We start from the raw sequence: 115,343 nt of genomic DNA on the forward strand, positions 1-115,343 counted from the left end.
ACATCGACCCGCTCCAACACCTCGGGCCCGACCTCACCACGCAGCACATCCACCAACGACCAGTCCACGAACGGCGCCAACGCCACCGCACACTCAGCGACCCGCTCCGCGAACACCGGCGAGGAGTCCAACAACTCCCGACCCATCCCCACCCACTGCGAACCCTGGCCCGGGAACACCCACACCACCTTGCCGGGGGTGCGCCCACTGCCGGTCACCACACCGACCGCGTCCTCACCACGGGCCAGCGCACCCAGCCCGGTCAGCGCCTCGTCGACCGCGCCGGCCACCACCACAGCGCGGTCGTCCAGCACGGCCCGGCCCGAGACCAACGCGCCGGCCACGCCCGCCAGCGGCACCGCCGACTTCCCCAACAACGCCGCGAGCCGATCCGCCTGACCGGCCAGCGACACCGCACTACGCGCCGACAGCACCAACGGCACCACCCCGTCCACCGGCACCAACCCAGCCGGAACCGGATCCTCGGGCGCCTCCTCGATGATCAGGTGCGCGTTCGTCCCGCTGACCCCGAAAGACGACACACCGGCTCGACGGGGGTGTCCGTCACGCGGCCACGGGCGGGCCTCGGTCAGCAGTTCCACCGCCCCCTCGGACCAGTCCACCCCGCTGGTGGGCTGGTCGACGTGCAGGCTGGGCGGCACGACCGCATGCCGCAACGCCTGCACCACCTTGATCACGCTGGCCACGCCCGCAGCCGCCTGCGCGTGACCGATGTTCGACTTCAACGACCCCAACCACAACGGCTTGTCGGGATCACGGTCCTGGCCGTACGTGGCCAGCAGCGCCTGCGCCTCGATCGGGTCGCCCAGGGCGGTGCCGGTGCCGTGCCCCTCCACGACGTCCACCTCGGACGGGGAGAGACCGGCGTCGGCCAGGGCGGCGCGGATCACCCGCTGCTGCGACGGACCGTTCGGCGCCGTCAACCCGTTCGACGCACCGTCCTGGTTCACCGCGCTGCCCCGCAACACCGCCAGCACCCGGTGCCCACGCTCCCGAGCCACCGACAGCCGCTCCAGCAGCACCAGCCCGACCCCCTCGGCCAGGCCCATCCCGTCCGCGCCGTCCGCGTACGCCTTGCACCGCCCGTCGGCGGCCAACCCCCGCTGCCGGGAGAAGACGACGAAGGAGTTGGGGCTGGACATCACCATCGCGCCGCCCGCCAGTGCCATCGAGCAGTCGCCCTGTCGCAGCGCCTGCGCCGCGAGGTGGATCGCCACCAACGACGACGAACAGGCCGTGTCCAGCGTGACCGCGGGCCCCTCGAACCCGAACACGTACGACACCCGGCCCGAGGCCACGCTCGACGCCAACCCGGTGCCCGCGAAGCTCTGCATCTCCGGCCCGATCGGACCGGAGCCGTAGCCCTGCGGCGCCGCGCCGACGAACACACCGACGTCGCCGCCCTTGAGGGACATCGGGTCCACGGCGGCGTTCTCGAACGCCTCCCACGACGTCTCCAGCAGCAGCCGCTGCTGTGGGTCCATGGCCAGCGCCTCACGCGGCGAGATCCCGAAGAACCCCGCATCGAACAGCCCCGCCTCGTGCAGGAAGCCGCCCTGGCTGACGTACGAGGTGCCCAGGTGGTCGGGATCCGGATCGAAGAGGGTCTCCAGGTCCCAACCGCGGTCGGTCGGGAAGCCCGACACCGCGTCGTGGCCTTCGGCCACCAGCCGCCACAGGTCGGCGGGCCCGGCCACACCGCCCGGCAACCGGCAGGCCATCCCGACGATGGCGATCGGCTCCCGGGACGCGGCGAGGAGTTGGCGGTTGCGCTTCTTCAGCTCGCCGACCTCGGCCACCGACCGCCGCAGCGCTTCGACGACCTTCTCATACGACGCACTCACCAGGTGCCCCCAATCACTCCGTAGCAGATGCCGGGCCGTACGGGACTACTCATCGCCGAGCACCAGTTCGACCAGGTCGTCGACGTCCAGGTCGACGATCGCCCGCTCGTCGCCGATCTCGGCCCCGATGCCGTCGTCCGGCTCGCCCGTGGTGGCGAGTTCGAGCAGCGCGTCGACCAGTCCTGCCGCGCGTAGCCGCGCCAGCGGGACCGACGCGATGGCCTGCCGCAGCCGCGTCTCGTCCGCGTCGGCGCCGGTGCCCGCGTCGGGTGCGGCGCTGTCCGGACGCAGTTGCGTGCGCAGGTGCTTGGCGAGCACCAGCGGGTTCGGATAGTCGAAGACCAGCGTGGGCGGCAGCTTCAGCCCCGTCGCCTCACGCAGCCGGTTGCGCAGTTCCACCGACGTCAGCGAGTCGAACCCGACGTCCTTGAAGGCCATGTCCCCCCGTACGTCCTGCGGGTCGGCATGCCCCAGCACGGCCGCGACCTGGGCACGAACCACGTCCAGGAGCAGGGCTTCCTGATCGGCCGGCGCGAGCCCACCGAGCCGGCGGACCAGGGTGTCGTCCGGGGCGGCGGCTGCCCGTGCCTGCTCCCTGCGAGGGCGTACCAGACCGCGCAGCAGCGACGGCACCGCGCCACCGGCCGCGGCGTCCGCCCGCATCGCCTCCGGATCCAGCTTCATCGGCACCAGCAGCGCCTGGTCCATGCGCAACGCGAGGTCGAACATGTCCAGCCCTTCGGCCCGGCTCAGCTCCAGGACACCACCGCGGCTCGCCCGTGCGTGGTCGACGACGCTGAGGTGGGTGGCCATCCCGAGGCTCCGCTCCCACAGGCCCCAGGCCAGCGACAGCCCGGGCAGACCCGCCGCGCGCCGGTGGGACATCGCCGCGTCCAGGAAGGCGTTCGCCGCCGCGTAGCTACCCTGTCCACCGCCGCCGACCACTCCCGCGACCGAGGAGAAGACGACGAACGCGTCCAGGTCCGCACCCCGGGTGAGCTCGTCCAGGTGCCGCACCGCGTCGACCTTCGGCGCGAACACCCCGGCCAGCCGTTGCCGGGTCAGCCCGCCGATCAACCCGTCGTCGAACACACCGGCCGTGTGCACGACAGCGGTCGGGCGGTGCCGCGCCAGCAGATCCGCCACCTGATCCCGCTCGGACACGTCGCAGGCCACCACCGACACGTCCGCACCCCGCTCGGACAGCTCGGCGACCAGCCCGGCGACACCCTCGGCGGCCGGGCCCCGCCGGCTGGCCAGCACCAGCCGCCGAACCCCGTGCCGCTCCACCAGGTGCCGGGCCACCAGCGCACCCAACGCGCCGGCACCCGAGACCAGGACCGTGCCGTCCGCCCGGAAGACGACCGGAGCGCCCTGCGGCTGACCGGTGGTGCGGGCGAGCCGGGGAACGGAGAGGACGCCGGCACGTACGGCGAGTTGCGGCTCACCGGCCGCGAGCACCAGATCCGCACCGGCCCCGGGGGCGGGGTCGGCGTCCAGCAGGACGATCCGGCCCGGGTTCTCGGCCTGCGCGGAGCGGACCAGGCCCCACACCGCCGCGGCGGCCGGGTCGGTCACCAGGTGATCGCCACCGGCAGGTACGGCGCCGCGGGTACGCACGACCAGCCGCGCCTCCTCCAGCCGGGGCGCGGTCAGCCACGCCTGCACGACCTCCAGCACCCGGGATGCCACCGCGAGCGGACCGTCGTCGCCGCCGACGGCCTCGACGACCACCACCGGCGGCACCTGGTCGACCTGGGCCAGCGCCGTCACGTCGTCGGCCGTGCCCACCGACGCCCACGTCGTCACCGGCTCGGCGGCGGTGGCGGGCAGGTCGGCCCAGTCCACCCGGAGCATCGAGTCACCGACGTCGTGTGCCGCGGCCCCCAGTTGCGCCGCCGACACCGGACGGGACACCAGCGACTCCATCGTCAGCACCGGCCCACCGGTCTGGTCGGCCGCCTCGACGGCCAACGTGTCCGGCCCGTGCGGCGCGAGCCGAACCCGCAGCGCCACGGCACCGGCGGCGTGCAGTACGAACCCGTTCCACGCGAACGCGAGCACCGCCTCGCCGGGCTGCTGCGCCGTGGCGCCGGCCGTGGCGGCCTGCAGCGCGGCGTCCAGCAACGCCGGGTGGACGCCGAAGCTGCCCGCCGCCGCCCGCAGGTCCTCGGGGAGGGCGACCTCGGCGAACACCTCGTCGCCGCGCCGCCACACCGCGCGCAGGCCCTGGAACGCGGGGCCGTAGCCGTAGCCGCGCTCGGCCAGGTCGGTGTAGAAGTCCTCGACGTCGACCGGCTCCGCGTTGCGCGGCGGCCAGGCGGTGAAGTCGAACCGGGTGCCGCCGCCGCTCGGTGTCGCCGACAGCACGCCGGTGGCGTGCCGGGTCCACGCGCCCGCGCCGCCGTCGCGGCGGGAGTACACCTCCACCGTGCGCGTGCCGTTCGTGTCCGCTCCGCTCAGGGCCACCTGGACCCGGACACCGCCCTGCTCGGGGACCACCAGCGGGGCCTCGATCACCAGCTCGTCCAGCGTCGAGCAGCCGACCTCGTCGCCGGCGCGTACGGCCAACTCGACCAGCCCGCTGCCGGGGAGGATCACGACTCCGCCGACCGCGTGGTCGGCGAGCCACGGATGCGACCGCACCGACAGCAGCGACGTGAAGACCAGGCCGTCCGAGCGGGGCAGCTGCACCACCGCGCCGAGCAGCGGGTGGTCGGCGGCAGCCTGTCCCAGCGACGTCGCGTCGGTGGCCGACCCGGCGGGCTGCCGCAGCCAGTAGTGCCGATGGTCGAAGGCGTAGGTGGGTAGTTCCACCCGCGCCGACGCCGCTGCGGCCGGCAGCATCGCGGTCCAGTCCACCGGCACGCCCCGCACGAACAACTCGGCCATCGAGGTCAACAACCGGCGCAGACCACCGTCGTCACGCCGCAACGACCCGGTCACCACCACATCGGCGTCATCGACGATCTCGTTGATCGGCTGCACCAGCACCGGATGCGCGCTGATCTCCACGAAGACGCCGTGCCCCTGGTCGAGCAGGTCGGCCACCGCCGGGGCGAACCGCACCTGACCACGCAGGTTGTCGTACCAGTACCCGCCGTCGAGCACCCCGGCCTCACGGACCCACCCACCGGTCGCCGTCGAGTAGAACGGCACCACCGGCGCCTGCGCCCGCACGTCCGCCAACGTCTCGGCCAGCAGATCCCGGATGTCCTCCACATGCCGGGTGTGCGACGCATAATCCACCGCCACCCGCCGCACCCGAACCCCGTCACCCTCCAACGACGCCAACACCTCGTCCAACGCCGCCGCGTCACCCGCGACCACCACCGAGCCGGGACTGTTGACCGCCGCCACCTGGACCAGATCCGCCCACGGCGCCAGCCGCGCCACCGCGTCGTCCTGGCTCAACGCCACCGACGCCATGCCACCCCGACCCGACAACACCGAACCGATCGCCCGACTCCGCAACGCCACCACCCGCGCCGCGTCCGGCAACGACAACGCACCCGCCACACACGCCGCGGCGATCTCACCCTGCGAATGCCCGACCACCGCGTCCGGCCGCACCCCACACGACGACCACACCGCCGCGAGGCCGACCATCACCGCGAAACTCGCCGGCTGCACCACATCGACCCGCTCCAACACCTCGGGCCCGACCTCACCACGCAGCACATCCACCAACGACCAGTCCACGAACGGCGCCAACGCCACCGCACACTCGGCGATCCGCTCGGCGAAGACCGGCGAGGAGTCCAACAACTCGCGGCCCATGCCCACCCACTGCGTGCCCTGGCCCGGGAAGACCCACACCACCTTGCCCGGCGCACCGGCCCGACCGGTGACCAGGCCAGCGGTGTCCTGCCCGGACGACAGCGCCGTCAGCCCGGCGAGCGCCTCGGCCCGGGACTCCGCCACCAGCACGGCACGCTCGGTCAGCGCGGCACGGCCGGACACCAGTGCCCGCGCCGCGCCCGCCAGCGGCACCTCGTCGGCGCCCTCGAGGTACGCGGCGAGCCGGCCGGCCTGCAGCGCCAGCGACGTGGTGCTGCGCGCGGAGACCACCACGGGCAGCACCGGCGGGGATGCGGCCTGCTCCGGCTCGGGTGTGACGTCCTGTGGTGGCGCTTCCTCGAGGATCAGGTGGGCGTTCGTGCCGCTGACCCCGAACGCGGACACCCCGGCCCGCCGCGGGTGGCCGTTCCTCGCCCAGTCACGCGCCTCCGTCAGCAGCTCGACCGCGCCGGCGGACCAGTCCACCTCGGGGGTGGGCGCGTCCACGTGCAGCGTCGCCGGCAGCATCCCGTGCCGCAGCGCCTGGACGACCTTGATCACGCCGGCCACGCCCGCAGCCGCCTGCGCGTGACCGATGTTCGACTTCAACGACCCCAACCACAACGGCTTGTCGGGATCACGGTCCTGGCCGTACGTCGCCAGCAACGCCTGCGCCTCGATCGGGTCGCCCAGGGCGGTGCCGGTGCCGTGGGCCTCCACCACGTCCACCTCGGACGGGGCCAGTCCGGCGTTGGCCAGCGCCCGGCGGATGACCCGCTGCTGGGAGGGGCCGTTCGGCGCGGTCAGGCCGTTGGACGCACCGTCCTGGTTCACCGCGCTGCCGCGCAGCACGGCCAGGATCGTGTGCCCGCGCTCCCGCGCCACCGACAGTCGTTCGAGGACCACCACGCCGACGCCCTCGGCCCAGCCGGTGCCGTCGGCGGCGGCGGCGAACGCCTTGCACCGCCCGTCCTCGGCGAGACCCCGCTGACGGGAGAACTCGACGAAAGCGCCCGGGTTCGCCATGACGGTCGCGCCGCCGGCCAGCGCCATCGAACACTCACCCTGTCGCAGCGCCTGCGCGGCCAGGTGGATGGCGACCAGCGACGACGAACAGGCCGTGTCGATGGTGATCGCCGGGCCCTCGAAGCCGAAGACGTAGGACACCCGGCCCGACGCCACGCTCGACGACCCGCCGGTGCCCGCGAAGCCCTCCAGCTCCGGCGTGACCACGCTGGCGCCCGGCGCGACGTAGCCCTGCCCGAAGACGCCGGTGAAGACGCCGACGTCGGTGCCCTTCAGGGAGGTCGGGTCGACACCGGTGGCCTCCAGCGCCTCCCACGACGTCTCCAGCAGCAGCCGCTGCTGCGGGTCCATGGCCAGCGCCTCACGTGGCGAGATCCCGAAGAACCCCGCATCGAACTGCCCCGCCTCGTACAGGAAGCCGCCCTGCCGGGTGTACGACGTGCCCGGACGCTCCGGGTCGGGGTCGAAGAGTCCCTCGAGGTCCCAACCGCGGTCGGTGGGGAACCCGGAGACCGCGTCCCGGCGGTCGGCCACCAACCGCCACAGGTCCTCCGGCCCGGCCACACCACCGGGCAACCGGCACGCCATGCCCACGATGGCGATCGGCTCCTCGGGATCGGCCAGGACCGTCGGCGCGACCGTCGTCGGCGCGGCGTCACCCAGTTCGTCGCGCAGATGGCGAGCGAGGGCCTGCGGGCTCGGGTGGTCGAACACGAGCGTGGCGGGCAGCTTCAGGCCGGTCGCCTCCCGCAGCCGGTTGCGCAGCTCCACCGAGGTCAACGAGTCGAACCCGGCGTCCCGGAACGCCGCGTCCGCCCGGACGGCACCCGCGTCGGAATGCCCGAGCACGGCAGCGACCTGGCCGCGTACCAGGTCCAGCAGGAGTGCCAGCTGATCCGCGGGAGTGAGCCCGGCCAGGCGCTCGCCCAGCCGGCCGCGTTCCCCGCCGGCACCGCCCGTACGGGCCTGCCGCCGGCCCGTACGGACCAGACCGCGCAGCATGTGCGGCACCACACCGCCCGCCGACGCGTCAGCGCGGACCCCGCGCAGATCCAGCTTCGCGGGCACCAGCAACGCCTGCTCCGTGCCGAGGGCGGCGTCGAACAGTTCCATCCCCTCGGCCTGCGTCATCAGCTGGAGTCCGCCACGCCGGTTCATCCGGGCCCTGGTCAACTCGTCGGTGTTCGCCGCCATACCGGTGGCCTGCTCCCACAGGCCCCACGCCAGCGACAGCCCCGGCAGGCCCAGCGACCGGCGGTGAGCCATCAACCCGTCCAGGAACGCGTTCGCCGCCGCGTAACTACCGCTGCCGGCGCCCATGAACACCGCCGACACCGACGAATAGACGACGAACGCGTCGAGGGGCAGCTCACGGGTCAACTCGTCGAGGTGCCGCACCGCGTCCACCTTCGGCGCGAAGACCCGGGCCAGCTTCTCCGGCGTCACCGTCTCGATCACGCCCGCGTCCAGGAGGCCGGCCGTGTGCACGACGGCGGTCGGGCGGTGCCGCGCCAGCAGATCCGCCACCTGATCCCGCTCGGACACGTCGCAGGCCACCACCGACACGTCCGCACCCCGCTCGGACAACTCGGCGACCAGCCCGGCGACACCCTCGGCGGCCGGACCCCGCCGGCTGGCCAGCACCAGCCGCCGAACCCCGTGCCGCTCCACCAGGTGCCGGGCCACCAGCGCACCCAACGCGCCGGCACCCGAGACCAGGACCGTGCCGTCGGGGCCGAACCCGGCCGGCGCGTCGGCGGTCCGGGCGGCGCGGGCGAGACGCGGCACGCGGAGGGTCGTTCCGCGCACGGCGACCTGCGGTTCGCCGGAGGCCAGCACCGCACCCAGCACCGGTGCCACACCCTCGTCGGCGCCGGGGTCCAGGTCCAGCAGGACGATCCGGTCCGGGTTCTCGCCCTGGGCGGCGCGTACGAGACCCCACACCGCCGCCGCGGCCGGGTCCGTCACCGCGCCGTCACCGGCCGGTACCGCACCGCGGGTCGCGACCACCAGCCGTGACTCCTCCAGCCCCGGTCCGGCCAGCCACGCCCGTACGACCGCCAGCACCCGCGAGGTCACCCGCAGGGCGTCGTCGTCACCGGCCGCCTCCAGCACGACCGCCGCGGGCACGTCGGTCAGGACGGTCACGTCGTCGGCGGTGGCGACCGGCGTCCACGACGGCACCGGTGCCCCCACGCCGTCGGGCAGCTCGGTCCACTCCACCTGGAACAGGGAGTTGGCCAGCGCCGGGTCCGCGCCGGCGGCGGCCGATCCCGCGGCGGGCACCGTCCGGAACCCGACCGAGTCCGCGGCCACGACCAGGGCGCCGGTGTCGTCGGCCGCGGCCAGCGACACGGTGTCGGCGCCGAGGGACGCCAGCCGTACCCGCAGCGCCGACGCTCCCACGGCGTGCAGCACCAGTCCGTGCCAGTCCAGCGGTTGCCGCGGCTGCGGTCCGTCCTCGGCCGCGATCGGCAGGGCCGGGTGCAGGGCGGCGTCCAGCAACGCGGGGTGGATGCCGAATCGGGCCGCCTCCGTGCTCCGCTCCTCGGGCAGGACGACGTCGACGAACACCTCTCCGTCACGCTGCCACGCCGCCCGCACCGCCTGGAACGACCGGCCGTACGCGTGACCGCGCGTGGCGAGGTCGGCGTAGAGCTCGTCGACGTCGAGGGAGCGGGCACCGGGGGGCGGCCAGGCGGCGAAGTCGAATCCGTCCTGCGCGCGGGGCGTACGCGACAGCACGCCGGTGGCGTGTCGCGTCCACACGTCGTCGGAGACGTCCTCACGCTGGGAGTAGACGTCCACCGTGCGGACGTCGTTCTCGCCGGCGCCGCTCAGGGCGACCTGCACGCGCACGCCGCCGTGCGCGGGGAGCACGAGCGGAGTTTCGATCACCAGTTCGTCGAGGACCGGGCAACCGGCTTCGTCACCGGCGCGTACGGCCAGTTCGACCAGCCCGGCACCCGGGACGGTCACGACACCGCCGACCTCGTGCTCCGCCAGCCACGGGTGCGACCGCAGCGACAACCGCGACGTGAAGACCAACCCGTCCGACTGCGGCAGCCGCACGAGCGCGCCGAGCAGCGGGTGGTCGGCGCCGGCCAACCCCAGCGACGGCGCATCGGTCGCGACGGCCGGGTGCAGCCAGTAGTGCTGGTGGTCGAAGGCGTACGTCGGCAGGTCCACCCGTCCGCTGACCGGGGGCAGCACACCGCTCCAGTCCACCGGCACGCCCCGGACGAACAGCTCGGCCATCGACGTCAACAGTCGTCGAACGCCACCGTCGTCGCGCCGCAGCGTGCCGGTCACCAGGACGTCGGCCTCGGTGCCGTCGACGACGTCGGTGATCGGCTGGACCAGCACCGGGTGGGCGCTGATCTCCACGAAGACGCCGTGCCCGTCGCCGATCAGGTCGGCCACGGCCGGCCCGAACCGCACCTGGTTACGCAGGTTCCGGTACCAGTACCCGCCGTCGACGACCCCGGCGTCGCGGATCCACCCGCCGGTCACCGTGGAGTAGAGCGGCACCACCGGGGCCTGCGCGTCGATCCCGGCCAACGTCGCGGACAGCCTCTCCTCGATGTCCTCGACGTGCCGGGTGTGCGACGCGTAGTCCACCGCCACCCGCCGGCCGTCCAGTGCCTGCACGGCCTCGGCCAGCGCTTCGGCGTCACCGGCGATCACCACCGAGGAGGGGCCGTTGACCGCGGCGATCTCGACCCGGCCGGCCCACGGGGCCAACCGCGCGGCGGCCTCGTCCTGACTCAGGGCCACCGACGCCATGCCGCCTCGTCCGGACAGCTGTTCGGCGATCGCCTGGCTGCGCAACGCCACGACCCGGGCGGCGTCCTCGAGCGACAGCGCGCCCGCCACGCAGGCCGCGGCGATCTCGCCCTGCGAGTGGCCGAGCACCGCGTCGGGCACCACGCCCACCGACGCCCACACGGCGGCCAGACCCACCATGACGGCGAAGCTGGCCGGTTGCAGCACGTCGACCCGCTCCAGCACCTCGGGCTCGACGTCACCGCGCAGCACGTCCACCAGGGACCAGTCGACCCACGGCTGCAGCGCGGCGGCGCACCCGGCGATCCGCTCGGCGAACACCGGGGACGAATCCAGCAGTTCCCGGCCCATGCCGACCCACTGGGCCCCCTGGCCCGGGAAGACCCAGACGAGCTTGCCCCACGCGCCCACGCTGCCGGTCACCACGCCGGCGGCGCTGTCGCCGCGGGCGAGCGCACCGAGCCCGGCCAGCGCCTCGTCGGCCGAGCCCGCCACCACGACGGCGCGATCGCCCAGCGTCGCCCGGGTCGACAGCAGGGCGGCCGCCACCCGACCCAGCGGCGCCTCGCCGGCGCCGTCGAGGAACGCCGCCAGCCGACCGGCCTGACCCGACAGGGAGGCGACGCTGCGAGCCGACACCACCAGCGGAACCACACCGTCCGGCGCGTCCTGCGCCGCGACGGCCCGGACGTCCTCGGCGGGCGCCTCCTCGATGATCAGGTGTGCGTTGGTGCCGCTGATCCCGAACGACGACACCCCCGCCCGTCGCGGGCGGCCGTCGGGCGACCAGTCGCGCGCCTCGGTCAGCAGCTCGACGGCGCCGGCGGACCAGTCCACCTGGTTGGTGGGCTCGGTGACGTGCAGGGTCGGCGGCAGCACGCCGTGCCGCAGCGCCTGCACCATCTTGATCACGCTCGCCGCGCCCGCGGCCGCCTGGGTGTGTCCGACGTTCGACTTCAGCGAGCCCAGCCACAACGGGCGTCGCGGGTCGCGGTCGCGGCCGTAGGTGGCCAGCAACGCCTGCGCCTCGATCGGGTCGCCCAGGGCGGTACCCGTGCCGTGGGCCTCGACGACGTCCACCTCGGACGCCGACAGTCCGGCGCTGGCCAGCGCGCTGCGGATCACCCGCTGCTGGGAGGGACCGTTCGGCGCGGTCAGGCCGTTGGACGCGCCGTCCTGGTTGATCGCGCTGCCGCGGATCACGGCCAGCACCTGGTGCCCCCGCTCCCGGGCCACCGAGAGCCGTTCGAGCACCACCACGGCGACGCCCTCGGAGAGCACCGTGCCGTCCGCATCGGAGGAGAACGCCTTGCAGTGCCCGTCCTCGGCCAGGCCCCGCTGCCGGGACATGCCGAGCACGCCGATCGGCGACCCCATCACCGCGACGCCGCCGGCCAGCGCCATCGAGCACTCGCCCTGCCGCAGCGCCTGCGCGGCGAGGTGCATCGCCACCAGCGACGACGAGCACGCCGTGTCGACGGTCATCGCGGGGCCCTCGAAGCCGAACACGTACGACACCCGTCCCGAGGCCACGCTGCCGGCCGTGGCGGTCGTGACGAAGCCTTCGAGTTCCGCCGGCATGTTGCTCAGGGATTCGAGATAGTCGTGGATGGAGACGCCGGTGAAGACGCCGACGTCCGCGCCCTGCACCGCGGTCGGGTCGACGCCCGCCCGCTCCAGCGCCTCCCACGAGGCCTCGAGCAGCAACCGCTGCTGCGGGTCCATCGCCAGCGCCTCACGCGGCGAGATGCCGAAGAAGCCGGCGTCGAAGAGCCCCGCGCCCTGCAGGAAGCCGCCCTGCCGGGTGTACGACGTACCCGGGCGGTCCGGGTCGGGGTCGAACAGGCCTTCCAGGTCCCAGCCGCGGTCGTCGGGGAAGGGCGACATTCCCTCCCGGCCCTCGGACACCATCCGCCACAGGTCGTCGGGATCGGCGACACCACCCGGCAACCGGCACGCCATCCCCACGATCGCGATCGGCTCGTCCGGATCGACGGCCACGGTGACCGTGGTCGCGGTGCCCGCCACCGTCTCGCCCAGCTCGTCACGGAGGTAACCGGCCAACGCCACCGGGGTGGGGTAGTCGAAGACCAGCGTGGCGGGCAGCTTCACGCCGGTCGCCGCGCTCAGCCGGTTGCGCAGCTCCACCGCGGTCAGCGAGTCGAACCCGATCTCGGTGAACTTGCGGGTGCCCTGCGTCAGCTCGGGCCCGCTGAAGCCCAGCACGCCGGACGCCTCCGCCTGGACGATGCCGATGAGGATCTTCTCCTGCTCGTCCGGGGTCAGCCCGGCGAGCCTGCGGACCAGGCCGCCGCTGTCACCGGCCGACGCACGCGCCACCCGCCGCCCCACCCGGATCAGGCCGCGCAGCAGGTGCGGAACATCGCCGCCGGCCGCGGCCTGGGCGCGCATCGCCTTCAGGTCCAGCTTGATCGGCACCAGCAGCGCCTGGTCGGCGCACAGGCCGATGTCGAACAGGGTGACGCCCTCGGCGGGGGTCATCGCCAGGACACCGCCACGGCTCATCCGGGCCTGGTCCACGGCGCTGAGGTGGGCGGTCAGGCCGGTGGCCTGCTCCCACAGGCCCCACGCCAGCGACAGGCCCGGCAGCCCGGCCGCCCGGCGCTGCGCCATCAACCCGTCCAGGAACGCGTTCGCCGCGGCGTAGTTGCCCTGGCCGGCGGAGCCCATGAGCGCGGCGGCCGACGAGAACACCACGAAGGCGTCGAGATCCGTGCCACGGGTCAGGTCGTCGAGGTGCCGTACCGCGTCGACCTTCGGCGCGAACACCCCGGCCAGCCGCTCGGGGGTCAACGCGCCGATCACGCCGTCGTCCAGGACACCCGCCAGGTGCACGATCCCGGTCGGCCGGTGCTCGGCCAGCAGGGTTGCGACCTGCTCCCGGTCGGACACGTCGCAGGCCACCACCGACACGTCCGCGCCCTGCTCGGTCAGGTCGGCGACCAGCTCCGCCACGCCCTCCGCGTCCGGTCCCCGCCGACCGGCCAGGACCAGCCGGCGTACGCCGTGCCGGGACACCAGGTGCCGGGCCATCACGGCGCCCAGCGCCCCGGTGCCGCCGGTGAGCAGCACCCGCCCTTCCGGGCGGAACACGGCGGGTGCCTCCGGCACCTGGCCACCGGCCTGGGCCAGTCGGGGTGCCAGCAGGGTCGTCCCGCGCACCGCGAGCTGCGGTTCGCCGCTGGCCAGCGCCGCACCCAACAGCGGGTCGGCGCCGGCGGGATCGGCGTCGACCAGGACGATCCGGTTCGGATTCTCGGCCTGGGCGGCCCGGAGCAGACCCCAGACCGCCGCACCGGCGGGATCGCTCACCGCGCCGTCACCCGCGGGCGTCGCGCCCCGGGTCACCACCACCAGCCGCGAGTCCTCCAGCCCGTCCCCGGTCAGCCAGGCCTGCACGAGCGCCAGCACCCGCGTGGTCAACGCCAGCGGGCCGTCGCCGTCGCCGACGGCGTGCAGCACGGCCGTCGACGTGGCGCTCCCGCTCCGCGTCAGGGCCGCCACGTCGTCCGCCGTAGCCACCGGCACCCAGGACGACGCGGCTTCCCCGACGGCCGAGGGCAGCTCGATCCACTCCACCCGGAACAGCGAGTCGCGGCTCTCCCCCGCCGCCGTCTCCAGTTGGTCGGCGGACACCGGCAGCGATACGAGCGAGTCCATCGTCACGACCAGGGCACCGGTGTCGTCGGCGGCCTGGAACGACAACGCGTCCGGCCCCGACGGCGCGACCCGGACGCGCAGCGCGGACGCGCCGACGGCGTGCAGCACCAGACCGTTCCACGCGAACGGCAGCACCTTACGGTCGTCGTCGGGGTTGGCGAAGGCGTTGGTGTGCAGGGCGGCGTCCAGCAGCGCCGGGTGGATGCCGAACCTGCCGGCGTCCTCCCGGTGGTCGTCGGGGAGCGCGACCTCGGCGAACACCTCGTCGCCGCGCCGCCACACCGCCCGCAGCCCCTGGAACGCGGGCCCGTAGGCGTACCCACGCTCGACGAGGTCGGTGTAGAAGTCGTCGATCTCGACCTGCCGCGAGCCCTGGGGAGGCCACGCGGTGAAGTCGAAACCGGTTCCCGGTGTCGTCGGCGTGCTCGACAGCAGGCCCACGGCGTGCCGGGTCCACTCGTCCGTGCCGTCCTCGCGCAGCGAGTACACGGCGACCGGGCGCGAACCGGTCTCCCCCGGTCCACCGACCGCGACCTGGAGCCGCACCCCGCCGTTTCCGGGCAGCACCAGCGGCGCCTCGATCACGAGTTCTTCCAGTACGCCGAAGCCGAACTCGTCGCCCGCCCGGACCGCCAGGTCGACGTAGACCGTGCCGGGAATGAGCACCACGCCACCGATCGCGTGATCGGCCAGCCACGGGTGCGACCGCAGCGACAGGCGCGAGGTGAAGACCAGCCCGTCGGACTGCGGTAGCGGCACCACCGCCCCCAACAGCGGGTGATCGGCGCCGACCAGCCCCAACGACGCCGCGTCGGTGGCCGACCCGCCCATCTGGAGCCAGTAGTGCCGGTGGTCGAAGGCGTACGTCGGGAGATCGACGTGCGCCGAGGTCGCCCCGCTCGGCAGGATCGCGGCCCACTCCAGGGTGACCCCCCGGACGAAGAGCTGGGCCATCGACGTCAGCAGGCGCCTCAGGCCGCCCTCGTCACGCCGCAGCGACCCGGTCACCACGACGTCGGCGTCGGCACCGTCGACGATCTCGCTGATCGGCTGGACCAGCACCGGGTGGGCGCTGATCTCGACGAACACGCCGTACCCCTGCGAGATCAGATCGGTGACCGCCGGCCCGAACCGCACCTGGCCGCGCAGGTTCCGGTACCAGTAGCCGCCGTCGACGGCTCCGGCGTCGGAGATCCACCCACCGGTGAGGGTCGAGTAGAACGGCACCGTCGGCGCCTGCGCGTCGATCCCGGCCAGCGCGTCGGCCAGGATGTCACGGAGGTCCTCGACGTGCCGGGTGTGCGAGGCGTAGTCCACCGAGACGCGTCGCACCCGGACGCCCTGGTCGTCGAGGACGTCCAGGGCCTCGTCGAGGGCGTCGGCGTCGCCCGCGACCACCACGGACGACGGGCCGTTCACGGCCGCCACCTCGACCCGGCCGGACCACGGGGCCAGCCGCTCCGTCGCCTCGTTCTCGCTCAGGGCGACGGACGCCATCCCACCGCGTCCGGACAGGGTCGCGGCGATCGCCTGGCTACGCAACGCCACCACCCGGGCCGCGTCCTTGAGCGGCAGAGCACCGGAGACACAGGCCGCGGCGATCTCGCCCTGCGAGTGGCCGACCACGGCGTCGGGCTGAACGCCCACCGACGCCCAGACCGCGGCCAGGCCGACCATCACCGCGAAGCTGGCCGGCTGCAGCACGTCGACCCGGTTCGCCAACGCGGGATCGACGTCTCCCCGGAGCACGTCGACGAGGGACCAGTCGACCCATCGCTCCAACGCGGCGGCGCACTGCGCGATCCGCTCCGCGAACACCGGGGAGGAGTCCAGCAGTTCCCGGCCCATGCCGAGCCACTGCGTGCCCTGGCCCGGGAAGACCCACACCACCTTGCCCGGCGTACCGGAACCGGTCACCAGACCCGGTGCGTTCTCGCCACGCGCCAGTGCGCCGAGCCCCGCCGACGCCTCGTCGGTCGAGCCTGCGACCACCACGGCACGCTCACCGAGCGTGGCGCGGCCCGACACCAGGGCCCCGGCGACGTGTGCCAGCGGCACCTCGGCGCCTTCGACGAAGGACGCCAGCCGCGCCGCCTGCGTCGCGAGCGAGGCGGCGGTGTTCGCCGAGACCACCAGGGGGACGACCCCGGTCGGCGGCGTCTGCGCCGGCACCGGGGCGGTCTCGTCCTCCGGCGCCTCTTCCAGGATCAGGTGGGCGTTGGTGCCGCTGGCGCCGAAGGACGACACACCGGCCCGGCGAGGACGACCGTTGCGCGGCCAGTCGCGGGCCTCGGTCAACAGTTCGACGGCGCCGGAGGACCAGTCCACCTGGGGTGTGGGCGCGTCCACGTGCCGAGTCGCCGGCATCATCCGGTGCCGCAGCGCCAGCACCGTCTTGATCACACCCGCCACACCGGACGCCGCCTGCGTGTGCCCGATGACGGACTTGACCGAGCCGAGCCACAACGGCTGCTGCGGATCCCGACCCTGCCCGTACGTGGCGAGCAACGCCTGCGCCTCGATCGGGTCTCCCAGGACGGTGCCGGTGCCGTGCCCCTCGACTGCGTCCACCTCGGACGGACCCAGTCCGGCGCTGGCCAGCGCGCGGCGGATCACCCGCTGCTGCGACGGGCCGTTCGGCGCGGTCAGGCCGTTGGACGCGCCGTCCTGGTTCACCGCGCTGCCACGGATCACCGCGAGCACCTGGTGCCCCCGCTCCCGGGCCACCGACAGCCGCTCCAGCAGCAGCACACCGACACCCTCGGCCCACGACGAGCCGTCGGCGCCCGCGGCGTACGACTTGCAGCGCCCGTCGAAGGCGAGCCCTCGCTGACGGGCGAAGCCGACGAACCCGCCGGGAGTCGCCATCACCGTCGAGCCACCGGCCAGCGCCATCGAGCACTCGCCCCGGCGCAGCGCCTGCGCGGCCAGGTGAACCGCGACCAGTGAGGACGAGCACATGGTGTCGACGGTCACCGCCGGCCCTTCCAACCCGAGCGTGTACGCGACCCGGCCGGAGGCGACACCGCCCGCGGTGCCCAGCGCACGCTCCAGGCTCAGGAACCCCTCGAACCCGCTGAGATCGGGTGCGTAGTCCTGGTGGACGATCCCGGCGAACACGCCGACGTCGCTCCCGCGTACCGAGTGCGGGTCGATCCCGGCCCGTTCGAAGGTCTCCCACGCCACCTCGAGCAGTTGCCGCTGCTGCGGGTCCATGGCCAGCGCCTCGCGCGGCGAGATCCCGAAGAACGCGGCGTCGAACTGCCCGGCGTCGTGCAGGAAGGCGCCTTCCCGGACGTAGGTGGTGCCGGGGTTGTCCGGGTCCGGGTGGTAGAGGCCCTCCAGGTCCCAGCCGCGGTCGGTGGGGAAGCCGGTGTAGACGTCGGTGCCGTCGGTCACCACCCGCCACAGGTCCTCCGGACCGCGGATGCCGCCGGCGTACCGGCAGCCCATGGAGACGATCGCGATCGGCTCCACCGCTGCGGCCACGAGCGCGCTGTTCTCCTGCTGAAGTCGAGCGTTCTCCTTCAGCGAGGCACGCAGTGCCTGGACGATCTGCTCGTCTGGCGCCGACATAACTCGTCCTCCACGTTCGTTCGACATCGGTGATCAGCTCGCCTTGCCCAGCGCACGTTGGACAAGACCGGCAATGTCCAGTGCGTCGATCAGCTCCACGTCATCCGCCTCGGTGGGCGCCTTTTCCTCCGGTACGGCCGCGTCCCCGTCGGCCAGACCCAGCAGGGCCTCCAGCACGCCCGCCTCCCTGAACCGGGCGATCGGCACGGACGCGAGGACCCGCCGCAGCTCCTCCTCCTGCACCGGGAGCTCGTCGTCGGGCTCCCGGAGCAGCTCGGCCCGCAGGTACCCGACCAGCGCCTCCGGCGTGGGGTAGTCGAAGATCAGCGTCGCGGGCAGGCGTAGTCCGGTGGCCGCGTGCAGGCTGTTGCGGAGGTTGACCGCGGCCAGCGAGTCGAAGCCCACCTCCTGGAACGGCTGTCTCGGGCCGATGCCCTCCGCGCCGCCGTGACCGAGGACCGTCGAGGCGTGCCCGCGGACCAGCCGGAGCAGGATCCGGTTCTGTTCACTGTCGGTGACCCCACGCAGGGACTCCGCCAGGGACGCGGCCGTGTCGCTGTTCCCGGTGTCGGGCTGCGACGCCGCCAGGGCCGCCCGCGCCTCGGGCAGGTCCGCGAAGAGCGGGCTGGGGCGGACCGAGGTGAAGGCCGGAATGAAGGAACCCCAGTCCATGTCGGCCACCGCCACGAACTTCTCGTTGTCCCCCACGGCCTGTACCATCGCGGCCACCGCGACCGCGGGCGCCATCGGCAGGACACCGCGGCGGCGGAGTTGGGCGAGCGCGGCCTCGTCCATGCCCACGCCGATCTGGTCCAGTGCTCCCCATGCGATCGACGTGCCCCGCAGGCCCCGGGCGCGGCGCCACTCGACGAGCGCGTCGAGCACCGCGTTCGCCGCACCGGACGGGCCCTGGCCGCCGCCGCCCCAGAGCCCCGCGATCGACGAGAACACGACGAACGCGTCGAGCGGGGTGTCCTCGAACAGTCCGTCCAGCCACATCGCGGTGTCGACCTTGGCGGCGAACACCTCGGCGAGGTCGCCCGCGCCGGTGTCGTCGACGGAGCTGGTCTGGGTGACGTCGGCGGCGTGGACCACGGCGGTGAGCGGCTGCTCCGCGGGCGTCGCGGACACCAGGGCGGCGATCGCGTCCCGCTCCGCGTCGGCGCACGACTCCACCACGGTGGGCAGGCCCAGCCCGGCCAGTTCGGTTCGCAGTTGTGCCACGCTGTCGTCGGGCGCGTCCGCGGTGGTGGTGACGATGAGCCGGTCGACGCCCGCCTGCGCGAGCCAGACCGCGGCGTGCCTGCCGAGCCCTTCGGCTCCGCCGGTCACCACGACCGTGCCCCGGGGCTGCCAGCGCCTGCCGGCCGCGGGCTCCGGCACCGGCTTGCGGACGAGCCGCCTGCGGTAGCTGCCCGACCGCCGGATCGCGAGCTGATCGTCGCCGGCGGCGTTCAGCACGCCGAGCAGGGCCTGCGCCGTGCGGGCGTCGCTCGACGCCGGCAGGTCGACCAGCCCGCCCCAGCGGTCGAGCCGCTCCAACGCGACGGCGCGGCCGAGACCCCAGAGCGCGGCCTGGGCCGGCGCGGTGACGACGTCCTGGATACCGATGTTCACCGCGCCCCGGGTCACGCACCACAGCGGCGCGGTGGCGGCGCTGTCGCCCAGGGCCTGTACGAGCGCGAGCGTCGTCGCCGCGACGGCGGTCGGGCCCGGCGTCGCGGGGTCCAGGGCGAGCAGGGACAGCACGCCGGTCAGGTCGTGCTCGGTCAGGACGGCGGCCAACCGCGCGGTGAGACGTTCCCGGGTGCGGTCCTCCTCGCCGACCTCCAGCTGGACCAGGTCGAGGCCCTGTGCGACCAACTCGGCGAGGAGGGCGTCCTCGGCGTGCGCCGTCGGCACGACGACGAGCCACCGGCCACCGGGCACGCCGGCGGCTTCTCGGTCGAGCGGCTGCCAGGTGACGTGGTAGCGCAGCTTCTCGGCGGTCGACATCTCCCGGCGCTTCTTGCGCCAGTCCGCCAGCACGGGTACGACGGTGTCGAGGGCATGTCGCTGGTCGTCCGATGCCGTCTCCAGCAGTTCGGCGAGGGAATCCAGGTCGGCGTGCTCCACCGCGGTCCAGAAGACGGAGTCCGTACCCTCGGCGGCGTCAGCCGCACCGGTGGCCGCGTCGGCCTCGTGCAGCCAGTAGTGCCGGTGGTCGAAGGCGTAGGTCGGCAGGTCCACCCGCCCCGACACGGGCGGCAGCATCCGGCTCCAGTCGACAGCCACGCCACGCACGAACAGTTCGGCCATCGAGGCCAGCAACCGTGGCAGGCCGCCGTCGTCACGCCGCAGCGACCCGACCACCAGACCGTCGACGATCTCGCTGACGGGCTGCACCAGCACCGGATGCGCGCTGAGTTCCACGAACACGGCGTGGCCCTGCTCGGCCAGCTCCGCGACCGCCGGGCCGAAGCCGACCCGGTTGCGCAGGTTCCGATACCAGTAGGCGCCGTCGACGACCCCGGCGTCGCGGATCCAGTCGCCGGTGACGGTCGAGTAGAACGGGATGGTCGGCGCCTGCGCGTCGACCCCGGCCAGCACGTCGGCGAGGGTGTCGCGGAGGTCCTCGACGTGGCGGCTGTGGGAGGCGTAGTCGACGGCCACCCGCCGCACGCGCACTCCCTGGCCGGACAGGAACTCCAGGGCCTCGTCCAGCGCCTCGGCGTCTCCGGCGATCACCACGGCGGACGGGCTGTTGACCGCCGCCACGTCGATCCGGTCCGCCCAGGGCGCCAACCGGGCGACCGTGTCGTCCTCGGGCAGCGCGACCGAGGCCATGCCGCCACGTCCGGACAGCTTCGCGGCGATGGCCTGGCTGCGCAGCGTCACCACCCGGGCCGCGTCCGGCAGGGACAACGCGCCGGCCACACAGGCGGCCGCGATCTCGCCCTGCGAGTGGCCGACCACGGCGTCCGGCCGCACCCCCACCGACGACCAGACCGCCGCCAGCCCTACCATCACGGCGAAGCTCGCCGGCTGCAGCACGTCGACCCGGTCGAGGATCTCGGCGGCGGCCTCACCGCGCAGCACGTCCAGCAGGGACCAGTCGGTCCAGGGGGCCAGGGCGGCGGCGCACTCCGCGATCCGCTCGGCGAAGACCGGTGAGGTGTCCAACAGTTCGCGGCCCATGCCGACCCACTGCCAGCCCTGGCCCGGGAACACCCACACGATCCGGCCCGGCACGTCCACGCTGCCGGCCACCAGGGTGGGGGAACTCTCACCCCGGGCCAACGCCCCCAGGCCGGTCAGCGCCTCGTCGTGGGAGCCCGCCACCACCACGGCCCGTCGGCCGAGCGTCGCCCGGCCGGACGACAGCGCACCGGCCACCGCGGCGAGTGGCACCTCACCGGATCCCTTGAGGAAGGAGACGAGCCGGCCGGCCTGCCCGGCCAGCGCACCGGCGCTGCCGGCTGTCACCACCAGGGGCAGCACACCGGACGGTGGTACCTCCGCCTGGGCGGGCTGGTCCTGCGCTACGGGCGCTTCCTCCAGGATGACGTGCGCGTTCGTCCCGCTCGCCCCGAAGGAGGAGACGGCGGCCCGACGCGGACGGTCGCCGCGTGGCCAGTCGCGCGCCTCGGTCAGCACCCGGACCGCCCCGGCCGACCAGTCGACCTGGGTGGTGGGCGTCTCCACGTGCAGCGTCGCCGGCAGCGTCTCGTGTCGCAACGCCTGCACCATCTTGATCACACCGGCCACTCCCGCGGCTGCCTGGGTGTGCCCGATGTTGGACTTCAACGAGCCCAGCCACAGCGGACGCTCGGGATCCCGGCCCTGCCCGTACGTGGCCAGCAGCGCCTGCGCCTCGATCGGATCGCCCAGGGCCGTACCGGTGCCGTGCCCCTCCACGACGTCCACGTCGCTCGGTGACAGGCCGGCACTCGCCAGCGCGCTGCGGATCACCCGCTGCTGCGACGGGCCGTTCGGCGCCGTCAGACCGTTCGACGCACCGTCCTGGTTCACCGCACTGCCTCGCAGCACCGCCAGGACGGGGTGCCCCCGCTCCCGCGCCACGGACAACCGCTCCATCAGCACCACACCGACGCCTTCGGACCAACCCGTGCCGTCGGCGCCCTCCGCGTAGGCCTTGCAGCGGCCGTCGGCGGACAGGCCCCGCTGCCGGGAGAACTCCAGGAACGCGTCCGGGCTGGCCATCACGGTCGCACCACCGGCCAGCGCCATCGAACACTCGCCCTGCCGCAACGCCTGGGCGGCGAGGTGCATCGCCACCAGCGAGGACGAGCACGCGGTGTCCAGGGTGACCGCCGGGCCCTCGAAGCCGAACACGTAGGACACCCGACCGGACGCCACGCTCGACGCCGCGCCGGTCATCAGGTAGCCGTGGACGTCGTCGGGCACCTTGTGCAACCGGCTGACGTAGTCGTGGTGGACGATGCCGGTGAAGACACCGACGTCACTGCCCTTGAGCGACGACGGGTCGATGCCGGCCCGCTCCAGCGCCTCCCAGGACGTCTCCAGCAACAACCGCTGCTGGGGGTCCATGGCCAGCGCCTCGCGCGGCGAGATCCCGAACAGCCCGCCGTCGAACTGTGCGGCGTCGTACAGGAACCCGCCCGAGCGGGTGTAGCTCGTGCCCGGGTTGGCCGGGTCGGGGTGGTACAGCCCGTCGAGATCCCAGCCCCGGTCGACCGGGAAGCCGCCGATCGCGTCCCGCCGCTCCAGCACCAGCTGCCACAGTTCCTCGGGAGTGTCCGCGCCGCCGGGCAGCCGGGTGCTCATCGCGACGATCGCGATCGGTTCGTCGGAAAGCGGGGGCCGGGTCGTCGCAGCGGGCAGCTCCCGGCGCTCACCGAGCAGCTCGTCGCGCAGGTGGGCGGCGAGGACGGCCGGCGTCGGGTAGTCGAAGACCAGGGTGCTGGGCAGGCTCAGGCCGGTGAAGTCCTGGAGTCGGTTGCGGAGTCGGACCGCGCTCAGCGAGTCGAATCCGAGGCTCTTGAAGGCCTGCTCCCCGTCGATCGTGTCCGACTCGCGATGACCGAGGACGGCCGCGGTGCTCTCCTTGACCAGATCCGTCACGATCCGGAGCTGCTCGGCGATGGCCTGTCCCGCCAACCGGCCCAGGATCGCGTCGCCCGCCGCTTCGCCCCGAGGTACCAGCCGGCGGGTGAGCGGTGCCGGCTGCGCCTCGGTCGCGGGCTCCGCCGGCTCGGCCGCGGCACCGTCGAGGGTCAGCGGGCCGATGACCGCGACGGGTTCCCCCGAGCTGTCCGCGAGCTCCAGCAGGTGACGGCCGTCCTGCGTCGGGGTCGTCCGCAGCCGCAGTGCGGTGGCACCTTCCGCGTACACCGCCACGGCGGCGCAGGTGGACAGGTCCCTGTGGTCGTCGCCGGCCAGCGTGCGCAGGGCGGCGTCGACGAGCAGCGGGTGCAGGGTGAAGGCGGCAGCCTGGTCGGCCAGGTCGTCCGGGAGGGTGATCTCGGATCCGGACCGGTCCCGCAGGTCGAAGGTCGGCTGCGGCATGCCGGGCACCAGCACGGCGCGGGCGTGGCGGGTCCACGCTCCGCGTTCCACGCCGTCGCGCCTGCCGTGGACGGCGACTGCGCGCCGTCCGTCCGGACCAGCCGCGTCCACGGTCACCCGCACCTGGGTACGTCCGTGCTGCGCGATCGTGAGCGGCGTCTCGACGACGAAGTCTTCGAGGCTGCCACAGCCGACCTCGTCGCCTGCGGTGACGAGCAGTTCGAGAAGTACGGCGGCCGGAACCCGGGGGGCGCCGCCGGGGGGCAGGCCCGGGCTCTCCGGCGACAGGCGGCCGGTGAGCACGAGGCTGCCGGTGCCCGGCACCTCGATCACGGTGCCGAGCAGCGGGTGCCGGGCGTCGGTGGCACCGAGCGCCTCCGCGCCACCCGTGGCGGTGTCGTCGGGCCCGGCCCAGTACCGCTGATGCTGGAACGCGTAGGTGGGCAGTTCAGTGCCGGTCACGGCGGTCCGGCGACCGAGCAGGCCCGTCCAGTCGACGGCCACCCCACGCACGTGCAGTACCGCGACCGCGGTGATGATGTCGATGCTCTCCGCGCCGTCCTTGCGCAGGGCGGCGATGCAACTCTGCTCCGGCGCGCCGAGCGTGGTGAGCGCCATCGCGGCGAGCGACCCACCCGGGCCCAGCTCCAGGAAGGTCGTCGCGCCGCGCTCGCTCAGCGAGGTGACGGCGGCGCTGAACAGGACCGCGTTGCGTGCCTGGTCGACCCAGTAGTCGGGGGTGCCGAGCTGTCCGTCCGAGGCGAGTTCACCGGTCGACGTGGAGACGATGGGAATGCTTCCCGGCCGGAACGACAGACCGGCCACGACGGCGCGGAACTCGTCGAGCATGGGCGCCATCAGCGGTGAGTGGAAGGCGTGGCTGACCGGCAGTCGCCGCGTCCTGCGGCCACGGCCCGCCAGTTCGCCCGCGACGGCGAGCACGGCGTGCTCGTCACCCGAGATCACCACCGAGTCGGGGCCGTTCACCGCCGCGACGCAGGCCACACCGTGCGCCTGGGCGAGCAGGGGCGCGACGTCGGCCTCGGTCGCCTCGACGGCGACCATCGCGCCGCCGGCCGGCAGGTCCTGCATCAGCCGACCCCGCGCGGCGACCAGCTTGGCCGCCTCCCGCAGGTCGAGGACACCGGCCACATGAGCGGCGGTGATCTCCCCTACCGAGTGGCCGGCGAGGAGGTCGGGTCGCACCCCCCAGGATTCGATGAGCCGGAACAGCGCGGTTTCCAGGGCGAACAGGGCGCCCTGTGTGTACATGGTCTGGTTGAGCAGTTCGCCGTCGGACGCGAACACCACGTCGCGCAGCGGCCGCGCCGCGTGCTCGCCCAGGTGCTGGTCCACGGCGTCGCACGCGGCGTCGAACGCGTCGCGGAAGACCGGGAACGTCTCGGCGAGTTCGCGTCCCATGCCCGCCCATTGGCTGCCCTGACCGGTGAAGAGGATGGCCAGTTTGCCCGTGACCGGGGTGCCGGACACGACCATGGGACCCGTCTCCCCGCGCTCGACGGCGCCGAGGCCGGCACAGGCCGCGCGCCGGTCGGGCGCGAGGACCACCGCGCGGTGATCGAGTTGGGCGCGCGTGGTGGCGAGGGCGTGGGCGGTCCCGGTGAGCGGCATGTCGTGCCGCTCGTCGAGGAACCGGGCGAGCCGGCCCGCCTGGCCACGCAGCCCGACGGGCGTCCGCGCGGACACCAGGACCGGTGTCGGGAAGCCGGTCGGCTCCGGCTCCGGCTGCGGGGCGGTGGCCACCGGCAGGTCGGGGGCCGCTTCGAGGACGACGTGGGCGTTGGTGCCACCGATGCCGAAGGAGGACACCGCGGCGCGGCGGGGCTGGTCGGTCTGCGGCCAGTCGCACGCCTCGGTGAGCAGTTCCACCGCTCCCGACGACCAGTCCACCTTGGTCGACGGTCGATCCACGTGCAGCGTCCTGGGCAGGAGCCCGTGCCGCATGGACATGACCATCTTGATGACGCCCGCGACGCCCGCTGCCGCCTGGGTGTGCCCGATGTTCGACTTCACCGACCCGAGCCGGAGCGGCCGGCCGGCGGGCCGGTCCTGGCCGTAGGTCGCGAGCAGCGCCTGCGCCTCGATCGGGTCGCCGAGCGTGGTACCCGTTCCGTGCGCCTCGACGACGTCCACGTCCGAGGTGCGCAGGCCGGCGTCGGCCAGCGCCTTGCGGATCACCCGCTGCTGCGACGGTCCGTTCGGTGCCGTCAGACCGTTCGACGCGCCGTCGGAGTTCACCGCCGATCCACGGACCACGGCCAGCACCTGGTGGCCCCGGCGGCGGGCCTCCGACAGCCGCTCCACCAGCAGCAGTCCCACACCCTCGGACCAGCCGGTGCCGTCCGCGCCGTCCGCGAACGCCTTGCAGCGGCCGTCGGGCGCCAGACCCCCCTGCCGGGAGAACTCCACGAACGTCTCGAGGGTGCCCATCACCATCACGCCCCCGGCCAGGGCCATGGTGCACTCGCCGCGGCGCAGTGCCTGCGCCGCCAGGTGCAGCGCCACCAGCGAGGAGGAGCAGGCGGTGTCGACCGTGATGGCGGGGCCTTCGAAGCCGTAGTGGTAGGCGACGCGACCGGAGACGACGCTGCCTGAGCTTCCGGTGAGGCGGAAGCCCTCGATGCCGGACGCGCGGTGCGTCATCGTGCTGTAGTCGTGGCTGTTGACGCCGACGAAGACGCCGATGTCCTGCCCGGCCAGGGTGGTCGGGTCGATCGCGGCCCGTTCGAACGTCTCCCACGACGTCTCCAGCAGCAGCCGCTGCTGAGGATCCATCGCCAACGCCTCCACCGGGGAGATGCCGAAGAAGGCGGCGTCGAAGCCGGCGGCGTCGTCGAGGAAGGCGCCGTGGCGCACGTAGGTGGTGCCCTCGTGGTCGGGGTCCTCGTGGTAGAGCCCATCGACGTCCCAACCGCGGTCGCGGGGGAACTCGGTGACGGCGTCGACCCCGTCGGCCACCACCCGCCACAGGTCCTCCGGGCTCCGCACGCCGGCAGGGAAGCGGCAGGCCATCGCCACGATCGCGATCGGCTCGTCGGTCGGCGTGGCGGGGACGCCGAGCTCGGCCGGGCGAGCCGGCTTCCCACCGAGAAGCGTGGCGTGCAGGTGCTCGGCGAGCGCCGTTGGTTTCGGGTAGTCGAAGACCATGGCCGGGGAGAGGGTGAGCCCGGTCGTGGCGGCCAGCCGGTTGCGCAGTTCCACCGCGGTCAACGAGTCGAATCCGGCGTCCTTGAAGGTCCGGTCCGGGTGGACGGCGTCGGCGTCGGCGTGTCCGAGCACCTCGGCGGCGTGCCTGCGTACCAGGTCGAGCAGGATCTCGGTCCGCTCGGGTCCGGCGAGACCGGTGAGGCGCTTGGCGAGCGGTACGGGACCGGAGGTGGCTCGGGCCGTCGGTCGCGGTGCCGGGGCCAGACCCCTGAGCAGCGGAGCGACCGGATCACCGCCCGCCGCGGCCCGGCGCAGGGCGGACACGTCGAGCTTCGCCGCCACCAACGAGCCGGCCGCGCCGAGGGCGGCGTCCAGGATCGCCATCCCCTCGGCGGCGGAGAGGCCGCTCATGCCGAGGCGCCTGTTGCGGTGCAGGTCCGCGGTTCCCAGGTGCCGGGTCATGGCGCTGACCGGCGTCCAGTAGCCCCAGGCGAGGGAGACGGCGGGAAGGCCGAGGCGGTGACGCTGTCGCGCGATCGCGTCGAGACAGGCGTTGGCCGCGGCGTAGTTGGCCTGCCCGGGGTTGCCCAGCACCCCTGCCGCGGAGGAGAAGAGCACGAACGCCGCGAGGTCCAGGTCCCGGGTGAGCTCGTGCAGGTGTCGCGCCGCGTCCAGCTTCGGCCGCAACACGGTGTCGACGCGTTCCGGGCTGAGTTCCGTGAGCACCCCGTCGTCGAGGAGACCCGCGGTGTGCACCACGGCGGTGAGGGGGTGCTCGGCCGGAATGGCGTCCAGGACGGCCTCGAGTTGGGCCCGGTCCGCCGTGTCGCAGGCGGCGATCGTGACCAACGCCCCCAGCGCGGTCAGCTCCTGGTGCAGGTCCGGTGCCTGGCCACGGCGGCTGACCAGGACCAGGTGCCGGACGCCGTGCGCGGTGACGAGATGCCGTGCCGTGGTGGCGCCGAGTGTTCCCGTACCGCCGGTGATCAGCACGGTGCCGTCCGGGTCGAGCGGACGGCGCTCCCCCGGGAGGTCGGGTGAGACGCGGGCCAGTCGCGGCACCTCCGCGACCCCGTCGCGGACCCTCAGCTGCGGCTCGCCGCTGAGCAGCACAGCCGGCAGTACGGATCGGGACGCGTCGTCGAGGTCGGCCAGGACGATCCGGCCCGGGTGCTCCGACTGCGCCGAGCGCACCAGGCCCCACACCGCGGCCGCGTCGGGTTCGGCGCAGTCCCCGGTGACGACGGCCAGCCGGGTGTTCGCCAGGGCGGGTTCCGCGAGCCATGCCTGGAGCAGCGCCAACGCCGCGTGGACCGCTGCGCGGGGATCTCCACCGATCGCCTCGTACCGCAGGACCTCGGGGGCCGCCGCGGCCGCCGCGGCGACGTCCTCGCCGGTCGCGACGGACACGATGTCGACGGCACGGTCCACGACCGGGAGCGGCTGTTCGATCCAGTCGACGCGGAACAGGACGTCGTGCGGCAGCGCACCGCCTGCCTGCTCGGCGGACATGGGGGTGCCGAGGACCGCGTCGACGGTCAGGACCGGCTGTCCCGTGGCGTCGGTCAGCGTCAGGCCGGTCCCTCGCGGCGACGTCACGCCCGGCCGTACGTGCACCGCGGTGGCGCCGGAGGCCAGCAGGGTCACCCCGGTCCAGACGGACGGGAGCGTACCGTCGGCGATGACGGTGCGGACCGCGGCGTCGAGCAGGGCGGGGTGCATCCCGTAGCGTCCGGCGTCACGAGCAGCGGCGCCGTCCAGACCGACCTCGGTGGCGGGCCCGAGTTCCGGACGGTTCGTCCGGGATGCGGCGAGGGCCAGCGTGCCGTGCGCGTGGCGGGTCCACGCTGCGTCCACCGCGGCTTCCGCGGCACGGGACCAGATCTCCACGGACCGCCGCCGCGTCTCGTCCGGCTCGCCGACGACGGCCTGGATGTCACGGCCGCCGCGCGTCGGCAGCACCACGGGTGCGTCGACGGTCAGTTCGTCGAGGACAGGGGTGGCGGCCAGGTCACCGAGCCGGACCGTCAGCTCCACCAGGGCCGCGTTCGGGACCAGGACGGTGTCCGCCACGAGGTGGTCGGCGAGCCAGGGGTACGACCGCAGCGACCACCGCGAGGTGGCGGTGAACCCGGCCGAGTTCGGCGAGCCGACGACCGCGCCCAGCAGCGGGTGGTCGGCCGGCACCTGTCCCAGCGACGTCGCGTCGGTCGCGGACTCGGTCGGCTGCAGCCAGTAGTGCTGGTGGTCGAAGGCGTAGGTCGGCAGGTCCACCCAGCCGGCCGGGGGCGGACACGTCCGGGTCCAGTCGACGGGCACGCCCCGTACGAAGAGCTCGGCCATCGAGGTCAGCAGCCGCCGCAGACCGCCGTCGTCACGCCGCAACGTCCCGGTCACCACGGCGTCGGTGTCTGCCACGATCTCGCTGATCGGCTGGACGAGCACCGGATGTGCGCTGACCTCGAGGAAGACGCGGTACCCCTGGTCGAGCAGGTCGGCGACGGCGGGGCCGAACCGCACCTGGTTGCGCAGGTTCCGGTACCAGTAGCCACCGTCGACCACTCCGGCGTCCTGGATCCACCCGCCGATGGCGGAGGAGTAGAAGGGCACCGTCGGCGCCTGCGCGTCGACACCGGCCAGCGACTCGGCGAGCAGGTCCCGGATGTCCTCGACGTGCCGGGTGTGCGAGGCGTAGTCCACCGCCACCCGCCGCACCCGGACACCGCGGTCCTGCAACGCTTCGAGCGCCTCGGTCAACGCCGTGGCCTCGCCGGCGACCACCACCGACGACGGCCCGTTGACCGCGGCGATCTCCACCCGGTCCGCCCAGGGCGCCAGCTGCGTCGCCGCGTCCTCCTCGGGCAACGCCACGGACGCCATGCCACCGCGACCGGACAACGTCGAGGCGATGGCGCGGCTCCGCAACGCCACCACCCGAGCCGCGTCCTCCAGCGACAACGCCCCCGCCACACAGGCGGCCGCGATCTCACCCTGCGAGTGGCCGACCACCGCGTCGGGTCGTACGCCCACCGACGTCCAGACTGCCGCGAGCCCCACCATGACCGCGAACGTCGCCGGCTGCAGCACGTCGACCCGGTCCAGCAACTCCGGCTCGGCATCGCCACGCAGCACGTCCACCAGGGACCAGTCGACCCACGGCTCGAGCGCCGCGGCGCACCGCGTCACCTGCTCGGCGAAGACCGGGGACGACTCGATCAGCTCCCGGCCCATACCGACCCACTGTGTCCCCTGCCCGGGGAACACCCACACGATCCTCTCCGCGCCGCCGACCCGGCCGGTCACCACACCTGCCGCGTGCTCACCACGCGCCAGGGCACTCAGGCCGGTCGTCGCCTCCCCGGCGGAACCAGCGACCACGACGGCCCGCTCGTCCCACATCGCCCGGCGCGACGCCAGCGCTCCGGCCACGCCCGCCGGCAGCCCGGACCGCTCGACGAACTCGGCCAGCCGACCCGCCTGACCGGCCAACGCCGCCGCGCTGCGCGCCGACACCACCAACGGCACCACACCCGGGTGCGGCGCCTCGTCGACAGCCGGTTCCTCGGGTGCCTCCTCCACGATCACGTGCGCATTGGTCCCGCTGACTCCGAACGACGACACACCGGCCCGGCGCGGACGACCGTTGCGGTGCCAGTCCCGCGCCTCGGTCAACAGCTCCACCGCGCCCGCGGACCAGTCGACCTCGCCGGTGGGCACGTCGACGTGCAGCGTCGCCGGCAGGATTCCGTGCCGCAACGCCTGCACCATCTTGATCAGACCGGCGACACCCGCGGCCGCCTGCGCGTGTCCGATGTTCGACTTCAGCGATCCCAACCACAACGGCTGCTCCGCGGGGCGGCCCTGACCGTAGGTCGCCAGCAACGCCTGCGCCTCGATCGGATCGCCGAGGACGGTCCCCGTGCCGTGCCCCTCCACGACGTCGACGTCGGACGGCGAGAGTCCCGCGGCGGCGAGTGCCCGACGGATGACCCGCTGCTGCGCCAGACCGTTCGGCGCGGTCAGGCCGTTCGACGCGCCGTCCTGGTTGACCGCACTGCCCCGCAACACGGCCAGGATCCGATGCCCGCGCTCCCGGGCCACCGACAGCCGTTCCAGTACGACCACACCCGCGCCCTCGGCCCAGCCGGTGCCGTCTGCGGAGGCGGCGAACGCCTTGCAGCGCCCGTCGGGGGCGAGGGCCCGCTGCCGGGAGAACTCCACGAAGGTCGCGGGCGTGGCCATCACCGTCGCCCCGCCGGCCAGCGCGAGGGAGCACTCGCCCTGCCGCAGCGCCTGCACGGCGAGGTGCACCGCCACCAACGAGGACGAGCAGGCCGTGTCCACGGTGACCGCCGGCCCCTCGAAGCCGAAGACGTAGGACACCCGCCCCGACGCCACGCTGGCGGCCGATCCGGTGGCGGTAAAACCTTCCAGCTCCGGCGCCTCGACGCCGACTCCGTAGCCGTGGCCAAAGACGCCGGCGAACACACCGACGTCGTCACCCCGCAACGACGTGGCGTCGATGCCCGCCTGCTCCAACGCCTCCCACGAGGTTTCCAGCAGGAGTCGCTGCTGCGGATCCATCGCCAGGGCCTCGCGCGGGGAGATCCCGAAGAACCCCGCGTCGAAGAGGCCGGCCTCGTGCAGGAAGCCACCCTGATTCGTGTACGAGGTGCCCGCGCGGTCGGGATCGGGATCGAAGAGACGGTCGAGGTCCCAGCCTCGGTCGCCGGGGAACTCGGAGACGGCGTCGCCTCCGGCGGCCACCAGGTTCCACAGCTCCTCCGGCCCGGTCACCCCGCCGGGCAGCCGGCAGGCCATGCCGACGACGGCGATCGGTTCGTCGGGGTCGGCCACCGCTGCCGGCTCGACGGCCGCCCGGGTGACTCCGAGGATCTCGGCCCGCAGGTGGCCCGCGAGCGCCAGCGGAGTGGGGTGGTCGAAGATGACGCTGGTCGGCAGCCGCAGCCCGGTGCTCGCCATCAGGCGGTCACGCAGCTCGACGATGACCGCCGAGGTGAAACCCAGGTCGCGGAAGGCCCGGTCGACCGGGATCGAGTCGGGACCGGGCCGGCGTAGCACCACCGCAGCCTGCGTCCGGACCAGGTCGCCCAGGAGTGACCGCTGTGCGCGTTCGTCCAGCCCGGAGAGCCGATCCCTCAGGGCCGCGGTGACGGCGGCGTCCGGCTCGCCCACGTCGACCAGCGCGTCGTGACGGTCGGTCGCCGCGTACACCAACCGGCCGGGCTGCTCGGGGAGCAGACGCCGCTGGATCTTGCCGGACGCGGTCCGGGGGATGCTCGCGACCTCGTGGACCTGCTCCGGCACCTTGTAGGCGGAGAGCTGCTCGCGGCACCGGGTCAGCAGGGCCTGGACGTCGAACCCCTCGGGACCGGGGATCACGTACGCGACCGGCACCTCGCCGAGCGTCTCGTGCGGCACACCGGCCACCGCCACGTCGGCGACCCCCGGGACGGTCCGCAGCACCGCCTCCACCTCCGTGGGGTGGATGTTCTCCCCACCGCGGATCACCAGCTCCTTGATCCGGCCGCAGATGGTGAAGTAGCCGGCGTCGTCCCGCCGGGCCAGGTCGCCCGTGCGGAACCAGCCGTCGCGCATCGCCTCGGCGGTCGCCTCCGGGCTGTTGTGGTAGCCGACCATGACGTTCGGCCCCTTGACCCACACCTCCCCCTCGGCGCCGACGGGACGGTCGGTTCCGTCTGTGGGGTCGACGATGCGGACCTCGACACCCGGCACGGGCAGGCCGCAGGACCCGTCGACCCGCGGGCCGTCCGGCGGGTTGATGGTGATGGCGCCGCACGTCTCGGTGCTGCCGTACGCGTCGACCAGCGGGACCCCGAAGGTCTCCTCGAACTCCCGGCGCAGCGCGGCGCCGAGGACCGCTCCGCCGGCCAGCCCGATCCGCAGGCCGGGTGCGGAGAGTCCGTGCTGCCTGGCGGCCCGCACCAGGTGCTGGTACGTCGTGGGCACCCCGGCCAGGAAGGTCGGCTGCTCCTCGTGCAACGCCCGGATCACGTCCTGCGGGGAACTCCCGTCCATGATCCGGGCAGTGGCACCGACCACGGTGACGGAGAGGACACAGGCGATGTGCGAGAGGCTGTGGAACAGCGGTAGCGGCCAGAGAACCCGGTCCTGGTCGGTCAGGCCGGGAATGGGCACGTAGCACGAGGCGACGGACCAGAGACAGTTGCGCTGCGTCGAGAGGACGCCCTTGGGCCGGCCGGTCGTCCCCGACGTGTAGAACATCCAGGCCACCTCGTCGAGACCGAGGTCGTCCCTGGCCGGGTGGTCCGGTTCGGTGGTGGCGAGTTCGTCGTACGACAGCGTTCCCGCCGGGGCGTCGCCGGTGACCACCAGCCGGAGGTGCGGCGCAGCCCCGAGCCGCTGCGCCTGCGCGGCATCGGTGACGACCACCGTGGCACCGCTGTCGGACAGCAGATACTCCAGTTCGGCCTGGGACGACGCGGGGTTGAGCGGCACCCCGACGGCACCGGCGCGCACGATCGCGAGGTAGCTCTCCACGGTCGACACCGACTGGTGCAACCAGATGGCCACCCGGTCACCGCGCCGGACGCCCAGGCCCGCCAGGTGACCGGCGAGCCTGCGCGTCCGGGCCTCCAGATCGGTGTAGGTCACCGTCCGCCGGTCGTCCTCGAAAGCCACCTTGCCGGGAAAGCGGGCCGCGTTCTCCTTGAGTGCGACAGGTAGCGGCTTGATGAGATCGGTGCGCACGGTGTGGCAGGTCCTTTCGAGGGCTGAGCGGAGAGATCGCTCACCAGCTCACGGGGAGGTTCTTCACTGCGAAGACGGATCCCTGCAGGCGTAGTGGCACCTCGTCGGCGGGGACCGCCAACCGCAGGTCGGGGAAGGCCCGCAGGAGTGCCGACAGGCCGACACGCAGCTCGACGCGCGCCAGGTTCTGGCCGAGGCACTGGTGGACGCCGAAGCCGAACGCCACATGACCTGAGGTTTCCCGGTCGATGTCCAGCTTCGCCGGGCACTCGAACTTGGCCGGGTCACGGTTCGCCGCCGGCAGCGAGACCGTGACGGTGTCCCCCTTCTTGATCACCTCGCCGTGCAGGGTGAGGTCTTCCAGTGCGGTGCGGTACGTGTGGTACTGGTTGACCGTGAGATAGCGCAGGAGCTCCTCGATCGCGGCGTCGAGCTTCGTCGGATCGGCGCGGAGCCGCGCCAGTTGGTCCGCGTGGTGCAGCAGCGCGAAGGTGCCGACGGCCAGCGCGCTCTCGGTGGTCTCGTAGCCCGCGAACAGCAGCAGGGTGACAATGTTGCGCAGCTCTTCACCGGTCAGCTCCTCGTGGCCGACCAGGGTGCTGATCAGGTCGTCCTCGGGCTGCTTGCGGCGCCGCTCGATGACCTCGTCGAAGAACGCCCCCGCCTGCTCGTACGCGGCGGCGGCCTCCGCCGGGTCCGCCTCCGCGTCGTGCAGGAGGGTCACCGCGTGCAGGTAGCGGTCACGCTCTTCGTACGGCAGGCCGACCATCGCGGACAGCACCCGGAGCACGAGCGGCTTGGCGAAGGTCCCGACCAGGTCCGCCGGAGCCCCGTGTTCCCGCATGACCTCGATCTGCTCGGCCGCCACGGCCTCGACGTGCGCGGTCAGGCGACTCGTCCGTCGGACGGTGAACTCCCCGGTCAGCAGCCGGCGGTAACGGGTGTGCTCGGGCGGGTCCATGTGGATGAACATCCCGGGGATCAACGGGTGGGTCGGGATCACCTGCCCCTGGTGGGTGACCGGGAAGTGCCCGACCTCGCAGCTGTGACTGAACCGCGGGTCGCTGAGGACCTCACGCACCAGCTCGTAGCTGGAGACGATCCAGCCGACATGCCCGTCCGGGTAGCGCATCCGCGCGAGCGGACGCTGTTCACGTAGCGTGTCGAATACCGCCGGCGGATCGAACTTGTCGGTCCGCGCCCACGGCACCTCGAAGGAAATGGCGTCGGTCATGGAGTCCTTTTTCACTCAGGCATGATCTGCGGGCGAACGGCTTCTATTCGGCGATCTTCGTGCGGCCGGTCCACCGGAACACCGCCGCTTCGTATCCGTCCACCGTCCGGTATTCACCGTCGTGGACGAAATGCTCGTAGCCGGCCCCGTGCCGAATCTTGAGCGTCTGCCCCAGTTCCGCCTTCGGGACACTGCGTTGTGCCTTCGGCAAACTGAGCGGTCCACCGCTGAGGATGACTTTTACTTGCGTGACACCCATCGTGATCTCCAACTCTCGCCGGGTCATTTCCGCCCGCGAAGCGGGCACGAGATGACCAACCCCGATGTCATTGGTTCTCGCATTCGCGAGAGGCGATCAGGCTGCTCGTCCGCCGCCCTTGGCCAGGGTCGGCGTCGTCAATTGAGGTCGACGGGCTGGCCGGTGTGCATCGATTCGTAGGCAGCCTCGACGATCCGCTGCGTGCGCAGCCCGGCCTCGCCGTCGGGGCCGTTTCCCGCGCCGGTCTCGATCGTGCCGAGGAAGTCTCTGAGCATCGACGGGTAGGGGTCCTCCCCGCCCGGTTCCCGCCGTTCCCCGCCGGTGACGGCGTCGAATCCGCCGAGGAGCCGCGGAGCTGCGTCGTACTCCAGGCTCGCCTTGTCACCGATGAGGCTCAGGGCCGGGCCGCCCGCCGCCGACCGGCTCCAACCGCAGGTGAACGAGGCGACCACCCCACTGCGGTACGAGACGGTGAGCACTGCGGCGCTCTCTGGGCCCGCAGCTGCGCCGAGCACGCCGTTCGCCTGTGCGTACACCCGGGTCGCCGGTTCCCCGTCGAGCATCACGTCCACCAGGTCGAGCAGGTACGGGGCGTTGGCGGCGAGCGCTCCGCCGTTCACGCCGGCCGCCGGTGGAGTGTGGTACGAGCCGTGGATGGTCGTCAGCGTGCCGACGACACCGTCGGCGATCCCGCGGCGGACCGCGGCGAACGCCTCGCCGTAGCAGGCCGGGGACGCGAGCGTGAGGCGAACGCCGGCCATGTCACAGGTGTCGACCATGGCCTTGACGTCCGAGCTCTTGACCGCCAGCGGCTGTTCGCAGAGCACGAACGCCTCCGCCTCGGCCATGCGCTCGACCGCGTCCCGGCGGCGGCCGACCTCGCTGGTGACCACGACGGCGTTGGAGCGCCACTCGAGCACCTCGTCCCAGTCGCCCGCGTAGGGCACACCGAGTTGCCCGGCGACGCCACGGGCCCGAGCCTGGTCGTCCGGCGGCCCGTCGGGGTCCGCGATGAGCAGCTCGACATCGGGCATGGCGTGCAGCAGTCGGACGTAGGTGTCCGCGTGCTCGGACGCCAGGGACAGGACGGTGACTTTCATGCGGCTCCCTTCACAGGCAGTTCCACGGCACGGCCCGACCACGCGGACTCCGCCGCGGCCTGGGTGATGCGGACTGCGGCCAGCGCGTCACGGGCCCCCAGGCGCGGCTCGGGCCCTCCGGTGAAGGCCTGGGCGAACTCCCGCATCTCGGCGGCGAACACGGATCCCCCGGCGTAGCCGAAGCCGCCGGCCTCACCGTCGGCGACCCGGACCTCCTGGGGCCACTCGGAGTCGTAGGTCAGCGTCCCTTCGGTACCGGAAACCTCGAACGCCACCCGGACGGGCGGTTTCGGGGTGGCCGTCCACCGGCTCACGACCTGGCTGATCGCGCCGTTGGTGTGAGTGAGGACGGCGATTCCGGTCGCGACCGCCCCCTCCGGGGCCGGCGCGGCGATCTCGCCCTGATAGCAGGCATGCACCCGGCTGACCTCCCCGAAGATCCAGTAGGCCAGGTCGACGCCGTGCAGCATCTGATCGGTCAGGATCCCGCCGGAGCGCGCGGACGCGTGGCCCGTCCAGGGGCGCGGGTGGTATGCGGAGAAGCGGAAGTGAGCGACGGTGCCCTTGCCGATCCGACCGGACGCCACCAGCTCGTGGAGCCGGGCGAAGGCGGGAGCGAACCGCACGTCGTGGGCCGGGTAGAGCCGTACACCGGCCCGCTCCGACGCGTCGACGATCTCCTCGGCCTCCGCGCTGGTGGCCGCCAGGGGCTTCTCGCAGACCACACCCACGCCCTTGCCGATCGCGGCCAGCGCGATCTCCCGGTGGGTGCCGGTCGGGGTGCAGATGTCCACGACATCCGCGCCATCGAGTGCCTCGGTCAGGGAGCCGACGGCCCTGGCACCGAACTCGCGGGCCAACTCGGCGGCACGGCCGTCGTCCGAATAGATGCGTACAGCCGCCCCGGCGCCGATCCACGCCTCCAGGTGGAAGCGTGCTATCAGTCCCGCGCCGATCAGCGCCACCTCAAGCTGCCGCATGGCAAATCCAGCCCTTCTTCCTGACGCCGGACCTACGGATACTCACAGGCGCGGTGGTCAATGCCTGATCAGATTCGCCCACCCCCTTGTCAGAGGCCATAACCAACGTGGGTAGTTCAGCGGGTGGTGGGGCCAGCCGACGCCTTTTACCGGCCTGGTTCGATATCGTGAGGACGGGATTCCACGGCCGACTCCCGTCACCCGGGACGCCTACCCGTCCGGTCGATCAGTGGTGGCGCCGGCGGTGTCCGGCTGCGCCCACCGGAATGGCCACCGCGGCGGGGCCCCGGGTCCCGGCAGAGTCGCCGGGTGTCCGGCTTGACGTGGCTGGTGGAGACGCGCCCTTGCGGGTGGCAGCAGGGCGGGCATGCCGGTTCAGATGGTCCTCAAGGTTCCTACGCATCGTCGCTCGCGCAACGCGGCGCGCACTGGCGTGGCCACGGCCGCCGCGAGATCCGCACGCTCACGGGCGCCGGCACCGGCGCCGGCCGGGCAACACGGTGACCGTCAGCGGCGTCCGCCTGGGGTTAGTCCCGGAGGCGCTTGGCCTGCGGCTTCGGTCGGCCTGGCGGCACCAGCAGCGCTTTGCGCCACATCTCGCGTACGCCGAAGACGAACCAGTACGTCCCGATGCCGGCGATCACTCCGGACAGGAGGATCGTGCCCAGCGGCGGAGCCTCGCCGAACCGGCCACCGAAGCCTTCGAACGGCCCGTAGACAAGCATGTGCCGGACCGTGATCACCACCCCCGTCCAGCCGAAACCCGCCAGCGCCAGCGCGATCATGCTGGAGGCCGCGAGCCCAGCCCACGAATCGCCCTGGACGGACCGAGGACGCCTACCCTTGGGGTGCCTTGGCATGCCCGAAGGCTACCGGCGGGATCACCCACATACCCGGCGGGCCCTGGGTGAGGACCAGCGCCCGCTCGACGAGGAACCGGCCGTGGAAGGCCACCGCCACGCCGTCGAGCATCGGTGCGGGCACCGGCAGCCGGGCGGCGGACGTCCCCGTCCGATCGAGGACGACGCCGACCAGTCGTACGCCGCTGCTGCTCGACGCCTTCCCCGATCCTCAGGGCCGGGAACCGGCCAGCCGGGTACGGATTCCGGCGAGGTGGTTCGGATGAAGACTGCGCGGACCGGCCGGCGCCTGCCCGAGATGTCCGGTCAGCGTGAGGACGACGGAGTCGTGGTGCTCACGCTGACCGAACCGGCCTCCGGCCCTGACCAGGAATCCGCCGTGCTCGAGGCGGTCGGGCTCTGCCCAGGGTTGCGGTGAGGCGATCGTCGAGGCGGGGTCGCCGTCGGGGGGTTACGAGTGCCCGCCGTGGCCGGAGCCCCCCGAATGGTGACCGGAGCCGCCCGGGTGCATGTGGAACCGGGCGACCTCGGGCGGGTGTACGACAAAGGGTCGCATCATGCCCTCGTCCTCGTGGTCGAGGATGTGGCAGTGGTACATGAACTCGCCTGTCGCGCCCTCGAACTGGCCGGCGACCCTGATCCACTCACCCGCCCACAGGCTGAAGGTGTCCTTCCAGCCCTCCTCGTGCTTCTCGATCGGCGGGCCGTCGCCCGACGCGAGCAGCGGCTTGGTGGTGCCGCCGACGGCGACGTCGAACGCCGTCAGGTTGCTGATCTTCCGCCGGGTCAGCATCTGGAACCGGGCCATGTGGATGTGCATCGGGTGCGGCGCCCCGCCGAGCTGGATGAGGTTCCACACCACCCACCGACCTCGGTCGATAAAGATCGTCCTCGTGTCGTCGAACAGGCGCGCGACCCTCCGGAACGTGCGCACCCGCCCCGTGGCCGGGTCGGTGACCTGGATGACGCCCTCCTGCGGGAACCGCGTCGGCAGCTCGGCCGGATCGGTGATCTCCTTCAGCTCCCACATCTCCGGGTGCGGTCGGCCGGCCACACCGGGCAGGGTCGTCGCGACGAACACCTCGTCGTGGTCCTCGGGCACGGTCACACCGTCTTGAAGCCGGGCGTACGACGTGGACAGGCGAGCCGGCGGCGTGAACCAGTCGTTGCGGCCGCGGCTCTCGACGCGGAACTCCATGATGTCCGGCTCGACCGAGGCACCTGTGTTGACGAGGCGCAGGCGCTGTCCCTTGAACCGGCTGAAGTCGATGAGCAGGTCGACGCGCTCGGCCGGGGTGATGGTCAGCCCGCGCGCCGGCACCGCCGCCGGGGCGGGCAGCAGGCCGGCGTCCGTGCCGACGATCCGGACCGCGTCGTTGTGCACGGTGCCCGCCTCGTCGACCAGGTCGAGGCGGAAGAACCGACCGTTCGCCGCGTTGAGCACCCGGAAGCGGTACCAGCGCGCGTCGACGTCGAGGTGTGGCCAGATGACGCCGTTGACGAGGGTGAAGGGACCGGTGACGGGAGCTGACGTGCCGGTCGTGGGCAGGTACTGGAACTTGAACAGCAGCTGGCCGGTGAGCGCGCCGGTCGCCGGGTCGGTGTCGAGGTTGCGGTCGGTGATGACCAGCGGGATCTCGTGGTCACCGCCGGGTAGCCGCAGGCGCTCCTCTTCCTCGTCGTGAATCAGGTACAGGCCGGCGAGTCCGGCGTGGACGTTGAAGCGCGTCACGGCCATCGCGTGGTCGTGGTACCAGAGGGTGGTGGCCGCCTGTCGGTTCGGGTACTCGGTGAGCTGCGTGTCCCCCGGCGAAATGCCGTTGTGCGCCCAGCCGTCGTTGCCGCCGTTGGTCAACGCGCCGTGCAGGTGTACGACGTTCCACGGCGGCAGGTCGGCGACACCGTCGATCAGCTCCACCCCGGTGGGCAGACTGCCGTCCGGGTTGCGGTAGCCGGGCACGTTCGCCGGGGTCGGCTGCGCGTACGGTGCCCGCACCGCCACGAGCGGTACCGTGCCCCGGAGTTCGTTCGTCCACGCGACCCGCAGTCGCCTGCCGCTGCGCACCTTGATGGTCGGGCCGGGGAACTGTCCCTCGTAGGTCCACAGCGTCGTCTCCGGCAGCTGGGAGTGCAGCCGGGTCCGCGCGTTGGTCATCGTGATCGTCAGTTCGTCCCGGAACCGTCGTGAATATGACCGGATCGTCGGCGGAATCCGGAGCGGATCGAGGAACTTGGTGAGACCGAAGTTCGGCGCTGCGGACCGTGTCGGTTGCCGGCTGACGGCCGCCGCCGCCGGGGTGCTCGAACTGACCGATCCCACGCCCGCCACCACGCCTGCCGAACCGAGCACGGCGGAGGTGAGGAAGGTGCGACGGTCGACGGAGCCATCCATTGGCATTTCTCCTGCGCTATTTCAGGGGCGTACGCCCGTTGTGGCGCACCAACTTACCGGGCAGGCCGCAGAGTCCACATCGGACCTCGGTGCCGGTTCCGCCGGCCGGCAGCCGCCTGCCGCCTCCCCCTGACGTGCCGGATCCACGAGGATCGCCCGCTGCATCCGGTGTCACCGGGACGTCATCGCCCCCCACCGACGACCGCGTGGTGATGGAAGCGCCCACCTTCCTCCGAGCGCATTACCCTGCACCTGGTCGCCTCGCGCGCGGAGCCGCCGGCACGTCCCGCAGGTACGGCGGCGGCTCGACGCCCGGTGGTGCTACCAGGTGACGGGGAGTTCGGTGATCACCTCGAAGCTCGCCGTCGGATGGAAGGGAACCTCCTCCGCCGGAACCGCCAGACGCAGGCCGGGCAGCCGCCGGATCAGGGTGCCGAGGGCGATCTCCATCGTGATACGCGCGAGGCTCTGGCCGAGGCACTGGTGGGCGCCGAACCCGAACGTGATGTGGTCCCGGGTGGAGGTGCGGTGCCAGCGCAGCGCATGCGGCGCGTCGTAGACGTCCGTGTCGTGGTTGATCAACGAGGTTATGAAGAAGACGCCGTCACCCTTGCGGATGGTGGTCCCCTCGATCTCGATGTCGTCGACGGCCAGCCGGGTCATGCCGTCGGGAATGGACAGGAACCGCAACAGCTCGTCCACGGCGGCGGGCAGCAGTGACGGATCGGCTCGCAGCTCGGCGAGCTGCTCGGGGTGTTGGAGCAGGGTGAACATGCCGAGCGAGATCATGGTCCCGGTGGTGCCGTGGCCACCGGCCACCTGAAGGGCCAGCGTCGAGACCAACTCCTCGTGGTCCATGTCGCCCGTGCCGCCGCGCCGTGCGAGAAGGTCGTCGAGAACCGCCGCGCCGGGGTGCCGCTTCTTCTCCGCGATCAGCCTGCCCATGTAGGCCATGAGCTCGTCGTACGCCTCGTTGGCGCGCGCGCCGGTGGCGAACCGGTGTGACAGCTTCTCGAAGTGTTCGTGGTCGTCGTCCGGGATGCCCATCAGTCGGTACAGCACCGTCACCGGCACAGGCGCCGCGAACGCCCGGATCAGATCCGTGGGAGCGCCGTTCTCGATCATGTGGTCGAGCTGCTGGTCGACGACCTCCTGGATCTGCGGACGCAGGGCGTTGACACGTCTGATCGTGAAGCTGGGGATCAGCATCCGGCGCCGGGCGTTGTGTACCGGGTCGTCGACGCCCACCAACGCGGTGACGATCTTCATGACCTTCTGTTGAGCGTCGCTGGCGGCGGCGGCGACGCTCGGGAACATCATGGGCCAGGCGGGGTTGGTGCGGTCGCTGGAGATGCGGGGGTCGATCAGGAGCCGGTGGGCCGTGTCACGAGTGGTGACCGCCCAGACACGCCGGCCGTCGTAGAGGGCGACCTGGGCGAGTGGCCCCTGCTCGGCCAACGGCCGGTATCCCGGCGCCGGCTGGTGGGGGCAGGTACGACCCTGCGGAAACACGACGCTGTCAGTCATGCGGGAATCCTCCGAGCAATCAATGCGGTGATGTGCGCGTGACCCGTGCGGAGCGGAGACTCATCGGGGCGTGCCGGTGGGAGAGGGCCGCAGCAGAGCCGGCATCACCCTCGTCACTCCCGTCGACAAGGTGAAGGCGGCCCCGACACAGGACTCGGAGGCCGTCCGGCGCGGTGGGTGCCCGTCCCAGGGGATCCGCCTCACTTCGGGGCCGGCCAGCAGGGCCGCCCCGGTCTGGGACCTGGTGTGCGGTCAGGAAGCCCTCCCTTCGCGTTGGAAGGCGTGCGATCCGTGTGGTGGGGTCGGGCGGTCCACGGTCCCGGTCGGGACGGTAGCCAGGGGACGCCCCGCCGCGCATCCCCTCCCTTGGTAGTGCTCGTCGTGCGAGCCTCCGCCGGAGCGCGCGAGCAGTGACCGCTGCCCCGGGCACGGCTCCCCCGGGCAACGGTCACGCGTCACGCCTGTTCGACCAGTTCCCCGCGGTCACGCTCACCCTCGTCCCACGAGTCCGGTCCCACCGGCTCGTTGGCAGGGCCGAGCCAGGTGGTGAGCGCGGACTCGAGTGCCGTGAGGTCAGGGGTGTCCCCGGTGGAGGTGATCCAGGCGGTGTGCCCGTCGGGGCGGATGAGGACCGCCGCCGGCGGTGAGAGTTCGCTGTCGCCGGCGGCCTGGGGAAACCGGCCGCGGCAACGGGCGTCGACGATGTCGAGGCGGTCACGCCACCCTGCGGTGACGGCGGTCAACTCCGCGAGAAGTCGCGGGTCGTCGTTCAGGTTGAGCAGAACCGGTCGCGCGGTGTGCAGCAGGCTGAACAACCGGATCTCGCCGTCGGGCACCGTCAGGTCGAGGTCGGGAAACCGGCGGCCGAGCAACGGATGCCCGTCACCGAGCGGGTAGCGGATGTCCAGCGCGCTGATCATCCCGGCGAGCATCTGGTTCACGTCGTCGACCGCGACGAGGTCGGCGAACACCTCCCGCAGGGCGTCCCCGTGCGGGCCGGGACGGGCCAGCGCGGTCTGCGCGCGGGTGTTCTGCAGCACCCGCGCGGCGACGGCGGAGCGCTCGTCGTGATAGGTGTCGAGCAGGGCGTCCGGCGCGTGACCGTTGACCACCATGCCGAGTTTCCAGCCGAGGTTCACCGCGTCCTGCATGCCCAGGTTCATGCCCTGGCCGCCGGCCGGGAAATGGATGTGCGCGGCGTCGCCGGCGAGCAGCACCCGGCCGAGCCTGAACCGCTCGGCCTGCCGTGCCGAGTCACCGAAGCTGGAGAGCCAGCGAGGGCTGTGCATGCCGAAGTCCGTACCGGCGATCTGCATCGTCCAGTCCCGCAACCGCTCGAACGTCATGGGTTCGTCCCGGGAGATCACCACGTCGTACACCGTGGTGAACACCCGGTGCCAGCCCGGTTCGTAGCCCAGCACGGAGACGTTGCCCTTCTCCCCCGCCACGACCGTCGGGCCGTCGGGCGGGTCCGCCAGTTCGACGTCACCGAGCATGGCGGTCAGCGTCGCCGGGGTGCCGGGGAAGCTGATTCCCGCGAGTTTGCGGACCGCGCTGCGTCCCCCGTCGCAGCCCACCAGGTAATCGGCCGACATGGTCGACACCGACCCGTCCGGGTGGCGCACGTCGATCACCACACCGGTCTCGTCCTGGCGCAGACCGGCCACCTCCGACGACCAGCGCACCTGCACGCCGAGTTCGGCGGCACGCTGATCGAGCAGCGCTTCGGTCCTGGTCTGCAGCAGCATCAGCGAGAACGGATAGCGCGTCTCGAGCCGGGCGAGGTTCAGCAGTTGCTTGGCGAAGAGCCCGCTCGGCAACGACCTGCCCGCGGCGATGAACGGCTCGACGATCCCTCGCTGGTCCAGCACCTCCAGGGTGCGGGCGTGCATGCCGGCGGCGCGTGACTCCCCGGAGCGGCCGTCGAGCCGGTCCAGCACCACCACCTCGACTCCGCTCAGCCGCAGTTCACAGGCCAGCATCAACCCCGTCGGGCCGGCGCCCGCGATCACCACATCGGTTTTTGTCATCGTTCTCTCCAAGAGTTCCTGACAGTCCCCGGCTCACTGTGGACGGACACTGACGGCGGCGGAACATTCGTCCGAGTAGTTGTCGCACGGAATCCTGACCTGGGCGCTCGACGACACCGTCAGGTGATGTTTCGCTCCTGGTCCGGACCAAACAGGACGAAGCTGGTAACCGGAGCGGCATTTTCGTGACCGAGGGGCTAGCGTTCGTTGACGGAACGTGAAGTACAATCACGACGCTCGGCGGAAGGATCCGGTCGGGGATCGTCGACGGTGGGAGTTCCTCGCCGACACGGTCGGCAGTGACGACCGGGATGACGGACGACGTCGAGCGGGCCACGGATCGGCCCGCGGACGTCTGCGTAGTGGGTGCAGGGGCACAAGCGAGCTGTGTGGGAGAATCATGACGATCCTGGTGACTGGCGCGACCGGCAACGTCGGTCGTCACGTCGTAGACCTCCTGGTGCGGGCCGGAGCGGACGTGCGGGCGACCTCCCGCAACCCGGAGTCGCTCGACCTGCCGGCAGAGGTCGACGTCCGCCGGGCGGATCTCACCGACCGGAAGACGTTCGAGCACGCGCTGCACGGCGTGGAAAAGGTCTTCCTGTACACCCAACCATCCGGCACCGCAGCGGTCATGGAGGCCGCGAAGGACGCCGGCGTCAAGCACGCCGTACTGCTGTCCTCGGCGGCGGTCGCCGGCCCCGATCCGGATCACTGGATCGCGCGATGGCATCGGGCGGCAGAGAACTCGATCGAGCAGTCCGGCCTGTCGTGGACGTTCGTGCGGCCGGGCCCGTTCGCCGTGAACTCCCTGCAGTGGGCAGAGTCCGTCAAGCGGGGCGAGCCGGTACGGCTGCTCTACGCGCACTCCTACCTGTCCGCCATCCATGAGCGGGACATCGCCGAGGTGAGCGCCTGCGCCCTGCTGCAGGACGGCCACGCCGGGGCGCGGTACCGCATCACCGGCGGTGACAGCGTCACGCAGGCCGAGCAGCTTGCGCTCATCGGCCAGGCGATCGGCCGCGAGCTGGCGTTCGAGGACGTCACGGGTGACGACGCACGCGCTGACCTCCGCGCACGGTTCGCGCCCCGCATCCAGGAACTGGTCCGGGACGGCGTGGTCGACCCGACGGACACCTCGGAGATCGTCGAGACCAGGATCCGCTACTACGAGGAGGCTCTGGAGGGGCCCGCCGAGATCGACGGCACTGTCGAAAAGGTGCTCGGCAAGCCGGCGCGGACCTTCGCCGAGTGGGCGGCGGACCACAAGGCCGACTTCACGAACTAGCGCGCCTCGTGACCGGTCACCTCGGCTCGTCGTCGTGCGTCCAGGCGGCCAGCCAACTCTGGTTCTCCCGGGCGATCGCGTCCTCAGCGGCCCGCACGAACGCCCCGACGGCGGCGGGCGTCCGGTCCGTCGTCGTCTCCCACTCCTGCAACAGCGCGCGCAACTGCCGGGCGGTCGCCAGGTACGACACCACCAGGTGCTCGTACCGGGCGGCGGAGACGTGCGCGGTGAGCGATGCGCCCACCACCGTCACCACCGCGACCCACGCGCCGACGCCACCGGCCCCGGTCGTGGCGGCGACGGCCCCGAGCACCGCGCCGAGGGCCGCGACGACGAACTCCGCCGTCCGGAACCGGGTGAGCCGGCGCTGATGCCGGAGCGCGCCGGAGCGGTAGTAGTCGTCGATCTGTGGGCGTAGGCGACGGGCGGCATAGCTGTCGCCGTCGCGCACGGCGGGCAGCGGGGTGTCCGCGTCGGCGACGGTCAGGGTCAGGCCGGCCAGGTCCGCCACGTCGTCCTCGATCGTGCCGGCCACCGCCCTGAGTCGCTGGTCGCGGTCCGGTCCGTCGTACGGCTGCGCGCCGGCGAGGTGGAGGTACACCTGCGCCTTGAGCGCCTCGCTGGTGGCGCGGACCCGGGTCCACGCCTCGACCCGGTCCCGACCGAGGCGGGAGACCCGCACCACCGGGACGACGGCCAGGGCCACCGCGCTCAGCACGGCCATCACCCGCCCGACCGGACTGCCCGGTCCGACCTGTACGGCGGCGGTGGCCAGGACCGCCCCGCAGACCCCGGCCGCCAGGGCGGCGCCGCGCCAGAACACGATGCTCCGCTTGACCGCACCCGCGGCCCGGGACCACCGTCGATGCTCACGCCACACGACGGTGGCCGTGTCGACCCGCTCCATCCCCACCACTCTCCGCCTCCCTCACCGACCACGGCCCGGCTGCCCGGCGGCCGGCGGACCGGGCAGCTCCGTCCGCTCCGCGTGTCCACACCGGAGCGTCGAGCTTCCAGCATGCCGATCCAGACCAATGTCCGAAAGTTCCGGAGGGCCCGGCATCCTTGCCACCCCGCTCCAGCCATATTCATACTTGTTGATGTTCCTGAGCCGGACATGATCGGGCGCCGGGCAGCCTCGATCGGAACCCCGACCCATCGGCCTATCCGGAGGAACCCCATCCCATGAGATCCAGGCTCAGACTGATCGGCGCCGCGCTGGCGGCCGCCGCGCTGACCGCGCTGGCGGCCGTGGCCGTCCCCACGCCGGCATCGGCGGCCACGCTGACCGAGGTGACGAACTTCGGCGCCAACCCCAGCAACCTGAGGATGTACCTGTACGTCCCGGACCGGGTTGCGCCCCGGCCGGCGCTGGTGGTCGCGGTGCACTACTGCACCGGCACCGGCCCGGCCATGTACTCCGGCACCCAGTACGCGGCGCTGGCCGACCGGTACGGCTACATCGTGGTCTACCCCTCGGTGACCCGTAGCAGCCAGTGCTTCGACGTCTCCTCGCCCCAGGCGCTGCGCCGCGACGGCGGCAGCGACCCGGTCGGCATCAAGTCGATGATCGACCACGTCCGGCAGCGGTACCCCGTCGACCCGAACCGGATCTTCGCGACCGGCATCTCCTCGGGCGCGATGATGACCAACGTGCTGCTCGGCCTCTACCCGGACGTGTTCGACGCCGGCGCCGCCTTCTCCGGTGTCCCCTTCGGCTGCTTCGCCACCACCAACGGCTCCGAGTGGAACAGCGAGTGCGCCAACGGTCAGCTCGTCCGGACTCCGCAGCAGTGGGGCGACCTGGTCCGCAACGCGTACCCGGGGTACACCGGCGAGCGGCCCCGGATGCAGCTGTGGCACGGCACGAACGACGAGGTGCTGCGCTACCAGAACTTCACCGAAGAGATCAAGCAGTGGACCGACGTGCACGGCCTGAGCCAGACACCGACGTACACGGACGCCCCGCAGTCCGGTTACACCCGCACCCGGTACGGGGGCAGCGGCGGCCAGGCGCCGGTCGAGGCGATCAGCATGCAGGGCGTGTCGCACAACCTGCCGGTCGACGCCGCCCAGGCGATCCGCTTCTTCGGCCTGGACACGAGCACCCCGCCCACCTCCCCGCCGCCGAGCAGCCCGCCGCCGACCACGCCCCCGCCCAGCAGCCCACCGGCGTCCGGCCCGTGCCGGGTGGGCTACACGGTCAACGCCTGGAACACCGGGCTGACCGCGTCGGTGACCATCACCAACACCGGGACCACCACGGTCAACGGCTGGAGCCTGGCATTCACCCTGCCGGCCGGGCAGGCCATCACCAACGGCTGGAACGCGACGTACGCGCCGACGAGCGGGGCGGTGACCGCCCGTGACGTCTCCTACAACGGCACCATCGCGCCGAACGCCTCGGTGACCATCGGCTTCCAGGCCACGCATCACGGCGACACCGGTCGGCCGACCTCGTTCACCCTCAACGGATCACCCTGCGCGACCGGCTGACCCACCACGGGCGGCGGCGGGCGTCGAGTCGCCCGCCGCCGCCGAAAGTGTGCAACGACGGAGAAGACCGGCGACGCCCTGACACCTAGCGTTTTCGCTGAGTCGTCCGGCCCTTCTGGATGGAGCGCGCACATGACAGTGGCCAAGGGGCACCCCTCGCGACGCGGCGTGATCGGCGCGATCAACGGAGCGCACCACCGTACGGTTCTCGGGCTGTACATGCTCATCGTGCTGGGCCACTGGGCCGAGCACCTGGTCCAGGCGTACCAGATCTGGGGCCTCGGCTGGACCCGCCCGCAGGCGCGTGGCGTCCTGGGCATGCCGTTCCCGTGGCTGGTCAGCTCCGAGTGGCTGCACTACGGGTACGCGATCGTCATGCTGATCGGCCTGTTCGCCCTGCGGCCCGGCTTCGTCGGCCGGGCCCGCACCTGGTGGACGGTCGCCCTGGTGATCCAGTTCTGGCACCACGTCGAGCACCTGCTGCTGCTGTTGCAGGTCCAGACCGGCTTCCTGCTGCCCGGGACGACCGTTCCGACCAGCCTGGCCCAACTCGTCGTGCCCCGCGTCGAGCTGCACCTGTTCTACAACTCCGTCGTCTTCGTCCCCATGCTGATCGCGATGTACCTGCACCTGCGGCCGAACGACGGCGAGCTGCGGCAGATGCAGTGCAGCTGCAGCCACGAGAGCCGTCGGCGGATGACGCTCGCCTCGTCCGCCGGCTGACCGGGGTCGTCATGTCCGCCGGACGCCGTACCCTGGCCGTCGCCACCGCCCTGGCCTCCGTCGGCATCGCCGTCGCCGTCGGGGCGGTCGCCCGGCAGTCGGACGCCGAACCGGCCCGGGTGCTGGCGGTGACCCCGGCCGACGGGGCCGCCCTGGCGACCACGCCGGACGAGGTCACCCTGCAACTCTCGACCGGCGCCGACCCGGTGCTGTCGCACGTCACCGTCCGCGACAGCGCCGGGGCCACGGTCAACGACGGCCGGGTCAGCACCGACGGGCAGCGCGGGCTGCGCCAACCGGTCCGCCTCGCCCGTCCCGGCGACTACAGCGTCGCCTACCACATCACCTTCACCAACGGGCAGGACGACACCGGGGTGCTGCGGTTCAGCGTCGGCACCGGGGTGGCGCCCCGGTCCACGGGCCAGATCCCGGACGCGATCACGGACGCCGCCGACCACGCCCACGGCGTCGACCCGGTGGGTGCCACCCTGCTGGTCGTCGACGGCCTGGTGCTGCTCGCCGTCCTCGTCCTGCTGCTGCGTCCCGCGCGGCGGCGGCGGCCCTCCGGCCCGTCGACCACGCCCACCGTCGACCCGCCGACGCAGGCGCGCACCGGGCCGCCCGCGTCCGGGCGCCGCGGCCGGACACCGTCCGAGCCCTCACGCGACTGACCGGCGTACGTCTCCGGCAACCGCCGGCCCGGGGCGGCCGACGGTTGCCGGACAGGTCACGGCCGGGTGGACGGCCACGGCGCGGATCAGGACGGCGAGCGCATGGTCCGCAGGAAGACGGGGAGCAGCCAGGGCCGCCGGCCGCTGACGGACACCTTGCGGGAGAGCACCGCGCGGAGCCGGTGGACCCGCCCGAACAGCATCAGGGTGAAGGTGGCCGGGTCGAAGGAGATCCGGACGTCTGGACGAGGATCCGGCGGTTCCACGGTCACCCGCCCGGCGACCATGGCCAGGGTCACCTCGGGGCCGTACCGGTGCCGGAAGGTGACCGAGATCCGCCCCGGGTGGACGGGGCCGTCGTGGTCCAGCAGGTTGCCGTACCCCCGCCGGGTCATCTGGACCATGAACAGGTCGACGAAGAGCGCGGCGTCGGCGGGGTCGATCACCCACCTCCGGCGGAGCGCACGGGCGACGTCCCAGGAGTGGATGTTGAGTTCGTTGAGCAGGTGGGCGAGCAGGCCGGCGACCGGCAGCCGCGCACCGCCGAGCCAGGACACCTCCCGCTCCGGGCCGGCCTCGTCGGCCAGCCGGAGGAACTCCTCGACGTCGGCGCGCAGGCGGGTGGCGAGGACCGGCACCCGCCGCTCGCGGTAGTGCCGCAGCACCTCGGCGTTCATCACGGAGATGGTGTCGATGGTGGTACGGCCACGCAGTTCGAGCAGGGCCGGCACGGGCAGGTCGGGTGGGGCGCCCCTGACGAGGGCGACGCCCATCGCCGCGACGGCGCAGAGATGGGCCATGGTGTCGGCCACGGTCCAGTGCGCGGTGACGGCCCGTTCGGGCGGGGCGTCCTCGACGAGGTCGAGCAGTCGCCCCAGGACGGCGGGCACGGAGGTACGGACGCGCTGCCACTGGTGCGGTGTCACCGACATGACTCCACCATGGAGGAGGACGCGTCCGCGTCGCTGTTCGACATTGCCGTTTCACGGCATCGACCTTCGGCAATTCAAGAGAAGCCGACGGGCGGACGTCTTCCCATACTCCAACCATGGCCGTCACCAATGACAGGCCCGTGGTCCACGTCACCGCGGGCACCCGTCCAGCTGCGCGCGGGCGGATCATCCTGGGCAGCGTCGCGGCGGGAGTCCTGCTCGCGGTGCTGTGGTCGTACGAGTTCGTCGACCACGTGATCGGTGACAACGTCGCCAACACCCTGCTGGGCCACGACGCGAAGGCCACCGCCATCGGTGGCACCGCCGCGGGTCTGGTCTTCGCCTTCGTCTCCGGCCTGGCCGGCACGTTCACCGCCTGCAACATCGCCATGGCGGCCGCGGTGGGTCCGATGAGCCAGGCCGGCGGCGCCGACGCCACCCGGGCCGGGCTGCGTGGCCTGCTGCGGCCGGTGGCCTGGCTCACCGTCGGGATGGTCGCGGTCTCCGGCGTGTACGGCTTCGTCGGCGTGCTGCTCGGCGACCGGCTGCCCCAGCTCTCCACCGACACCGTCGGCGGGCTGCCGGTGCGTCTGGTCCAGTCGATGGTCGTCTTCGGAGTCATCGGGTTGGCCTTCGTCTACCTCGGCCTGGCCGTGCTCGGCACCCTGCCGGACCCGTTCGCGCACCGCCCGGTCGCCCGGGTCGTGGTGCTCGGCGCGCTGGTCGGCGGCTTTCTCATCGGCCGGCCGTACCCACTGTTCAACAAGCTGTTCCACTGGGCGGTGGACAGCGGCAACCCGCTCTACGGGGCGGGCGCGTTCGTGCTCCAGTCGCTGGGCAACATCGCCATCGTGGCCGCGATGTTCGCCCTGGTCATCGTGCTCACCCGGGGCCGGTTCATCCAGTGGCTCGCGAGCAGCCCGGCTCGTACCGCCGCGGTGACCGGGGCCATGATGATCGCGCTGGGCGTGTTCATGGTCGTCTACTGGGACGTGCGGCTGCCGGCCATGTTCGACTACGGCTGGTTCCCCACCATGCCGTACAACGCGCGGTAGTGCCGCCGCCGGCGGGTGCGGTCCCGCGCCCGCCGGCGCCGCGTCGCTCAGGCCGAGCCGACGTACCCGCTGGCGACGATGCGCAACGCCGTCTCGTCGTACGCGCCCGGGTCCTCCGGCAGCCGGGTGCCGAGCCCGTCGACGTAGCGGTTGAACATGCAGAACGCGGCGGCGATCAGCACCGTGTCGTGGACCTCCAGGTCGGTCGCGCCCGCGGCGCGGGCCGCGTCGACCAGCTCGGGGGTCACCTTCCGGCCGCTCTCCTGGACCGCCGCGGCGATCCGCAGCAGGCCACGCAGCTTCGCCGGGATGTCGGCCGCGTCCGGGTCCACCCGGACCTGCCGCACCAGCGGCATGCCGCCGTCGAGTTGGGCGGCGGCGAACGCCGAATGCGACGAGCAGCAGAACGTGCAGTCGTTGAGCCCGGAGACGTACGCCGCGATCAGCTCCCGCTCCCCGGCGGTGAGGGTGGGGTGCGGCGCGCGCAGCAGCGCCTCGGCCAGTGCGTTGAGCGGGACCGCGGTCTCCGGACGGTAGGTCATCAGCCCGGTGATCCCCGGGTGTTGCGTCTCGTCCAGACCCAGATCGATGTGTGCCACGGTGATTCTCCTCGACGTGACAGGCCGCGGCCGGCGGCGACGCGGTCCTGCTGCGCATGGTGCCGGCCCGGCACCCCGTTCGCTTCTTCCTCCGTGCCCGGACCGGCTCGGCGGCGCGGACGACGAGCTGTTCCGGCGTGCCGTTCGCGCCGCCGGCACCTGGGCCGGGCCGGCCCGCGACGAGCAGGGCACGCACGCGCATTGCCGGTGCCTGCGGACCGCTGCCACGATCGGCCCATGGACGACGCAGGGGACATACGGCAGGGAGCCCGGACTCAGGCCGGGGTCATGGTGGACCGTCTTCGTCAGCTCGTGCACCAGGAGTCCCCGCCGGGGGCGGTACGGCGGCTGCACGCCTGCGCGGACCTGCTGGAGAGCTGGATCAGCCCGGTGCTGGGCCGTCCCGCCGTACGGGTGGTCCGCGACGGGCTGCCGCACCTGCTCTGGCCGGCGGAGGACCAGCGGGTGCTGCTGCTCGGACACTACGACACGGTGTGGCCGGAGGGGACGGTGCGGGACTGGCCCTTCGCGCTCGCCGACGGGGTGGCCACCGGCCCCGGGGTGTGCGACATGAAGTCCGGCATCGTGCAACTGGTCACCGCGCTGTCGCTGCTGCCCGACACCGCTCGGGTGGGGGTACTGCTGACCTGCGACGAGGAGAGCGGGTCACCGACGTCCCGGCCGCTGATCGAGCAGCAGGCGCAGCGGTCACGGGCGGTGCTGGTCGGAGAGCCGGCCACGGAGACGGGCGCGGTCAAGGTCGCCCGCAAGGGCGGTTCGGTGTACCGGATCACCGTACGCGGCCGGGCCGCGCACGCGGGCGTGGAGCCGCATCGGGGGGTGAACGCGGCGGTGGAGCTGGCCCACCAGGTCCTGGCGGTACGCTCCTTCGCCGCCGAGGGCACGAGCGTCACGCCCACGGTGCTCAGCGCGGGCAGCATCAGCAACCAGGTGCCCGAGTCGGCGACCTTCTGCGTCGACGTGCGCGCCTGGACCCGGGAGGAACTCGACCGGGTGGACCGACTGATCCACGCGCTGACCCCCCGGCTGGCCGAGGCCACCCTGGTGGTGGGCGGTGGGATCAACCGGTACCCGATGCCCGAGGCGGTGGCGACGCCGTTGCTGGAGATCGCCCGGCGGGCCGGCCGGGAGCTGGGCCTGCCGCCGCTGGAGAGTGCGCACGCACCGGGGGCCTCCGACGCGAACTTCACCGCCTCGCTCGGTGTGGCCACCCTGGACGGCCTGGGCGGGGTGGGCGGCGGGTCGCACGCCCGCAGCGAGTGGGTGGACGTCACCCGGATGCCCGAGCGCGCCGCCCTGCTCGCCGCGACGGTGGCCGGGGTGCTCGGGCAGTCCGGCCAGCGGGCCGGTGCCGCCTCCCCGGGGGTTCCCGCCCACCGTTGACGCACGTCGCGCCTGGCCGCCACCCTCACACACCGTCCATAATGGTGTGTCGAGTCGGCGCGCCGCCCGGTTCCGCGCCGCTGCCCATCCGCCGGTCCACCTCTGCGTGGTCCCCGGCGCAGCGAGCGGGAGGACGCCGTCCCCATGGCCCTGACCACGCGCCAGTCCACGCCGCCCCCACGCTTCGGGGTGGAGGAGGAGTTCCTGGTCGTCGACGCCGTCACCCGGGCCCCGACGCCCCGGGCCGCCGAGGTCGTCCGGGCGGCCTCCCCGCTGCTCGGGGAGCGGGTCTCCGGGGAGATCACCACGCTGCAGCTGGAGACCCGCACAGCGGCGTGCGGCACGCTGGGTGAACTGGCCGCGCAGCTCGCCGAGGCCCGCAAGGTCGTCGCCGACTGCGCGCGGTCGGCCGGACTGCGGGTGGTGGCCACCGGGACGGCACCCGTCGCCGGGGTGGTGCCGCCCCCGATGACCGTCGGCCCGCGGCAGACCCGGGGCGCCGAGACGTACCGCGGCCTGCACGACGAGCTGGCGCTCTGCGCGCTGCACGTGCACGTGGAGATGCCGAGCCGGCAGCGGGCGCTGCTGGTCGGCAACCACCTGCGGCCGTACCTGCCGACGCTGCTGACCCTCACCGCGAACTCGCCGTACTGGGACAACCGCGACTCCGGGTACGCCAGTTGGCGGACCACGGTCTGGGGCCGGTGGCCGGTGGCCGGTCCGCCGCCGGTGTTCCACTCGGCGGCGCACTACGACGAGGTGGTGCGAGGGCTGCTGGCGGCCGGTGCCCTGGTCGACCCGGCGACCATCTTCTGGGACGTACGCCCCTCGGAGCGGCACCCCACCCTGGAGGTCCGGGTCGCCGACGCCGCTGTCACCGCCGAGGAGTCGGCGCGGTATGCGGCGCTGGTGCGGGCGCTGGTCGTCCACCTGTCGGCGGCGGTGGACGCCGGTGAGCCGGCCCCGGACGTCCCCGGGGAGCTGCTGCGGGTGGCCTACTGGCGGGCGGCCCGCGACGGGCTCGACGGCGACGGCCTGGACCTGCGCGCCGGGCGGCTGCGGCCGGCCGGTGCCCTGGTCGGCGACCTGCTGGCGGCGGTGGAGTCGGTGCTGCGCGCCCACGGCGAGCACGACCTGGTCGCGGAATGGCTGGACCGGCTGCGCGCCGACGGCACCGGGGCCCGCCGGCAGCGGTCCGTGGCCCGGCTCGGGACGCTCGTCGGCGTCGTCGACCACCTGGCGGAGCAGACCGCCGGCTGACCGGCGGCGGGCCGGTCCGAGCCGACTGGGCAATTCCGCACTACCGGGCGCGGACCGGGTGGGTGATGCTGGAGAGGCCGCCGACCTGCCCATGGAGGCTCACCGTGCACCAGATCGCCACCACCCCGTTCCACCTGGACCGGCTGGATCCCCCGCTGATGAGCCGTACCGCCCGGGCCTTCGCCGACCGGATGGCCGCGCGCCGCTCGGTGCGGCACTTCTCGGCCGATCCGGTGCCGCTGGACGTCGTCGAGGAGGCCGTCCGGGCCGCCGCGACCGCGCCCAGCGGCGCCAACCTGCAACCCTGGCGCTTCGTGATGGTCACCGACGCCGCGCGCAAGCGCCGGCTGCGGGAAGCCGCCGAGGCCGAGGAGATCGAGTTCTACACCCGCCGCGCCTCCGACGAGTGGCTGCGGGCGGTGGCCCCGATGGGCACCGACTGGCAGAAACCGTTCCTGGAGACCGCCCCTGTGGTCATCGTCGTGTTCGAGGTGCACCAGGGTCCGCACACCCCGAAGCCGTACTACGTCAAGGAGTCGGTCGGCATCGCCGTCGGCGTGCTGATCACCGCCCTGCACCTGTCCGGGCTGGCCACGCTCACCCACACCCCCAGTCCGATGCGGTTCCTCAACGAGATCTGCGAGCGCCCGGCCGAGGAACGCGCCTGCCTGGTGCTGCCGGTCGGCTACCCGGCCGAGGGGGTCACCGTCCCGGAGCTGACCCGCAAACCGCTGTCGGAGGTCCTGGTCCGCCGGTAGGGCTCACCGTCCCAGGTCCGCTGCGAAGAAGTCGAGCAGGGGCTGTACGTGCCGGTCGGGCCGGCGCCACTCGGCCAGCAGGTCCTCCAGCAGGTGCAGCTCCTCGACCAGTTCCCCACCCCGGTAGCGGCGCACCACCGGGTGGATGAAGGCGCTCTCCGCGGCCCGGTCGGGCTGCGGATGCCGCTCGATGGCGAACACGTCGGCGTACGCGTCGCGCCCCCAGCGCAGCGAGAACGTGTAGTAGTGGCGCTCGCCGCCGAACCGCGCCACCGCGTGGTCCTCGGGCAGGTCCTGGTAGTGGCGGGCGCCACCGGCGTCGGGGTCGACGACCAGCACGTCGCAGAGGAACTCGAACTGGGTCCACAGCGCGGAGCTCCAGTTGACCCGGTCCAGCACGACCCCGGTGAGCGCCTCGGGGTCCGCCTCCACCTTCTCGTACGGCAGCGGCGCGCCCTCGTACCGCTCGCGCAGCAGGGCGGTGAGCGTCCGCAGGTTGTATCGAAATCCGTCGATGAAGGCGGACGACGCCTTCTTGAAGTCGCGGTCCTGGGCGAGGGTGCCGGCGAAGTAGAGACCGTCGACGTCGACCGACTGCCAGTCCGGCCGGGTGGCCGGCAGCCGCCCGCCGGGCGCCATCCGGGGGCGGCAGCCCTCGGCGAAGACCGAGGTGTCCATGGCGAAGCCGGTGCAGCGCAGCACGGTCTCGTACTCCATCACCGCCGTCTCGCCGTCGGCGTGGGTGTAGGTCAGGTGCACCTCGTACCGGTCCCCCACCGGACGGATCTCGTCGACGACGCAGTCGAGCACCGAGTGCAGGGTCTTGAACTGGTAGCTGTCCAGGACCGCGCCGTGGTGACCACGCACGTCGCCGGGGTGCTTGGTGTTCCAGGCCAGCCGCAGCGGCCGGGGGCTGGCCAGATGGACCATGGCGGCGTGCCCGAGGATCGCCGAGGCGGTCTCGAACGCCGAGTTGCCCTTGCCGAGGATGAGCACCCGCCGGCCGGCGTAGTCGGCCGCGTCGGTGCTCATGTCCTCGTAACCGACGGCATGCTCGATCCCGGGCACGTCCGGGATGTTGGGCCGGCCCCATCCGGCGGCCACCACGACGCAGTCGGCGTGCAGCAACCGGCCGCCGGCCTGCACGAAGAATCCGTCTTCGACCCTCTCGACCCGTTCCACGGCGGTGTCGTAACGGATGGCGAGCCGGTGGTGCCGGGCGAAGTCGCCCAGATAGCGGACCATGTCGTCGGCGGAGGGGAAGTATTCCCGGCTGTAGTCGGAGAACGGCAGCTCGGTCGGCTCGTGCAGCAACGAGTTCCAGTCCCAGCGGAGCCGGATCTCCGGGTCGGTGCTCGTCGAATGCACCTTGTTCAGGGAGATCAGTCGCCGGTGCCGGGGAAACCGGCGGAAGAACTCGCCGGGCCCGGTCGCGCGTTCCAGCGTCAGATAGTCGCTGCCGGCCTGCTGCAGGTAGTAGCTCAGCTGAAGGCCGGCCGGACCGGCACCGATGATGAGGTAACGGTGGTGCTCGGTTCCTGGTGGCAGTTCGGTCATGGATACTCCCGCGTCGAGTACCCACGACCCTTGATGACAAATGCACTTGAGTCAATACACAACTAGGTTGAAGGGTGGAGCCGAAGGACGGTGGCGCGAACCGGGAAATCACTCCCGACGCGGATCCGACCGCCCCGACGGGACAGGACCCGCGGGGCGGTCGGACGACGACTCAGGCGGGCTGGGCGGCCGTTTCGCGGTGACCGCTGACCTTTGCGGCCGGCATCGGGCCGCCACGGGCGGTCCCGGTCATCTCGTCGCCGTCGACCACCACGTCGAAGACGAGGTCCATCCGCATGGGCTTCGTGATCGACTGGTACCACGACAGGCGGTCGCCCTCCAATCGGAGATCCTTGAGGGTGAGCGTCTCCTTCTCACCCCGCGAGATCCCCTGCAGAGCACCGTCCTTGGTGAACAGCTCCAACTCGGTGCGACGGGTGCCGAACGGCGTGGCGACGGCGACCTTCCAGAATCCCTCGACAGACACGGCGGCTTCCTCTCTTTCCCGGGGACCCGGGCGGCGATCGCCTGGACGGCGACGCCCGGGCGGCGCCTCGGGCAGCGCCGCCACCCAGGCTAGCCACGACACGGGCGACAGACGTTCGCCATATTGCCGTCTTCGCCGGCGACCGGGTACACCGCACATCAATGCCGAGGAAAATCGGACCCAGCAGGCAAACCGTCAACCAAATGTCGACCAAAACCGCCGACTGCCGCGGCACCGTCGGAGCAATGTGAAAGAAGCGCGGCCCGCAGCCATCGTCGCACGATGAACCCGGGCCAAATCCGGCCGCAGGACTCACTTTCCCCGCCCGCCGCAGGAGGAAGACCAGGTACGCCGAAATTGCTGACGCCGCGCTGACCGTGAAACGGCCGGACACCCACCCTCCGCCGGCCGAACCGTCGCGCCGGTGACATCCGACCACGCCAGGCGACACTCCCATCCTTTGCCGCGCACCTACTCCACTTCGACCGGGAGTCGTGCCGGTAATGCCGTCTGCCCTGTTCACGCCATCGGCTTCTGCGGAAGCCGATGGCTCTGTTGTAAGGAGACCGTACCGTGCTGGGTCAACGCGCACGCTCGCTCAGTCCCGGAATAGTCGCGATTCTACTCGCGGCCTCACTCTTTTTCATCATCGACAGCCGCGTTTCCGTCGCCGGCGCCGAGCAGGTCGCCCCACGGTACCGATTCACGGAACAGTCGATCGCCTATCCGGACGGCTACGACCGACTGCCCAAGAAAACAATTCGCGACGTCAACCCGTCCTACTTCAAGATCCGGTCGTGGGTCTCGTCGGTCGGTGCGAGCATCGCCCTCAACGACCTGACCGGCCACGGCCGGGCGAACAGTCTGTGCTTCGTGGACGTGCGCACCAACCAGGTGGTGGTCACCTACGCGCCCACCGCGCCGAAGGAGGACCAGTTCCCGCCGTTCATCCTCGACCCGGCACCGCTGCCGATCGACGACACCATGGCACCGATGGGCTGCGTACCCGGCGACTACAACGTCGACGGGCGGATGGACATCATGGTCACCTACTGGGGCCGGGTGCCGATCCTGTTCCTGCAGAAGGCCGGCTCGACCACGCTCTCCAACGGCTCGTACCAGCGCCAGGAGCTGCTGCCGCAGAGCTCGCCCGACGGCCGTTACCACGGGCCCAAGTGGCACACCAACGCCGCGCTGGTCAGCGACCTCGACGGCGACGGCAAGCCGGACGTGGTGATCGGGAACTACTTCCCCGAGTCGGACGTGCTCGACACGCGGGGCCAGGACAACGTCGAGATGAACGACACCCTGTCCAGCGCCACCAACGGCGGCGGCGACCACGTGCTGCGCTGGCACTCGGCGACCTCCGGCGACAACCCGTCGGTACGGTTCGTGCCGGAACGCGGCGCGATCCCGTTCGCCAAGAGCACCGGGTGGACGCTGGCCATCGCCGCGGCCGACCTCACCGGTCGGGGCCTGCCGGACCTCTACATCGCCAACGACTTCGGCCACGACCACCTGCTGCACAACCTCTCCACGCCCGGCCGGATCAGTTTCACGGCCGCGGTCGGCGAGCGCACACCCACCACGCCCAAGTCGTTCGTCCTCGGCGACGGCTCGTTCAAGGGCATGGGCATCGACTTCGGTGACCTGGACCGCAACGGCAGCTTCGACATGATGGTCTCCAACATCACCACGGCCTGGGGCCTGGAGGAGAGCAACTTCGTCTGGATCAACAAGGCCCGCGACGAGCGCGACATGCTCGCCAAGCTGGGCAAGGGTGTCGCCCCGTTCACCCAGCAGGCCCGGCCGATGGGCCTGGCCTGGAGCGGCTGGGGCTGGGACGTCAAGTTCGGCGACTTCCGCAACAGCGGTGACCTGGAGGTCGTCCAGACGCTCGGCTTCGTCAAGGGCGACATCGACCGGTGGCCGTGGCTGCAGGAGATGGCCATGATGAACGACGACCTGCTCTCCAACCCCGCCATGTGGCCGAACATGCAGCCCGGTGACGACGTCGCCGGCCGGCAGCCGCTGGCCTTCTTCGCCCGTACCGAGAGCGGCGAGTTCGCCAACATCACCGAACAGATCGGGCTGGACGCGCCGATCCCGACCCGCGGCATCGCCACCGCGGACACCCGGGGCATCGGGGCGCTGGACCTCGCGGTGGCCCGGCAGTGGGGCCCGCCGGCGTTCTACGCCAACGAGTCGCCCGGCAAGGGCAACTTCCTGAACCTGCGGCTGCACCGCCCGGTGCCCGGCGCCGCGCCGGACCAGGCGGCCTGGACCCCGGCGTACGGCGCGACCGTCACGGTGACCACGCCGGACGGACGCAAGCAGATCTCCCAGCTCGACGGCGGCAGCGGCCACGGCGGCAAGCGGAGCTTCGAGGTCCACTTCGGGCTGGGGGCCAGCAGCGGCCCGGTCACCGTCGACCTGCGCTGGCGTGACCTCAACGGCCAGATGCACCGCACCAGCCAGCAGCTCACCGCCGGCACGCACACCCTCGTGCTGACCGACCGTGTCGAGGAGGTTCCGAACCGATGACCACGATCGCCCCGCCGCCCGGTGTCGACACCGCGCCCGCGGCCCCCGTCGTCCCCGCCGCGACCAAGCCGGAGCCGGACCGTCGCTACCTGGCCCTGCGCAACTTCGCCATCTCCATCAGCGTCTTCAACATCTTCGGCTACACCCTGCTCGGCTTCGAGCAGCCGTGGCTGTGGCCCATCTTCGCGGTGCTCGTCGGCTACGCCGCCGAGATCGGCTTCGAACTGATCCGGGCCTGGTCCCGCAAGGAGGCACCACGCTTCCTCGGCGGCGGCGCCCGCCGGGTGTACGAGTTCCTGCTGCCCTCGCACATCACCGCGTTGGCCTGCAACATGCTGCTGTACGCCAACGACATGTTCCTGCCGATCGCCTTCGCCGTGATCATCGGTGTGACCGGCAAGTACGTCCTCCAGGCGCCGGTCTACGGCCGGATGCGGCACTACATGAACCCGTCGAACTTCGGCATCACCATGGCGCTGGTCTGCTTCGGCTCGTGGATCTCCATCGCCCCGCCGTACGAGTTCACGGAGAACGCCAACACCTTCTTCCGGGTGATGATCCCGATCATCATCGTCACCGCCGGCACCGTGATCAACGCGCTGCTGACCCGCAAGGTCCCGCTGATCGTGGGCTGGCTCGGCGGCTTCGCCATCCAGGCGTTCCTCCGGCACTGGATCTGGGACGTCGCCCTCTTCTCGGCTCTCGGCGTGATGACGGGTGTGGCGTTCGTGCTCTTCACCAACTACATGATCACCGACCCCGGCACCACCCCGGTCAAGCCGATGAACCAGTTCATCTTCGGCTCCTCGGTGGCCATGGTCTACGGCGCGCTGATGGTGTTCAACGTCGTCTACACGCTCTTCTTCGCGGTCGTCGTGGTCTGCGGCGTACGCGGGCTCGGCTGGTGGGTGGCGCACCTGCGCAAGCGGTCCCGGGAGCGGGCCACCGCGCCCGCCGGACTGACTCTCGGCACACCCAGGAGCATCGCGTGAGCCGGCGGGACGGGACTCCCCGCGCCGGTGGACGCGGCGTTCCGGTCAACCAGGTCGACCCCGTCGCGGTGGTCGACGGACGAAGCGAGGAGCAGGCATGAGCCAGCGCATCGCCGTCGTCGGGATCGCCTGCCGGTATCCCGACGCGGAGAACCCCAACCAGTTGTGGGAGAACGTGCTCACCGGCCGCCGGGCCTTCCGCCGGCTGCCCGACGAGCGGATGAACCACGAGGACTACTACTCCCCCGACCCTGCCGCGCCCGACCGGTTCTACTCGGCCAAGGCCGCGGTGATCGAGGGCTTCGAGTTCGACCGGGTCAGGTACCGGATCGCCGGAAGCACCTTCCGGTCCACCGACATGACGCACTGGCTGGCTCTGGACACGGTCGCCCGGGCGCTGGAGGACGCCGGGTTCCCCGACGGCGAAGGGCTTCCGACGGCCACCACCGGCGTGGTCATCGGCAACACCCTCACCGGTGAGTTCAGCCGGGCCAACCTGCTGCGACTGCGCTGGCCGTACGTGCGGCGGACGGTCGGGGCGGCGCTGCGCGAGCAGGGCTGGGACGACACCGCCGTCGGCGCCTTCCTCGACGAGTTGGAGCCGCGCTACAAGGCGCCGTTCCCGCCGATCGACGAGGACACCCTGGCCGGCGGCCTGGCCAACACCATCGCCGGCCGGGTCTGCAACCACTTCGACTTCAAGGGTGGGGGCTACACCGTCGACGGCGCCTGCTCGTCGTCGCTGCTGTCGGTCGCCACCGCCTGCAACGCCCTGGCCAACGGCGAACTCGACGCCGCCGTGGCCGGCGGGGTGGACCTGAGCATCGACCCGTTCGAGGTGATCGGCTTCGCCAAGACCGGCGCGCTGGCCACCGGGGAGATGCGGGTGTACGACCGCAACTCCAACGGGTTCTGGCCCGGTGAGGGCAGCGGCATGCTGGTGCTGATGCGCGACGAGGACGCCGTGGCGCGCGGGCTGCGCCGGCACGCCGTCATCGCCGGCTGGGGCTACTCCTCCGACGGCAAGGGTGGCATCACCCGGCCCGAGGCCAGCGGCCACCGGCTGGCCATCCGGCGGGCGTACGAGCGGGCCGGCTTCGGCATCGACTCGGTGGCCTACCTGGAGGGGCACGGCACCGGTACCGCCGTCGGCGACGCCACCGAACTGCGGGCCTTCACCGAGGCCCGGCAGGAGGCCGACCCGGCCGGCGCGCCCGCCGCGATCAGCACCGTGAAGGGCAACTTCGGCCACACCAAGGCCGCCGCCGGCGTCGCCGGCCTGCTCAAGGCGATCCTCGCCGTCCGGCAGCAGGTCATCCCGCCGGCCACCGGGCACGTCGACACGCACCCGGTGATCGACGTGGAGCAGCCCGCGGTGCGGGTTCCCAGCACGGCGGAGCTGTGGCCGGCCGACAAGCCGATCCGGGCGGCCGTGTCCTCGATGGGATTCGGCGGCATCAACGCCCACGTGGTGATCGAGAGCGCGGAGAACAGCCGCCGGACCCGCATCGGGGCGGCGACGACCGCGCTGGTGCGCTCCCGGCAGGACACCGAGCTGCTGATGTTCGACGCGCGTACCCCGCAGGAGCTGGGCGCGCGGCTGTCGGAGCTGGCGCCGTGGGTCGGCCGGCTGTCGTACGCCGAACTCGGCGACCTGGCTGCCACCCTCGCCGGGCAGCTGGCCGACCGGCCGGTCCGGGCGGCGGTGGTCGTCGCCTCGCCCGAGCAGGCGCGCGAGCGCCTGGAGCGGCTCGTCGAGCTGGTCGGGGCCGGTGAGCAGCGGGTGATCGACGCGGCCGGCGGCGTCTTCCTCGGCGCCACCGGTCCCGCCCCACGCATCGGGTTCCTCTTCCCCGGTCAGGGCGCCGGGAAGCGGGCCGACGGCGGCGCGCTGCGGCGCCGGTTCGAGGAGGTCGACGAGCTGTACCAGGCCCACCAGCCGCCGCCCGGCGCGGACCTGGTGGCCACGGCGGTGGCGCAGCCGCGCATCGTGACCGCGTCGGTCGCCGGGCTGCGGGTGCTGTCGGCGCTCGGCGTCCGGGCCACCGGCGCCACCGGGCACAGCCTGGGCGAGCTGACCGCGCTGCACTGGGCCGGCGCCATGGACGAGTCGACCCTGATCGCGACCGCCGGCGCGCGCGGACGGATCATGGCCGAGGCCAGCGCCGGGGACGGCACGATGGCCAGCATCTCCGCCTCGCCCGAGGTGGTGCAGCCGCTGCTGGCCGGTACACCGGTGGTCATCGCCGGCTACAACAGCCCGCAGCAGACCGTGGTCTCCGGCCCGGTCGCGGCGGTGGAGCAGGTCGGCGCGCAGGCCGAGCGGGCCGGGCTGTTCTGGACCCGGATCGCGGTGTCGCACGCCTTCCACTCCGAGGCGGTCGCCCCGGCGGCGGTCGCATTCGCCGAGCACCTGCGCGGCCAGTCCTTCGCCCCGCTGACCGGCACGATGGTCTCCACGGTCACCGGCGACGTGCTGCCGGCCGACACCGACGTGCCCGACCTGCTGCGCCGGCAGGTGCTGGACCCGGTGCGCTTCACCCAGGCGGTACGCCGGCTGGCCGACGACGCCGACCTGCTGCTGGAGGTCGGTCCGGGTCGGGTGCTGCGCGGGCTGGCCACCGACATCGCCCCGGAGGTGCCGACGATCTCGCTGGAGACCGACAGCCTGTCGCTGGCGGGTCTGCTCAGCGCCGTCGGCGCGGCCTGGGCGGCGGGTGCGTCGGTGAACCACTCGGCGCTGTTCCAGGACCGGTTCACCCGGCCGCTGGAGCCGGGCCGACCGCTGAAGTTCTTCGCCAGCCCCGCCGAGTCGGCGCCGGCCGGTGACTTCGCGGTCGCCCGTACAGTGGAGGAGCCGACCGCCGGGGCGGCGTCGCCGGCCGGCGCGGCGGTCGTGGTCTCCGGCCCCGGCGCCACGGCCGACAGCCTGGAGCTGCTGCGCCGGCTCGCCGCAGAGCGGGCGGAGCTGCCGTTGGAGGCGGTGCGGCCGGACAGCCGGCCACTGGACGAACTGCACCTCAGCTCGATCACGGTGGGGCAGATCGTCAACCAGGCCGCCCGGGAGCTGAACGTGGCCGCCCCGACGCTGACCTCCAGCTACGCCACCGCCACGGTGGCGGAGATCGCGCAGATCCTCGACGAGGCCGGCGGGGTCGGCCAGGAGGCGGACGAGGCCGTGCCGGCGGTCGCCGGAGTGGCCCCGTGGGTACGGGCGTTCGCGGTGGACCTGGTGCCCACCGAGGTCGGCCCCCGGGTGGGCGCTCCGGTCGACGGCGGCTGGCAGGCGTTCACCGCCGGGCACAGTCCGCTCGCCGAGCCGCTGCGCACGGCGCTGCAACAGGCCCGGGTGGGCGGCGGCGTGCTGCTGTCCCTGCCCCGCGACGTCCAGCCCGAGCACATCCCGGTGATGCTGCGGGCCGCCCGGGCGGCGCTGGCCCAGGGCACCGCGGTCCGGTTCGTCACGGTGGGCGACCGCCGTAACGCCGCCGGTCTGGCCAAGACGCTGCACCAGGAACATCCGGAGATCATCACCACCGTGGTCACCATGCCACTGGCCGACGAGCCGTCGACGGCGGACGTCGAGGCGGCGGTGGCCCGGGTGGTCGCCGACGTGGCGGCCACCGCCACGTTCAGCGAGGTCCACTACGACGCCGAGGGCAACCGGCAGGTGCCGGTGCTGCGTCCGGCGGCCCTGCCGCCCAACGGCGGACCCGGGCTCGGCGTGGAGGACGTGCTGCTGGTCACCGGTGGCGGCAAGGGCATCACCGCCGAGTGCGCCCTGGCGCTGGGGCAGGAGACCGGGACGGCGGTCGGCCTGATCGGCCGCTCCGACCCGGCCACCGACGCCGAACTGTCGGCCAACCTCGAGCGGCTCTCCGCCGCCGGGGTCCGCTTCCACTACGCGCGGGCGGACATCACCGCTCTGGACGAGGTGAAGGCGGCCGTCGGCGACATCGAGCGGACGCTCGGCCCGATCACCGGCGTGCTGCACGGCGCCGGCCGCAACGAGCCGACCACGGTGGCGAACCTCGACGAGGCGACCTTCCGGCGGACCCTCGCGCCGAAGATCGACGGGCTGGAGGCGGTGCTCGCCGCGACCGACCCGCACACGCTGCGGCTGCTGGTCACCTTCGGCAGCATCATCGGCCGGGCCGGGCTGCGCGGCGAGGCGCACTACGCCACGGCCAACGACTGGATGACCGACCTGACCCGCCGGGTCGGCGAGGACTACCCGCACATCCGGTGCCTGGCGCTGGAGTGGTCGGTGTGGTCGGGCGCCGGCATGGGCGAGCGACTCGGGGTGCTGGAGGCCCTCACCCGCGACGGCATCGCGCCGATCCCGGTGGAGGCCGGCATCGCGACGCTCAAGGAGGTGCTGGCCAGCCCCGCCGCGCCGTCGGCGCTGGTGGTGATGGGACGCGCCGACGGCCTGCCCACGGTCACGTTGGAGCGGCGGGAGCTGCCGCTGCTGCGCTTCGTCGACCGGCCGCAGGTGCACTACCCGGGCGTGGAACTGGTCGTGGACGCCGACCTGACCGCCGACGACGACCTCTACCTGCCCGACCACCTGCTCGACGGGGACCTGCTCTTCCCCGCCGTGCTGGGCATGGAGGCGATGGCGCAGGCGGCGGCGGCGCTCACCGGGCGTACCGAGGCACCGGTGCTGGAGGACGTCGAACTGCTGCGTCCGATCGTGGTTCCCCCCACGGGCAGCAACACGATCCGGATCGCGGTGCTCGCCGCGGCCGACGGTACGGTCGAGGCGGTGGTCCGCAGCAGCGACACCAACTTCCAGGCCGACCACTTCCGGGCCCGGCTACGCTGGGACCGGCCCCTGCGGGTCGAGGCCCGGCCGGGGACCGGCGGGGCGCGGCTGCTGCCCATCGACCCGGCCCGTGACCTGTACGGACCGGTGCTGTTCCAGGGACGGCGGTTCCAGCGGTTGCTGGGCTACCTCGACCTGGCCGCCACGAGCTGCGTGGCACGGGTGTCCAACCGGCCGGTTGACGCCTGGTTCGCCCGGTACCGCCCCGGCGACCTGGTGCTCGGCGACCCGGGTACCAGGGACACGGTGATGCACGCGTTGCAGTGCTGCGTCCCGGACGCCACCCTGCTCCCGGGCGCCATCGAGCGGCTGTACCTGGCCGACCCGAAGGTGGCCGCCACGCTGGACACGGTCACCATCCACGCGGTGGAACGGCTGCGCCAGGGCGACACCTACCACTACGACGTGGACGTCTGCGACGCAGACGGCAACCTCGTCGAGCGGTGGCAGGGGCTGCGGCTGCACGCGGTGCGCAAGCAGGACGGCACCGGGCCGTGGCTGCCGGCGCTGGTCGGCCCGTACCTGGAGCGGCGGGTGGGCGCGTTCCTGCCCGGCGAACTGCGCTGCGTCGTCCGTCCCGACGACCCGGAGGCGACCGGGTCGACGGCCCGCCGCCAGCAGACGAGCCGGGCGGTGAGCTGGGCTCTCGGGGCGGAGACGACGGTGCGCTACCGGCCCGACGGCAAGCCGGAGGTCGACGGTGCCGTCCAGATCTCCGCCTCGCACGGCGCCGGGGTGACCTTCGCGGTCGCCGGTGGCCCGGCGGCGGTGGGGTGTGACGTGGAGCTGGCATCGGCTCGCAGTTCCGCGGAGTGGGAGGGCCTGATCGGCTCCGACGGGCTGGCCCTGGCCACGTTGTTGGCCCGCGAGCAGGCCGAGGACCTGTCGGTGGCGGCGACCCGGGTCTGGGGCGCGGTCGAGTGCCTGCGCAAGAACGGTCACGCCCGGGTCGACCTGGTGGCCGAGCCGAACGGAGCGGCCGGCTGGGTCGCCCTGCGGTCCGGGCCGGCGCGTATCGCCACCTTCGTCACCGCGCTGAACGACGTGGGCGACCCGGTGGTGTTCACGATGCTGACGGATGGAGGCAGGTGAGTCATGGAGTCCTACTACGAGTACCGGCACCTGGTCGGTTTCGAGGAGACCAACCTCGTCGGGAACGTCTACTACGTCAACTACATGCGCTGGCAGGGCCGGTGCCGGGAGATGTTCCTGCGGGACCAGGCGCCGGAGGTCCTGGCGGACATCCGCGACGACCTTAAGCTGTTCACGCTCAAGTGCGAGTGCGAGTTCTTCACCGAGATCACCGCCTTCGACGAGCTGTCGATCCGGATGCGGCTGGAGGACCTCACGCAGACCCAGATCGGCTTCGCGTTCGACTACGTACGGCTGCGCGACGGCTTCGAGGAGCTGGTGGCGCGGGGCCGGCAGCGGGTCGCGTGCATGCGCGGCCCGAACACCGACACCCGGCCGACCCGGGTGCCCGACGCGCTGCGGGTGGCGCTGTCGCGGTACGCGCTCCCGGCGGCGGGCCAGCCGCGGCCGGTCCTCGAAGGCGTCCAGGAGGCGTGAACCATGACCAGGACCAACGAGCCCCCGGCCGACGGCCCGGTGACCGTGTCACCGCCGCCGGCCTTGGGTAACCAAGCCGAACTGCGGTCGGTCATGGGGATGTTCGCCACCGGCGTGACGGTGGTGACCTCCGGTAGGGACCTTCCGCACGGCATGACCGCGAACGCCTTCACCTCCGTGTCCCTGGACCCGGCGCTGGTGCTGGTCTGCGTGAAGCGCAGCTCGGTCATGCACGACACCGTCCTCGCCCAGGGCACCTTCGCGATCTCCATCCTGGGAGCCGGGCAGGAGGGACTGGCCCGGTACTTCGCCAGCTCCAGCCGGCCCAGGGACGAGCGGGAGTTCGAGACGGTGCCGTTCCAGCCGGGGCCGCACACCGGCGCCCCGATCATGGACGGCAACGTGGCCTGGGTGGAGTGCAAGCTGGCGGCGGTGTACGACGGCGGCGACCACTCCATCTTCCTCGGCTCGGTGCTGGGCATCGGCCGGGGTGACGGCAGCGACGCCCTGCTCTTCCACGGTGGCCGGTTCATCGAGTTCAGCAAGGGCTGAGCGGCACGGCCCGGCACGGGCCGGGCACGACCACCGACGGCCGGGTCGGCCACGCACCACGCGTGGCCGACCCGGCCGTCGGCGTGCCAGGACCGGGGGCGCGGCGATCCGGTCCCGCGGCACGCGGCGCCGGACCCCGCCGGTGACGGCGATCCCGGCGGACCGTCCGGCCGCCGGCGGAGCGCCGCCGGCCGACCCGCGGGTCGGCCGGTGGGAGGCGGTGCGCAGGCGTAGCCGGCCGGGCCACGAACGCCGGCCACGGCGAGAGGCGCCACGGCGACGGGCGCGGGCGCGGCGAGGGTCGCGGGCGCGGCGAGGGTCGCGGGCGCGGCGACGGCGGGCGCTACAGGACTGCCGCGAACACGACGAGCGCGACCGGACACGAAGCAGCGCGACCGGCGAGGAGCACCGGTCGCGCCGTGGCAGGGATCAGGCTTCGTGGACGTGCATCGGCAGTCCCCCACGCACCCGCAGGGTCAGCATCGGCTCCGGCACCACCGGCTGCCCGGCGGGCAGCGACAGGCGCACCCGGCGGGCCACGCAGGCGATGACGAACACCGCCTCCATCAGGCCCAGGTGGTTCCCGACGCAGAAGCGCGGGCCCGCGCCGAACGGGATGAAGGCGTACCGTGGCCGGTCCGAGGGCCGGTCGGGGTCGAACCGGGTGGGGTCGAACCGGTCCGGGTCGGGCCAGAACTCGGGATGCCGGTGCAGCGTGTACGGACACAGCACCAGGTCGGCGCCGGCCGGCACGTGCCACCCGCCCACCTCGTCGTCGCCCTGGGCGACGCGGGGCAGCAGCCACACCGGCGGGTACAACCGCATCACCTCGTCGACGACCATCGCGGTGTACTTCAGCCGGTGCAGATCCTCGTACTCGGGGGTCCGGTCGCCGAGCACCTCGACCGCCTCGGCATGCACCCGCTCCCACACCTCGTGATGCCGGTCGAGCAGATAGAACGCCCAGGTCAGGGTGCTGGCGGTGGTCTCGTGCCCGGCCAGCAGCAGGGTGACCAGCTCGTCGCGCATGCGCTGCCGGGCGACCCGCGGGTCGCGCTCCTCGCTGGTGGACTGGATCAGCCGGGACACCACGTCGTCGCGGCCCTCGGCGCCGCCGGGTTGCGACCGCCGGTACGCCACCAGCCGGTCGACGATCTCCTGGAGTTCGGCGCGGGCCCGCCGGAACCGTCGCTGCCGCGGTAGCGGCACCCAGGTCGGCACGGTGCCCAGCGACATCATCTCGAAGATGGCCTGGTCCTGCACCGCCTCGAACGCCGCGCCGATCCCGTCGAACTCACCGAGGTCGGCGTCGAGCAGCGTCCGGCCGAGCACACCGAGGGTCAGCTCGGTCATCTCGTGCCGGATGTCGACCGGATCACCGCCGACCGCGCGGTGCAGCCGGGCGGCCATCCGCTCGGCCTCCTCGGCGACCGCGCCGGCCTGGCGGGCGATGCGGCGCGGTTGGAACACCGGCTGGATCACCTTGCGCTGCTTGTGCCACAGCTCGCCCTCGCTGGTCAGCAGGCCGTCGCCGAGGGTACGGCGGGCGTGCACCAATCCGATGCCCTTGTGGTAGTTGCCCGGGTTCTCGGCCAGGACGTGCTTGGCGTGGTCGGGATGGTTGAAGAAGTACAGCGTCTTCGGCCCGAGGGGCAGCCGGACGGCGTCGCCGTAGCGCGCGGAGACCGTCCGCATCACGTCCAGCCGGTTGCGGGCCATCCGTGCGAGCAGCACCGGTGTCGTGATCGGCGACGGTCCGGGTGGGCGTGCCCTGCTCCGGTCGGTCAGCGCGGTCACGGCTGCACCCGCGCGCCGGCCCGGAACCGCTCGGCCACGGCGGTGCGCCACACCTCGTAGGCGGGCAGCCCGGAGGCCGACGGCCCGGCGGGGATCAGCTCCTCGGTGACCCGCGCCGCATCGACGGCGCTGGTCTGGCAGAACACCCGGCTCGCCAGCTCGGTGTGCGGCACCAGCAGGTCAGCCCGGACACGGGCCTGGGCGGCGAAGGCGGCGGCCTGGGCGACGAAGGGCGCGTGCTCGCCCGCGCGCCGGAGGAACAGCCGCAGCTCCGCCTCGGTGCAGCCGCCCGCGTAGGTGGCCGCGAGCCCGGCGCCACTGTAGAGGTCCTGGTGCCGGGCCGGCGCAAACCGGTCGATGAGGTCGGCGGCCACCGTCGGGTCGCACCCGGCGACGAACCAGGTGGCCCGGCCGATGCCCTGGTCGATGGCGCGGGCGGCGTACGAGGTCGGGCCCTCCGGCGGCCACGGGAAGTCGGTCACCGCCCGCTGGCCGTGCACGTACGCGTCGGTGTGGAAGTACGCCTGGTGGAAGCCGTAGCCGTCGTGCACGAGCCACCGCAGCAGCGGATCGGTGGCCGCCGCCGCGGCCCGGCGCCAGAGGAAGCGGGGCAGCCGGGCCATCGCCCAGCCGATGCCGACGTACGCCATGTACACGTGCCGGTCGCCGGTGCCGGCGAGGAACTCGGCGCTGCGCCGGGGAGTGCCGGGAGTCAGGGCGTCGACGAGGGCGAAGCCCATGGCCACTCCCTCGTACGCGAAGCCCTTGAAGCGGGTGGGCACCTCGGCGAGGTCGTCGTCGACGTCGGTCACCCGGCGGGCGCCGGCGGCCGAGGAGAGCCCGGTCAGGAACGACGACCCGACGGTCTCCAGGACGCTACGGGCCTCCGGCCCCTTGTCGTGGAACCCCCGGGTGGAGATGAGGACCTCGGACACGTTCGGGGTGAGGACGCGGCGCCTGAGCGCCCTGATGGTGCCAGCCACCTGCTGCTCCCATTCATCCAGGGTTGACGATCCAACTGCCCAATCCTCCCGACCCGCCGGCTCCCCAACCACTCTGCGATTGCCCTCTGAGCTGCGGCGGAGCGGCCCGGACAACGGCACCCTCGGAGAAGCCCGCCACCGCCCGACGAGACACGATCGAGCGGCCCGCCATGCTCCGGCAGTTGCGGCACGCCGCGCGTCCCACGCCGGTCGCGGGCGGAGAGGAGCTCGCGATGTTGGTACTCGTGACGGGCGGGACGGGTTTCGTCGGGGCGCACACGGTCGCGGCGTTGGCCGCGGCCGGGCACCGGGTGCGCGTCCTGGCCCGCGACGCCGACCGGGTCGCCCCGGCGCTGTCGCCGCTGTCCGTACCGAGCGAAGCGGTGGAGGTCGCGACCGGTGACGTCACCGACGAGCCGGCGGTCAACCGGGCGGTACGCGGCGTCGACGCCGTGGTGCACGCCGCCTCGGTCTACTCGTTCGACAGTCGGTGGCACGCGGCCACCAGGGGCACCAACGTGCGCGGCACCGAGGTGGTGCTCGACGCGGCCCGCCGGTTCGGGGTGGGGCGCACCGTGCACGTGTCGACCTTCGGGGCCATGCTGCCCTCCCCCACCGGGGTGGTGGGACCGCAGTCGCCTCCGGGCACCGCCCGGGAGACGTACCTGGCCAGCAAGGCGAAGGCGGAGCGGGTCGCCCGGTGGCACCAGGACCAGGGCGAGCCCGTGGTGATCAGCTACCCGCCTGCCCTGCTGGGTCCGGACGACCCGAAGCTCGGCGACCAGAACAGCCGGCTGCGCAACATGCTGCGTGGCCTGATGCCGGTCTGGCCCGGCGGCGGTTTCCCGGTCGGTGACGTCCGGGACACGGCCGCCCTGCACGCGGCGCTGCTCACCGTGCCGTTGGCGGACGGCAACCGGCACTTCGGTCCCGGCCGGTACCTGAGCACCCGCGACTACGTGCGGGCCGTGCGGGAGGTCACCGGCCGGCGGTTGCCCACGCTCTTCCTGCCCGCCCGGGCGATGCTGCCCTTCGCCCAGCTCACCGACGTGGTGCAGCGGGTGTGGCCGTGGCACATCCCCGCCGAGTACGGGGCCTGCTACGTCTGTGCCTGCGACGCCCGGCCCGAGGCCGGCGCACCGTCGGCCGGGCTCACCCCCCGGCCGTTCGCCGAGACGCTCGCCGACACGGTGCGCTGGCTGCACCGTTCGGGGCGGTTGACGGCGGCCCAGGCGGGTCGCGCCGCCGCCACGTCCATCGATCACGGCGCCCCGGCGGCGCCATCCGTCCGGGCCGCGGCGTCGCGGCGTGAGGAGGCACGGCCATGAGCACTGCGCAACGTCACCCCGTCACCCTGCCGGGAGGGCGGGCCGACGAGGCCTACCGCCGGGTCCGGGAGACGGCCGCGACCCTGCTGGCCGGCAGCCGGTCCGCCGCCGCGACGCCGGTGCCGACCTGTCCCGAGTGGAGCGTGGCGGACCTCGTCACACACCTGGTGGAGGTCTGCGCGCGGGTCCACGGTCGGGTCACCGGTGCCGAGCCGGTCCCGGTGCCGAGCGGGGCGGTGCCGGAGCTGCTCGAGCTGTGGGAGCGGCTGAGCCGGCCGGTGGAGGAGTTCCTCGACGGCCCGATGTCGTTGGACCGGGGCATCATGGTCATGGACGCGTTCACCCACGAGCTGGACCTCCGCCGGGCGCTCGACACGCCACCGCCGGTCGATCACCCGGCGTTGCCCATCGCGATGGACGTCGTGGTGAAGGGGTTCGCCGCCTCGTTGGAGGGGCACGGTCTGCCACCGGTGGCGGCCGAGACCGAGTACGGACGCTGGGTGGCGAGCGCGGGCGAGCCGGCGGCCACGATGTCGGGCCCGTGGTACGAGGTCTACCTGGCGCTGGCCGGTCGCCGCAGCGCGGCACAGATCCGGTCGCTGCGCTGGAGCGTGGATCCCGGGCGCTGGCTGCCCGCGTTCACCTGGGGGCCGTTCCGGATGCCGGAGCCGGCGGAGGCCGCCCCCCGCGGCTGATCAGCTCGTCGCGACAGGTCGCCGGGTTCCCGCCCCCGGATGGGGCGCGGGAACCCGGGCCGAGGGGCGGGGCGGCGTCGCCGTACGCCGTCGCGAAACGGGGATGCCGGCCGCGCGGCACCCCCGTCCCACCGGCTCACCGCCGCTCGGGCGCCCGCCGGTGCCGCCGGGCAGCTCAGCCTCCGCTCGCGCCGTCACGCAGCCGCGCTCGGCACCGACCGGTCCGCGACCACTGCGGTGTCGCGGACCGGGACGCGGTGCCGCCGCCGGTCACGACTTGGCTCCGTTCAACATCCGGGACGAGCGGCTCCCCCGCCGCTCGTGCCGGCCGAAGTTGAGCCGGGTCCGGCTGTTCGGCACATGGTTGTCGAGTTCCGGCAGCGCGACCAGGATGGGCAGGTCGAAGACCCCGGTGGGGTGCAGGTCCAGGTCGATGGTGAGGTCGGCGCCGGCGGTGACCGTCAGCGGGTCGTACGAGCCGACCGCCAGCGGCCGCCGCGAGGACGGTCGGGCGGTGATGTTGTCGAGGGCGATCGCCGCGGCCCGCAGGTACCACTCCCCCTCCGGCACGTCGCGCAGCTGGTACTCACCGGAGGCCTCCAGGATGTCGCAGGAGGCCGGCAGGCCCTGGACGATGGGGCTGTCGAAGACGCCGACGTAGACCTTGACGGGCACGTCCACCGGAGGGAGGACGAGCCGCCCGCTGATGGTGGCCCGTCGGCGCGGGCCGGCCGCCGGATTCCGGGGCAGCTGTGGGATGCCGTGCTCGGCGAGCCAGCGGTACCGGGCCGGGGAGACGCCCACGCTGCGGGTGAACCGGCTGATGAAGGTGCCCAGGCTGTTGTAGCCCACGGCGTAGGCAACGTCCGTGACGCTCATGTCGGTTTCCAGCAGCAGGTTCTTGGCCTTGTAGAGCCTGATGGCGGTCAGGAAGCGGCCCGGCGAAGTGCCCGTCTTGGACCGGAACAACCGCGAGAAGTAGAAACGGCTGAGAAAGGCGGAATCCGCCATCGTGTCAAGAGAAAGGGGTTCGTGGTAGCGATCCCACATGATCGAGATAACTCGTTCGACGGCGTTGTGCACGGCGAATCACTCCATTCAGTGGACGCGTTAGAGACGTTCGGTACGTCGCTCGCACAATGTGCTGGCGCCAGATCGGCGGCCATGGCGTCACGCAAATCCACAGCCGCACGACTTCACCCTGTTCATGGGCACCACGACATCGTCGTCGAGCACGGTGGAACAGGCATTTGAACCGGCGGTGATGCTGTGTTGAATACGCAGCCCACCAACGTCCTGAGTTCGAGCAGAGGCGGCCCGAGCCTTTCGGGCCGCCCCTACTCTCAGTGTCCTAAGTAGCCCCGATGGGTAATGACGATACCACGCATGGAGACTATTCAATACGCATCTTTGCTGTCTTCCGACTCGCTGCGACGCCGCCCGATCATGACTTCGGAACGATTATCCGAATTGTTCGACGATGCGCATGCTGTCCAGACATGATCAGTCCGGCATGGTGAGCAGGCCACCCAGCCAGCGCGCCGCCGCCATCGCCGCCCAGGAGCTGATCTCGACCAGCGTCCGGTCGTCCGCGCCGGCCTCCCGGCAGCTCGCGACGACCCTGGCGTCCACCTGGTACGAGGCGAAGGCCACCAGCAGGGCCAGCCGCCCGGCGGGTCGCTGATCCTCCGGCAACGCCTCGACCAGTCGCTCCACCCAGGAGCGGCTGATCCCTCGCGGCCCGCCCTGCCAGCCCACCAGGTTGATCAGCACCAGGTCCCGTACGGCCTCCGGCACGGACCGGCGACCGGCCTCGTCGATCGTCGCGCAGGCACGGGCGAACGCCTGCGCCACGGCCGCGTTGCCGGCCGCCCAGGACAGGTCCTCCGGCAACTCCGCGGCCGGCAGGAAGTCCAGCGAGCGACCTGGCGGCTGCGGGCGCCGCGAGGCGGTGAGCATGGCCCGGCCCAGTACCCGCAGCACCGGCGAGAGCGCCAGTTCCGGCACGCCGGGCGGCAGCGGGACGTCCCGCAGGAAGACGTTCACCACGCGGTTGAAGTAGTGCAGCAGCACCGCCGCCCCGGCGAGCTCGGGCCCCTGGGCGGCCGGGAACGGCGGCGCGACCCCGGGCCGGCGCCCGTTGACGGACGTCGCCCAGCCCACCACGGCCTCCAGTTCCGCCTCGCTCAGCGCCGGCCCGCCGTCGCCCCGCGCGGAGCCGTCGACGCCGATGCCACCCAGTACGCCGAGGGCGTTGTTGTGGATGGTCGCGCAGTAGGGGCAGGCGTTGCCCATCGACACCGCCATGGCCACCGCCTCCTTGGCCGCCCGGGGGGCCTCGCCCGGGACGACCAGCGTCTCCCGCAGCAGCATCCACGCTGCGGCCAGCGCCTCTGGCGCCGGAGCGTGCAGGGCGACCGGCGGCGCGAGCACGCCGAAATCCGCCTCCACCTGCTTGTACACCTGGGCGACCAGACCATTCGCCCGCCCACGCCGGACGGAACCGATGTATCGGATTTGCGTCAGCCCGAGCGCACCGAGCACCGGTCGCAGAAGACTTGCCGGCATCACGTACCTCATCCATCTCTGTGAACTGAACAAAGGTTATCGACGAAAGCGCCACCAGCTACTACTTCAGTACGGTTGAACCGCGCTGGAGGGGCGCCCATGGGGCCGATTTTCGCAGTAGGCAATCTCGGAGAGCACTGGCACTCCGAAGACGTGCCATCATGGGCCAGCGAAATCGCCGAGCGACCGCTGTCGTCAGCATTTCCGCATCGCCCCGCCGTCCCACCGAAGACTGCTGCGGCCAGCGCCGACACCCCTGTCCGACCGCGGAATGAGCTCTATGTCGCACGGCTGGCCAGGCACCACCCGCGCAACGAGGAGAATGCTCATGGGAATGACGACGAAGCAGCCGGGAATCAGGGTCCCGCTGGTTGACGAGGAGCACGCCGAGGGCCGTACCGCGGAACTCTACGAGGAGATCAAGGCGGTCACGGGCCTGCCGTTCGTGCCGGACATGTTCCGGCTCACCTCCACCAACCCGCGGCTGCTCGCGGTGGTGGTGGCCGGGTACGGCGGCATCTTCGGCGGGGACACCCTGCCCCGCCAGCTCAAGGAGCTGATCTCGGCCTGGACGTCGAAGCTCAACGGGTGTCCGTACTGCGTCGGGACGCACAGCTGGTTCCTCAGTCAGTTCGGCGGCAGCGACGAGCTGCTGGAGGCGGTGTCGAACGCGAACACCGCCGAGGAGCTGCCGGTGGACGAGCGGACCATGCCGCTCATGCAGCTGGTGACGAAGGTGAGCACCGGCGCGTACAAGATCACCGACGCGGACTGGGAGCGGGCCGCGGCGGCCGGCTGGAGCGACGCGGAGATGTTGGAGGCGGTCTTCTGCGCCTGCCTGTTCGCGTTCATCAACCGCCTCGTCGACGCCACCGGGCTGGGTTCCTCCGTGGACCGCAGCCGCATCTCGCGGCTGGGCGACGAGTGACCCGCGGCCGGGAAGGAGACCCATCATGACCCAGTCACGCGCCATCCTGCTGACCGGCGCCTCGTCGGGCACCGGCCTCTCCTCCGGCAGCGGCAAGGCCGCCGCGCTGCGGCTGCACCGCGCCGGCTGGCCGGTCTACGCCACCGGACGCAACGTGGCGGCCCTGTCCGACCTCGCCGACGAGGGCATCACAGTGATGCACCTCGACGTCAGGGACGAGGAGTCGATGGCCGCGGTCGTCAAGCGGATCACCGAGGAGCACGGGGCGGTCGGTACTCTGATCAACAACGCCGCCTACAGCCTCAACGGCACCATCGGCGAGACCCCGATGGACGAGGTCCGCGCCCAGTTCGAGACCAACGTCTTCGGGCTGTGCCGGCTCACCCAGCTGGTCCTGCCCGGCATGCGGGAGCAGGGCGGCGGCCGGATCGTCATCATGTCGTCGATCTTCGGCATGTTCGCCACCCCGGGCCGGGGCTACTACCAGGCCACCAAGCACGCCCTGGAGGCCATCGGCGACTCGTTGCGCCTCGAGGTGGCCCCCTTCGGCATCAAGGTGGTGATCCTCCAACCGGCGCCCATCCTGGGTGGCTTCGTACCCGACAGCGTCGCCGACCTGGGCATGGAGTCGCACGAGAACCCGGCGCTGTACCGGGACTTCTGGGAGCACTTCGTCGACTGGCACCAGGCGTACCGGCTCAGCGACAATCCCCCGTTGCGCGGCAAGATCGCGGTCCGGGCCGAGAACGTCGCGAAGGTCCTCGAGAAGGCGGTCTCCACCCCGAACCCACGCATCCGCTACCGCCTCGGCATGCCGCCGCGGCTGCTGCCGAAGATGCGGGCGATCATCGGTGAACGCGGGTGGGAGAAGTTCGTCCGGTTGTTCTTCCCCACTCCCTGACCAGACGGACGAGCGGCGCCGACGGAGTTCGTCGGCGCCGCTTCCGGTTGCCCGCGCTCCGGTCACGTGGTACCCGCCCATCAGTTCCGCGGGGCGGCGCGCAGGGACATCGGCCGCCCGTCACGCGGGCGCAGCCACAGCAGGGCCAGCGCCCCGGCCAGCACCGCGCCGTCGACGACCAGTAGCGTCGCGCTGAACCCGTCGATGCGGTGGGCGTGCGCGGTCACCGCGTCCGTGCCGGCCCGGCGGGCGGCGGCGTCCAGTGGGGCCGGCGCGACGCCGGTGCCCACGCTGAACCGGTGCGCCCCGGTGGCGGTCGTGCCGTCGGTGAAGGTGACGTGGTAGGCCACCGTGTAGTCGCCGGTCGCGCTGATGTCGACCGGCAGTCGTAGCCGCGTGGAGCCGGACCGGACCGGGTCACCGTCGGCGACCGTCCTGCTCCCGGCGTCGAGCACCGCGACGTGTGACTCCGCCTCCTCGACGGCGGCGCCGAAGTCCAACGTCACCTCGGCCGGCGCGGTGCCGAGCACCGCGCCGGCCGAGGGGTCGGCGGAGACCAGGGCTCCGTCCGCCCGGGCCGCACCGGGCGCGAGCGCGAGCAGCCCGGCGACCACCGCGACCACGCCGGCGACCACCGCCCGGCGACGGCCGCCGGACGGCGTCGACTCACGCCGCATGGGCGGCGAGGGACGGGTTGCCGGCGCGGTGCCCGGTGCAGCTGCACGACATCAGCTCCTGCTCGCGCCGGTTGGGGCGCAGGTGCAGGTACATCGCGACGACCATGGGGATGAAGACGACCGAGTTGTAGAACAGATGCAGCTCGACCCGCGGCAGCACCAGTTGCAGGATGCTGGCCGGCACCTTCTGCCCGAAGAACATGGTGCCGGACTGCACCTGCCACAGCAGCAGGAGGTGCTCGATGTGGTGCCAGAACTGCAGGGCCAGCGCCACCATCCACCAGGTGCGGGCCCGGCCGACGAAGCCGCCCCGCAGCGCGAAGAGGAAGACCAGCATCACGATCGCGTAGCCGTAGTGCAGCCACTCGGAGGAGACCAGCCAGGGAAAGAACTGGCCGAGCACGCCGCGCGCCTGCGGGCGCGGCTGGCCGAGCACCCAGATCTGGTACGCCTGGACGAGGTGCTCGGCCCAGTGGGCCAGCACGATGACGAGGAAGCCGTTCAGAGCCGCCCGGTGGTGGGCGCCGTTGAGCCGCGCGAGCAGCCCTCGGGACGGGGCGGCGGCGAGGGGTGGGGTCACCTTACACACCTTTCGTAACACTCGGACAGGCACACCTGACCGTGAGTGACATGGACAGCGACTTGCCGCGAAGCTAGTCGCCGGTGGTGCTCGACAGTTCCTCCAAATTGCTCAGTACCTGTCGGACATCCACCTCTCGCCCGAACCCGTCGCGAGTCGGGGGGCGAGAGGCGGCCCGCCTGCGCCGTCTCCCCGGCCTCAGGCGGTGATCCAGTTGGCGTGGAACCCGCCGGGCACGCGGCCCGGCAGGTGCACCACGGCGACCGGCGGCCCGGTGAAGTCGCCGGCGTCCAGCACGACCAGGCTGCTGCGATCGGTCCGTCCGTCGTAGACGTAGGTCAACAGCCAGCCGTCGTCCTCGGCCGACAGCGGCCCGCGCGGGACGAACACCGCCTCCCCCGTCTCCCGGTACGGTCCGAAGTCGTGCACCGCGACCTCCCGGCGCACCAGGTCGTGGCGCAACAGTGCCGAGCCGCCCAGCACTCCCGTTCCGGACTGCATGGCGACCGTGTACGCGTACCGGTGCGGCATCGTCCTGCGACGGTCGTCGACGCGGGGGAACTCCTGCGGTATGTCGTCGAGCTGCTCGGCGGCGACGGTGCCGCGGGTCAGGTCGAGCATCCACCGCCACAGGGTCGGGGCGGACTCCCCCGGGGCGCTCAGGTCGCGGTCGAAGACCCGGTCGTAGCGCACCACGTCGACCACGCACCGGCCCTCCTCCTCGTATGCGTTGACCGGGTGGAAGACGTAGCAGGGGTCGACGTCGAACCAGCGCACGTCGGTGCCGCGTCCCTCGCGGGGCAGCAGGCCCAGCCGGGCCGGCCGCCCGGGCGACCAGGCGTACGGGAAGCGGGAGCCGGCCCGGGCCAGCGCGGGACTGAAGGTCACCGGCAGGTCGAACAGCACCGAGTGCCGGTCGGTCAGCGCGAGCGAGTGCATCAGCGGCGGGCCGGAGACCTCGATCCGCTCGCAGCGGCGCACCCGCCCCTCGGGAGTCAGGACGAGGTGCTCGACGTACGGCAACTCGTGGTAGTAGGCGACCGCGAACAGCTCCCCGGTGTACGGGTCGCACTCGGCGTGGGCGGCGAACCCGTGCGGCAGCGTGCCGTCGAAGTCGATCCGGGCCACCGAGTCCAGCTGGGCGTCCAACTCGACGGGGAGCACCCCGGCCTCGCCGAGCGCCAGGATGCGGCCGGCGTGCCGGATGACGTTGGCGTTGGCGTTGTCGGACAACCCGTGCCGCGGACCGGGCAGGGGGAGCTCACCGAGGGCCCGGGTGGCCCGGTCGGTGCGGATCCAGCGGTTGCGGTACCAGAGCGCGCGGCCGTCGCGCAGCCGCACCCCGTGCGCCATCCCCTCCCCGACCAGGGCGTGACCGGGTTGGCCGCCCATGGGGTTGGGCCCGATGCGGACGAGACACCCGTCCAGCTCGGCGGGCAGCCGGCCGGTGACCACCAGGTCGACCTCGGTGACCTCGACCCCGACCGGGCGCCGGTTGTCGCGTCGGGTAAGGGTGTGCGGGGCGGCTGCGACGACGCTCATGCGGTCCTCCACCTGGCTGACACGATCTTTACGTATCTTCGTTACGTAACAGTGTTACTGAATCGAAGGTACGCGGAGCATGAGAGCATGTCAACGTGAGCCCGCGCCGAATCGACCCGAAGCTGGCGACAGCGCTGCTGGAAGCCGCGGCGAGCCTGCTCGCCGAGGAGGGCGCCGCCGGCCTCACCACCCGCCGGCTCGCCGCCGCGGTGGGCACCTCGACCACGGCGGTCTACACGCACTTCGGCGGGATGGACAACCTGGTCCGCGCGATGGTGCACGAGGGTTTCGCCCGCCTGCACCGACGGATGTCCACGGTGCGGGCGACCGCCGACGCGGTCGCCGACGTCATGGCCCTCGGGTACGCGTACCGCGCCAACGCGCTCGACCATCCGCAGCTCTACCAGGTCATGTTCGGCAGCGCGGCGCTCGGCGGGTTCGCCCTCGCCGACGGCGACCGGCAGCACGGCCGGTACACCCTCCAGCCCCTGGTCGACGCCGTGGCCCGGGCGACCGAACAGGGCCGGTTCCGGGCCGGCGACCCGCTGCTGGTGGCCCAGAACATGTGGATCGCACTGCACGGGCTGGTCAGCCTGGAGCTCGGTGGCTACCTGATCGACCCGTACGACGCCGACGTCTGCTTCGAGGCGCAGCTGCGCTCACTCGTGACCGGGGCCGGCGACGACCACGAGGCGGCGGCAGCCTCCTTCACCCGGGCCCGGCGGCGCCGGTCCCCGCGCGCCTGACCGCGCGAGCGCCCCAACCCCTGCGCGCACCCGGAACGTGATCGCCACAGGCGACACCCTGGTGGGCGCGCCCCGCGCCCGGCGGAGCCGCTGAGCAACGGCGGAGAAGCGACCGACAGGGCCCGGTGTGATGCTCATGTCGGGTCCCGAGCAGGTCCGTAATGGAAGCGCATCCACTCCTGTGAGTCACGCCGACAGGAAAACCCGCCCTCATTATATTGAAGGATGCCGATGATGCACGAGATCGATTACCTGGTGGTGGGGTCCGGCTCCGCCGGGGCCGCTCTGGCCGCTCGGCTGAGCGAGGACCCCGCCCGCAAGGTGCTGCTGCTGGAGGCAGGACCGGACTTCGCCACGGTCGCCGACACCCCACGCGACCTCACCGACGGCAGCGCCATGTCGATGGACATCCACGACTGGCACTTCAAGGCCGAGATCACCGACCGCCGCCGGATCATCTACCCCCGCGGCAAGGTCACCGGCGGATCCTCCGCCGTCGGCGCCACCATCGCGCTGCGCGGCACCCCGGAGAACTTCAACGAGTGGGCGGCCATGGGCAACCCGGCCTGGGCCTGGGACGAGGTGCTGCCGTTCTACAAGCGACTCGAGGACGACCAGGACTTCGACAACGAGTACCACGGCAAGGGCGGCCCCATCCCGATCCGGCGGTGGAAGTCCGACGAGCTGGCCCCGGTGCAGCAGGTCTTCCACGACGCGGCACTGAAGGCCGGCTTCGCCGACGTCGAGGACCACAACCACCCGCAGGCCAGCGGCGTCGGCCCGATCCCGTCGAACCGCCGCGACACGCGGACCCGGTGGTCCACCGCCATGGGCTACCTGCACCCCGCGCGCGATCGGGAGAACCTGGAGATCCGTTCCGGGGTCCACGTCAACCGGGTGCTGTTCACCGGCACGCGGGCGCGCGGCGTGGAGGTGGCCAAGGCGGGCGGCGGCAGCGAGGTGATCGAGGCCAGGAACGTCGTCCTGGCGGCCGGCGCGGTCGCCTCGCCCACCATCCTGATGCGCTCCGGCATCGGTCCGGCCGCCGACCTGCGGCGGCTCGGCATCGACGTGGTGCTGGACCGCCCCGGGGTGGGCGCCACCCTGATCGACCACCCGCGCACCGGCGCCTTCATGGTGCCCAAGGCGGGCACCTTCAACCCCGAGGACGCGTTCCTCCAGACGATCCTGCGCACCACCGCGCCGGGTTCCTCGGAGTTCAACGACCTCCAGTACTACATGATCAACCACTTCGACCTGGCACTCTTCCCCGAGTTGCAGATGCTGGCCGCCTCGAAGGTCATCTTCGGGGTGATGGTGGTGCACCAGCGGCCGGAGTCCCGGGGGCGGCTCACGCTCACCTCGGCCGACCCCACCGCGCCGCCGGACGTCGTGCTGAACTTCCTCGACACCGAGCGGGACGTGCAGACGCTCGTGGACGCGGTGCGCACCTGCTGGCAGCTGATGCAGACGGCGGGCATCCACGACCGGGGTGAACGGTTCGTCGTGCTCGGCGAGGAGATGGTCGAGGACGACGACCTGATGCGGCACTACGTCCGGCTCAGCCTCGACAGCGGCTACCACCCGGTCGGCACGACCCGGATGGGCGCGGCGGGCGACGAGGGTGCGGTGGTCGACGAGCGGCTGCGGGTGCACGGCACGGAGGGGCTCTACGTCGGCGACGCCTCCGTCATGCCGTCGATCGTCAACTGCAACACCAACCTCACCTCGATCATGATCGGCGAGAAGCTCGCGGACTGGCTCAGGCAGTCCTGACCGGTTGGGTCGGGCGCGGGCGTCTCGCGGTGGCAAGCTCGCGAGGCGCCCGTCGCACTGCCCCGCCCACGATCGGGTCGGCCCCCGGCCGGCACACCTGCGCGGCGGGTCGCCCGGGCAGGGGTACGACGGCCGCCCCGGCGCGGGTCAGCGCCCCGTCAGCGGCCTGACCAGGACGGGCGACCGGCGACACACCCAATCCGAGTGCAACTCACTGGTTGCGCGTGACGGGTCGATGTGCAACCATGAGGTTGCAACTACTGGTGGTAGTGAAGGAGTCTTCCATGAGTGACGAACGGATCGAACGCGAGACCCTGATCGCCGCGCCCGTGGAGCGGGTCTGGTCGCTGGTCTCCGCGCCCGGGTTCTGGGTGACCGACGAGGCGAGCCTGCCCGGCTCGGCCAAGGAGGGCGACTCGGTGCTGGCGAAGAACCCCCAGTTCGGTGAGTTCCCGGTGCGGGTGGAGAAGGTCGAGCCGCCGACGTACGTGGCATACCGCTGGGCCAGCGCGTTCCCCGGGCAGGAGCTCCGCGAGGACAACACCACCCTCGTGGAGTTCACCCTGATCCCGGAGGGCGACGGGACACGGCTCCGCGTCGTGGAGAGCGGGTTCGCGGCGCTGGCCGCACCGGAGGACCTGCGCCGCAAGGCCATGACCGACAACACCAGTGGCTGGCCCCAGGTGCTCGACGCGCTCAAGAAGCGCGTCGAAGCCGTGTGACGGACAAGAACCGCGGCACCGCCGAGACGGTGGACAGCGTCCTCGTCGCGCTGGCCGACCCGACGCGACGTCAGCTGCTCGACCTGCTTGCCGCGCAGGGCGAGGTCACCGCGACGACGCTCGCCGAGCGGGTTCCCGTCTCACGCCAGGCGGTGGTCAAGCACCTCGCCGTCCTGGACGCCGCCGGGCTGGTGGCCGGCAACCGGGTCGGGCGCGAGGTGAGATACGCGGTGCGGCCGGCGGCATTGAACGCCACAGCGCGGTGGATGGCCACCCTCGCGGCGGACTGGGATCGACGGTTGGCAACCATCAAACGCGTCGCCGAGGCGGCGGAGCGGGATTCGCGCTAGCACTCCCACCACCCTTCCATCCACCCTGTTCCAGGATGTCGTGACGCGTCCCGGGCCGACGGCCCGTCCGGGCGGCACGGTTCGCCGTAACCGCCCCGGACGCGTCGCGGCCGTCTTGACATCGAGTCTCGAAGCGAGACTGTGGGCCAGGCCGTCACCCCGGGCGGGTGAACGGCCCGGCACCCCCAGCCGCGCCGACGCATGTGTACGGACGTGCCCCGGGCTACTCGCCCGATCGGCACGACGAACGGTCGGCGGATCGCCGAGCACTCCGCGACACCCTGCGGTGCGGGCCGCGGCCCGTGCCGTCCGGGTGTCGTCGGAGTCCCGGTGGGATCCCCGATCACCTGCACAGAGGACCTCGCCGCACGGCCCGCCGGGCGGACGGCGTCCTGATCGTTGACATTACCGGGTTCTTCACGAAGGGAACCGTCTCATGACCCCCGACGCAACCTCACCTCCACGATTCGACGGCCGACAGCGGTTGATCCTGCTCGTCCTGCTCGGTGCCGGGTTCATGCTCTCCGTCGACTTCTCGATCCTGAACGTCGCGCTGCCGGAGGCCGGCGAGGGCGTCGGGCTGGGAGTGGCCGAGCTTGCCTGGATCACCTCCGCGTACGCACTGCCCGCAGCCGGCTTCACCCTGCTGTTCGGTCGGCTCGCGGACCTGTTCGGCCGCCGCAAGCTGTTCCTGGCCGGCATGGTCCTGCTGACCGGGGCGTCGTTGCTCGGCGGCTTCGCGTCCAACCCGGAGATGCTGCTGACCGCCCGGGTGCTGCAGGGCTTCGCCACCGCGATGACGATCCCCGCGGCGTTGTCGCTGCTCACCACCACCTTCACCGAAGGCGCGCTCCGGGACCGGGTCCTCGGCCTCAACGGCGCCCTCCTCTCCGGCGGCTTCACCATCGGCGCGCTGGTCGGCGGCACCCTGGTCAGCCTGATGAGCTGGCGGGCCGCGTTCTTCATCAACGTCCCGGTCGCCGCGGCCATCCTGCTGTTCACGCCGTTCCTGATCAAGGACAGCAGCGTCTCCCAGCGGGTGAAGCTGGACGTGCCGGGAGCGGTGACGGTCACCGGCGGTCTGCTGGCCCTGATCTACGGGATCATCGAGAAGAACCTCCCCGCGACCGTTGTCGGCGTTCTGCTGCTGGCCGCGTTCTGGGTGATCGAGCTGCGCGCCGCCGCGCCGCTCGCCCCGGTGCGCATCCTCAAACGCCCCAACGTGAAGTGGGGCAACTACGCGGGATTCGTGGTCTTCACCATGGAGACCGCGATGATCTTCCTGATGACGCTCTACCTGCAGAAGGTCCTGGACCTCTCTCCGCTGGCCACCGGCCTGATCTTCGGCGTCCCGGGCCTGGCCGCGGTGGCCGCCGGACCGATCGCCGGGCGGTTCATCGGGCGCTACGGGTACCGCACCGTCCTGACCGCCGGCATGGCCGTCCAGGGCCTGGCGACCCTCCCGCTGGTGTTCATCGGTGCCGACCGACTGGCGCTCGCGATCCTGATTCCCGCCCTGTTCATCGGGTTCTTCGGGCACGTCACCTCCATCGTGGCGTACACGGTGACCGGAACCTCGGGCCTGCCGAACGAGGAGCAGGGCCTGGCCACCGGCCTGACCTCGATGACCCAGCAGGTGGCCATCACGGTCGGCATCCCGATCCTGAGCGCGATCGCCGCGACGCAGAGCGGGGATCTGGACGGCATCCACCTCGCGCTCACCGTGAACGTGATCGTGACGTTCGTCAGCCTGCTCCTGATCTGGTTCGGGCTGCGCCCGCGCGACGGGCAGGCGACGGCCGTGCCGGTGCAGACCAAGGCCGACGAGAAGCTCGCCGCGTCCCTGGACTGAGCCGGTGGGGGCAGGTCCCGCTGCCCCCACCGGCTCGTCCGGGACCGGGCAGGCTGACCGGTCCCGGGTCAGCCGACGGTGCGCCTGTTCCTCGCTCCCGCGTCACGACCGTCCCGGTCGTACCCGGCGAGGACAGGCGCACCGTTCGTCGCATGTGGTCGGTGTCGGTGATGGTGCGGCCGGCGGGCGTACGACAACGGGGGCAGGACCATGGCGGTCCCGCCCCCGTCGCCCGTGCCCCGGGCCCGGATCAGGGCAACTTCTGCAGCCCGGCGCCGTTCATCACGTAGGCGGGGACGACCTTGGCGGCGTCCTCCCGCACCAGGTCCACCAGCGTGGCGCCGGCGATCTCCGGGGTCAGCAGCGGACCGGCCTTGGCGAGGAAGTCCTCGACGGACATACCGGCGCGCTCCGCGTACGCCCGGACCGCGGGCCGGCCGACACCGGTCAGCGGCGCGAACCGCGGCAGCACCGTGGTGAAGGTGATGCCGAGGCCAGCCTGGTTCGCCTCGTCCTGGGCGTACCCGGTGATGAAGCGCTGGGTGGCCTTGGCGCCGGCGTACCCGCCGCTCAGCGGTGACCCGCCGAGAGCGGCGCCACTGCTGATCACGACCACCCGGCTGCCCGGCCGCAGCGGCTTGAGCAGCGCCTCGCGCAGCCACTGGAAGGTGATCCGGACGTCCGTCTCCCAGTTGACGGAGAACGTCTCCCACGTCTGCTCCTGCAGCCGCCGCATGTGCGGGGTCGCGCCGGCGACCACAATGATGTTCTGCGGCTCGTAGCGATCGATCAGGCTGGCCGGCACCGTCGCGTCACCGGCGTCGACGACCTCCGACTCGATGGTGCCGGCGCCGTTGGCCGGCTCGTCGAAGGGTGCCGCGGTGCGGGACACCGCGACCACCGGGGCGCCGGCCTCGGCGAAGGCCGTGGCGATCCCGCGGCCCAGGCCGCGGCTCGCGCCGACGACGATCGTGGTCCTACCGGACAGGTCGCTCATGGTGTCCTCCAAGTCATGGACGTCTCGGGAGAGGTCGACAGGGATCATTATTCCGGGCGGACCGGCCCGGCACGGGTACCGGCGATCGTCAGACCGCCGGTCTTCTCTGGGCTCTCAACGCGGTGGACGCCGTCGGGGTACGGGTCACGACAAGTGCTCCGGCTCCGGTCTGGCAAGGGGTCCAGAACGGAGCCGGAGCGGTCGGCCGTCCCTGCCGCCGGCACCGGCGCGGCGAGCCGGCGGCGGGCGCGTGTGGACGCCACGTCGGTGGGCGAACCCACCGGCCGGATCGGCTGGACCAGCGGCGGCGGCAGGGGCGGCGGCGCGGGCTACTTCTTGTACCGGGTGCCGTTCCACCAGTTCGCGCCGGGCACGGCGGCGTCCTCGACGTCGTACCGGTCCTTGTGGCGCCACCAGTCCCACGGGTGCTCGAGTTCGTCCTCGCGCCGGCCGAGGTGGGTGATGTCCAGGTAGTTGTAGAAGTTCTTGAAGATGTCGCCACCGCGATCGAAGATCGAGTAGGTGAAGTACACGTCGTCACCCTCGCGGTAGAAGGCGCTGACGCCGGGCGACTCACCCTGCTCGGTGGAGACCTCGAAGTCGTAGTTGAAGTCGCTGCCGAACGACGAGTACCAGGGCAGGTTCCAGCCCATGCGGGCCTTGAACGGCTGGAAGTCGGCCAGCGGCGCACGGGAGACCATGACGAAGGTGGTGTCCCGTGCCCACATGTGCGCGAGCTCACCGACGCTGTCCGCCTGCATGGAGCAGCCGATGCAGCCTTCCGTCTGGCCGGGAGCGAACATGAAGTGGCGGACGACGAGCTGGCGGCGCCCCTCGAACAGGTCGAGCAACGTCAGGGGGCCGTTCGGCCCCTCGAAGAGATATTCCTTCTCCACCTTGACCATCGGCAGGTTACGGCGCTCCTCGGCGATCATGTCACGCGCCTTGGTGACCTCCTTCTCCTTTTCCAGGAGAGCCGTCCGAGCCACCAGCCATTCCTCTCTGGTGACAACCTTGGGAGGATTCATCAGATCTCCTTAAAACCGTCGGCGGAACAGCTCCGCCGATAACCGCCGTCAGAAATGATGAATGGTCCCCGACCCCGACCCGGGAGCCATCCTCCACAAGAGTGCCAGCGACCGCCCTGCCGATCCTTCTCCCATATTGGCGTCCTGGCCCCGGCCATTTGCAGGCGCTCCGCAATTCGACCGCGATTCTCCGGTCACTCGACCGGCGACGTTCCGTCCGGCAGCGACGTCCGCGGACGACAAAACTGCGCCCCGTTCCGGCTGGGGACCGGCACGAGGCGCAGTTTCGCAGCGGACCGGCGGTTCGCACGCCGGCCGCCGGGTCGTGGACGCGGTGACTGACCCACGGTCACCCGATGGCGTGCTCCCGTTCCTTCAGCGTGCGGCGCTCGATCTTCCCGACCGGGGTACGGGGAATCTGGTCGATGAACTCGATCCGCCGGATCTTCTTGTACGGCGCGACGCGCTCGGCCACGAAGGCCATGAGCTCCTCGGGCGTGGCCGGCTCCCGCGCCACCACGAACCCCTTCGGGACCTCGCTGGCCTCTTCGTCCGGCACACCGATCACCGCCGCGTCCGCGACCTTGGGGTGGGTCATCAGGACCGCCTCCAGCTCGACCGGAGACACCTGCTGTCCCTTGTACTTGATGAGTTCCTTGATGCGGTCGACGATGAAGAGCTCGCCGTCGTCGTCGACGTAGCCGAGGTCGCCGGTGTGCAGGAAGCCGTCCGGCTCGAGCACCTTCCGCGTCGCCTCCTCCGCGTTGAGGTACCCCTTCATCACGTGGGGACCGCGGATCAGGATCTCGCCGCGCTGGTTGCGGCCCAGTTCCTCGCCCGTGGTGACGTCGACGATCTTGCACTCGACGTTGGGCGAGTTCCGGCCGACCGACGCGGGCGCCTCCGGTTCCGCCGACTGCATGAAGGAGACCATCGCCTCGGTGAGACCGTAGCCCTGGCTGATGTGGCACCCGAGACGCCGCCGGACGAGACGGGCGATCTCGGGGTCGAGCATCGCGCCACCGGAGACGATCGACCGCAGCGACGAGAGGTCGTACCGGTCCACCAGCGGGCTCTTCGCGAGCAGGACGGCGATCGTCGGGACGATGTACAGCCGCGTGATGCGGTGTTCCTGGATCGCCGCGAGGAACGCCTCGGGCTCGAAGCGCTGCATGGTCACCAGGGTGGTGCCCTGCAGCAGGCTGGCGTTCATCATCATGGTCAGCCCGAAGGCGTGGTGGAAGGGCGGCATGGCCAGCACCTTCTCGTCCTCGCCGGTGGGCGCGACCAGGCTGGTCAGGAGCGCCTTGGCGACCAGGTTGCGATGCGTGAGCATCACGCCCTTGGGATGGCCCGTGCTGCCGCTGGAGTGCAGCAGCGCCACCACGTCCCGCGCCGGGTCGACCGACGGGTCGGGGACCTCGTCGTCGACGAGCAGCGCGGAGAACGGTGTCGCGCCGTCCGCCTCGCCGAACACGACGATCTCCTCGACCTTCGTCCTGCCGGTCAGCGCGGTGGCCTTGGCCACCTCGGAGGGCACGGTCACGAGCAGGCGCGCACCGGCCTCGTCGAGGTGGGTGGCCAGGTCGTCCGCCGTGTCGAGCGGGTTGAGCACCACCACCGTGCCGCCCGCCAGGGCGGCGGCGTGGAAGGCGATCGGGTACTCGGGCACGTTCGGCGCGAGCACGGCCAGCACGTCGCCCCGGCCGAAGCCGCGGGCGCGCAGCCCGGCGGCGGCGCGGCGTACCGCCGAGGCGAGCTCGGCGAACGTGTACCCGTTGCCCCCGGTGACGTCGACGATCGCCGGCCGGTCGCCGTACCGCTCCGCCCGCCCCAGCACGAACGACGTCACCGAGGTCTCGGGTATGTCGACGGGCGGGCGAGGGCCGGTGAAGATCATGATTCCTTCTCCGCCCGCTTGTACGTGCTGAGGCCCGGCTGGTAGCTGCGCTTCTCGAACTGCTTCAGGGCCACGTTGATCCACTCGTTGCCGCTGAGCCGGGAGAGCTCCCAGAGCTTCGCCTGGTCGTAGTCGATCGCGGTCGGCAGGTCCATGGTCGTGGTCCGCTCGTAGACCTGCTTCGCCAGCTCCAGAGTGACCGGGTTCTTGTTGATGATCTTGCCGACGATGCGGTCGGTCTCCGCGTCGAGCTGCTCCAGCGGCACCGCCTTGTTGACCAGCCCGTACTCCTCCGCCTGCTTGCCGGTGAGGGTGTCGCCGGTGAGGATGTAGTAGAGGGCCTGCTTGCGGGGCAGGTTGTGGGTCGCCGCCCAGCTGGCGCCGCCGGCCGGGAAGATCCCGAAGTTGATCTCCGAGAGACCGAAGAGCGCGGTCTCGGACGCGACCGCGAGATCGCAGAGACCGGTCACCTCGAAGCCACCCCCGAAGGCGAAGCCGTTCACCTTGGCGATGGTCACCGCCGGGAACGCCTTCAGACGCTGGAACCACTTCAGCGCCACCAGGTTGGTCCGGTAGAACAGCTGCGGGTCGTCGAACGGGCGGAGGAAGCACTCCTCCAGGTCCATGCCCGCGCTGAAGCTGTTGCCGTTACCGGTCAACACGACCGCCTTGACGCCACCGGCCTCCTCGATCGCGTCCAGGGCGACGTGCATGTCGCGGTGCATCTGCGGATTCATCGCGTTCTTCTTGTCGGGCCGATTGAAGTAGATCGTCGCCGTCGGCCCGTCGATCTCGAGCTTCACAGTGTCCATGGTGGTCATGTTCCGGCCTTCTCTCCCCTAGACGACATTTGCACTGACACAGCTTTCGACGCTTGCCCGAAGAGTTGTCGGGGCCTTTTGCAGATAGGCCTGCTCCGGCGAAGCGAACCGCGGGTCGAGCATCACAGGATCAATATCGGCGTGACTTCTCTCAACGTGCTCCGCGACGGCTGCTACTTCGAAATTGCCTTCCGCTCCTGCGCGAGGAACGGCGGAACCGGAACGAGAGCACTTTGAGAGAGGTACGGGAGTGTCCGGTGATCGAGGATGGCCGATAGTCGCGACGCAGCGGGGGCGGTTCATCCGCGACGGTCCCGAGACGAATTCTCGGGGTGCCGATACAGAACACCGACCACCCGGGGTGTTCTGGACAGGAAGAGGAGTGGGAAATTGACGATGAACAAGCGTGAGGCGACCACGGCCGTACCGACCGACGCCCAGCTGGCGGAATCGTTGGACGGAGACTTCCGCAGCGACCACGTCACCGTGGACGGTCTCCGCCTCCACTACGTCGCCGGCGGGAGCGGCAGCCCGCTGATCCTGCTGCCGGGTTGGCCGCAGACCTGGTGGGAGTTCCACAAGGTGATGCCCGCACTCGCGGCGGCCGGCCGCCGGGTCATCGTCGTGGACCTCCCCGGCATGGGCGGCTCCGACAAGCCCGCCACCGGTTACGACAAGAAGACGATGGCCTCGGTCATCCACGGATTCGTCCGCGCGCTCGGCTACGAGCAGGTGGACATCGCCGGACACGACATCGGCGCGCAGGTCGCCTTCAGCTTCGCGGTCAACCACCCGGAGGCCACCCGGAAGGTCGCGCTGCTGGACGTCGTCCACCCGGACGCTTCCCTGTACCAGATCCCGATGCTCCTGCCCCCGGGCGCGCCCTTCTTCCCGTGGTGGTTCGCCTTCAACCAGGTCGTCGGCCTGCCCGAGGACCTGCTGGCCGGCCGCGCCCGGTACCTCGTCGACTGGATCTTCGACAACTTCCTGATGGACAAGAGCGCGGTGGGCCCGCTGGACCGGGCCGTCTACGCCCACCACTACGACAACCGGGACGCGATCCGGGGCGGCAGCGGCTGGTACCAGACGTTCGGCCAGGACATCGTCGACCTCGGGACCTACGGCAAGGTGACCGCGCCGATTCTCGGCATGGTCTCCAACCTCGGCGACGGCATGTTCGCCGCGCAGATGCAGGCCACGCTGCCGAACCAGGGCACCGACGTCCGGGTGGTCGTGGTGCCGGACGCGGGCCACTACTTCGTCGAGGAGGCGCCCCAGGCGGTGATCGACGAGTTCAACAGGTTCTTCGTCTGACCCCTTCGTCCCGCGCCGGCCCCGCCACCGGGTCCCGGCCCCTGACCCGCGCCACCGACGGCGCCCGACCTGCCCCGGCACCTGCCGCCGACCCGACCGCGCCTCGGTCGCGAGCGGTGGGGGCCAGCCCGATCCGCTCGCGCGACACCAGCGGATCAAGCAATACGGGAGAAGTGCCGACGGGGCGTTTCAGGAACTCTGTTCCAAAGATCCTAGTTACTCCGGAAATTCCAGTGAGGAGCGGACATGTCAACTGTCGTCATCCCGAACCGGGAAGAGCTGGTGCGGCGGGTACGCGAGATCTCGCCCGTGCTGCGGGCCAACGCCACGTGGTCGACGGAGAACCGCCGGCTGCACGAGGAGACGGTCAAGGCCCTGACCGACACGGGCGTGTTCCGGATGAGGATCCCGAAGCGCTACGGCGGCTACGAGAGCGACGCGCAGACCATGGTCGCCGTGGCCGACGAGATCGCCCAGGCCGACGGCTCGGCCGCGTGGGTGGTGTCCTGTTCCTGGATCGCCACCTGGGGCCTGGGCCTGTTCCCGGACGCGGTCCAGGAGGAGGTCTTCGCGGACCCGGACGTGCAGGTCTGCACCACCATCGGCCCGGGCACCGCGACGGCCGTCCCGGTCGACGGCGGCATCCTGGTCAACGGCTCGTGGCCGTGCATCAGCGGCGCGCTGAGCAGCCGGTGGCAGCAGATCGGGGCGATCCTGCTCGACCCGGCCGGGGACCCGTACCCGGTGATGGGTCCGGTCCTCCTGTCGGACCTGGAGATCTCCGACGACTGGCACACCAGCGGCCTGCGCGGCACCGGCAGCGTCGCCACCACCGCCAAGGACCTCTTCATCCCGCAGGAGCGCGTCCTTGCGGCGCCCATGGTGGTCAACGGCCAGTCGGTCTCGAAGCTGAACGCCGACGTGCCGATGTACCGGGCTCCGTTCATCTCCGTGGGCGCGGCGTCCACCGTCGGTGTCGCCATCGGTATGGCCAAGGCGATTCGGGACGTCTTCTTCGAGCGGCTGCCCGGCCGCAAGCTCACCTACACCGAGTACCCGAGTCAGGCCGAGGCCCCGGTGACCCATCTGCGGGTCGCCGAGGCGGTCATGAAGATCGACGAGGCGGAGTTCCACGCGCAGCGTCTGGCCGCCACCGTGGACGCCAAGTGCGCCTCCGGCGAGGCCTGGGAGATGACGGAGCGCGGTCGCAGCCGGGCGGACGAGGGTGCGGCCGTGCGGCTGACCCGGGAGGCGGCGGAGATCTTCGCCGGGTCCAGCGGCGGTTCCTCGGCGTACACCAAGGTGCCGATCCAGCGGATCGTCAACGACCTGCAGACCTTCAGCCTGCACGCGATGATGAACCCGGACGTGAACGCCGAGACCTACGGCCGGATCCTCTGCGGCCTGGACCCGAACACCTACTACGTCTGAGTGGTCCCGCCACGCCGGACGTGAGGACCTCCCGGGTGGGTGTGGCACCAGCCCACACCCACCTCGGGAGGTTGTCGCGTTCCCGTGCCGGGCCCGGGCCGGCGGGATACGCCAGGACCGGCCACCTCGCCCGTGGTCAGACCACCGGCCCGGCACGGCGCATCAGTTGACGCTCATGCCGCAGGTCAGGTTCACCACTGATCCCGACATGGCGGAGGCGCCGTCCGAGGCGATGAACGCCGCGGTGCGCGCCACGTCGTTCAGGGTGGGAAGGCGCTTGAGCAGCGTCATGCCCTCGAGGAACTCCCGGAACTCCGGCTCCGGCATGGGATAGTCCGGCGCGCTGAGCGTCTCGCCGATGCGGTGGGGTCGCAGGCAGGCGACCCGGATCCCGGCCGGTCCGAGTTCGGCCGCGAGCGTCCGGCTGAGCGCCTCGACGCTCGCGCAGGCGACCCCGAATCCACCGGTCCCCGCGATGGCCAGGGTGGCCGGCGATGCGGAGAGGGTGAGGATGGTGCCCGAACCCCGCTGGGCCATGTGACGCGCGGCGACCCGGGAGGTCAGGAACTGCGACGACGTCCAGGTCGCGATCGGGAACATGAAGTCGGCGAGGGAGAGTTCGACCAGCGGCACACCCTGCACCGCGTCGATACCGATCGCGTTCAACACCACGTCCGGCGCGCCGGCCCGGGCGGCCACGTCGGCGAGGTAGCCCTCCACGTCGGACTCGTTGGAGGCGTCGACCTGCGCGACCTGGGCGGTGCCGCCCTTGGCGGCGATGTCGCGCTGGACGTCCTCCACGGACGCCGACGTACGACCGCTGAGGAACACCGCCGCGCCCTCCTCGGCGAAATGGCGGGCGACCGCACCACCCACCGCGCCACCAGCGCCGAAGACCACCGCGACCTTGCCATCGAGGAGCATAGAAGCACCTTCCGTTGATCATCATCGCGACGACGGAGGCGCGTGGAGGCCCACCACCAGCCTCCGACGCCACGCGTCCGACCCCACCCGCCGTCTCGGACATCGCCACACTAATCAGCACAATACGGATATCTGGTCAGGCAGGTCGGCGTGTTCGAGAGATCCTGATCAGCCGTACCGCAGGTCGGCGGGGAGCGACGCGCCGGCCGGCCCCGACGGCAACGGCGACCAGCGCCGGACCCGCGGCCACGCCGAGCAGCTCCGAGACGAACCGGCACCCCTGGGCCTGCAGACCGGTGGCAGGCCCCGTCCGTCGTCACCTCCCGACTCCGGCGCGAGCAGGCCTCGATCGGTCGTTGACGGCGCTGGTGGATGCTGCCCGCATCGACAGTCGCCGAAGGAGGACCCGTGTCCGGAACCGGAGGACCGACCTGGTACGGCCGGGTCGCGCGGACCACCCTGCGGGGCATCCACGCCGGGCTCGTCACCCTGGGCAACATGATGGTTCTCGTCCACGCGGACAGCACCGACCGGGGGTCGTCGGCCGCCTCCGGCCCGCCGGCCGGTCACCCGGAGCGGCTGGTGTCCCATCTCCCGCCCTCGGACGTGGAGTCCGGCCTGTGGCGGCAGGTGCGCGGGTCACGGTGACGGTCGATCGATCCCGCTCGGCAGGGCGGGTTGGCCGGGCGGACGTCTGACCTCACCCGCCGTCTGGCGCAGCCATCTCCGCCATCTCGTGATCAGGAAGTCGTAGGATGACACGCACCCCCTCATGCCCAACCAGCCCGCTCGGGTCGGCGTGCAGTCGACGGTCGGGGCCGAGCAGGTACTCGGGCTGCTCGGCCGGTCCGGCGGTGAACGTCTCCGCGACGACGGGCCGGTCATCGATGAAAACCATCGTCTCGACGGCACCGGCGTATTCAGGGTCGGCTACCGCGACCCGGATCTAGATTCGGCTGGTGGCAGTGTCCATGGTGTTCCCTGTCGGTCGTGGCAGCCGGTTCGTGTTCGGCGGCAACTGATCAAGGCGGGCTACGCTGCTGCGATGCTGTTTGAGCCGGGCAAAATCATCAGTCGTCGTTATCTTCGCGGACGGTGGTGTACGTGGGTGCAGCCGATGCGCGTCATCGCCGACAACGAAGACGGGCTGCTGCTCTGGCATCCAGCCGGCAGTGACTTCGCCCGCCTTGTCGACGCGGACGGCAAGACCCAGCACGAGGTCACCGTCGATCGGATGCGTGACCCGAAGCTGGTGCTCCTGACCTGGCAGAAGTACGACATTCTGGTCCTCATGCCGCCGCGGGCCGCCTACTCGGTGTGGTGGTTCTTCCGCGATGGCACATTCACCGGCTGGTACGTCAACCTCGAAACGCCCTACCGCCGGCAGCCCGACGGTGTCGACACCAACGACCTGATCCTCGACATCGTCGTGACCCCGGACCGGCAGTGGGAGTGGAAGGACGTCGACGAGTTCGACGGGCACATCGGAAACCCCCTCTACTTCGACAGAGCTACGGCCGACGCCGTCCGCGCCGAGGGGGAACGGCTCATCAAGCTGATCGCCGCAGGCGACTTTCCCTTCGACGGCACGTACACCGACTTCCGCCCTGACCAGCGCTGGCCGACGCTGCGGCTCCCGGCGCCCCTCGACCCGCAGCCGGGCCTGGCCGAATAGGTCCCCTGCACCGGAGTCCCCTCGCCGGTCCGGCGAGCGGCAGCAGGTGCGTCCCGGCGGGCGCGACGGCCGGCTGCCGGCGCGTTCACCGGCAACGTCGGTTCCGGATACGGAGTGTGCGCGATGCTCATGCGTAAGATCCGACGCTCCGACTGACCCCGACCGCTCGGAGGGTTGTGTCATGGACACTGCCAGATCCCGCTCGACCCTCCACAGCCTGATCGGGCTTCGGCTGCCTGCCTCGCCGTCGCGACCGTCATCAACGTCGCTCCAAGCCCGGCCACGCCTGAGGGGAACTGGCGGCCACCAGCCGGCTACGTCCTCGCCGACGCGGTCTCGCTCGACGACGAGCACACGTTGCGGCTCTGGACCGGACCGTCCGGCTGGTATGTCGAGAGCCTGCTGTCCGGTCGGCACCAGGCTGCCGTCGGTGCAGCGGATGGCGGAGACGGGTACAGCGTGAGCGAGGTCCTCGATGGTCTGGTGGGCCAGCTACCCACCGCTGGCGTGGCGGCCGTCGCGGTCGGGTCGCCGACCCGGGTACGCGCGGAGGTTCACTCTGGAGTGTTCTTCGTTCCCGCCTCGGTGATCGGAGACGCCGATCGGGCGGTCCCGGTGATTCCGCTCGGCGTGAACGGCATTGCCCTCGCCCCGGAGACCCTCGTAGAGGTCGCCGGACGCAGCTGAACGCCCGTGCCTCAGGGGCACCGCCGCGCCGCCCGCCTCGAGAGGCGCCCCTACCCGGTGCGCCCGCCGGATCGATTGACAGGCATTAATCAGCATGATGGACGTTTGTCCTCTATTGGACGATGTGCAGCCCCTTTCTCAATTCCACGGGCACGGATTGGGTTCGAGGGGTAGCGCATCGCTGTTCTTCGTTGGATGATTGCCGCCGACGTACGGCTGATCCCGGCGTGCTGACGCCGACTGAAGGGCTATTACGTGAAGCGTGAACACCCACCTGTGTTGCCTGGCACCGGTGCTACGGACTACGCGCGCTATATGCGCACGGACGTGCTGCTCGACCTGCAACGGTCCCAGGACGAAGTGATTCACCGCGACGAACTACTCTTTCAGGTGGTGCACCAGTCCACCGAGCTGTGGCTGAAACTGGCGGCGGCCGAGCTGACCGAGGCGACCGCCCGGGTGAACGCCGGGGACCTGGCGGTGGCCGAGTCGCTGCTGGCCCGGGCGACGCTCGCGATGCGGATGGTCACCGACCACCTGGAGATGTTCCGGCATCTGTCCCCGGTGGACTTTCAGGCGATGCAGCCCGCGCTGGGTAACGGTTCCGGTGCCGAGTCGCCCGGCTGGCGGCAGATCCAAGCGGCCAGTCGTCAACTCGGGCGTGCGTTCGCCGACCACGTCGCCGGCCGCGGGATCCCGATGGCGAAGCTGTGCCCGGCGGATCCGGCGGACCCGGTGCACCGGCTGGCCGAGGCGATGGTGGAGTGGGACGAGCGGGTGTCGCTGTGGCGGGCCCGGCACTACCAGGTGGCCCTGCGGGTCGGGGGCCACGCTCCGGCCGGCGTAGCGGGCAGCCCGGCGACCATGCTCGCCAAACTCGTCGGACACCGGTTCTTCCCGGACCTGTGGCAGGCCCGGCTGCACCCCACTGGTGACGAGACCGGCACCGCCCAGCCCTGATACGCACTCGCCGGAAGTGACCGGCAGCCTCGACTGTAGGCGTCCGGAATTGTCGAAGGGTGGATCGTGCGCGAGCTGACAAGTTGGTTGTCCGGTGCGGCCGACCCACGCACTTTTCCTTACCCATCTGTGCTGGACGAATTCCACCGGGTTGGCAAACACTTCGTCGAAAAGGAATTCCTCGGCCTGCTCGACGGCGCGCGGGCGAGGGTGGCCGGCGTGACGGCGACCCGGGACGGCGGTCCGGCACGGCTGCTGAGCGACTTCCTCGACGTCGCGCTCGACAAGTGGGACGGCCGCTACGACTACCGCAGCTACCTGGCCCTGCGCCTGCTCCGGCTGCCCACCGGAGCGGACGACCCACCACCGGCCGCAGACGACGCCACCGCGCGGCAGGTCCGCGACCGGCTCCTCGTCCGCCTGGTCGCCGACGCGCTGGCCTTCGAACTGGCCGCCGCCGCCCACACCACCGATCTTCTCCCGCAGCGGCGTCCGGGACCGGCGGTGGTGACCAAACGCTGCCGGCTCGGCTCACGGGCCGCCGCTGCCGCGTTGGCCCGGCTCGGTCTGGGCAGAGCGGTCGACGACGCTGAACCGGCGACCGCCGCCGCCGCGCTGCACGCCATCGCCGTTGACCTCGATGCCGCCGATGATCTGCCGTTGCGGCTGAGCATGCTGCCGGTCCACATCACCCATGACGAGTACCTGTTCATCCGGGTACTCCAGGCGTACGAGTGCCTCTTCGCCGGGGTCGCCGACGAACTGCGCGCAGCCGTGGCCGCGCTGACCGGCGACACCCCCGTCGCGGCGGCCGACCGGCTGGGTTACGCCCGGGACCTGCTCGGGACCGCAACCCCGCTCTTCTCGCTGCTGGCCACCATGCAGCCGGAGTCGTTCCGGACGTTCCGGCAGTACACCGAAGGGGCCAGCGCCATCCAGTCCCGCTCCTACAAGCTCGCCGAGTCGCTGTGCCATACCCCGGAGGAAGACCGGTTGGACTCGGCGGCCTACCTGTCGGTGCCGGAGGTTCGGGCCCGGGTGCGGGCTGGCCAGCCAACGGTGGACGAGGCGTACCGGTCGGCCGTCCGCGGAGGCCGGCTCGACGGCCCGGACCACGACCTGGTGGCCCGGCGGATGGACGCGTTCGCCGCGGCCCTGCTTCAGTGGCGGCGCACCCACCACCGGATCGCGACCCGGATGCTCGGTCCCCGCGCCGGTACCGGCTACACCGAGGGCACGCCGTACCTGGCGGCCGTCCGCGACGTGCCGGTCTTCACCCCCGCCATCCCCGATCCCGGCCCGATCTACCCGAGTGGAGGCGGCCCCGCATGAGCCGGTCCGGCCCGACGCGCGCACCTGACTGGCCGCAGTGCCTCGACACCACCGCGCACGCCGCGCTGCGCGCCGAGTTCCCGCTGCTGCAGACCTGCGTGTACCTGAACAGCAACTCCACCGGCGCGGCGCCGAGGGGAGCGGAGCGGGTGCTGCACGACTACTGGGAGACGCTGCGCACCTGGCGCGACGACGTGTGGCAGGACTGGCACGTCGGCCTCGACCGCTACGCGGACTCGGTGGCCGCACTGCTCGGCGCACCGCCGGGCAGCGTGGTCACCGACGCGAACCTGAGCGCCCTGCTCGCCCGGGTGGCGTCCTGCTTCGACTACCGCCCGCCGCGGGACCGGGTCGTCACCACCGACCTGGAGTACCCGACGGTTCCGTTCGTCTTCCGGGCGTTCGGCCGCTACGGCGCCCAACTCGACGTGGTCGGCTCCGGTGGCCACCACCTCGACCAGGACGCCCTGGAGGCACGCCTCGACGAACGGACGCTACTGGTGTGCGTATCGCATGCCAGCTTCATCTCCGGCGCCACCGTCGACCTGCCCCGCCTGGTCGCCCGCGCCCACGACGTCGGCGCGCTGGTCGTGGTGGACGCATATCAGACCGTCGGCGTGGTGCCGCTGGATGTCACCGCGCTCGGCGTCGACGTCGTCCTCGGCGGCGCGCACAAGTGGCTGTGCGGCGTCGGCACCGCCTTCCTCTACGTCCGACCGGACCTGGTGCCGGACCTGGAACCGGCGGCCACCGGCTGGCAGGCCGGCGACCGGGCGTTCACCTTCCAGCCGTCCACCGACTGGGCCCCCGGCGCTCGGCGGTTCGCCGGCGGCACCCCGTACCCGCTCACCTCGCTGGTCTCCCAGGTCGGCCTGGATCTGCTGGCCGGGATCGGCGTCGAGGCCATCCGGGCGCACTCGCTGGCCCTCACCCAGCGGGCCCTGGACCGGGCCCACGCGGCCGGCATCGCGGTGGTCAGCCCCACCGAGCCGCACCGCCGCGGCGGCGTGGTGTGCCTGGACGTCCCCGACGGCGAGGCGGTGAAGCGGCGGCTGGCCACCCGCGGCGTGATCTGCAGCTGGCGCGGCTACCTGCGCGTCGGCCCACACGTCTACAACACCCTCGACGAGGTCGATACGTTCATGGACGCGCTGGAGAAGGAGTTGCACCGATGACTGTCACCCTCTCGCCACGGGCGCTGATGAGCCTGCTCGCCAACGGTCCCAAGGCCATGGACGTCCTGGAGACCGCGCTCGGCATGGGGCTGCTCGACGCGTTGGAGCCCGGCCCGGCCCGCGTCGACGCGCTGGCCACCCGGTTCGGGGTGCGCCCGCTGCGGCTGTACAAGTTCCTCGACTGCCTGGAGAGCCTCGGCTTCCTGACCCGCGACGAGCCCGACGACGACATCGGCGCGACCAGCTACCGGGCCGTGCCAGGGCTGCGCGACGCGGTCGCCGCAGTGGTCGGCCCCGGCGCGGTCGAGCGGGACCGGGACCGCTACCCGTGGAGGCGGTTGCACGGCCGACTGGCCGAGAGCCTGCGCGGCGACATCAGCATCAGCGACGACGACTTCGCCTGGCCGCCGAAGACCGACGCCCAGACCGCCGACTTCGAACACAGCATGGCCGTCGGGCTGGGCCCGGTGACCGAAACCATCCGGCGGCACGCCGATCTGCTCTGGCCAGACCGACGCCGCCTGCTGGACGTCGGCGGCGGCGACGGAACACTCGCCGCGCACGTGCTGGACATCGCACCAGACCTGCGGGCCGACGTGTACAACCTGCCGGCGGTGGCGCCGCTGGTGGCAACCACCCGCCTCTCACGGGGCCATCCGGACCGGCTGGGATTCGTCGGCGGCGACTTCCTCGCCGAACCTCTGCCGCCGGGGTACGACGCGCTGTCCTTCGTCCGGGTGCTGCACGACTGGCCCAACGAGGTGGCCCGCCGCCTGGTGGAGCAGGCGTACGAGGCGCTGGAACCGGGCGGGCTGCTGCTGATCAGCGAGGAGTTCCGCACCCCGGACCGACTGGCCATGCAGTTCTTCTGGAGCTACTTCCTGATCGGCGTGGACAACTGCGTCAGCCGACTGCGAGAGGTGGAGTTCTACACCAAGCTGCTCGCCGAGGTCGGCTTCGAACGGGTGACGGTGCTGCCTGGCGTGTGGGACCTCGTCACCGCGTACAAGCCAGCCCCCGCCGGCTGACCGGCGGGCGAGTCGCTCACGGAAGCCGCCCTCCCGATGCCGCCTGGATATAGAAGGCTTTCGGTCGGTGTCGAGAGTCGGTGGTCAACGGACCAGAACCGGAACAGCATGGAGACAACGATGGACGACGATTCGGTTTCAGGCCGTCTGCTCGACTCGGCGGTGCGGCGCCGCACCCTCATCGCGGCCCTGGGCGTCGGTGTCGGTGCCGGCGTCCTCGGCAATGCCAGTCCGGCGCTGGCGGCTGTCGCCGGGTGGAGCAACCCGACGCTCGGCACGCTGACCTCCGGCTACAAGACCCCCAGCCGCCCCACCCACACCGGCTGGGACGTTGCCAACAACCAGGGCACCCCTGTCTACGCGACGGCCGACGGCACGGTCCGGGACGTCAAGACCAACTCGTACCCGGGCGACACGACCAGTGGTCCCCTGGCCGGCCGCACCGGCAACAGCGTCCACCTCAACCACGCCGACAGCTACTTCTCCTACTACGGCCACCTGCACCGGGTGCTCGTCAGCGTCGGCCAGCAGGTCAGCTGCGGACAACTGATCGGCTTGATGGGCAACACCGGCAACTCCAGCGGCCCGCACCTGCACTTCGAGATCCACCGCCCTCGACTGACCTCCACGGACCCCCGCGTCCTTCTCGCCAACCGCGGCATCACCCTCGGTGCGACGGCCCCCGTCGGCAGCACCGGCTACCCGAGCGTCAGCCAGGGAGCCTCCGGCTGGGTGCCCCGGGTCGTCCAGTACCTGGTGCGTGCCCGGGGCATCTCCGTCGTCGTCGACGGCGTCTTCGGACCGGGCTGCGCCTCGGCGGTGCGGTCGTTCCAGAGCAGCCGGGGGCTCTACGCCGACGGTGTGGTCGGCCCGATCACCTGGACGGCACTTGTCCTGCCACTGAGGGAGGGCAACTCCGGCGACCTGGTGCGCGGCCTGCAGACCGCGCTCAACGCCCGAGGGGCGAGCCTCATCGTGGACGGTGGTTTCGGTTCGGTCACCGCCACCGCCGTACGCAGCTTCCAGAGCCGCAACGGCCTCGTCGCCGACGGCCTCGTCGGCCCGGTGACGTGGAGCGTGCTCGTGTGACCGGAAGGTGCCTTGCGCCGGTGCCGCGTTGTGGGCCATAGTCGTTCCATGATCTCGTACCGGAAGGGCGGCGACGCCCTGGCGCGGTGAGCGCCCCCACGCGGCGCGACGACGCCGCGAAACCTCCACAGGCCGTTCGCAGCGGCAACCCTCACGACCTGTGGCAGCAGGCCATTCGGATCCGCCAGGAATGGCTCGACCACGCCCTGTCCACGCAGCCGGCTGACAAGTCGACCGCCGAGCGCTGCCTGACCAGCATCTACGCCCGGGCATCACGGCCGCGCCCCCGGTTCGAATGGGTCGACTCGCCGGACAAGGCGCGGCCCCTGATCACCGGCTGGCCCACTCTCGACCAACTCCACGAGCGCATCCGGGACCCCCGGCCACGTGGGACACCACCGCTGGCAAGCGATCTCGCCATGATCACCTCCCAGCTACGCGGCGCGCTGAGCGCGGGCGTCACGCACACCGACCCCGAACTGTCACCCGTGCGTACGAGCAAGACCAAGCAACCATGGCCCGAACTGGCGCCGATACACGCGCTCGACAGCGGTGTTCCGCTCGCTGTCGTGCTGCACCAGGGCGTACGCACGGCACTGCACCGGAGTCTCGCGCACGGGTACCACCTACCCGTGCGTGCGGCCCTCGCGGGCGACGGCCCGGTACCGGTGTGCTGGTACGGGCAGCAGGACGCGTCATGGATCGCCTACTACGACGTGCTGCATCGGCTCGACCTTGCCCGGTACGGGCCGGACGAGGCCGAACACCTCGACGCCTGGGCCGGCCTGGCCCGCTCCTGCGGCTGGTGGTGGCCCGGGGAGGACGTCTGCGTCGTGGTGGACCGGCCCCAGGCGATACGAACCGAGCCGGTGCCCGGAACAGTGCACGACCAGATCCGCCTGCAACCTCGCGGCCTGCGCCACCGCGACGGCTGGCAACCACTCCTGAGCAGGTGAGCTGACTCGACAGCCGGCCGGGACGGGCACCCGCCAGTTCCGGCCGGCTGTCCTCGGCACTGCCGGGATCGGCCAGGACGGTGGAAACGGTCACCCACGTCCGCGCGGTTCCTTTCCGGGCCACCCGGCGGCCCGCGCCGGGCGGTGGGGTGCACCCGTCGCTGCGAGATGCGTCCCACCGCCCGGCGCGAACCTGGTCGCGCGGGTGGCGTCCGGCGACGCAGGTCGCCGACCGGACCGGCCTACCGCTGGAAGGGCCCGGTGATCGCGAACGTCGTGCCCGGGGCGTAGCAGTTGACGAAGAGCGTCCGCTGGTCGGTGGAGAAGCAGGCACCGGCGAACTCGCCGTACGCGGGAGCCGACTCGGTGCCGATGTTCTGCCGGTTACGGGCGAACAGGTACGGCTCGCCGGCGACGGTCGTACCCATCAGGTAGCTGTCGCCGTCACCGTCCTGGCAGAGCATCAGTCCGCCCGACGGGGTCATGCAGATGTTGTCCGGAGTCCTGAACAGATCCGAGTCGGTGGAGCGGAAGACCACGACCAGGCTGAGTTCGCGGGTGGCCGGCGCGTACCGCCACACCTGCCCCTGGTGGTCCGCCTCCGACCCGTGGGCGCGCGCAGCGAAGGAGGAGACGAAGTAGGCCCCACCGTCCGTGCCCCACCAGGCTCCCTCGAGCTTCTCCGCGTGCGTGACACCGCGTGGCCCGTAGTCCTGCAGACGCACGGAGGTGGTGGTGGCCAGCGGGTCCGGCACGTCGATCCACTCGACACCGCCGAAGGTGGCGCCAGGGTCCTGGACGACGGACAGGTCGGGTACGTCGGGAACGCGCATGACCTGCAACCGACCGCCGGCCCGCAGGCTGCCGTGACCACCGAGCGGCTTCGCGGGCAGGAACCGGTAGAAGCAGCCCAACTTCTCCCCGTAGGCGTCCTCGGTCTCGTACACGACGCCGGTGCGGGGATCGACGCAGATCGCCTCGTGAGCGAAGCGCCCCATGGCGGTCAGCGGCGTGGGATGCCGGTTGCGGACGGTGCGGTACGGGTCGACCTCGAAGATCCAGCCGTGATCCTGCTCGTGACCGCCGTCACCCCGGCGAACCTCCGTCTCCTCGCAGGTCAGCCACGTCTGCCAGGGCGTCTGCCCACCCGCACAGTTGGTCGAGGTCCCGCCCAGGCTGATCCGCTCCTCGACGCGGTCCGGCCGGACGTGCAACGTCGTGGTCCCGCCGGCGGCGACCGGGTCGAAGGTCAGCTCCGCGGGCGCGACGACCGGAACGGAGGCACCCACCCGGTTCTCGTGGTTACGCACGAGACGGACCTCAGGACCCGGGCCGGGAAACGCCCCCATTCCATCGAAACTGCTGGGAACGACGCCGCCGGGTCGCACATCGCCCTCCCGTGAGAGGACCCGGTAGCGGAACCCACTCGGCAGGTCCAGGAGCCCTGCCGGGTCCGGCACGAGCGCGCCGTATCCGTGGCGGGGCCCCGATGACGCGTTCGCCGCCGTGAAGAGCGCGTCGATCGCGCCCGACAACGCCACCCCGACACCCGCGATGCCTGACTGTGCCAGAAACCGTCGCCGATCAAGGCTCACGATGACTCCTTCGCTCGATAGGGGCGCCATAGTAGCCAATCGATGCCTCGCCCACCGGCCGGCGATTCCCTACCGGACGGCGCCGGTGCTGTTACGGTGCGCGTGACCGGTGCCCCGCGGTGCGGGGAACCGTCGTCGAACCTGGAGGATCGGGGCCAGATGCCGCTGCGTGTCGTCACATTCAATCTCTGGGGCACCGGCACCCCGCACCGGTACCGGCTCGATCGAGGGCTGCTGCGCGGTGCGCGCGCGGACAGCCCGGCCCTGCGTGAGGCGGACGAGCACCGGGTGTGGCAGCGTCGGGCCGCGCTCCTGGCTCGTGCCCTGAGCGGTGCCGACGCAGATCTGATCGCCCTGCAGGAGGTGCCGTCCGACCTGAGCCGGCTGGAAGGTCTGGTCGCCGATCTGCACGCCCTCGGCGAGCCGCGGTACACCATGACGACCACCGGCCCTGGCACCGTCGCCGGCCTGGCGGTGCTCAGCAGAACACCGGTACTCGCGAGCCGGACCTTTCCCGTGCCCGGGTTCGGCGGCTTCGGTGGCCATCCGACCGCGCTGGCCGTGACCACGTCCGCCGCCACCGTCTGGGTGGTGCACCTGCCGGTCGGTCCCGACGCGGTCAAGGAGGCGTGCCTCCGTGGCCTGGAGACGGCGGCGGTGGCGGCTCCACCGGACCGGCCTCTGCTGATCTGCGGCGACCTCAACTGCCCGGCGGACAGCCCGTTGATGGACCGGCTGCGCGACCGGGCCGTGCTGGTCGACGCCTGGAGGGCCGGCGGCGGTTCCGACGATGCGCTGACCATGCCCGTACCGGAGCCGACCTGGCGGCTCGACCACGTACTGCACCGCGCGACGGACCCGGTCCGGGCGGTACGGAGTCCCGCCCTGCTCGGCACCGACCCGGACGATGACGGGCAGTACGCCTCGGACCACTTCGGCCTGGCACTGACCATCGATATCGGACAGACAGTCGCACACATCGGACGCGGTTGATCCGGCCGGACATCGGCGACGACGCCTCGGGTCGGGTCGACCCCCGCCCGACGTGACCCGTGGACGCTCGCTGCAGGGGTCGCACCTGGTCCGGATCATTGATAGGTTGACGGCGATCCATGAAGGGGAGGCGGCACCTGTCGCGTCAGCCGCCCCGCGTTCGCCACGGCAGGCGGCCGAGCCAGTTCGCCGGGGTCACGCATGGGCCGGAGCAGGACCATCGGCGCACAGATGCGCCGGCGCGCCCTCGACACCGCCGACCCTCCGCGGAAGGAGACGGACTTGCCCCTCGGTGCTGTGTCGGTAGCCATCATGACGCACCCGTCTCGGCGGCACCTCGCGGAGGACCTGGCCCGCCGGTTGGCTCCCTTCCCGGTCCAGATCGTTCCCGATCCCGAGCCGGACGGCCCACCACGAACCCTGCGGACCGCCACGGCGGTGTGGTCCGCCGTCGGGCCGGGCTGCACCCATCACCTGGTGCTGCAGGACGACGCGGTGGTGCCGGCCGGCTTCCTGGAGCACGCCTTCCGAGCCGTCGAGGCGCAGCCCGACGCCGGCGTCGCCCTGCACAGTGACTGGGGGTCGCGTAACGGTGCCGCCGTCCGGATGGCCGCGCTGCTGGGCGCGCACTGGGTCCGTGCCGTCTGCGACTACGTGCCGACCATCGCGCTGGCACTGCCCGCGCCGGCGGCGAAAGAGCTGACCGACTACTTCGCCGGGCTGGACCCGGACGAACCCGACGACGTCGCCGTGGCCCACTTCGCGCGCGAGTTCGGGTTGCCGATCTACCTCGCCGTGCCCAATCTCGCGGCTCACCACGACGTCCCGAGCGTGGTCGGCAACGATGCGCGGGGACGCCGGGACGCCTCCTGCTACATCGGTTCGCCGCCGGACGGATGGTCCTTCGACCCGACGCGCGTCCTCGACGGCTTCGACTGCCTGCCGTACTTCAAACACGGCGAACCGCGGATCGTGGTGGAGAACGACCGGGCCACGAACAACTGGAGCCCGGTACCGCTCGCGACCGCCGTTCACCGGTTCGGCGTCGACGTGTCCGACCTGCGTGCGGGCTACCGGCGCTGCACCGCCGAGCCGGAACCCTGGCTGGTGGATCTCGCCGCTCGGGTTCCCGAGGACCAGCTCTGGGCCCTGTGGGCGACGGCGTGCCTGATGGGCCTCGCCCGACAGCGGGTGGAGCCGTTCCGCTCGGCGTGGGAGCGGTGGGGCCGCCGGGTGGAGCCGGCGATGCGGACCCGGGTGCTGGAGACGCTCGCCCTCGGCGGCATGTTTCCACGGCTGCGACACGACGAGGTGTCGAGCCTCGGTGCGGCGCCGGCCCGACTGGCGGCGCTGGGCCTGGCCGCCGGCGACAGTTGGGAGCGGGGCTGACCGCCCCCGCGCCGCACGCCCCCGTCCGTCCGCCTGATCGGAGCATGACGCCATGGCCCCACTGATCGAGGCCACCGGCCTCGTGAAGGAGTTCCGGCGCCCCCGCAGGGACTCGGGCCTGACCGGCGCCCTCAAGCACCTCGTCACCCGGCGTTTCGACATCCACCGCGCCGTCGACGGCATCGACCTGCGCGTCGGTGAGGGAGAGTCGGTCGCGTACGCCGGCCCCAACGGCGCCGGGAAGTCGACCACGGTCAAACTGCTGACCGGTATCCTCGTGCCGACCGCCGGCGAGGTCAGAGTCGCCGGTGTCGTCCCACACCGGGACCGGATAGCGAACGCGAAGAACGTCGGGGTGGTCTTCGGCCAGCGCACCCAACTGTGGTGGGACCTTCCGGTCGGCGACACGTTCGAGCTGCTACGCGACATGTACCGGATCCCGGCGGCGGACTACCGCCGGTCGCTCGGACGGCTCACCGAGGTGCTCGAGATCGGTCCCCTCCTACCGGTGCTGGCGCGCAAGCTCTCCCTCGGTCAGCGGATGCGGGCCGATCTGGCCGCCGCGCTGCTGCACCAGCCCCACATCCTCTACCTCGACGAGCCGACCATCGGTCTCGACCTGGATGTCAAGGACCGGGTGCGCACCTTCCTGCGGCAGCTCGTGGCCGACGGCACGACCATCCTGCTGACCACGCACGACATCGGCGACATCGAGGAGGTGTGCGGGCGGATCGTCGTCATCGACGAGGGGCGCATCCGCCACGACGGCCCTGTCGAGGTGCTGCGCGACGCCCTGGCCAGCGCCAGCTCGGTGCGCTTCCAACTCTCCGCGTCCGCGCCGCTCGACCTGATTCGCGAGCGTCTCGGCGACGCCGAGGTGACCGCCCCGGGTGAACGCGAACTGGTGGTCCGCTTCGACCGGACGACCCGTACAGCGGGCGCGGTCGCCGCCACCGTGATGGGCCTGGTCGAGGTGCGGGACCTGCGCATCAACGACGAGGGCATCGCCGATCTCATCCGGCGGATCCACCGGCCGGACGAGGTCACGGCCCGCAGCGGTGCCGCCTGATGCGGCCGTACCGGGCGATGGCCCGGCTCGCCTGGCGCAACGCCCTGGCCTACCGGGTGCCGTTCCTGATGAGCCTGTCCATGCTCGTGTTCAATCTGGCGGCCATGTTCGCGCTGTGGCAGGCGCTGCTCAGCGACGGCAACTCCCTGGCCGGGTTCACCTGGCCGCAGATGAAGGCATACCTGCTCGTCTCCTTCGTCACCAACTGTCTGGTCTCGACCTTCACCGACTTCGCCATGGCGTCGCGGATCCGTAGCGGAGCCGTCGCCGTCGACCTGGTCAAGCCGGTCGACTACCAGAAGGGCCGGTTCGCGGAGGCGCTGGGCTTCGCGTTGCTGGAGACGACGGCGGCCCTCGTGGTCTGCACCGTCGTCCTGGTCGCCTTCGGCGGGGTGCCGTGGCCGTCGCCGGGGCAGCTCGCGTTGTTCGCCGCGAGCCTCCTCGCCGTCGTACCGCTGAAATTCCTCATCGTCTACATGTGCGGGCTGCTCTGTTTCTGGACGCAGAACTATCTGGGCATCAGTCTGGCCCGGACGGCGATCTCGGGCATCCTGTCCGGCGCCACGGTGCCACTGGTCTTCTTCCCGCCGTGGCTGCGCCACGTCGCGGAGGTACTCCCCTTCCAGGCCATCACCAACACTCCCGCGATGTTGTTCCTCGGCCGATCGCCCGGGCTGTCCGCCGTCTCGGCGCTGGCGGTGCAGATCCTCTGGGTCGTCGGGCTGTGGTGGCTCGCCCGGCGACTGTGGCACGTCGCGGTCCGCCGGCTGACCGTTCACGGAGGCTGACGTGCACACGCTGCGCGTCTACCGGCGCAACCTCGGCGCCCACCTGCGGGCCACCCTGGAATACCAGGCGGACTTCTGGATCCTGGTGGTCGCCGCCGTGCTGACCCAGGGCGCCGGGCTCGTGCTGATCGCCACGATCTTCGCCCGGGTGCCACGCATCCACGGCTGGGGCGTCTGGGAGGTCGTGCTCATCTTCGCGATGATGGTGCTCGCTCAGGGGACCAGCGAACTGCTGGCCGAGGGCACCTGGGGTCTGGCCGGGCTGATCAACCGGGGTGAGCTCGACCGGATGCTGCTACGCCCGTACCCGTGCCTGCTGCAGGTCTGCGCCAGTCGGGTGGGCATGAACGCGTTCGGCAACGTCACCGTCGGCGGCGGGCTGTTGGTCACCGCGCTGCTGCACCTGGACGTCGCGTGGACCCCGGCTCGGATCGGGCTGGCACTGGTCCTGCTGCCGAGCGCGCTGGTCATCAAGGTGTCGTTGACCGTGGTGGCGAACTCGACCTCCTTCTGGCTGCGTGGGGCGATCAACACCTTCGCCGCCGGCATGGACCAGCTCGGCGAGCTGACGAAGTATCCGCTCAGCATCTACGGGGTGGGTCTGCAGGCCGTACTGGCGACCGCGCTGCCGTTCGCGTTCATCGGCTTCTTTCCGGTCTCGGTCTTCCTCGACCACGGCAGGCTCGCCTGGATCGGCCTGTTGACCCCGGCGGTGGCCGTGTACTGCGTCCTCCTCGCGGTCACGGTGTTCCGGCGAGGACTGCGACGCTACGAAAGCGCCGGAAACTGAGCCTGACTGCCGGTGCGCTGCCCGGGAGCCCGCCGCGCCGAGAAGGCGTCCAGCAGGTCGACGGTGAGAGTGGCCGCGGTGACACCGGACCGGACCTGACGCACGGTCTCGTCCACGGACAGGTCTCCGTTGTCGAGCCAGAGGCCGACGCCGCTGAGCTCGCCGGCCATCTCCCCGGCGAGGTGCCGCCAGCGGGGCAGCACCGTCTTGTGCGGCCGTTGTTCGTCGCGTCGTGCCGCGACGGAGAGGTCGGGCCGGAGCATGACGAAGCCCATCGGAGCAGGATGCAGCAGCTCCAGGTAGTAGCGCAGGCGGTGCCGGGAGGTGACGACGTAGTCGAGTACGACGAGGTGACCCGCGTCGAGGAACGACCGCGCCAGGAGGCACTGGTTGCGCACGTTGAGCAGGATCTGCTGCTCACACTCCTCGTCGTACTCCGGCTGCGGCGGCCGACTGCCGGAGACGATCATCCGCTGCAGGGCGTCACCCTCGATGTGCACGCCGCGAGCCTCGGACCGGGCGAGCGCGCCGGCGATCGTCGACTTGCCGGCCCCGGGCACCCCGGTCACCATCCAGACGCGGGGTGGGCTCTCAGGCTTCGACACTGGCCATGACGTCCGCTCGCACCGCGCCCAGCCGCGTCAGCGAGCGCTTCAGGTCGGCGGGGTCGGCGGACAGCGCACCCAACGCCGCTTCGACGCCGTCGCGGAACCCCGCAGGAGTCGAGGGGAAGGACGCCGCCTCCGCCACCGCGCCCTTCTCGTTGAGGAGGTAGCGGCCGGCGGCGGCGAACAGCACCTGGCTCAGGCAGGCGACAGCCCGGTAGGCGCAGCCGGCGACGTAGGCGACGTCACCGCGGCCGGCCGCGGTGACTGCCGTGTCGAGGGCGAACTGCGACTCCCACCCGAACTGACCGATCAGCGCCTTGGCGAGCGGCTCAGGATAGGGGTCGGTGAGCGATCTCAACTCGGCCAGCACACCCTGCGGGTCGTGGAAGGGCACGTTGTGGTGCAACTCCCCCGCATAGATCACCGTGCAGAACCCGTGTGGGTGGCCCACCTGGTAGTGGATCTCGGGCCGTCCGGCGACGCACGCCTCGACGACGGTCCGCACCCGATCGACCTCACGCAGCAGCACGTCGGTCTTGACTCCGTCGACCACGAGCCAGCCACCACCGTTGATCCACGGGCCCCACTCGCCGTAGTCGGTGCACCGGGCGCCGCCACCGCCGTCGTCGATACGGGCGAAGGCCGCACCGAGTTCCGAGATGTCGGGCCGGTCGCGACGGTGGTAGTAGACGCCGACGTCGACGTCGGAGGTCCGATCCGCGGTGCCTCGGGCGCGGCTACCACCGAGCGCGAGTCCCGCTACGCCGGGCACCCGCGAGAGCGCGTCGCGAATCTTGTCGAGAATCGCGTCCTGTTCGGCGTCGCCCATCCACGCCACCCTCTCCGAGCTGGTGCACCCGTTCACCACGACGGACCTACCGCCGCCGGCGGGATCACCGGATCATGACATCGTCGATCATGAATCACGCTAACACATCGGCGAGTCGCCGGTCGGTCGATCCGGTAGCCCTCGGACGGAGCTGGACGACCACGTCCGAGCCGTCCCCCACCTGACTGACCCACGGCCGCCGGAACGCATTCAGCCAGGACCGGATCCCGCCATTTGGGCAGACACACCCCCGCACCGTCGAGGGCGCGAGAGAGCAGAGAAGCCCTCCAATTCCACCCTGGACCCGCTCAATACATTGACGTACGCTGCTGTCCGGGACGTGATCACCACGCCTTTTCCCGCCACGTGTCATGCCGATCGCGACGATCCACACCACGGGGGACACCCTTGATATGGCGCTGCCGTGACCAATGCTGAACGCCGAGCACTCGCCGAGAAATTGCGCCGTAGCGAGGCGATGGTCGGTCGAAGGCTCAGCGCCCTTTTGCACCGACCCTACTCGAACGCGTACCCGACCACGGCGAGGTTGCGCCGCTGGCGGCACCGTAACCGCGCCAAGCTCTCCCGGGGGCGGACGTTCTGGGGGGACCACCTTCAGGTCCGGCTCCCCGACGAGATCTCCATCGCGATCCGCCGGCACGGCTTCATCGAGTACGAACTGAGCGCCTTCTTCCTGCGCCACCTGCGCACCGGTATGACGTTCCTCGACGTCGGCGCCCACCTCGGCTACTTCACGGTGATGGCGGCCCGCTGCGTCGGCCCGTCCGGTCGGGTCGTGTCGTTCGAGCCCACCCCCACGACGTACGCGTTGCTGGCCGCGAACACGGCAGCCTTCAGCCACGTCACCACGGTCGACGCCGCGGTCTGGTCGTCGCCCGGCACGCTGCGCCTGACCGACCACGGTGTGGGCTACAGCCCCTACAACTCGGCGTTCCGGTCCCGGCTACCGGAGGCGGTCCGGCAGCGGGTGGCCACCACGGTCCACGAGGTTCCCGCGGTCACCCTCGACGGGATCGTCGCCGAGCAGGGCCTCACCCCCGACGTGGTCAAGGTCGACGCCGAGAGCGCCGAACGGGACGTGCTGGAGGGGATGCGCGGTCTGCTCACCGGGGCCCGGCCCGTCGTCACCGTGGAGGTCGGCGACCTCGACGTACCGGGCGCGGCCCGCAGCACCGACCTCGTGGCGATGCTGGCCGGCTACGACTATCGGGCCTACGAGCTGCGTGACGGCGTACCGCACGCGCACCGACCCCGAGCCTCCTACGAGTACGACAACCTCGTCTTCGTCGCCACCGAGAAGGGACATCTGCTCGATGTATGACGTCGTCGTCAGGGGCGGGACGATCGTGGACGGCAGCGGTGCGGCCGCCCGGACCGGAGACGTCGCCATCGCCGACGGCCGCATCGCGGCGGTCGGCCGGGTGCCCGAACGCGGGACCCGTGAGATCGACGCGGACGGGTGCATCGTCACGCCGGGGTTCGTCGACATCCACACGCACTTCGACGGGCAGGCGACGTGGGATCCGCTGCTGACCCCGTCGTGCTGGCACGGCGTGACCACGGTGGTGATGGGCAACTGCGGAGTCGGTTTCGCCCCGGTGACGGAGCCGAACCGGGAATGGCTCATCGGGCTGATGGAAGGCGTCGAGGACATTCCCGGGGCGTCGCTGTCCGAGGGCATCGCCTGGGCCTGGGAGAGTTTCCCGGAGTACCTGGACGCCGTCGCCGGACTCACCCGGGTGATGGACGTCGGCGCCCAGGTGCCGCACGGCGCCGTCCGCGCCTACGTGATGGGTGAACGGGGCGCCGCCAACGAGCCCGCCACGCCGGCCGACATCGCCGCGATGGCGACGATCGTCCGCGACGCGATGCGGGCCGGCGCCCTCGGCTTCTCCACCTCCCGGACCACCACCCACCTGGCGATCACCGGTGAGCCGGTGCCCGGCACGTTCGCCGCCGAGGACGAGCTGTTCGCCCTCGGCGGGGTCCTCGGCGAGTTGGGCACCGGGGTGTTCCAGCTCGTGCCGGCCGGGGCGGGCGGGGAACCGATGGAGGATCAGTTCCGCGAGGTCTCCTGGATGCGGCGGCTCTCGGCGCAGACGGGTCGACCGATCACGTTCGGCCTGTTCCAGAACGACCACGAGCCGCACCTGTGGCGCGAGATCGTCGACGAGGCGCGCCGGGCGAACTCCGAAGGGGCGCGACTGTACCCGCAGATCGCCGGGCGGCCGTTCAGCGTCATCGTGGGCCTGGAGAGCACGCATCCGTTCAAACGCCGCCCGACGTACCAGAAACTCGCCCACCTGCCGCTGGCCGAGCGAGCCCACCGGATGCGGGACCCCGAGATCCGTCGGCGAATCCTGGCCGAGGACCCGGCGTCGGTCAATCCGCGCGCGCACCTGTTTCCTGAGGACTACGAGAAGTTCTTCCCGTTCGGCCGTCAACCGGACTACGAGCCGAGCCGCGAGCAGAGCGTCGCCGCCATCGCCGGACGCGCCGGGCGACCCTGCCAGGAGGTCATGTACGACCTGCTCGTCGCCGGTGACGGCACCCAGACCTTCCTGCGTCCCCTGCTGGGCTACAGCGAGTTCCACCTCGATCCGATCTACGAGATGCTCCAGGAGCCGCACTGCCTCGTCGGTCTCAGCGACGCGGGCGCACACTGCCGGCTGATCTGCGACGCGAGCACCCCGACCTCGCAGCTCACCCACTGGGCCCGGGACCGCACCCGGGGCGAGCGGCTGGGACTCGAGTTCGTCGTGCACAAACAGACCCGGCAGACGGCATCGCTGTACGGGCTGCACGACCGCGGACTGCTGCAGCCCGGTTACAAGGCCGACCTGAACGTCATCGACTTCGACAACCTCGCGCTGCGTAACCCGGAGTTCGTACACGACCTGCCGGCCGGCGGCGGGCGGCTGATCCAGAAGGCGGACGGCTACCGGGTCACGCTGGTCTCGGGTGAGGTGACGTTCGTCGACGGAGAGCACACCGGCGCCCGCCCCGGCCGGCTGGTCCGCGGCATGCGCGGGGGACCCGGGGACCGCCCGTGAACCCCGCGGGCCGGCTCCGGGTCGGGCTCGTCGGCTGCGGCCGGATCGGTCACATGTACGCCGATTACCTGGCCGCCTCCGGCGAGGCGGTGATCTCCTGTCACGACGTTCGTGGGGACCAGGCGGCGACCCTGGCGGACCAGGTCGGCGGCGCGGCGTACTCCGATGTCGAGCAACTCCTCGACACCGTCGACGCCGTCGTCGTCACCTCCTCGACCGACAGCCACGACGCGCTGGTGAGCATGGCACTGGAGCGTAAACTTCCCACGTTCTGCGAGAAGCCGCTCACCCTGGACCTGCGCCGCACCCTGGAGCTCGGCACCGTCGCCGACAACAGCGACACCCCCCTGTGGGTCGGCTTCCAGCGCCACTTCGATCCCGGTTTCAGCCGCCTGCGGGAGCGGATCGCCGGCGGCGAGCTGGGGACGCTCTACACGTTGCGGATGTTCTCCCACGACGCTTCCTGGCCTGCGCTCGAGCGCCTCGCGGCCTCCGGCAGCATCTTCCGTGACCTGATGCTGCACGACTTCGACATGGTGCGGTGGCTCACCGGCCGAGAGGTCACCGAGGTGGCCGCGATCGGGGACGTGCTCGCCGTCCCCGAGCTGGCCGGCCTGCACGACTACGACGCGGTGGCGGCGACGCTGCGCATCGCCGGCGGAGGAGTGGCCGTGCTCACCGCCGGACGGCACAGTCCGCTCGGCTACGACGTCCGCATCGAGGTGCTCGGCTCCCGTGACTGTCTGACCGTGGGGCTCGACGAGCGAACCCCGATGCGGCAGGTCACCGCGCACGGCCCGGACGACCAGATCCGCCACCGCGACTACCGCGACCGGTTCGCCGAGGCGTACCGGGCACAGCTCGACGGCTTCCTCGCAGCGGCAGGTGGCACCGGCGCCGACCCACGCGCCGGCTCGTGGCGTGACTCGTATGCCGCGCTGGCCCTCGCCATGGCGGCGGAGCAGTCCGTGCGTACCAACGCGTTCGTCGCGCCCGTCGACGTCACCCGGTGAGCCGGAGGCCATCCCTGATCCCCGGTCCGACCGCACCGAACCGAATCCGCACCGGAGCCGCACACCTCGTCGACCAACCTCACGTGACCATGTGACCTGAAGGGTTCTCCATGACCAGACGTGCACTTGTCACCGGAGCCGGCGGCTTCATCGGCAGCCACCTCGTGACCTACCTGCGGAGCCGGGGCTGGTGGGTTCGCGGCGCCGACCTCAAACGGCCGGAGTTCGGCGACTCGGCGGCGGACGACTTCGTCCTCGGCGACCTACGGGAGCCGGACGTCTGCCGGCGGGCGTGCGAGGGCGTCACCGAGGTGTACGCGTTGGCAGCCGACATGGGCGGCATGGGCTTCATCTCGAAGGACCCGGCCACGATCCTGCGCAACAACGCGCTGATCAACCTGCACACGATCGAGGCCGCCCGGCTGGCCGGCGCGACGCGCTACTTCCTCGCCTCGTCCGCGTGCATCTATCCGGAGTACGCGCAGACGACGCCGGACCTGCGGCCGCTCCGCGAATCCGACGCCTTTCCCGCCGGGCCTCAGGACTCCTACGGATGGGAGAAGCTGATGGCGGAGCGGCTCTGCGTCTACTACGCGGACCAGTACAGCCTGGACGTACGGATCGCGCGCTACCACAACGTCTACGGCCCGTACGGCACCTACGACGGCGGCCGTGAGAAGGCGCCCGCGGCGCTGTGCCGCAAGGTCGCCGAGGCGCCTCCCGGCGCGGACGTGGAGATCTGGGGCGACGGTCGGCAGACCCGGTCGTTCTGTTTCATCGACGACTGCGTCGAGGGCACGTACCGCCTCATGCGCAGCGACCACGCCGAACCGGTGAACATCGGCTCGGATCGCCTGGTGACCATCGACGAGCTGGCCGCGCTGGTGATGGCCGCCGCCGGCCGCGACGACCTGCGGCTGCGCCACGTCGCCGGCCCGCAGGGGGTGCGCGGGCGCAACTCCGACAACACACTGGTACGCGAGGTCCTCGGGTGGGCCCCCGGGATCCCGCTCGAGGACGGCCTGCGCGTCACGTACCGCTGGATCGCCGAGCAGGTGACGGCCCGGCACGGCGAACCGGCGCAGACGGCCCCCGCATGACCGCACCCGGCTTCGTGTTGTTCGACCTCGACGGCACGCTCATCCGGCCCGGCGCCCGGATCCAGCGCCGGC

Annotated in this window: 76 protein-coding genes (1 of these 76 running past the window's edge); 44 read left to right on the forward strand and 32 right to left on the reverse strand. The window is 71.9% G+C overall.

Translation table 11 applies throughout. From position 1 onward, the window contains the following. The 9 genes from GA0070560_RS17460 to GA0070560_RS28755 form a co-directional block, all read right to left on the reverse strand. Positions 1-1,865, reverse strand: a 1,865-nt coding sequence (locus GA0070560_RS17460) for a type I polyketide synthase (RefSeq protein ID WP_170839456.1), incomplete at its 3' end; no start/stop codon positions are given. Positions 1,866-1,910: 45 nt separating this feature from the next. After that, positions 1,911-17,714 (reverse strand): type I polyketide synthase, encoded by a 15,804-nt coding sequence (locus GA0070560_RS17465; RefSeq protein ID WP_091298529.1) that lies wholly within the window; start codon positions 17,712-17,714, stop codon positions 1,911-1,913. A gap of 33 nt (positions 17,715-17,747) precedes the next feature. Then, positions 17,748-33,164 (reverse strand): type I polyketide synthase, encoded by a 15,417-nt coding sequence (locus GA0070560_RS17470; protein WP_091298533.1) that lies wholly within the window; start codon positions 33,162-33,164, stop codon positions 17,748-17,750. Positions 33,165-33,204: 40 nt separating this feature from the next. Beyond that, positions 33,205-34,398 (reverse strand): cytochrome P450, encoded by a 1,194-nt coding sequence (locus GA0070560_RS17475; protein WP_091298536.1) that lies wholly within the window; start codon positions 34,396-34,398, stop codon positions 33,205-33,207. Between the two features lie 43 nt (positions 34,399-34,441). Then, positions 34,442-34,657: a DUF5988 family protein gene (locus tag GA0070560_RS17480; protein ID WP_091298837.1), complete on the reverse strand. Its 216-nt coding sequence runs from the start codon at positions 34,655-34,657 to the stop codon at positions 34,442-34,444. Positions 34,658-34,794: 137 nt separating this feature from the next. Beyond that, a complete protein-coding gene (locus tag GA0070560_RS17485; RefSeq protein ID WP_091298541.1) occupies positions 34,795-35,757 on the reverse strand; it encodes a Gfo/Idh/MocA family protein in 963 nt (320 codons plus the stop codon). After that, entirely contained in the window at positions 35,754-36,737 is a 984-nt protein-coding gene (locus tag GA0070560_RS17490; protein WP_091298544.1) for a Gfo/Idh/MocA family protein, read from the reverse strand. Before GA0070560_RS17490 ends, GA0070560_RS17485 begins: the two co-directional genes overlap by 4 nt. A 527-nt stretch (positions 36,738-37,264) precedes the next feature. Continuing rightward, on the reverse strand, positions 37,265-37,522 hold the full coding sequence (locus tag GA0070560_RS28750) for a hypothetical protein (protein WP_091298547.1): 258 nt from the start codon (positions 37,520-37,522) through the stop codon (positions 37,265-37,267). Positions 37,523-37,574: 52 nt separating this feature from the next. Beyond that, entirely contained in the window at positions 37,575-37,721 is a 147-nt protein-coding gene (locus GA0070560_RS28755; protein WP_170839457.1) for a hypothetical protein, read from the reverse strand. A gap of 138 nt (positions 37,722-37,859) precedes the next feature. Here GA0070560_RS28755 and GA0070560_RS28760 point away from each other — a divergent pair, with 138 nt between their 5' ends. After that, positions 37,860-38,015 carry a hypothetical protein gene (locus GA0070560_RS28760; RefSeq protein ID WP_170839458.1) on the forward strand — a complete coding sequence of 52 codons (156 nt, stop codon included), beginning with the start codon at positions 37,860-37,862 and terminating at the stop codon, positions 38,013-38,015. 33 nt (positions 38,016-38,048) lie between these two features. Here the strand turns inward: GA0070560_RS28760 and GA0070560_RS17500 are convergent, their stop codons facing one another. From GA0070560_RS17500 to GA0070560_RS17510, 3 genes are all read right to left on the reverse strand, one after another. Beyond that, positions 38,049-39,989, reverse strand: a complete 1,941-nt coding sequence (locus GA0070560_RS17500; protein WP_091298550.1) for a multicopper oxidase family protein — start codon at positions 39,987-39,989, stop codon at positions 38,049-38,051. Positions 39,990-40,310: 321 nt separating this feature from the next. After that, a complete protein-coding gene (locus GA0070560_RS17505; protein ID WP_091298553.1) occupies positions 40,311-41,516 on the reverse strand; it encodes a cytochrome P450 in 1,206 nt (401 codons plus the stop codon). A gap of 455 nt (positions 41,517-41,971) precedes the next feature. Next, a complete protein-coding gene (locus GA0070560_RS17510) occupies positions 41,972-43,546 on the reverse strand; it encodes an FAD-dependent monooxygenase (protein ID WP_091298556.1) in 1,575 nt (524 codons plus the stop codon). Positions 43,547-43,946: 400 nt separating this feature from the next. Between GA0070560_RS17510 and GA0070560_RS17515 the strand changes: the two genes are divergently transcribed. Beyond that, positions 43,947-44,834 (forward strand): NAD(P)H-binding protein, encoded by an 888-nt coding sequence (locus GA0070560_RS17515; RefSeq protein WP_091298559.1) that lies wholly within the window; start codon positions 43,947-43,949, stop codon positions 44,832-44,834. Between the two features lie 16 nt (positions 44,835-44,850). Here GA0070560_RS17515 and GA0070560_RS17520 read toward each other — a convergent pair whose 3' ends face one another. After that, complete coding sequence (locus GA0070560_RS17520; RefSeq protein ID WP_091298562.1) at positions 44,851-45,741, reverse strand: DUF4231 domain-containing protein; 891 nt, start codon at positions 45,739-45,741, stop codon at positions 44,851-44,853. A gap of 278 nt (positions 45,742-46,019) precedes the next feature. Between GA0070560_RS17520 and GA0070560_RS17525 the strand changes: the two genes are divergently transcribed. From GA0070560_RS17525 to GA0070560_RS17535, 3 genes are all read left to right on the forward strand, one after another. Beyond that, positions 46,020-47,330: an extracellular catalytic domain type 1 short-chain-length polyhydroxyalkanoate depolymerase gene (locus GA0070560_RS17525; protein WP_091298564.1), complete on the forward strand. Its 1,311-nt coding sequence runs from the start codon at positions 46,020-46,022 to the stop codon at positions 47,328-47,330. 132 nt (positions 47,331-47,462) lie between these two features. Further along, positions 47,463-48,053, forward strand: a complete 591-nt coding sequence (locus tag GA0070560_RS17530; RefSeq protein WP_091298567.1) for a hypothetical protein — start codon at positions 47,463-47,465, stop codon at positions 48,051-48,053. 11 nt (positions 48,054-48,064) lie between these two features. Continuing rightward, positions 48,065-48,724: a copper resistance CopC family protein gene (locus tag GA0070560_RS17535; protein WP_091298572.1), complete on the forward strand. Its 660-nt coding sequence runs from the start codon at positions 48,065-48,067 to the stop codon at positions 48,722-48,724. An 86-nt stretch (positions 48,725-48,810) separates the two neighbouring features. Here GA0070560_RS17535 and GA0070560_RS17540 read toward each other — a convergent pair whose 3' ends face one another. Continuing rightward, positions 48,811-49,656, reverse strand: coding sequence for a maleylpyruvate isomerase N-terminal domain-containing protein (locus tag GA0070560_RS17540; RefSeq protein WP_091298575.1), 846 nt, complete (start codon positions 49,654-49,656; stop codon positions 48,811-48,813). A gap of 116 nt (positions 49,657-49,772) precedes the next feature. Between GA0070560_RS17540 and GA0070560_RS17545 the strand changes: the two genes are divergently transcribed. After that, positions 49,773-50,711 (forward strand): hypothetical protein, encoded by a 939-nt coding sequence (locus tag GA0070560_RS17545; RefSeq protein WP_091298578.1) that lies wholly within the window; start codon positions 49,773-49,775, stop codon positions 50,709-50,711. A 47-nt stretch (positions 50,712-50,758) separates the two neighbouring features. Here the strand turns inward: GA0070560_RS17545 and GA0070560_RS17550 are convergent, their stop codons facing one another. Further along, positions 50,759-51,310: a carboxymuconolactone decarboxylase family protein gene (locus tag GA0070560_RS17550; RefSeq protein WP_091298581.1), complete on the reverse strand. Its 552-nt coding sequence runs from the start codon at positions 51,308-51,310 to the stop codon at positions 50,759-50,761. A gap of 288 nt (positions 51,311-51,598) precedes the next feature. Here GA0070560_RS17550 and GA0070560_RS17555 point away from each other — a divergent pair, with 288 nt between their 5' ends. The 3 genes from GA0070560_RS17555 to GA0070560_RS17565 all read left to right on the forward strand — a co-directional run bounded on the left by GA0070560_RS17555 (position 51,599) and on the right by GA0070560_RS17565 (position 54,732). Further along, complete coding sequence (locus GA0070560_RS17555; RefSeq protein WP_245675569.1) at positions 51,599-52,714, forward strand: M20/M25/M40 family metallo-hydrolase; 1,116 nt, start codon at positions 51,599-51,601, stop codon at positions 52,712-52,714. A gap of 144 nt (positions 52,715-52,858) precedes the next feature. Next, entirely contained in the window at positions 52,859-53,974 is a 1,116-nt protein-coding gene (locus GA0070560_RS17560) for a carboxylate-amine ligase (RefSeq protein ID WP_091298587.1), read from the forward strand. A 158-nt stretch (positions 53,975-54,132) separates the two neighbouring features. Then, positions 54,133-54,732, forward strand: a complete 600-nt coding sequence (locus GA0070560_RS17565; protein ID WP_170839462.1) for a nitroreductase family protein — start codon at positions 54,133-54,135, stop codon at positions 54,730-54,732. A gap of 3 nt (positions 54,733-54,735) precedes the next feature. On the opposite strand, the gene GA0070560_RS17570 is transcribed toward GA0070560_RS17565, so the two are convergent. Further along, positions 54,736-56,289 (reverse strand): NAD(P)-binding domain-containing protein, encoded by a 1,554-nt coding sequence (locus tag GA0070560_RS17570; protein WP_091298595.1) that lies wholly within the window; start codon positions 56,287-56,289, stop codon positions 54,736-54,738. A gap of 172 nt (positions 56,290-56,461) precedes the next feature. After that, a complete protein-coding gene (locus tag GA0070560_RS17575; RefSeq protein WP_091298599.1) occupies positions 56,462-56,776 on the reverse strand; it encodes a hypothetical protein in 315 nt (104 codons plus the stop codon). 573 nt (positions 56,777-57,349) lie between these two features. On the opposite strand from GA0070560_RS17575, the gene GA0070560_RS17580 reads away from it, so the two are divergent. From GA0070560_RS17580 to GA0070560_RS17600, 5 genes are all read left to right on the forward strand, one after another. Beyond that, entirely contained in the window at positions 57,350-59,320 is a 1,971-nt protein-coding gene (locus tag GA0070560_RS17580) for a CRTAC1 family protein (RefSeq protein ID WP_091298602.1), read from the forward strand. Beyond that, positions 59,317-60,312, forward strand: coding sequence for an enediyne biosynthesis protein (locus tag GA0070560_RS17585; RefSeq protein WP_091298604.1), 996 nt, complete (start codon positions 59,317-59,319; stop codon positions 60,310-60,312). Before GA0070560_RS17580 ends, GA0070560_RS17585 begins: the two co-directional genes overlap by 4 nt. 97 nt (positions 60,313-60,409) lie before the next feature. Continuing rightward, complete coding sequence (locus tag GA0070560_RS17590; RefSeq protein WP_091298607.1) at positions 60,410-66,232, forward strand: type I polyketide synthase; 5,823 nt, start codon at positions 60,410-60,412, stop codon at positions 66,230-66,232. Between the two features lie 3 nt (positions 66,233-66,235). After that, complete coding sequence (locus GA0070560_RS17595) at positions 66,236-66,709, forward strand: acyl-CoA thioesterase (protein WP_091298611.1); 474 nt, start codon at positions 66,236-66,238, stop codon at positions 66,707-66,709. Positions 66,710-66,802: 93 nt separating this feature from the next. Continuing rightward, positions 66,803-67,261 carry a flavin reductase family protein gene (locus GA0070560_RS17600; RefSeq protein ID WP_425412669.1) on the forward strand — a complete coding sequence of 153 codons (459 nt, stop codon included), beginning with the start codon at positions 66,803-66,805 and terminating at the stop codon, positions 67,259-67,261. A gap of 429 nt (positions 67,262-67,690) precedes the next feature. Here the strand turns inward: GA0070560_RS17600 and GA0070560_RS17605 are convergent, their stop codons facing one another. Together GA0070560_RS17605 and GA0070560_RS17610 are read right to left on the reverse strand one after the other, a co-directional pair. Continuing rightward, complete coding sequence (locus GA0070560_RS17605) at positions 67,691-69,058, reverse strand: cytochrome P450 (protein WP_091298840.1); 1,368 nt, start codon at positions 69,056-69,058, stop codon at positions 67,691-67,693. Next, positions 69,055-70,041 carry a DUF1702 family protein gene (locus tag GA0070560_RS17610; protein ID WP_091298620.1) on the reverse strand — a complete coding sequence of 329 codons (987 nt, stop codon included), beginning with the start codon at positions 70,039-70,041 and terminating at the stop codon, positions 69,055-69,057. Before GA0070560_RS17610 ends, GA0070560_RS17605 begins: the two co-directional genes overlap by 4 nt. A 233-nt stretch (positions 70,042-70,274) precedes the next feature. Here GA0070560_RS17610 and GA0070560_RS17615 point away from each other — a divergent pair, with 233 nt between their 5' ends. Both GA0070560_RS17615 and GA0070560_RS17620 read left to right on the forward strand, forming a co-directional pair. Beyond that, positions 70,275-71,369, forward strand: coding sequence for an SDR family NAD(P)-dependent oxidoreductase (locus GA0070560_RS17615; protein ID WP_091298844.1), 1,095 nt, complete (start codon positions 70,275-70,277; stop codon positions 71,367-71,369). Further along, positions 71,366-72,064 carry a maleylpyruvate isomerase family mycothiol-dependent enzyme gene (locus tag GA0070560_RS17620; protein WP_091298624.1) on the forward strand — a complete coding sequence of 233 codons (699 nt, stop codon included), beginning with the start codon at positions 71,366-71,368 and terminating at the stop codon, positions 72,062-72,064. Before GA0070560_RS17615 ends, GA0070560_RS17620 begins: the two co-directional genes overlap by 4 nt. Positions 72,065-72,334: 270 nt before the next feature. Here GA0070560_RS17620 and GA0070560_RS17625 read toward each other — a convergent pair whose 3' ends face one another. Together GA0070560_RS17625 and GA0070560_RS17630 are read right to left on the reverse strand one after the other, a co-directional pair. After that, positions 72,335-73,114 (reverse strand): helix-turn-helix transcriptional regulator, encoded by a 780-nt coding sequence (locus tag GA0070560_RS17625; protein ID WP_281184492.1) that lies wholly within the window; start codon positions 73,112-73,114, stop codon positions 72,335-72,337. A gap of 453 nt (positions 73,115-73,567) precedes the next feature. Then, complete coding sequence (locus GA0070560_RS17630; protein WP_091298632.1) at positions 73,568-74,632, reverse strand: carboxymuconolactone decarboxylase family protein; 1,065 nt, start codon at positions 74,630-74,632, stop codon at positions 73,568-73,570. A 328-nt stretch (positions 74,633-74,960) separates the two neighbouring features. Here GA0070560_RS17630 and GA0070560_RS17635 point away from each other — a divergent pair, with 328 nt between their 5' ends. Both GA0070560_RS17635 and GA0070560_RS17640 read left to right on the forward strand, forming a co-directional pair. After that, positions 74,961-75,560, forward strand: a complete 600-nt coding sequence (locus tag GA0070560_RS17635) for a carboxymuconolactone decarboxylase family protein (RefSeq protein WP_091298635.1) — start codon at positions 74,961-74,963, stop codon at positions 75,558-75,560. 25 nt (positions 75,561-75,585) lie between these two features. Further along, positions 75,586-76,461: an SDR family NAD(P)-dependent oxidoreductase gene (locus GA0070560_RS17640; protein ID WP_091298639.1), complete on the forward strand. Its 876-nt coding sequence runs from the start codon at positions 75,586-75,588 to the stop codon at positions 76,459-76,461. An 80-nt stretch (positions 76,462-76,541) separates the two neighbouring features. Here GA0070560_RS17640 and GA0070560_RS17645 read toward each other — a convergent pair whose 3' ends face one another. The 3 genes from GA0070560_RS17645 to GA0070560_RS17655 form a co-directional block, all read right to left on the reverse strand. Next, entirely contained in the window at positions 76,542-77,138 is a 597-nt protein-coding gene (locus tag GA0070560_RS17645) for a copper resistance CopC family protein (RefSeq protein WP_091298643.1), read from the reverse strand. Further along, positions 77,128-77,718, reverse strand: coding sequence for a hypothetical protein (locus tag GA0070560_RS17650; protein WP_091298646.1), 591 nt, complete (start codon positions 77,716-77,718; stop codon positions 77,128-77,130). Before GA0070560_RS17650 ends, GA0070560_RS17645 begins: the two co-directional genes overlap by 11 nt. Before the next feature lie 198 nt (positions 77,719-77,916). Continuing rightward, positions 77,917-79,260, reverse strand: a complete 1,344-nt coding sequence (locus GA0070560_RS17655) for a carotenoid oxygenase family protein (protein ID WP_091298649.1) — start codon at positions 79,258-79,260, stop codon at positions 77,917-77,919. A 95-nt stretch (positions 79,261-79,355) separates the two neighbouring features. Between GA0070560_RS17655 and GA0070560_RS17660 the strand changes: the two genes are divergently transcribed. The 5 genes from GA0070560_RS17660 to GA0070560_RS17680 all read left to right on the forward strand — a co-directional run bounded on the left by GA0070560_RS17660 (position 79,356) and on the right by GA0070560_RS17680 (position 84,706). Further along, entirely contained in the window at positions 79,356-80,006 is a 651-nt protein-coding gene (locus GA0070560_RS17660; protein ID WP_091298653.1) for a TetR-like C-terminal domain-containing protein, read from the forward strand. A 234-nt stretch (positions 80,007-80,240) separates the two neighbouring features. After that, positions 80,241-81,782: a GMC family oxidoreductase gene (locus GA0070560_RS17665; RefSeq protein ID WP_091298847.1), complete on the forward strand. Its 1,542-nt coding sequence runs from the start codon at positions 80,241-80,243 to the stop codon at positions 81,780-81,782. A gap of 284 nt (positions 81,783-82,066) precedes the next feature. Beyond that, a complete protein-coding gene (locus tag GA0070560_RS17670; protein ID WP_091298656.1) occupies positions 82,067-82,504 on the forward strand; it encodes an SRPBCC domain-containing protein in 438 nt (145 codons plus the stop codon). Next, entirely contained in the window at positions 82,501-82,854 is a 354-nt protein-coding gene (locus tag GA0070560_RS17675; RefSeq protein ID WP_091298659.1) for an ArsR/SmtB family transcription factor, read from the forward strand. Before GA0070560_RS17670 ends, GA0070560_RS17675 begins: the two co-directional genes overlap by 4 nt. A gap of 436 nt (positions 82,855-83,290) precedes the next feature. Continuing rightward, a complete protein-coding gene (locus tag GA0070560_RS17680) occupies positions 83,291-84,706 on the forward strand; it encodes an MFS transporter (RefSeq protein ID WP_091298662.1) in 1,416 nt (471 codons plus the stop codon). A gap of 250 nt (positions 84,707-84,956) precedes the next feature. Here GA0070560_RS17680 and GA0070560_RS17685 read toward each other — a convergent pair whose 3' ends face one another. The 4 genes from GA0070560_RS17685 to GA0070560_RS17700 all read right to left on the reverse strand — a co-directional run bounded on the left by GA0070560_RS17685 (position 84,957) and on the right by GA0070560_RS17700 (position 89,443). Continuing rightward, on the reverse strand, positions 84,957-85,703 hold the full coding sequence (locus tag GA0070560_RS17685; protein WP_091298666.1) for an SDR family oxidoreductase: 747 nt from the start codon (positions 85,701-85,703) through the stop codon (positions 84,957-84,959). 329 nt (positions 85,704-86,032) lie between these two features. After that, positions 86,033-86,731: a DUF899 domain-containing protein gene (locus GA0070560_RS17690; RefSeq protein WP_091298670.1), complete on the reverse strand. Its 699-nt coding sequence runs from the start codon at positions 86,729-86,731 to the stop codon at positions 86,033-86,035. A gap of 349 nt (positions 86,732-87,080) precedes the next feature. Beyond that, the gene (locus GA0070560_RS17695; RefSeq protein ID WP_091298674.1) at positions 87,081-88,631 is read right to left on the reverse strand and encodes an AMP-binding protein; all 1,551 of its coding nucleotides are present in this window, start codon (positions 88,629-88,631) and stop codon (positions 87,081-87,083) included. Beyond that, a complete protein-coding gene (locus GA0070560_RS17700) occupies positions 88,628-89,443 on the reverse strand; it encodes a p-hydroxycinnamoyl CoA hydratase/lyase (RefSeq protein ID WP_245675571.1) in 816 nt (271 codons plus the stop codon). Before GA0070560_RS17700 ends, GA0070560_RS17695 begins: the two co-directional genes overlap by 4 nt. A 405-nt stretch (positions 89,444-89,848) precedes the next feature. Here GA0070560_RS17700 and GA0070560_RS17705 point away from each other — a divergent pair, with 405 nt between their 5' ends. Further along, a complete protein-coding gene (locus GA0070560_RS17705) occupies positions 89,849-90,766 on the forward strand; it encodes an alpha/beta fold hydrolase (protein WP_091298682.1) in 918 nt (305 codons plus the stop codon). Between the two features lie 246 nt (positions 90,767-91,012). Next, positions 91,013-92,197: an acyl-CoA dehydrogenase family protein gene (locus tag GA0070560_RS17710; RefSeq protein WP_091298685.1), complete on the forward strand. Its 1,185-nt coding sequence runs from the start codon at positions 91,013-91,015 to the stop codon at positions 92,195-92,197. Between the two features lie 162 nt (positions 92,198-92,359). On the opposite strand, the gene GA0070560_RS17715 is transcribed toward GA0070560_RS17710, so the two are convergent. Next, entirely contained in the window at positions 92,360-93,121 is a 762-nt protein-coding gene (locus tag GA0070560_RS17715) for an SDR family NAD(P)-dependent oxidoreductase (RefSeq protein ID WP_091298688.1), read from the reverse strand. A 408-nt stretch (positions 93,122-93,529) separates the two neighbouring features. On the opposite strand from GA0070560_RS17715, the gene GA0070560_RS17720 reads away from it, so the two are divergent. The 9 genes from GA0070560_RS17720 (at position 93,530) to GA0070560_RS17765 (ending at position 102,023) form a co-directional block, all read left to right on the forward strand. Beyond that, positions 93,530-93,769, forward strand: coding sequence for a DUF6059 family protein (locus GA0070560_RS17720; protein ID WP_091298691.1), 240 nt, complete (start codon positions 93,530-93,532; stop codon positions 93,767-93,769). 124 nt (positions 93,770-93,893) lie between these two features. Continuing rightward, a complete protein-coding gene (locus GA0070560_RS17730) occupies positions 93,894-94,796 on the forward strand; it encodes a ribonuclease FAU-1 family protein (RefSeq protein WP_245675572.1) in 903 nt (300 codons plus the stop codon). A gap of 357 nt (positions 94,797-95,153) precedes the next feature. After that, a complete protein-coding gene (locus GA0070560_RS17735; protein ID WP_091298697.1) occupies positions 95,154-95,483 on the forward strand; it encodes a hypothetical protein in 330 nt (109 codons plus the stop codon). Positions 95,484-95,738: 255 nt separating this feature from the next. Then, on the forward strand, positions 95,739-96,443 hold the full coding sequence (locus GA0070560_RS17740; RefSeq protein WP_091298700.1) for a tryptophan 2,3-dioxygenase family protein: 705 nt from the start codon (positions 95,739-95,741) through the stop codon (positions 96,441-96,443). A 66-nt stretch (positions 96,444-96,509) separates the two neighbouring features. Then, on the forward strand, positions 96,510-97,775 hold the full coding sequence (locus GA0070560_RS17745) for a tryptophan 2,3-dioxygenase family protein (RefSeq protein ID WP_091298702.1): 1,266 nt from the start codon (positions 96,510-96,512) through the stop codon (positions 97,773-97,775). Further along, the gene (locus GA0070560_RS17750) at positions 97,772-98,950 is read left to right on the forward strand and encodes an aminotransferase class V-fold PLP-dependent enzyme (RefSeq protein WP_091298705.1); all 1,179 of its coding nucleotides are present in this window, start codon (positions 97,772-97,774) and stop codon (positions 98,948-98,950) included. The genes GA0070560_RS17745 and GA0070560_RS17750 overlap by 4 nt, the downstream gene beginning before the upstream one ends. Further along, on the forward strand, positions 98,947-99,978 hold the full coding sequence (locus GA0070560_RS17755) for a methyltransferase (protein WP_091298707.1): 1,032 nt from the start codon (positions 98,947-98,949) through the stop codon (positions 99,976-99,978). The genes GA0070560_RS17750 and GA0070560_RS17755 overlap by 4 nt, the downstream gene beginning before the upstream one ends. Positions 99,979-100,098: 120 nt before the next feature. Next, on the forward strand, positions 100,099-101,067 hold the full coding sequence (locus GA0070560_RS17760; RefSeq protein ID WP_091298710.1) for a peptidoglycan DD-metalloendopeptidase family protein: 969 nt from the start codon (positions 100,099-100,101) through the stop codon (positions 101,065-101,067). Positions 101,068-101,153: 86 nt separating this feature from the next. Further along, positions 101,154-102,023, forward strand: a complete 870-nt coding sequence (locus GA0070560_RS17765; protein WP_091298713.1) for a DUF6745 domain-containing protein — start codon at positions 101,154-101,156, stop codon at positions 102,021-102,023. A gap of 242 nt (positions 102,024-102,265) precedes the next feature. On the opposite strand, the gene GA0070560_RS17770 is transcribed toward GA0070560_RS17765, so the two are convergent. Next, positions 102,266-103,648 (reverse strand): alkaline phosphatase PhoX, encoded by a 1,383-nt coding sequence (locus GA0070560_RS17770; protein ID WP_091298716.1) that lies wholly within the window; start codon positions 103,646-103,648, stop codon positions 102,266-102,268. A 129-nt stretch (positions 103,649-103,777) separates the two neighbouring features. Between GA0070560_RS17770 and GA0070560_RS17775 the strand changes: the two genes are divergently transcribed. The 5 genes from GA0070560_RS17775 to GA0070560_RS17795 all read left to right on the forward strand — a co-directional run bounded on the left by GA0070560_RS17775 (position 103,778) and on the right by GA0070560_RS17795 (position 108,647). Then, complete coding sequence (locus tag GA0070560_RS17775) at positions 103,778-104,611, forward strand: endonuclease/exonuclease/phosphatase family protein (protein ID WP_170839459.1); 834 nt, start codon at positions 103,778-103,780, stop codon at positions 104,609-104,611. A gap of 312 nt (positions 104,612-104,923) precedes the next feature. Beyond that, positions 104,924-106,000, forward strand: a complete 1,077-nt coding sequence (locus tag GA0070560_RS17780) for a hypothetical protein (protein WP_139131514.1) — start codon at positions 104,924-104,926, stop codon at positions 105,998-106,000. Between the two features lie 52 nt (positions 106,001-106,052). Next, positions 106,053-107,069, forward strand: a complete 1,017-nt coding sequence (locus tag GA0070560_RS17785; RefSeq protein WP_091298725.1) for an ABC transporter ATP-binding protein — start codon at positions 106,053-106,055, stop codon at positions 107,067-107,069. Further along, entirely contained in the window at positions 107,069-107,857 is a 789-nt protein-coding gene (locus tag GA0070560_RS17790) for an ABC transporter permease (RefSeq protein WP_091298728.1), read from the forward strand. The genes GA0070560_RS17785 and GA0070560_RS17790 overlap by 1 nt, the downstream gene beginning before the upstream one ends. 1 nt (position 107,858) lies before the next feature. Next, complete coding sequence (locus tag GA0070560_RS17795) at positions 107,859-108,647, forward strand: ABC transporter permease (RefSeq protein WP_091298731.1); 789 nt, start codon at positions 107,859-107,861, stop codon at positions 108,645-108,647. Here GA0070560_RS17795 and GA0070560_RS17800 read toward each other — a convergent pair. After that, entirely contained in the window at positions 108,626-109,252 is a 627-nt protein-coding gene (locus GA0070560_RS17800) for an AAA family ATPase (RefSeq protein WP_139131515.1), read from the reverse strand. The genes GA0070560_RS17795 and GA0070560_RS17800 overlap by 22 nt on opposite strands. Continuing rightward, positions 109,239-110,084 (reverse strand): nucleotidyltransferase domain-containing protein, encoded by an 846-nt coding sequence (locus GA0070560_RS17805; RefSeq protein WP_139131516.1) that lies wholly within the window; start codon positions 110,082-110,084, stop codon positions 109,239-109,241. Before GA0070560_RS17805 ends, GA0070560_RS17800 begins: the two co-directional genes overlap by 14 nt. A 505-nt stretch (positions 110,085-110,589) precedes the next feature. Here GA0070560_RS17805 and GA0070560_RS17810 point away from each other — a divergent pair. From GA0070560_RS17810 to GA0070560_RS17830, 5 genes are all read left to right on the forward strand, one after another. Further along, positions 110,590-111,426, forward strand: a complete 837-nt coding sequence (locus GA0070560_RS17810) for an FkbM family methyltransferase (protein WP_245675575.1) — start codon at positions 110,590-110,592, stop codon at positions 111,424-111,426. Next, the gene (locus tag GA0070560_RS17815) at positions 111,419-113,158 is read left to right on the forward strand and encodes an N-acyl-D-amino-acid deacylase family protein (protein ID WP_091298744.1); all 1,740 of its coding nucleotides are present in this window, start codon (positions 111,419-111,421) and stop codon (positions 113,156-113,158) included. The genes GA0070560_RS17810 and GA0070560_RS17815 overlap by 8 nt, the downstream gene beginning before the upstream one ends. Beyond that, positions 113,155-114,171: a Gfo/Idh/MocA family protein gene (locus GA0070560_RS17820; protein ID WP_211565893.1), complete on the forward strand. Its 1,017-nt coding sequence runs from the start codon at positions 113,155-113,157 to the stop codon at positions 114,169-114,171. Before GA0070560_RS17815 ends, GA0070560_RS17820 begins: the two co-directional genes overlap by 4 nt. 110 nt (positions 114,172-114,281) lie before the next feature. Then, a complete protein-coding gene (locus GA0070560_RS17825) occupies positions 114,282-115,271 on the forward strand; it encodes an NAD-dependent epimerase/dehydratase family protein (RefSeq protein ID WP_091298746.1) in 990 nt (329 codons plus the stop codon). Further along, on the forward strand, positions 115,268-115,343 hold the 5' end (the start) of the coding sequence (locus GA0070560_RS17830) for an HAD family hydrolase (RefSeq protein ID WP_091298749.1). It continues 689 nt past the right edge of the window; 76 of the gene's 765 nt are visible here — the first part of the coding sequence; the start codon lies at positions 115,268-115,270; the stop codon falls past the right edge of the window. Before GA0070560_RS17825 ends, GA0070560_RS17830 begins: the two co-directional genes overlap by 4 nt.

It is taken from the genome of Micromonospora halophytica (assembly GCF_900090245.1).
Taxonomy (GTDB): domain Bacteria; phylum Actinomycetota; class Actinomycetes; order Mycobacteriales; family Micromonosporaceae; genus Micromonospora; species Micromonospora halophytica.

Excerpts from the sequence above, each read along its gene's own strand:
- GA0070560_RS17465 (WP_091298529.1), bottom strand. The coding sequence starts at position 17,714 with ATGTCGGCGCCAGACGAGCAGATCGTCCAGGCACTGCGTGCCTCGCTG.
- GA0070560_RS17700 (WP_245675571.1), bottom strand. The coding sequence starts at position 89,443 with ATGGACACTGTGAAGCTCGAGATCGACGGGCCGACGGCGACGATCTAC.
- GA0070560_RS17500 (WP_091298550.1), bottom strand. The coding sequence starts at position 39,989 with ATGGATGGCTCCGTCGACCGTCGCACCTTCCTCACCTCCGCCGTGCTC.
- GA0070560_RS17490 (WP_091298544.1), bottom strand. The coding sequence starts at position 36,737 with ATGCGGCAGCTTGAGGTGGCGCTGATCGGCGCGGGACTGATAGCACGC.
- GA0070560_RS17565 (WP_170839462.1), top strand. The coding sequence starts at position 54,133 with ATGAGCCGTACCGCCCGGGCCTTCGCCGACCGGATGGCCGCGCGCCGC.
- GA0070560_RS17685 (WP_091298666.1), bottom strand. The coding sequence starts at position 85,703 with ATGAGCGACCTGTCCGGTAGGACCACGATCGTCGTCGGCGCGAGCCGC.
- GA0070560_RS17555 (WP_245675569.1), top strand. The coding sequence starts at position 51,599 with ATGGTGGACCGTCTTCGTCAGCTCGTGCACCAGGAGTCCCCGCCGGGG.
- GA0070560_RS17600 (WP_425412669.1), top strand. The coding sequence starts at position 66,803 with ATGGGGATGTTCGCCACCGGCGTGACGGTGGTGACCTCCGGTAGGGAC.
- GA0070560_RS17535 (WP_091298572.1), top strand. The coding sequence starts at position 48,065 with ATGTCCGCCGGACGCCGTACCCTGGCCGTCGCCACCGCCCTGGCCTCC.
- GA0070560_RS17655 (WP_091298649.1), bottom strand. The coding sequence starts at position 79,260 with ATGAGCGTCGTCGCAGCCGCCCCGCACACCCTTACCCGACGCGACAAC.
- GA0070560_RS17775 (WP_170839459.1), top strand. The coding sequence starts at position 103,778 with ATGCCGCTGCGTGTCGTCACATTCAATCTCTGGGGCACCGGCACCCCG.
- GA0070560_RS17790 (WP_091298728.1), top strand. The coding sequence starts at position 107,069 with ATGCGGCCGTACCGGGCGATGGCCCGGCTCGCCTGGCGCAACGCCCTG.
- GA0070560_RS17625 (WP_281184492.1), bottom strand. The coding sequence starts at position 73,114 with ATGTGGGATCGCTACCACGAACCCCTTTCTCTTGACACGATGGCGGAT.
- GA0070560_RS28750 (WP_091298547.1), bottom strand. The coding sequence starts at position 37,522 with ATGATCGCGCTGGCGCTGGCGGGTTTCGGCTGGACGGGGGTGGTGATC.
- GA0070560_RS17475 (WP_091298536.1), bottom strand. The coding sequence starts at position 34,398 with ATGACCGACGCCATTTCCTTCGAGGTGCCGTGGGCGCGGACCGACAAG.
- GA0070560_RS17645 (WP_091298643.1), bottom strand. The coding sequence starts at position 77,138 with ATGCGGCGTGAGTCGACGCCGTCCGGCGGCCGTCGCCGGGCGGTGGTC.
- GA0070560_RS17785 (WP_091298725.1), top strand. The coding sequence starts at position 106,053 with ATGGCCCCACTGATCGAGGCCACCGGCCTCGTGAAGGAGTTCCGGCGC.
- GA0070560_RS17780 (WP_139131514.1), top strand. The coding sequence starts at position 104,924 with ATGACGCACCCGTCTCGGCGGCACCTCGCGGAGGACCTGGCCCGCCGG.
- GA0070560_RS17665 (WP_091298847.1), top strand. The coding sequence starts at position 80,241 with ATGCACGAGATCGATTACCTGGTGGTGGGGTCCGGCTCCGCCGGGGCC.
- GA0070560_RS17485 (WP_091298541.1), bottom strand. The coding sequence starts at position 35,757 with ATGAAAGTCACCGTCCTGTCCCTGGCGTCCGAGCACGCGGACACCTAC.
- GA0070560_RS17705 (WP_091298682.1), top strand. The coding sequence starts at position 89,849 with ATGAACAAGCGTGAGGCGACCACGGCCGTACCGACCGACGCCCAGCTG.
- GA0070560_RS17715 (WP_091298688.1), bottom strand. The coding sequence starts at position 93,121 with ATGCTCCTCGATGGCAAGGTCGCGGTGGTCTTCGGCGCTGGTGGCGCG.
- GA0070560_RS17570 (WP_091298595.1), bottom strand. The coding sequence starts at position 56,289 with ATGACCGAACTGCCACCAGGAACCGAGCACCACCGTTACCTCATCATC.
- GA0070560_RS17530 (WP_091298567.1), top strand. The coding sequence starts at position 47,463 with ATGACAGTGGCCAAGGGGCACCCCTCGCGACGCGGCGTGATCGGCGCG.
- GA0070560_RS17520 (WP_091298562.1), bottom strand. The coding sequence starts at position 45,741 with ATGGAGCGGGTCGACACGGCCACCGTCGTGTGGCGTGAGCATCGACGG.
- GA0070560_RS17755 (WP_091298707.1), top strand. The coding sequence starts at position 98,947 with ATGACTGTCACCCTCTCGCCACGGGCGCTGATGAGCCTGCTCGCCAAC.
- GA0070560_RS17595 (WP_091298611.1), top strand. The coding sequence starts at position 66,236 with ATGGAGTCCTACTACGAGTACCGGCACCTGGTCGGTTTCGAGGAGACC.
- GA0070560_RS17680 (WP_091298662.1), top strand. The coding sequence starts at position 83,291 with ATGACCCCCGACGCAACCTCACCTCCACGATTCGACGGCCGACAGCGG.
- GA0070560_RS17540 (WP_091298575.1), bottom strand. The coding sequence starts at position 49,656 with ATGTCGGTGACACCGCACCAGTGGCAGCGCGTCCGTACCTCCGTGCCC.
- GA0070560_RS17635 (WP_091298635.1), top strand. The coding sequence starts at position 74,961 with ATGGGAATGACGACGAAGCAGCCGGGAATCAGGGTCCCGCTGGTTGAC.
- GA0070560_RS17560 (WP_091298587.1), top strand. The coding sequence starts at position 52,859 with ATGGCCCTGACCACGCGCCAGTCCACGCCGCCCCCACGCTTCGGGGTG.
- GA0070560_RS17585 (WP_091298604.1), top strand. The coding sequence starts at position 59,317 with ATGACCACGATCGCCCCGCCGCCCGGTGTCGACACCGCGCCCGCGGCC.
- GA0070560_RS17615 (WP_091298844.1), top strand. The coding sequence starts at position 70,275 with ATGTTGGTACTCGTGACGGGCGGGACGGGTTTCGTCGGGGCGCACACG.
- GA0070560_RS17770 (WP_091298716.1), bottom strand. The coding sequence starts at position 103,648 with ATGGCGCCCCTATCGAGCGAAGGAGTCATCGTGAGCCTTGATCGGCGA.
- GA0070560_RS17590 (WP_091298607.1), top strand. The coding sequence starts at position 60,410 with ATGAGCCAGCGCATCGCCGTCGTCGGGATCGCCTGCCGGTATCCCGAC.
- GA0070560_RS17510 (WP_091298556.1), bottom strand. The coding sequence starts at position 43,546 with ATGACAAAAACCGATGTGGTGATCGCGGGCGCCGGCCCGACGGGGTTG.
- GA0070560_RS17760 (WP_091298710.1), top strand. The coding sequence starts at position 100,099 with ATGGACGACGATTCGGTTTCAGGCCGTCTGCTCGACTCGGCGGTGCGG.
- GA0070560_RS17750 (WP_091298705.1), top strand. The coding sequence starts at position 97,772 with ATGAGCCGGTCCGGCCCGACGCGCGCACCTGACTGGCCGCAGTGCCTC.
- GA0070560_RS17630 (WP_091298632.1), bottom strand. The coding sequence starts at position 74,632 with ATGCCGGCAAGTCTTCTGCGACCGGTGCTCGGTGCGCTCGGGCTGACG.
- GA0070560_RS17730 (WP_245675572.1), top strand. The coding sequence starts at position 93,894 with ATGCCCAACCAGCCCGCTCGGGTCGGCGTGCAGTCGACGGTCGGGGCC.
- GA0070560_RS17515 (WP_091298559.1), top strand. The coding sequence starts at position 43,947 with ATGACGATCCTGGTGACTGGCGCGACCGGCAACGTCGGTCGTCACGTC.
- GA0070560_RS17695 (WP_091298674.1), bottom strand. The coding sequence starts at position 88,631 with ATGATCTTCACCGGCCCTCGCCCGCCCGTCGACATACCCGAGACCTCG.
- GA0070560_RS17670 (WP_091298656.1), top strand. The coding sequence starts at position 82,067 with ATGAGTGACGAACGGATCGAACGCGAGACCCTGATCGCCGCGCCCGTG.
- GA0070560_RS17480 (WP_091298837.1), bottom strand. The coding sequence starts at position 34,657 with ATGGGTGTCACGCAAGTAAAAGTCATCCTCAGCGGTGGACCGCTCAGT.
- GA0070560_RS17815 (WP_091298744.1), top strand. The coding sequence starts at position 111,419 with ATGTATGACGTCGTCGTCAGGGGCGGGACGATCGTGGACGGCAGCGGT.
- GA0070560_RS17545 (WP_091298578.1), top strand. The coding sequence starts at position 49,773 with ATGGCCGTCACCAATGACAGGCCCGTGGTCCACGTCACCGCGGGCACC.
- GA0070560_RS28760 (WP_170839458.1), top strand. The coding sequence starts at position 37,860 with ATGAAGACTGCGCGGACCGGCCGGCGCCTGCCCGAGATGTCCGGTCAG.
- GA0070560_RS17710 (WP_091298685.1), top strand. The coding sequence starts at position 91,013 with ATGTCAACTGTCGTCATCCCGAACCGGGAAGAGCTGGTGCGGCGGGTA.
- GA0070560_RS17640 (WP_091298639.1), top strand. The coding sequence starts at position 75,586 with ATGACCCAGTCACGCGCCATCCTGCTGACCGGCGCCTCGTCGGGCACC.
- GA0070560_RS17505 (WP_091298553.1), bottom strand. The coding sequence starts at position 41,516 with ATGACTGACAGCGTCGTGTTTCCGCAGGGTCGTACCTGCCCCCACCAG.
- GA0070560_RS17825 (WP_091298746.1), top strand. The coding sequence starts at position 114,282 with ATGACCAGACGTGCACTTGTCACCGGAGCCGGCGGCTTCATCGGCAGC.
- GA0070560_RS17690 (WP_091298670.1), bottom strand. The coding sequence starts at position 86,731 with ATGAATCCTCCCAAGGTTGTCACCAGAGAGGAATGGCTGGTGGCTCGG.
- GA0070560_RS17805 (WP_139131516.1), bottom strand. The coding sequence starts at position 110,084 with ATGGGCGACGCCGAACAGGACGCGATTCTCGACAAGATTCGCGACGCG.
- GA0070560_RS17620 (WP_091298624.1), top strand. The coding sequence starts at position 71,366 with ATGAGCACTGCGCAACGTCACCCCGTCACCCTGCCGGGAGGGCGGGCC.
- GA0070560_RS17525 (WP_091298564.1), top strand. The coding sequence starts at position 46,020 with ATGAGATCCAGGCTCAGACTGATCGGCGCCGCGCTGGCGGCCGCCGCG.